The organism is Mesorhizobium sp. M2E.F.Ca.ET.219.01.1.1 (genome assembly GCF_004016445.2).
Lineage (GTDB): Bacteria > Pseudomonadota > Alphaproteobacteria > Rhizobiales > Rhizobiaceae > Mesorhizobium.
Genome location: NZ_SADT02000005.1, coordinates 172710 through 282944, shown reverse-complemented (window position 1 = coordinate 282944; position 110235 = coordinate 172710). Strand labels below are relative to the sequence as shown.

Here is a 110235-nt window from a genome sequence, read left to right as displayed (position 1 = left end):
CTGCTGGTGCGCCGGCTGCTCGACCTGGCGCGCGCTGAGAACCTGGAGCCGAGCGGCGAGAGCACGACGCTCCATGCGGCGCTGGCATCCTTGCCGGTCGACACCAGGCTGGAGACGCGGCTCGAAGCCGGCGGCGATATCAGGCTCGGCATCTCGGCCGAGAATCTCGGCATCGTGCTCGCCAACCTCATCGACAATTCGGCGAGACACGGCGCCCGGCAGGTGGCGATCCATGCCTCGGCCGACGGCGAGCGCGCGTCGATCCAGATAGGCGACGACGGTGCCGGCATCTCGGCCGCCAACCGGGCCAAGATCTTCGAGCCGTTCTTCACCACGCGGCGCGAGACCGGCGGCACCGGCGTGGGGCTCGGCATCGTGCTGGCCCTCCTAAAAGCGCATGATGGCACGATCAGGCTGGTTGACACCGAGCGCGGCACGCGCTTCGAGATCAATCTGCCGGTCGTCTGAGAACCGGGGTGGCTTGCTACGCAATTCCGTACGGAAAACCGCTACACACTTTTCCTGGAATTGCTCTGATCGGAGAAAAAAGTGCGCTACGACATCGTCATCATCGGCGGAGCCATCGTCGGGTCCTCGGTCGCCTATCATTTGCGGGAGGAAGGCTTTACCGGCTCCATCGCCCTGATCGAGCGCGATCCGCAATTCTCCCACGCGGCGACGACCTTGTCCTGCGCCTCGATCCGCCAGCAATTCTCCATCCCTGAAAACATCCGGCTGTCGCAGTTCACGCTGAAACTGTTCCGGCGGCTGAAGGAGACGTTCGGCGCCGACGCCGATATCGGATTCCGCGAAGGCGGCTATCTCATCCTTGCCGGCGAGGCCGGGCTGCCGATCCTCAAGGCCAATCACGAGACGCAGGTCGCCGAGGGCGCCGATATCGCGTTCGAGGATGCCGGGCAGCTGGCGCGCCGCTTCCCGTGGCTGTCGGTCGAAGGCATTTCCGCCGGCGCCTATGGCCGCAGCGGCGAGGGCTGGTTCGACGCGCATGCGCTGTTGACGCTGTTCCGCAAGGCGCTGCGCGACAGGAAGATCGATTTCATCACGGCTTCCGCTACCGGCATCGGGCGCGAGGGCAACCGCGTCACCGCTGTGTCGCTCGACAATGGCGAGACGCTCGAAGCCGGTACCGTCGTCAACGCCGCGGGGCCGAACGCCGGCAGGGTCGCGGCATTCGCCGGGCTCGAGCTGCCGGTCGAGCCGCGCAAGCGCAACGTGTTCGTCTTCGAGGCGCGCGAGAAATATGCAGACATGCCGCTGCTGGTCGATCCGTCGGGCATCTATGTGCGGCCGGAAGGCTCGGTCTATCTCACCGGCGGCGCCGAGCCGGAGGAAGGCGATATCGCGCCCGATCCCAAGGATTTTGAGGTCAACTGGCCGCTGTTCGAAGAGGTGATCTGGCCGGTTCTGGCCACCCGCATCCCGGCTTTCGAGGCGATCAAGCCGACGCGCGCCTGGGTCGGGCACTACGACTACAACACGCTCGACCAGAACGGGGTGATCGGGCCGCATCCGGAGGTCGCAAACTTCCTGTTCGCCAACGGTTTTTCCGGCCATGGCCTGCAGCAGGCGCCGGCGGTCGGCAAGTCGATCGCCGAGCTTGTCGTGCATGGCGGCTACCGGACGATCGACTGCTCGGCGTTCGGCTACGCGCGGGTGGCGGAAGGAAGGGCGTTCCGGGAGCTGAACGTCATTTGACGGACGGCCGCATCGACCGAAAGCGCATTGCCGAGGGCATGGCCCCGTGCCGTGTTGTCGAAGATGCACCACACTTCGGCGGCCGACGCACTGGCTTCGGCAAGCTGCCTGCCGATTTCCAGAAGCTGATCGGCCTCGTAGTCTGAATAATAGATGCGCGGCGCGCCATGGAAACGGAAGTAGGCGAGCTCGCGCCAGCCGCCGGGCATAGCGGCGGCAGGTACGGGAGCGGGGTCGGCCGCAACGCGCCCAACCTGAAAGCGGCTCAGCAAGGCCTCGGCTTCGGGTTCGAACCAGCTGGGGTGACGCGGTTCGCAGACCAGGCGTCGATCGGTCTTCGCACGCAGGGAGGCGAAGAAGTTCTCGGCGGTTTGGGCCTCGAATTGCAGGCTGGGCGGCAGTTGAACCAGGAGCACCGAAAGCTTGGCGCCGAGCCCTTCGATCTGACCTAGAAAAATATCTAGAAGATCATTGCAGCCTTGCAGGCGGCGCTCATGCGTCATGGTTTTGGGAAGTTTTGCGGAAAAGCGAAAATGGCCCGGAACCGAGCCCGCCCAGCGCTCAAAGGTTTCTCCCCGATGCGTTTTATAAAAGGACGAATTGATTTCCACGATCGAAAGCCGCGTGGCGTAGCGTTCAAGCTGCGAGCCGGCGGCAGGGAAAGAAGCTTTATACGCTGCTGGTATGCTCCATCCGGCGGTTCCCACGACACAGCTTCTGTTCTCCATGTCCAAAAATCTGGACAGGTACAATTGCGGGTCAAGAGAGAGCTTCAGCCACTCGGCCGCGCGTCGAGATAGGCTTGCAGCCACCCAAGCACGCGCGCCCAGCCTTCGGCATGTTCGGCCGCGGCGTCCGGGAAGCCGGCGAAACCGCCATGGCAGATGGTCAGCCGTGTGCCGCCGGCGATCGGCTCGAGCAGGTAAGCCACTGTCGTTTCCTTGCGGCCGAGCGCCGGATGGTCCCAGTCGTAGCGCCGTGTCTGCACGATGCGGCGCGGCATCTCGATTTCGAGAAACTCGCCGCTGGCGGGTAGACGTTGACCGTTGGCCGTCTCCACGACGACGCTCCAGCTTCCGCCGACGCGAAGATCGGCGTTCCATCCGATCATACGATAGGTTTCGGGCGAACCCCACCAGCGCTCGACCTCCCGGGTGACCAGTGCGGCGATGACCTCGTCCGGCGCGGCGGGAAGGTCGGCCGAGGCCATCACCGTGTCGGCGTTCGCCATGGCTTGCGGCAAGGACAGTTGCAGCATCGCATGCACCCCCCAGCGAAATTGTCTCGTATCCGGAATGAAGTTCAGCCCTTCGAGGGAGGGCGCTCGAAACCCTTGCCGGTTTCGAGCAGACTCTTGAGGCTCGCCAGCACCAGCGGCCAGCCCTTGGAGACGTTGGGGATCAGTCTGTGCGGGCCGTCGGCCTCGTGCACGACGGCGAGCTTCATCAATTCGCCGTCCGGCTCGATGGTGAAGGTGCAGCGCGTGTAGCCGTCCTCCTTCACCTCGGGCAGCCATTCATTGCGCCATTTGATCACCAGCCGCTTGGGCGGATCGATCTCCAGGATCTCGCCCGAGTCGGCGACGCGCCCGTCGGGGAAGATCAGTTTCCAGCTCGAGCCGACCTTCCAGTCGCTCTCCTGATAGGAGCAGAGGAAGAACTGCCGGTTGAATTCCGGATCGGTCAGCGCCTGCCAGAGCTTTTCAGGCGTGGTGCGGATATAGGTGACATAGACGAAGCTGTTCTCGCTCACGGCTCTTCCCTTTCAAGGCGTTGCTTCAGGTCGCTCAATACGTTGAGCCGATGGCGCTCGAACTTGCCGATCCAGCGCTCGGCGATCTCGTTGATCGGAACGGGGTTGAGGTAGTGCTCCTTCTCGCGGCCGCGGCGCATGGTGGTGACGAGGTTCGCCTCCTCGAGGATCGCCAGGTGCTTGGTCACCGCCTGGCGCGTCATGTCCATGTGCTCGCAGAGCGCGTTGAGCGTCTGCCCGTTCCTTGCGTGGAGGCTGTCCAGCAATTGCCGGCGGGTCGGGTCGGCCAAAGCGCGAAAGACGGCATCCATGCTCATGGCTCTAATATGCAACCATTTGGTTGCATGTCAAGCGGTGAGGCCAAAAAGATCGGATGCCGGGCTGCGCGGACCGGCGCCATCAGCTTGCGGGAGCGTCAACGCTTGCGGGAGAACCAGAAGGCGTCGCTCATGCGTGTCATGCCGATGCGCTCGTAGAAGCCGACGGCGTCCGGCATCGAGATCAGGCTGATGGCGACCGAAGGGCCGAGCTGGCGGCGCGCCTCGTCCATCAGGCCCTTGCCGATGCCGAGCCCTTGCGCCGAAGCGGACACGGCGAGCTTGGAGATATAGCAGACCCAGGAGAAGTCGGTGACGCCGCGCGCGACACCGACAAGCGGCTTGCCCTCTCTGTCGAGACGCGCCGTCAGCACCAAATTGGCGTGGTCGAGCATCGTCTTCAGGCGGGCCTCGTCATCGATCGGGCGCGTTTCGCCGAGGCCGGATTCGACCAGCACGCGGCGGAACTCGGCGACGTCGAGCCTGGGCTCGCTGGCGTAAAGGACTTTGGAAGGATCGGCCATGGCGACAGACTGCACCAGCCGGCCGGGATTTCGAAGCCGCTTTTGAAGTGTCCGATCCGTGCGCAAGCCATGCCCGCCATTGGCCCAAGCGCCGTGCACGAACAGTTGCCTTTCATTTGCTGCCGGCTTTGTGTAAACCGTCCCGCAAAATCCCCGCAAGCCAAGAAAACGGGCAGGTACCCATGGATAAATTCACCAAGCTCACCGGCGTCGCCGCGCCAATGCCGATCGTCAATGTCGACACCGACATGATCATCCCGAAGGATTATCTCAAGACGATCAAGCGCACCGGGCTCGGCACCGGCCTGTTCGCCGAGATGCGCTACAATGAGGACGGTTCGGAGAACCCGGATTTCGTGCTCAACAAGCCGGCCTACCGCAAGGCGCAGATCCTGGTCGCCGGCGACAATTTCGGCTGCGGCTCGAGCCGCGAGCATGCGCCCTGGGCGCTGCTCGATTTCGGCATCCGTTGCGTGATCTCGACCTCTTTCGCCGACATTTTCTACAACAACTGCTTCAAGAACGGCATCCTGCCGATCACGGTCAGCCCGGAAGACCTCGACAAGCTGATGGACGACGCCTCGCGCGGTTCCAACGCGACGCTGTCGATCGATCTCGAGGCCAAGGAAATCCGCGGGCCGGACGGCGGCGTGGTCAAATTCGACCTCGACGACTTCAAGCGCCACTGCCTGCTCAACGGCCTCGACGACATTGGGCTCACCATGGAGAAGGCCGGCGCCATCGCTTCCTTCGAGAAGCGGAACGCCGAGCTGCGCCCCTGGGCCTGACATTCTGAACATAGTGGCCCGGCCGTTCGCGGCCGGGTTCGTGGCGACTGAATGGAGGGACAGTCATGACACGCTCGCTTCTGGCTGCTTCGGCGGCAATCCTTCTCGCCACAATCAGCGTCAATGCGCAGACCACCGCGCCTGCCACGTCCGACCAGCCGGCTGCCGATCAAGGCGCGGCCGACCAGGGCAGTGACCAGGCTGCGTCGGAGGACGACAAGCAGGCGCCGATCCCGTTCGAAGGCGGACAGCTCACCATCACGCAACCGGAGCAGGATGGCGAGAAGGTGCTTGCCTATGACGGCAAGCAGTTGGCCAGCAATTACGACGTCTTCTTCGACAAGATCGTCAAGATCGGCGACGTGAACGTCGCGCTCGTCGATGTCGGCGACGGCGGCAATCAATGCGGCCCGGCCAAGGTCATCGTCTGGAAGAAAGACGGCGAGATTGAGACCACCACGGTCGAGCAGGACGAATGCGGCGCGCCGCCGGCCGCCGTCTCCGACAGCGCCATCTATTTCGTCCCCTATCTTTTGCCAGGCGATACCAAGCCGGCGCTGCAATGGTCGCCCACGGAAGGGCTGACGACCTCGGGCAACCTGACCTACACACCGGAACCCGGAACCGACTGGAAGGATGTCGACCCGTCGAAATACGACAACATCATCGACGCCTTCCACAACGAGGCGGTCTACAAGGCCGGCCAGGCGCTGCTCGGCAACGACATGCCCGACATGGCGACCAGCCTGCTGGTTGGCGGCGGCACCGAAAAGACGGCGTCCGGCGCCTTCTACGCCACCGGCTGCGTGCCGCATGACTGCGGCGGCAATGACGGCTTCATGGCCGTCGACCCGGCCAAGCAGAAAGTCTATTTCGCCCGCCGCGGCGACAATGGCGAGCCGCAGGCCTGGCCGCCGGTGAAGGATTGGCCGGCGGATATCAAGAAGGCCTATGAGGATGCGCAAGGGAACTAGGGATTCGGTTCAGCGCGGCTTCGTCATCCACGGGCGGAGCGACGCGCAGCGGAGCGGAGACCCGAGGATTCATACCGGGACTGTTGCCGTAGAATGCAGCGGAGCAGAATTCTGCACCGTTGGCGGCGCCTTGGCGTAACGGCATGGATTCCAGGGTCTACGCACGTCGCTTCGCTCGTTGCTCCGCCCTGGAATGACGACCGGAGGGAGCCTTCGGCCAATCGCCTAAGTCGCGACTGCCATTCCTGACAATAGTCCGCCCTGGCTTGGCCCACGACCACGCCGCCTTCCCCTGCTAGAGGAGCGCAACCAACGCGAGGCTCCCATGCGCAAGCTCATCTCCACAGGCTCTCCCTTCGAGAAGACCGCCGGCTATTCGCGGGCGGTGGTTCAGGGCGACTGGTGCTTCGTGTCCGGCACGACCGGCTACGACTATGCGACCATGACGATGCCCGACACGGTCGAGGCGCAGACGCGCAATTGCCTCGCCACCATCGCCAAGGCGCTTGCCGATGGCGGCTTCGACATGGCCGATGTGGTGCGTGCGCATTACTATATCACCGACCAGGCCTTGGTTGACGTGGTCTTCCCGATCCTCGGCGAGGCGTTCGGCGACATCCGCCCGGCGGCGACGATGATCGTGTGCCAGCTCAACAAGCCGGAGATGAAGATCGAGATCGAGGTGACGGCGCTGCGGCGCACGGCATAGGAGCTAGCGATGACGGTCCGGCGCATCGTGGCCAACATCGCCACGAAGGATATCGCGGCGGCGAAGCGCTTCTATCAGGACGTGCTCGGCCTCGATATCCTCATGGATCAAGGCTGGATCGCCACCTACGGCTCCGAGGAAAGCATGCAGGTCCAGGTCAGCTTCATGGCGCAAGGCGGGTCGGGCACGCCGGTGCCGGACCTTTCGGTCGAGGTCGACGATGTGGACGCGGCGCTTGCCGGTATGAGGAAGGCCGGCTTCGCCATCGAATACGGTCCGGCCGACGAGCCCTGGGGCGTGCGGCGCTTCTATGTTCGCGATCCATTCGGCAGGCTGGTGAATATTTTGGCGCATCGGTAGCTGGGGTTCCTCGCCCCACGAAGTGGGGAGAGGTGGCTCGGCGAAGCCGAGACGGAGAGGGGAGCGCCCTACGAAGGCCCCCTCTCCGTCCGCTTCGCGGACACCTCTCCCCCGCTTTGCGGGGGCGAGCAAACCAAGCTTCGAGAGCTCCCCTTGCGCCCAGCCCGCTTGGCGTTTAGCAAGGCGCCGGTTCAATTTCTCTCCCGGGACGGTTCTCCATGGCTTCGAAAAATCTCTTCCTGCTCGCCGGCGACGGCATCGGCCCCGAGGCCATGGCCGAGGTGAAGAAGCTGATCAGGGCCATGAACGACAAGCTCGGCGGCGGTTTCGCCACCGACGAGGGCCTGGTCGGCGGCTGCGCTTATGACGCGCATGGCGCGGCGATCTCCGATGCCGACATGGCGAAGGCGATGGCGGCGGATGCCGTGCTGTTCGGCGCCGTCGGCGGGCCGAAATGGGATGCCGTGCCTTACGAGGTGCGTCCCGAGGCCGGCCTGCTGCGCCTGCGCAAGGACATGGAGCTGTTCGCCAATTTGCGTCCGGCGATCTGCTACCCGGCGCTGGCCGCCTCTTCCTCGCTCAAGCAGGATGTGGTCGAGGGCCTCGACATATTGATCGTGCGCGAGCTCACCGGCGGCGTCTATTTCGGCGAGCCGAAGCAGATCATCGATCTCGGCAACGGCCAGAAGCGCGGCATCGACACCCAGGTCTACGACACGTTCGAGATCGAGCGCATCTCGGGCGTCGCCTTCGAGCTGGCGCGGACCCGCAAGAACCACGTCACCTCGATGGAAAAGCGCAACGTCATGAAGTCGGGCGTCCTGTGGAACGAAGTCGTTAGCCAGACGCACAAAGCGCGCTACTCCGACGTCAAGCTCGACCATATGCTGGCCGACGCTGGCGGCATGCAACTGGTGCGCTGGCCGAAACAGTTCGACGTCATCGTCACCGACAACCTGTTCGGCGACATGCTGTCCGACATCGCCGCCATGCTCACCGGCTCGATCGGCATGCTGCCGTCCGCCTCGCTCGGCGCGCCGGATGCCAAGACCAAGAAGCGCAAGGCGCTCTACGAGCCGGTGCACGGCTCGGCGCCCGACATCGCCGGCAAGGGCATCGCCAACCCGATCGCCATGATCGCCTCCTTCGCCATGTGCCTGCGCTATTCCTTCGGCATGGTCGCCGAGGCCGACAAGCTCGAAGCGGCAATCGCCGCCGTGCTCGACGACGGCCTGCGCACGAAAGACATCATGTCGGAAGGCATGACCGAGGTCGGCACGGTCCAGATGGGCGACGCCATCATCGCCAAGTTCCTGGGCTGATAATGCCGGTCGACGTCCGCTGGGCGACGACCGACGATGCTCCGGCGCTCGCCATCCTGCTTTGCGCGATGGCGACGCATTACCGGCAGACGCCGCTCGATCATGGCCGGGCGGCCGCCACGGCGCGGCAATGGCTGAGCGACGAGAGCCCGGCCTATCCGCATTTCGCCTTGGCTTTCCTGGATGGCGAGCCGGCCGGTCTCGCCTCGGTGGCGATCGCCCATCCGGGCATCGATCTCGAAAGGCTGATGTTCCTGAAGGATCTGTTCGTGCGCGACGGCGCCCGCGACAGGGGCGTCGGCCGCGCAATAATCGGCTTCCTCGCCGGTTATTGCGTCGAAAGGGGCATCGGCCGCATCGATCTGACCGCCGAAGACTGGAACGAGGGCGCGCTGCGCTTCTACGACCGGCTCGGCGCCGAGCGCCACGGCCAGAAGATTTTCCTTAGGCTGTCGGGCGACGCGCTGAACAGGGTCGCTAGAACCCGACGCCGGCCGGGCGCCAAAGCCGGGGTGCACCAAGCAAGGCAAGACAGCCGGTCAGCCCGACGTCGCGCGAGCCGACAGCCACCGCGCCTTCGTCATTCTATGGCGAAGTGAGGAGCGAAGCGACGAGCGCAGACCATAGAATCCATTCCGTGACCTATGAGCGTCGCAGCGGTGCAGAAGGCTCTCGTTTTGCACCGCCTTTACCATTCGCGCGAGGTCACGGAATGGATCCTCGGGTCTACGCGTCCGCTTCGCTCCCGCTCCGCCCGTGGATGACGAAGTTCGGACGCTTCGGCCAATCTCGAAAGTTGCGATTTGCCGCCGAAGGAGACGCGGGCGTTCGCCGCAGGTGGCTTCCAACCTGGCGACTCTAAGCCGGCCGCTTCTTCTGCTTCTTGCGATTTGCGGGTCGGTCGGATTTCGGCCTATCGAACTTCGGCTTGTCGAATTTTGCCTTGCCGGGCTTCTTCGCCCAGGGCTTTGAGTCCGGCGCCCCTGGATGCTGACGCTCGCCCGACGCTCGTTTCTCGAATCCGGGTGTGCCCTGATCGAAAGCGCGCTTGCCGCGATGCGGTTTCTTGTCCGGCCTCTGTGGCCGGTAGCCGGCGCGCGACAAATCGGGCGTGCCGTCGATGCGCCTGACCGCGATGCTGCCCTGCAGCTTGCGGTCGGGGCCGATCGCGGCGACGAACCGGTCGGCCCAGTCGGCGGCTATCTGCACGAAGGTCTCTTCGGGCTGCATCTTGATGGCGCCGATCTCGCGCTTGGACATGCCGGCAGTGCGGCACAGCATCGGGATCAGCCAGCGCGGCTCGGCATTCTGGCGGCGGCCGACCGACAGCGAGAACCAGACGCTGTCGCCGAAATCGTCGCGGCGGCCCGATGCTTCTTCCCCGCGACCAAGTGTTTCCTCCCGGCGCGCGAACTTCTCCTTCGACGGCGCGAAGGGGCCGACGTCGATCAGGTCCTCGGGCGCCGAGCGGCTGCCGCGGCACAACCGCACGAAGGCGGCGGCCACCAGCTCGGCGCCATGCCGCTCCAGAAGCGCGGCGGCGAAGTCGCGCTCCTCATCCTTCACCGGCTCGCCAAAGGATGGGTCGGCGAGAATGCGCTCGTCATCGCGCCGCAGCACCTCGTCGGCCGAGGGCGGGCTCGCCCAGGTCGCGGTCAGGCCGGCATTGGCGAGCAGCCGCTCGGTGCGCCGGCGGGCATTGCCCGGCACGATCAGCGCGCTCACCCCCTTGCGGCCGGCGCGTCCGGTGCGGCCGCTGCGGTGCAGCAGCGTCTCCGGATTGCTCGGCAGGTCGGCGTGGATGACCAGCTCGAGGTTGGGCAGGTCGATGCCGCGCGCGGCGACATCCGTGGCTATGCAGACCTTCGCGCGGCCGTCGCGCATCGCCTGCAGCGCGTGGCTGCGCTCGTTCTGGCTGAGCTCGCCGGACAGCGCCACGACGGAGAAATTGCGGTTGTTAAAGCGCGCGGTGAGGTGGTTCACCGCCGCGCGGGTGTTGCAGAACACCATCGCATTGGCCGCCTCGTAATAGCGCAGCACGTTGATGATGGCGTTCTCGCGATCGGCGGGCGCGACGGAAAGCGCCCGGTACTCGATGTCGAGATGCTGCTTTTCCTCGCCGCCGGCCGAGATGCGCACGGCATCGCGCTGGTAGCTCTTCGCCAGTGTGGCGATGGAGCGCGGCACGGTGGCAGAAAACATCAGCGTGCGGCGTCCGGCGGGCGCGGCGTCGAGGATGAATTCGAGGTCCTCGCGAAAGCCGAGATCGAGCATCTCGTCGGCTTCGTCCAGCACAACGGCCTTCAGCCCAGACATGTCGAGCGCGCCGCGCGTGATGTGGTCGCGCAGCCGGCCGGGCGTGCCGACGACGATGTGGGCGCCGCGTTCCAGCGCGCGCCGCTCGGTGCGCATGTCCATGCCGCCGACGCAGGAGGCGATCTGCGCGCCGGTCAGCTCGTAGAGCCATTCCAGCTCGCGCCGCACCTGCAGCGCCAGCTCGCGCGTCGGCGCCACCACCAAGCCCAGCGGTGCGCCGGCGGCGGCGAAACGCTGAGCTTCGCCAAGGAGCGTCGGCGCCACGGCAAGGCCGAAGGCGACGGTCTTGCCAGAACCGGTCTGCGCCGACACCAATGCGTCGGCCTCGCCGAGCTCAGGCTCCAGCACCGCCTTCTGCACCGGCGTCAGCGCTGAATAACCGCGCTTTTCCAGCGCCTCTGCCAGCGCAGGAACGATCATCTCGAAACTGGACATTTTCTTCTTTCGGAATTCGAAGCTTGCTTATCGGGCAGCATGCCGGGCTGACACATGCAGCCAAAGGATATTTGGGCGTTCCTACTTCCTGCGACCCCCATTGTACAGAGTAGTGCGCAGTGCGGCGATTGGCGAAACCGCTGGCGAGAGCGCCCCTCTCCCCGTCACTATACGGGGAGAGGATGCCGGCAGGCAGGTGAGGGGCAGCGCTAACGCTGATGGGTAGCCAAGTGGAGAGGCCATCACTTCCGGACGAGCTAACTGTCGAAGTCAGCGCCGCCCCTCATCCGCCCTTCGGGCACCTTCTCCCCGTATAGAGACGGGGGAGAAGGGAGCCGCGCTGCCAATTGACTCTTTTGCCAAACCGCGTAAAAGCCCGCGTCGAACGGGATCGTTATTCGATGCGTGGCCTTTTGATGGCTCTTCTTGCATTCGACGCACCCAGCCGCGATGCACAACATCGGGCCGGGCGCTTCGGCGCGTCCGTCCGTTCCAGCAAAACTACGGCCAAAAAAACCACCACCAAAACGGTGTGATTCCCTTGGCCTAACCACCCTCTCCCGGGTCCGGCCCGGGGGATGAAACCCGCATGAGGCCGGCGGGTTTTCTCCAACAACCAAGCGGAGAGGGACAGGAGATATCAGATGAGTTTCAAGGTTGCGGTAGTCGGCGCCACGGGCAATGTGGGCCGCGAAATGCTCAACATTCTGGACGAGCGCGGCTTCCCGGTGAGCGAAGTGGTGGCGCTGGCGTCGCGGCGTAGCCAGGGCACCGAAGTGTCCTTCGGCGACCGCACGCTGAAGGTCAAGGCGCTCGACACCTATGATTTTTCCGACACCGACCTCTGCGTCATGTCGGCCGGCGGCAACGTCTCCAAGGAATGGTCGCCCAAGATCGGCAAGCAGGGCTGCGTCGTCATCGATAATTCGTCGGCCTTCCGCTACGACCCGGACGTGCCGCTGATCGTGCCGGAGGTGAACCCGGACGCGGTCTCGCTGTTCTCGCGCAAGAACATCATCGCCAATCCGAACTGCTCGACGGCGCAGCTGGTCGTCGCGCTGAAGCCGCTGCACGACGTCGCCACCATCAAGCGCGTCGTCGTCGCCACCTACCAGTCGGTCTCCGGCGCCGGCAAGGAAGGCATGGACGAGCTGTTCACGCAGACCCGCGCCGTCTTCGTCGCCGACCAGGTCGAGGTCAAGAAGTTCACCAAGCGCATCGCCTTCAACGTCATTCCGCATATCGACGTCTTCCTCGATGACGGCTCCACCAAGGAAGAGTGGAAGATGGTGGCCGAGACCAAGAAGATGCTCGATCCCAAGATCAAGCTGACGGCGACCTGCGTGCGCGTGCCGGTGTTCATCGGCCATTCGGAAGCGGTCAACATCGAGTTCGAGAAGCCAATCACGGCGGACGAGGCGCGCGAGATCCTGCGCGAGGCGCCCGGATGCCAGGTGCTCGATAAGCGCGAGAACGGCGGCTACATCACGCCGCTGGAATCGGCCGGCGAGGACGCCACCTTCATCTCGCGCATCCGCGAGGATTCGACGGTCGACAACGGCCTGTCGATGTGGGTTGTCTCCGACAATCTGCGCAAGGGCGCGGCGCTGAACGCCGTACAGATCGCCGAACTGCTGGTCGAGCGCGGCCTGATCCAGCCGAAGAAGAAGGCGGCCTGACGGAGTTTAGTTCCCGCTCACGGGCCGTATCGCCGCTATCGCGGCTGGCCCTCCGCGGGGGCGCCGGGCGGCCCGCGGTCGCGGGCTCGGCCTTCGGCCGTTTGTTCTCACTCATGGAGGAACGCGGCTGTGCCAAGCTAGCGGAAGCGGATGACTTCGATGAAGGCCTTGCGTCTGACGATGAACTCCCGCAGCAGCGGCAGGAAGAAGGCCTTGCTGAAGCGTCCGATCGGCGGCTCGGGTTCGAGATCGAAGGACTTGCCGACGAGATCGGAGTTGAACTCGTCGAGGATGATCCACAACCGCCGGTCGGCGTCGAGTCCGGCGCGGCGCCTCTCGATGGCGGGGATCTCCACCGCGAACCGAGCTTTCTCCGGCTCCTTGGTGGTGATCGGGAAGAACAGGACAAGATCGCCATCCGCTCGCACAACCCGCACGCCGACGGCGACGGGCCGTTCCTTGCGGCCCTCCGTCTCGCCGGCGCGGGCTTGGCGTGCCCAGAGGTAAGGGTAACGGATGACCGTTGCCGTGCGGATGTCGTCGTAGCTCATGTCCGCCCCGTTTCATCCTCCTGCGCATAGGCTTCAACGGCGCTCTCGAAATCGGCGAAGAGGCTGTCAGACATGGTCTCGATTGTACCGGCAGAGCGGCTATCCGACTGGCGCACCAGCCGCGCGTAATCCTCAATGTTGAGAAGCACGAGACGCGGTTTGTTGCGCTGGGTAATCGTCACCGGACGGCGCAGGGCCTCGGCGATGATGTCGCCGGACTTCCGGGAAAGCTCGCTCGTGGAATAGGAACCCCCTGAGCGGGGCATAGCGATCTCCTACTGTTACTGATTGCTGTTATATACAGCATTGGCAGCATTTGCGCAAAGGCGATGAAAAATGCGCCCACGGCTGGGCTTGAGGATCGCCGTCGAGATGGGCAAGCCAGTCGCCGGCATGAGGCCGTTCCGCACTTCGGCTCCTTTCCCTGCGGAGTGGGAAGGTACCGCCGGCTCTTCGATCTTCTCGTGGCTCAGGCACCGCTCTCCGCCGCCAGCTGCCGTAGTATAGCCATGGCCTCCTCTGCCCGCTCCGCCGGCACGAACAGATGGTCGTGATAGAAGGCCGAGACCGGATTGATGCCCATGCCGGCTGCCGCCAGCCGCGTTGTGATAGCGGCGAGGAAGCCGACGGCTTCGAGCGAAGAATGGATGTCGAGCGTGATCATCCGGCAGAGGAACGTTCCGGCGACACCGGCGGCCTTTGCCTGGCTTTCGGTCAGGATCAGCGTCGTGCCCTCGCGCTCGACGAAGCGCATGACCGGTTCCACGCCTTCCGGCAGGATTGCGTCGGGCGGCAAGGTCGCGAAGACATGGACTTCCGGGTAAAGCCGCGGCGTCATCGATGCCAGCAGCTTTCTCAGGTCCGTCTCGCCGCTCATTTTTCCTTCCCTTCGTCTGGCGCTCCGTGACGTTCTCGACAGTCCCGCTCGAAACGTCAACGGTCCGGCGCCTGAACGACATGGCGATGTCGCTGGCGGCTGAGCTTGGGGTTCGTTATCGCCGTAGAGACATAACGGCTCGCAAAGGTTCCACCCGATGATCGTCCGCCCGCGCCCGACATTGCTGCAGCTGTTCTTCATCATGCGCGGCTCGGTGGTGCCGCGCATCCTGCCGCAGATCTTCGGCTTCGCCATCTATGCGGCGGTTATCCTGGTGCTGGCGCGGCACTTCCAGCTCGATCTCAGCGCCTTCAGCATCGCGCCTTTCGGGCTGGTCGGCGTGACGCTGTCGATCTATCTGTCGTTCCGCAACAACGCCGCCTATGACCGCTGGTGGGAGGCGCGCAAGCTCTGGGGCGCGCTGGTCTTCGAGATCCGCAACCTGGCGCGCGCCACCACCAGCCTGATCGGCGACCGCGCCGAGCAGCGCGCGCTTCTGATGGAGGCGCTGGCCTTCTGCCATCTGCTGCGCGGGCAATTGCGGCGGATCGACAGCATAAAGGACGTGCGCGCCTTCATCGGCGACGAGGTCGACAAGGCGGCCGCCCGCACCAACCCGGCGGACGACATGGTCCGCCGCATGGGCCGGCGCGCCAACGCGCGACGCGAGGCCGGCGCGCTCGATCCGATCGGTTTCCGCATCCTCGATGAAAGGCTGGCCGCGATCGCCGCCATCCAGGCCGGCTGCGAGCGCATCGCCGGCACGCCCCTACCCTTCGCCTATACGCTTCTGCTGCACCGCACGGCCTATGTCGTCTGCCTGCTTCTGCCGTTCGGCCTGGTCTCGACCACGGGCTGGGCGACGCCGCTGTTCACGGCGCTGATCGCCTACACCTTTTTCGGCCTCGACGCGCTGTCGGAAGAGCTCGAGGACCCGTTCGGCATCGAGGCCAACGACCTGGCGCTCGACGGCCTCTGCCGCGTCTGCGAGATTTCCGTGTTCGAGGCGCTGGACGAGACCCCGCCGAAGATGATCGCGGCCGACAAGTTCTATTTTTCATAGGCGCAGGCAACTTCGTCATCCTAGGGCGGAGCAAGGAGCGAAGCGACGCGCGTAGACCCTAGGATCCATGCCGTGACGTGTGTGATAGGCAAAGCGGACCAAAGCTAGGCACCCTTTCACAGCGGGTGGGAACGCTCGTTCTGAGCCGCTGCATTCTTCGGCTTAGGTCACGGCATGGATCCTTGGGTCAAGCCCAAGGATGACGAAAGACAGCTGCGCCCGCGCCGAAAAGAACCTCAGCCGTGTAGGATCGCGGTCCGCTCCTCCGTCCTTGGATCGAACCGGCAAAATGGCCGGCGTTCGTAACCCTTGGAGGGAACATCCATGAGCATTTCCGAAGCCGTGCCCGTCTCGAACAGCGCCTTGTGGACCGGGCGCGCGCTCAGCGCCGTCATCGTCCTGTTCATGATCTTCGACGGCGTCATCAAGCTGCCGCCGTTGGATATCGTCACCCAGACGATGGCGCAGCTCGGCTGGCCGGCCGACGCCAATGTCGCGCGCCTGCTCGGCGTCATCGGGCTGATCTCGACCGCGCTCTATGCCATCCCACGCACCTCGGTGCTCGGCGCGATCCTGCTCACCGCCTATATGGGCGGCGCGATCTCGACCCATGTGCGGATCGGCAACCCTCTGTTCTCGCACACGCTGTTCGGCGTCTATCTCGGCATCATCCTGTGGGGCGGGCTTTATCTGCGCGACGCAAGAGTGCGGGCGCTGATCCCGTTCAGCCGATAAGAGGGTGCTCACCGCCATTCTCATAACCTGATCGGCAAGGACTTCGAGGCCGGGCTCGACAAGCTGAAACGCGCTGTCGAGTGGTGAAAGTCGTGAGATTTCAACAGCTTGGCGCGTAGTTCCGTAGATGCGGCCGGCATGTAGCCGGCCAATCTTCGCCATCGCCGGGATCAATTTAGCTGTTCATGAGTTTAGGCCATGGCGGCGAGGACGGCGCTTGAGAGAGGAACAGCAATGAAGAAAGCAATTACCATTCTGGTGCTGACGATGGCCTTGGGCGCCTGCTCGCAAACGGAAAAGGGCGCGGCGGTCGGCGGCCTGGGCGGCGCGGCGGTCGGCGCGGCCGTTGCGGGTGATCCGGTTCAGGGCGCAGTGGTTGGCGGCGCCGTTGGCGCGGTCGCCGGCGCGTTGATCGGCCATGCCAGCGAAAGCGGCCAGTGCCGTTATCGAGACCGGTACGGTCGCGTCTATGTGGCGGCCTGCCCGTCCGGCTACTGAGGATATCGGACCGGCCAAACAAAAACGGCGGGCACGTGCCCGCCGTTCTCATATGCGAAAAGGACCGCGATTACTCGGCGGTGGCGGCCTCGGCCGGCGCGGCGGTCGCCGCGGCTGCTGCCGCAGCGGCATCTTCCTGCGCCTTTTTCAGCAGCGCGGCTCGTTCCTGCGCCTTCTTGCCGGGCAGCGCCTTGTTCGGATTCGAGCGGGCTTCGCGCTTGGCAAGGCCGGCTTCGTCCAGGAAGCGCAGCACGCGGTCGGTCGGCTGGGCGCCGTGCGACAGCCAATGCTTGACGCGCTCGGCGTCGACCTTGACGCGCTCGCCGTCCTTCGGCAGCAGCGGATTCCACGAGCCCAGCGACTCGATGAAACGGCCGTCGCGCGGCGAACGGGCGTCGGCAACGACGACGTGGTAGTAAGGACGCTTCTTCGAACCCGCACGGGCCAGTCTGATCTTCAGTGCCATTCTTTTCTCCTAAAAGCTCTGATTTCGTTGATGTGGTTGCGGCTGAATTCTCAGCCGGCTTTGGCAGCGCCGTTGTTCGCGGCGATCTGTTCGTGGTGGCGGATGACTTCACGGACGACGAAGTTCAAAAACTTCTCCGCGAAATCGGGATCGAGATTCGCATCCTTCGCCAGCTGGCGAAGGCGGGCGATCTGCTGCTGCTCGCGCGCCGGATCGGCGGGCGGCAGGCCATGCTCGGCCTTCAACACGCCGACCGCCTTGGTGCAGCGGAAGCGTTCGGCCAGCATATGAATGAGGGCGGCGTCGATGTTGTCGATCGAAGCGCGATAGCCAGCCAGGATGACGCGTGCGTCGGCCATGTCTTTCTCCTCGTTCATCGCCCCCTCACTTCTTCTTGCCCAAACCCGGCAGTCCGCCGCCACCCAGGCCGGGAAGCTTCATGCCGCCGGGCAGGCCGGGCAGTCCTCCGCCGCCGGGAAGTCCACCGGGCAAGCCTCCCGGCAGGCCCTTGCCGAGGCCGGCGGCCTGCGCCTGCTTCTGCAAGGCCTCCAACTGCTTCGGGTCCATCTTGGAGAGATCGGGCATGCCGCCGCCCGGCATCATGCCGCCAAGGCCCATCTTCGAGGCAAGGCCGCCCATCATGCCGCGCATGAGGCCACCGCCTTTGCCCTTGCCGCCCATGGCCTTCATCATGTCGGCCATACCGCGATGCATCTTCAAGAGCTTGTTGATCTCGGCCGCGTCGGTGCCGGAGCCGGCGGCGATGCGCTTCTTGCGCGAATGCTTCAGGATGTCGGGGTTGGCGCGCTCGGCCTTGGTCATCGAGGAGATGATGGCGAGCTGGCGGCGGAACATCTTGTCGTCGAAGCCGGCGGCGGCGAGCTGGTCCTTCATCTTGCCCATGCCGGGCATCATGCCCATGATGCCGCCCATGCCGCCCATCTTCGACATCTGCTGAAGCTGCTGGGCGAGGTCGTTCAGGTCGAACTTGCCCGACTGCATCTTCTTGGCCATAGCCGCCGCCTGCTCGGCGTCGATGGTCTCGGCGGCCTTCTCGACGAGCGAAACGATGTCGCCCATGCCGAGGATGCGGTCGGCAATGCGCTTGGGATGGAATTCCTCCAGCCCGTCCATCTTTTCGCCGGTGCCGATGAGCTTGATCGGCTTGCCGGTGACGGCGCGCATCGACAGCGCGGCGCCGCCGCGGCCGTCGCCGTCCATACGGGTGAGCACCAGGCCGGTGATGCCGACGCGCTCGTCGAAGCTTTTCGCCAGGTTGACGGCGTCCTGGCCGGTCAGCGAGTCGGCGACCAGCAGGATCTCGTGCGGGCTCGACACCTTCTTGATGTCGGCCATCTCGACCATCAGCGGCTCGTCAATATGGGTGCGGCCGGCGGTGTCGAGGATGACGACGTCATGGCCGCCGAGCTTCGCTGCCTGCACGGCGCGCTTGGCGATGTCGACAGGGCTCTGGCCGGCGATGATCGGCAGCGTCGCGACCTTGGTCTGCTCGCCGAGCTGGCGCAGCTGCTCCTGCGCGGCGGGCCGCCGCGTGTCGAGCGAGGCCATCAGGACTTTCTTGTTCTGCCGCTCGGTCAAGCGCTTGGCGATCTTGGCCGAGGTCGTCGTCTTACCGGAGCCCTGCAGGCCGACCATCATGACGACGACGGGCGCCGGCGCATTGAGGTCGATGGCGACGCCCTCGGCGCCGAGCATCTCGACCAGCTCGTCATGGACGATCTTGACGACCATCTGTCCGGGCTTGATCGACTTCAGCACCGCGGCGCCGACCGCCTTCTCGCGCACCTTGTCGGTGAAGGAGCGAACCACTTCCAGCGCCACGTCGGCTTCGAGCAGCGCGCGGCGCACCTCGCGCAGGGCCGCCGAGACATCCGCCTCCGACAGCGCGCCGCGGCCGGTCAGGCCGTTCAGGATGGAGCCAAGGCGCTCCTGGAGTGATTCAAACATTCTGCTTCCTTTTCCCTGACACCTGTGGGTGCCCGAGAGGTAGTGCGTTCGCGCCGGGTCGCCAAGCAAAAGCGCAAAGCCAAAAAGCACCCGGGGGCGCATCGCGCTGCCGGGTGTTGGCCTCCAGGATCTCTTTACAGCTCTTGCCTCAAAGAGGCTTCGGCGTCCTGGTCGGCTTTCGCGAAGGATACTCGTCGCTGAAGTTCAGCGGCTCTAGACAGGAAATCGGCCGCGGAGTCAAGGCTAATGCATGTCGCGCAAAAGTGCGCAGCGGTTGTGCGGCAACGACATGCATCAAAAACAACGGCTCAAATCCGGGCCAAATGCCGCGATTTGCGGCGCTTAACGCGAGCTTTGCCCGTTCGTGCCGACCCGCAGCGGCGAGCGCCGATGCAAAAGCAGCAGCATCGTCAAAAGCGTGCTGACGATGCCGATCGCCGCGATCAGCACGGCGTCCCAGTTCGTCCAGCCGGGGCCTTCGAGCGGCTTGGCGTTGAGCAAGGCAAAGCCATTGTAGCCCTCCTGGTGCGAGATCAGCAGGAAGCCGGTCAGGTTGTTGCCGAGATGGGCGCCGAAACCGGCGCCGAGATTGCCGGTGACATAGACAAGCAGCGTGAGCAGCAGGGCAAAGATGCCGATCGAGGCGAAGACGCTGGCATTGATCGCAAGCGTCGAGGCCGTGTTCCAGTGCAGCGAGGTGAACAGCAGGCCAGGCAGCAGCGCCCATATCCACGGGCTCCTGAAGCGATAAGCAAGCCCGCGCAGCAGGTAGCCGCGGAACAGCATTTCTTCCGACGAGGTCTGCAGGAAGGCCAGCAGCACGATCGGGATGAGGAAGAGCAGCCAGGACGAAAAGGCGATCGGTCCGCGCGCGATTTCCGGCTGCATCCAATAGAGCAGCACCTCGGAAAACAGCGAGGTGATCAGGACAGCGATCAGGCCCTTGAGGAAATCGCCGCGGGCGATGCGGCGGCTCGCGCCGAAGAGAGCCGACAGCGGCTCGCCGTGAACGAAGCGCATCGCCACCCACAGGCCGACCCAAATGCCGGCAAAAGAGGTCAGGGCGCTCAGGATTCCAACGGGCGAGGCCAGGAAGTCCTGCATGTACTGCCCGGTCGACGGGCCGGGCAGGCGCCAGACGATGTAGACATAGGTGCCGGCAAACAGCACTAGGGCCGTCGCGGCCATCCAGAAGGCGACGACGATCATCGTTCCGACGAACGGGCGAAGCAGATTGGTCTTGGCGTTCGGCGAGCGGCGATAGCCCTCGAAGGCGGCATTGTCGATCGTCACGCGGCTCCCCTGCCGAAGGCTGTGGGCATGCAATCTAGAAGATCGCCGGTTACCGCGCGATTACTCGGTCAAGGTTCGCGGCTGAAAATTGGACCGCTTCGAGTGCGCAATACGGCGCAGGCGCTACGATTGGAGACTAGCGGAAACCTCCATCGCGTCGTCATCCACGGGCGGAGCAAGGAGCGAAGCGACGCGCGCAGACCCGAGGATCCATGCCGTGACCTCAATCGAAGGTGCACCGGAGCAGAATTCTGCACCGTAAGCGGCGCTCCTAACTAACGGCATGGATCCTAGGGTCTTCGCGACGTCGCTGCGCGACTGCTTCGCCCTAGGATGACGAAGTTCGGAGGGTTCCGCCAATCCCGAACGTACGGTATTGTACAGACGTAAGCGTGAGCCACCACCACGCAAACAAAAACGGCCGCCATCGCTGGCGGCCGCTGTTCTGACAGTGATCAAGCCCCGATCAGCGCATCACATAGACAATGCGCCTCGTGCCCGGATCGACCAGCGCCGGCTGGTTGTTCACATAGACGTAGCGATACCGGTAATCGGGGATTTCGCGCAGCTCGACGGTGTCGGGCAACGTGGCGCCGGTCACCACTTCGCCTTCGAGATAGACTGGATCGACCCGGTGCGTGGTGACATAGGTGCCGACCTCGGCCGGCGGTCTGCCGATGGATTCGATGGCGTCATCGTTGGAGACGATGGTGCCGGTGTAGCTGCCTGTGGTGTAGAGATCATCGGTCGGCGGGGAGACGACGGCGATCTCGGCATTGGCCGGGCGGCGGGTCACGACGACACGGCTGCCGCCGAAATCGCCCGTCACATAGTCGGAATAGACCCAGCCTTTGCCGTCAGCCTCGGCAATCGTGCACCATTTGCTGCCTTGAATACAGCCATTGAGCGTGGTCGACTGGCCGGCGGCGAGTACGCCGATGACCGGATATTGCGGACCGGGGCCAGCGCGGACGTTCAAGTCTGTCACCGCCTTGACGGGGGTATCGGCGAAAGCGACGCCCGAGATCGTGAGCAGCGCACCGGCAAGCGTCGGAAGCAATAGGCGTTTCATGGTTTTCTCTCCGTTTTCAACGCTCCCTGGATCAGGATGAAGTCTCCTTGAAACGTCATCCTGATCCAGCTCCTTTGTTGGAGCATGATCTTTTCCGAAAACCGGTTTCCACTTTTCAGCATCATGCTCTAAGGCTCGGAAACGAAACAAAGGCTTATGCGTTCCGGCTAAAATGCTTTTCGCGTGCTCACGAATTGTTCCAGGCCTTTTTCGGCTGGCCTGTCAAAAGATCGTGCACGAAGGCGAGCTTGCGCGCCGCCACATCGGAAATCACGAAGGGGTAGAGGTCTGGCAGACCCATGCAGCGGTTAATCGAGTTGGACGCCTCCGACAACACCAGCCAGCGGGCCAGGATCTTTTCAAATGGTTCCGGAGCCAGGTCGGGATCGGCGGGCGCCGGCTGCAGGCGGCCGCCGGTGTCGCCGCGGGGTATGGCATCGGCATCCACGGTCTCCAGACGGCCAAGCGGAAAATTCAGGGCGTGAACCATCTCCAGCGTGTCGGTTATGTGGAGATGATGCGCCCAGGTCTCTGCCCAGTCCTCCCAGGGATGGGATGCGGCATAGGCGGAGATGTGGCGCTGCTGCCAATCCGGCGGGGCGCCGTTGGCGTAGTATGCTTTCAGGGCCTGCTCGTAATCGGCCTGCTCGTCGCCGAAGAGGGCGCGGAAGGCTGAAAGGCGAGCGGGGTCGTCGCGGATCAGCCGATCCCAGTAGTAGTGGCCGAGCTCGTGGCGGAAATGGCCAAGCAGGGTGCGATAATTCTCCCCCATCTCGGCGCGCCGCCTTTCGCGCTCGGCGGAATCGGCCTCGGCCACATTGAGCGTTATCAGGCCGTTGTCATGGCCGGTCAGGATGCGCTCGCCACCCGGACCGGCACCGATCGGGTCGGCGAGAAAGTCGAAGGCCAGGCCGGTTTCGTCATTCGCATCCGCCTTGGGCGCGACTGGCAGGCCAAAGGCGAGCAGAGAGTAGACGGCCCGCTTCTTCGCCGCCTCGACCCGTATCCAGCGCCGACGGTTGCCATCGATGGAAAGGTCGGGAATGACCTGGTTGAGGGCACAGGCGCGGCAGAAAGTCCGGTCAGCCTCGGCCCGCCAGTTGCAGGCGCATTCATCGGCATTGCCACATGCAAGGACGCCGCCTTCGCCGCTGAGCACGAACTTCGCCTGCTCTGGGTCGTAGAGCACCAGACTGGAACAGTTCAGACACTGGGCATTCTCGAAATAGAGGCGATGGCCGCAATTGGGACAGTCGAACAGCTTCATGCGTGATCAACCTGCAGGGTCAGAACGTGGAGGTGGACTCGGGCTCTAACGCCGGCAGACATCCGGCGTTCCACCGCTATTTCGCCCGCTCTTTGCTGCGACAAGCTTTCGAACCGGCGCCGATGATCATGACGTGAACCTCTTTCATGAGGCAAGCCCGCCACACCTGACGGCCGATCGCAGCGGATTGCCTTTCTTTCGCCGGTGTCGGGTGCCACGTCCCCGGGGCGGGCGGTGACAACCCGGCGTTTCGCTGGCAAATTCGCAACCGGGACGTGATTCAGGCAACTAGGAGAAGGATATGGCATTTTTTGCCAAGGGAAGGATTTTCGCGGCGGCGGTGGTGACGACGCTGGCGCTGGCGGCGGGCGCTGAAGCGGCTCCGAGCTGTGGCAAGAACGGCGCCGGCTTTGACGCCTGGAAACAGGATTTTGCCGGCGAGGCCAGAGCCGAGGGTGTCGGTCAGAGGGGCCTGTCCGCGCTGGCGGGCGCCACCTACGCCACCAGGACGATCGCCGCCGACCGGGCGATCCACAAGGCATTCAGCGGCTCGGTCGAAAGCTTCATGCAGCGCCGTGGCGCATCGGCGATCATCTCCCGGGGCCGCGCGCTGAAGAAAGCAAACGCGGCTATGTTCGCCAATATCGAGCGCACATATGGCGTGCCGCCGGGCGTGCTGCTCGCCATATGGGGCATGGAAACCGGCTTCGGCGCGTCCATGGGGAACCAGAACACTGTTTCGGCGATCGTGACGTTGGCCTATGACTGCCGCCGCCCGGATTATTTCAGGCCGCATGCCATCGCCGCGCTGAAGCTTGTCGATCGCGGCGCGCTCAGCGCCTCCTCCGTCGGCGCCATGCATGGCGAGATCGGCCACACCCAGTTCCTGCCCGGAAACGTGCTGAAATATGGCGTGGGCAGCGGAAACCTGCGCGACCGCAACACCGCGCTGGCGTCGACCGCCAACTTCCTCAAGGGCCATGGCTGGCAGCCCGGCGCGAGCTACGAGGCCAATATGGGCGCGATCGCCGGCTGGAACTCGGCCAGCGTCTACCAGCAGGCCATCGCCCGCATCGCCGAGGCGATTGACGCCGACTGACGGAATATCTCCATTCCGACGAAAAGCCCGGCCAATGCCGGGCTTTTCGTTCAGCTGGTGTCAAAACAAGATCACCCCCACAGCCAGGTTCCATCTCTCGCCCTCAATAATGCGCGTAGCCGCTCAACGGGCATTTCTGGGAAATGGGAAACTGCCATCAAACCGTTGCAGGGTACGGAAATTGGAGTTCCGCGGCGTTGGAGGAGCAGCCTTTGCCCGGCAGCTTGCGATTAGCCGCCGCCCAAGGGGCATTTCTCGGAAGCGGGAACCTCGAAGGAGCCGCCGTGAAGATTTGAGCACGTGCGGAACTTGGGGTTTCGTGGCGCTGGAGCAGCCACCTTTGACTTACCCTCGATCACTGTCGGAACTCCGGCAGATTGCGAGTAGCTGCCGCCCAAAGGGCATCTCTCGGAAGCGAAAACCTCGAAGGAGCCGCTGAAAACACTTGAGCAGGTACGGAATCTAGGGTTCCGCGGCGGCGGTGTGGCCGCAGCCGCCGCCTTTGACTTGCCCTTGATGACCAACCAGATTTCGGTCGGTTGGTCGAGCTGCAGCCTGTTTATGTCGGAGTAGCTGATCCGCCCGCCGCGTACCCCCTCGGCTATGCGCTGGCAGAACAGGGTCGGCATGCGCTCTTGCGAGACGCCCATGAAAGAGGCGATTTCGTGCTTGAACGTGATGCTCCATAAATGGACAGCGGAGATGCACCCGTCCAAATTAGCCTCAGGCGCCTGCTTCGCGCCTGCTTGCGAGGACCCGCACGTCATCAAGGTCAGTGCCGCCGCAACCAGAAGAGAAATACTATTTTTCACTGTCAAAACTCCCCGCATCCCGCTCTCGAACTTAATTAGAGCGGCGGAAAGGTCAAACGATAATTTCTCTGAAGTGGTCTGGACTCTTCTTATATAGATCTGTGAAATAAAAACCCGGCGTTTCCGCCGGGTCGTTTGATCGCTGCCGTATCGGCGAAATATCAGCCCTTGCGATTCCTTGCCGCCAGCGTCCTAAGCCTCAATCCGTTCAGCCGGATAAAGCCCTCGGCGTCCTTCTGATCATAAGCACCGCGGTCATCTTCGAAGGTGACCAGCGCATCCGAGTAAAGCGTCTTCTTCGACTTGCGGCCGGTGACGATGACATTGCCCTTGTAGAGTTTCAGCCGCACCGTGCCTTCGACGTCTTCCTGGCTCTTGTCGATCATCGCCTGCAGCATGACGCGCTCGGGCGAGAACCAGAAGCCGTTGTAGATGAGCTCGGCATAGCGCGGCATGAACTCGTCCTTGAGGTGCGCGGCGCCCCGGTCGAGCGTGATCGACTCGATCGCCCGGTGGGCGGCGATCAGGATGGTGCCGCCGGGGGTCTCGTAGACGCCGCGCGACTTCATGCCGACGAAACGGTTCTCGACGAGGTCGAGGCGGCCGATGCCGTTGTCGCGGCCGAGGTCGTTGAGCGCCGCCAGCATCGTGGCCGGCGACAGCTTCTTGCCGTTGAGCGCGACCGGATCTCCCTTCAGGAACTCGATCTCGATATCGGTGACGACATCGGGCGCGTCCATCGGCGAGACGGTGCGCTGATGCACGAATTCCGGTGGCTCGCTCCACGGATCCTCCAGCACCTTTCCCTCGGAGGAGGAGTGCAGAAGGTTGGCGTCAACCGAGAAGGGGGCGTCGCCGCGCTTGTCCTTCGGCACCGGGATCTGGTGCTGCTCGGCGAAGTTCAAAAGATCGGTGCGTGACTTGAACGACCAGTCGCGCCACGGCGCGATGACCTTGATATCGGGGTTGAGCGCATAGGCCGAAAGCTCGAAGCGGACCTGGTCGTTGCCCTTGCCGGTGGCGCCATGCGCGATCGCGTCGGCGCCGGTTTCCCTGGCGATCTCGACCAGATGCTTGGAGATCAGCGGCCGGGCGATCGAGGTGCCGAGCAGATAGGTGCCTTCATAGACGGCGTTGGCGCGGAACATCGGGAAGACGAAGTCGGCAACGAACTCCTCGCGCACGTCGACGATGCGGATATCCTTGATGCCCATCATCTCGGCCTTGCGGCGCGCCGGCTCCAGCTCGCCGCCCTGGCCGAGATCGGCCGTGAAGGTGACGACTTCGGCGCCGAGCTCGGTCTGCAGCCATTTCAGGATGATGGAGGTGTCGAGGCCGCCGGAATAGGCGAGTACGACTTTCTTGACGTTCTTGATCTTGGACATTTTGGCGGTTCCGCGGGAAAAAGGTTCGGGGGCGAGTATCACGCCGTTTCCGGGCGGCGCAAGAGACGAAGGTGCGCCTGGCTATGGCACAGGCTGGGCCAGCTGTTTGCCTGGACAGACGCTGGCGCGGCAGAAAGCGCCGCGTTACAGGCTGCGCTACCCCATCCCGAGGCGACCCTCAAGGCGACCCCCAAGGCGACCAATGTCCTTCATCCCTGACACTTCGACGCTCATCCAGTTCGCCATTGCCACAATCATCCTGGCGATCACGCCGGGGCCGGACATGACCCTGTTCGTCTCGCGCACGCTGAGCCAGGGCCGCGCCACCGGCTTCGCTTCCCTGGCGGGCGCGCTCTGCGGCACGCTGATCCACACCACGCTGGTGGTGGTCGGCATCTCGGCGCTGATCGTGGCTTCGCCGATGGCCTTCTTCGTGCTCAAGATTTTCGGCGCCGGCTATCTGGTGTTCCTGGCCTTTCAGACGGTCACGAAGGGGTCGGCGTTCTCGCCGCAGAAGAGCACGGGACCGCAGGTCTCGCTGTTCCGCAGCTGGGCGGCCGGGCTCGGCATCAACCTGCTCAACCCGAAGATCGTTCTGTTCTTCATGACCTTCCTGCCGCAATTCGTCTCCGCGCATGATCCCAACGCGTCGGGAAAACTGTTCTTCCTCGGCGTGATGTTCGTCGTGCTTTCGACCCCGGTGACGGTACCGATGGTGCTGGCGGCGGAGAAGTTCTCGGCGGCGATGAAGGCCAGTCCGCGCATCACGCGCGTCTTCGACTATCTGTTCGGTGGCGTGTTCTCGGCCTTCGCGCTCAAGATTCTGACGGCGCAGGCGAAGTAGCTGTCGCTCAGCGCTTGCGGCAATCGGCAAGGCTTCAGCGATATAACTTCACCGCATGCCGGGCCAGAGCGATCGTCGCCGCGGCGGCGATGAGCGCGCAGACGCCCGGCCATCCCCAATGGCTGTAGATCTTGACGCCGATCCACGAGCCGGCGCTGCCGCCGAGGAAAACGCACGTCATATAGGCCGTGTTGAGCCTGCTGCGGGCGTCGGGACGGATCGCGAAGACGCGCGCCTGGTTGGCGGTTTGACCGCTTTGCACCGCGATATCGAGAAGCAGCATGCCCGCCGTGAGCGCCAGCAGGCCTGTCATTCCTCCAAGCGCACCGCCGAGCAGGACGATCGCCGCCGCGATGCCGGTGAAAAAGGCGAGCGGGCTGACGAAATCGGGACCCTTGCGGTCGATCAGCCGGCCGACGATCGGCGTGCAGAACACGCTGGCCGCGCCGACCAGCGCGATCAGTCCGACCGCCTGGCCGCCAAGGTGGTATAGCGGCCCGCCGAGCAGCAAGGCGAGGCTTGTCCAGGCGGCGGTGAAGCCGCCGAACATGAGCGCCTGGTAGAGGCAGGAGCGGCGCAGCTCCGGCTCGTCGCGGAAGAGAATGAAGGCTGCCGCGACCAGCGAAGGATAGCGCTGCGACGATGTCGGCGCCGTCCTGGGCAGCACCAGACCGAGCAGCACGGCGAAGGCGAACAGCGCCGCCGCGGCGACGAAATAGGGCCCGCGCCAGCCGATATGCTCGCCGAGAAAGCCGCCGAAGGTGCGGGCCAAAAGAATGCCGGCCAGCAGCCCGCTGAGCAGCGTTCCGGTGACCGCGCCGCGCCGCTCCGGCGGCACCAGCCCGGCCGCCATCGGCAGCAGGATCTGCGGCACCACGGTGGTGATGCCCGTCGCCATGCTTGCGACTGCCAGCACCGGCAGCGTCGGCGCCTGGCTGGCGATCAGAAGCGCGGCGGCCGTCAGCGTCAACAAGGTCGCGACGAGCGGACGATGCGGCAGCCGGTCTCCCAGCGGCACCAGCAGCAGAAGGCCAAGGGCATAGCCAAGTTGTGCGGTGGTGATGACCAGGGCCGCCGCGTCGGCGGAAACGCCGAGATCGGACGCAATCAGCAGCGTTATCGCCTGGGGGAAGTAAATGGTAGCAACGCTTACGCCGCAGGCGATGGAGAGGATGAACAGCAGGCCGGCACCGAGGCCGGAAGGATTGCGCTCGGCCGGTTGATCGAGCCGTTCGGCCATGGCGGCGGCCGAGCCGCCATTCATCTCGCCTTCCGCCATGGCCCTGCTCCTGTCGGTATGGTTCTGCCAGAGCAATTCCCGGAAAAATGTGAGCGGTTAAGTTCGGCGCCTTCGCCGTAACCTTCCGTCCGGAATTGCGTAACAACAAAGGGACAGAGCGGTTCGCCGTTTCGATGAAACGGTGAAACGCTCTAGGCGTGGCGGGCTGAAGTCGATACGCGCAGCCCGTTCAACCGGGTGGGTTTTGGCATGATCTGCCGCGGAACGGTCCGCAACTTTTCGTCATCGGTTCAAGATTCCGCGTCGGGCAGCGGCTCGCGGCGCCAGCTTCCGGCCCAGCGGCCGGCGAAGAGCCAGTAGAAGATGCCGCCGACCATGCCGGAGCCGATCAGCGCCAGCCTCACGCTGTTGTCGGTGACGTCGAAGTCGCTATCGCCGATCCTGTGCGCGAAGCCGAGGAAGACGACGGCGACGACCGCGCCGCCCAGCGCGTAAAACAGCCAGTCGCGGCGGCCAAGCACCTCGGCCGCCAGGATCACGACGGCCGCCGGCATGAAGGCGAAATAGGCGACGAACAGCGCCACGAAAGGCACCGAGAAATAGAGCGCCGGCGCAATCGTCGGGTGCCCTGGCTCCAGCGGATAGCCGAAATAGCCGAGGAAAAGCGCGTTGAGGAAAGCACTCGCCGCCAGCGAGCCGACGAGATAGCCGATCAGGATGACCGCGAAGCGGACGAGATAGGCGATGATGCGCCTCACGCCTCGCCATGCCCCGCGATCATCATGGCTTCGAGCGCGAGCCGGTCCACTTTGCGCATGCGCTCGGACTCCGACTTGAGCTGGCCGCAGGCGGCGAGGATGTCGCGGCCGCGCGGCGTGCGGATCGGCGAGGCGTAGCCGGCATTGTTTATGTAGTCGGCAAACTTTTCGATCGTCTCCCAGTCGGAGCACTGGTAGTTGGTACCGGGCCAAGGGTTGAAAGGGATCAAATTGATCTTGGCCGGAATGCCCTTCAAGAGCTTCACCAGCGCCTTGGCGTCATCGAGGGAATCGTTGACGTCCTTCAGCATCACATATTCGAAGGTGATGCGCTTGGCGTTGGAGAGGCCGGGATAGGCCTTGCAGGCGGCGATCAGCTCCTTCAGCGGGAATTTTTTGTTGATCGGCACCAGCAGGTCGCGCAGGTCGTCATTGGTGGCATGCAGCGAGATCGCCAGCATGACGCCGATCTCCTCGCCGGTGCGGGCGATCTCCGGCACGACGCCGGAGGTCGACAGCGTGATGCGTCGCTTCGACAGGGACAGGCCATCGCCGTCGGAAGCGATCAGCAGCGCCTTCTTCACCGCCTCGAAATTGTAGAGCGGCTCGCCCATGCCCATCATGACGATGTTGGACACCTTGCGACCCTCGGCCGGCACGATGGCGCCGTCGGGCGTGTCGCGGTCGGGGAAGTCGCCGAGCCGGTCGCGCGCGGTGAGCAGCTGCGCCAGGATCTCCTCGGTGGTGAGGTTGCGCACCAGCTTCTGCGTGCCGGTGTGGCAGAAGGAGCAGGTCAGCGCGCAGCCGACCTGCGAGGAGATGCAGAGCGTGCCGCGGCCTTCCTCGGGGATGTAGACGGTCTCGATCTCGACCGGGCGGCCGGCGCCGCGCGGCGGAAAGCGGAACAGCCATTTGCGCGTGCCGTCGGAAGAGATCTGCTCCTCGACGATCTCGGGGCGCGCGACGGTGAAGTGCTTGTCGAGCTCGGCGCGCAATTCCTTGGAGATGTTGAACATATGCGCGAAGTCGGAGACGCCGCGCACATACATCCAGTGCCAGAGCTGCTGGGCGCGCATTTTCGCCTGGCGCTCCGGCACGATGCCGGCGCCGACAAGCGCCTCGCCGAGCTCGGCGCGGGTCAGGCCGATCAGCGACGGCTTCTCGGCCGGTGTTGCGCGGCGCAAGGCGTCACGGGCGCCTTCGGCGGTAAGATCAAGCGAAACGGTCATGGTGGCGCCAATATAAGCGATTTGCGGCCGATTTCAGCATCGGCCGGACAGGAAGCGCGGCGCATAGCACAGCTTGGCGGCGGAGTCATGCGGCTGGCCTTCCTCCCCCTTGTGGGGGAAGGTCGCCGCGACGCGGCCGGCTGCCGCCATGAAACCCGATCACATATTCGTGTTGGCGTAACCATTCGCGCTGCGTCGGCGAACCGGAAGGGGGCGACCATGCCCCTCAACAATGGGAGTTGTTCAGATGAACTCGATCAAGTTCGCACTCATTGCCGGCCTCGCCGGTCTTTGCGCCTCGCAGGCCTTCGCCGAAGACACGATGGGCGCCATGACGATGATGAAGGGCGGTCAGGTCACCGCGATCATGCCGGACGGCCACATGGGCACCATGATGCCGGACGCCAAGATGAGCGCCGAAATGATGAAGATGGCCAAACCGATCAAGCATTGCATGATGATGATCACCGACGCCAAGGGCAAGGCCTATATGATCGACACCACGACCAAGAAGGCCCAGACCGAATGTGAAAAAATGGCGATGTGAGGCCAGTTTCCGTCTCACCGGCTCGTCTGGCCGGTGAGACGGCGCCCGGCTTGCCGCTAGGCCGGCCGATCACCTGTCAATCTCAAGGGTATTGATCCCGGTGCTCTGGTCCGTTTCGGGCGGTGGCGGCGCGGCGCCACGGGCCCGATACGAAGGCAAGTCGGGAGCGCCTGTCGGAGCGGGGTTTGCCTCGAGCCGAGCAATCAGGCGCTTCATCTGAGCGATCTCACGAACCTGTGCGTCGATGATGCCGTCAGCCAGCTTGCGAACTTCGGGATTGCGAATGTGGGCTCGTTCGCTGGTCATGATTGCGATCGAGTGATGTGGGATCATCGCCTTCATGTAAGAAACGTCGGTCACGGTTTCCTGGCTCCTGACCAGCCATAACGCGCCGGCAAAAACGGCAATGGCGGCTACGACAATGGCGACGTTTGCTGCGATGTTTTTGTACATCTCCCACATGAAGCCAATCATGATGAGCGCCATCGTGCCGCCCATCAAAATGGCCATCCAGACGCGGGTCTGGCTGAAGAAGACATGATCCAGCGCATATGTGTTCAGATACATGAGCCCATACATGACGATGGTCGATACCACGGTCATTGCGACAAATCGGATGTAGCTCATGCCTCTTCTCCTCGCTAAAGGAGCAGAACTATCGGCGCGAACGTTTGATCCGTCGTCGGCCCAGGGCTTCGTATTCTGCTCTCGACCGACTTCCTGATGCTGATCGCGCAATAGGCGGAGTCCGTTTGAGAGGACAGGTATGGCCGGCATATCCCGAAAGTACCCGATGCTGCGGCGTTCCCACGCCATGTGGGTGTCGCGGCGCGTCTGGCAGCCTCGCCTGGTCTTCTGGGCCGGTGCCATCTCGATCGGCCTGATCAGCGTCCTGTTCGCCCTGCTTGCCGACCGGGCGCAAGCCCTGTTCCATGTCATGACGGGGACCGAGGACGGCTGGCGCTTCTATCTGCCCCTGGTCATGACGCCGCTTGGGTTCGTGCTCTGCGCCTGGCTGGCGCATTCCTTCTTCCCGGGATCGCAAGGCAGCGGCATTCCGCAGGCGATCGCGGCGCGGCATCTGCGCGACGAGGACGACCGCAGCCGCATCCTGTCGCTCAGGCTGGTAGTGGGCAAGATCGCGCTCACCGTCGTCGGCCTCGCCTGCGGCGCCTCGATCGGCCGCGAGGGCCCGACTGTGCAGGTCGGCGCCTCGCTGATGCTGCAGGCGGCGCGCTGGGGCGGCATGGCACAGGCGCGCGGGCTGATCCTGGCCGGCTCCGCCGCCGGCATCGCCGCTGCCTTCAACACGCCGCTCGCCGGCATCGTCTTCGCCATCGAGGAGATGGGCCGCGCCTATGAGGCGCGCACCAATGGGCTGGTGCTGACGGCGGTGATCCTGGCCGGCCTCGCCTCGCTCGGGCTGCTCGGCAACTATACCTATTTCGGCGTCGCCAGGGACACGGTGGCGTTTGCCACGGACTGGCCGCTGGTGCTGGCCTGCGGCATCATCGGCGGCGGTGTCGGCGCGCTGTTCTCGCTCTTGGCGCTGAAGGTCATGCGCCGCATCCGGCGCTGGAACGCGCCGCAGCCGCTGCCGCGCGCGCTGGTCGTGGCGGCCATCTGCGGGCTTGCCGTCGCGGTGATCGGCGTCGCGTCCAGCGGGCTGACCTTCGGCACCGGCTATGCGCAGGCGCGCGGCGCGATCGAAGGCACGCCGCTGCCGGCCTTCTTCTTCGTCGAGAAATTCGCCGCCGGCCTGTTGTCGATGGTGTCGGGCATTCCGGGCGGCCTCTTCGCGCCGTCGCTGGCGGTGGGCGCGGGGCTGGGCAGCACGCTCGGCCTGGTGTTCGGCACCGCCACGGGGACTGCGGCGCTGCTCGGCATGGCCGGCTATTTCGCCGGCGTCGTGCAGGCGCCGATGACGGCCTTTGTCATCATCCTCGAAATGACCGGCAACCACGACAATGTCATCGCGCTGATGTGCGCGGCGATGCTGGGTTACGGCACGGCGCGGCTCATCTCCAACGAACCGCTCTACCATGCGCTGTCACGCGTCTTCATCGCGGAAGCGATCCGGCGGCGCAGGGCGGAAGCCCCTGCACAGGGCTGAGCGCAAACAAAAGGCCGGACTTGATGCCCGGCCCTGTGCTCAAAATCGGATTCCGTTTCGGCTTACTTGCACTTGGCGATGGAAGCCAACGCGGCCGAGATGCCCTTCAGCGAAAAGACGTAGGAGGTGGGGTTGCCGCGGCCTGACTTCGCCTGCACTTTCATGTCGGTGCCGGTCTTCATGGCGGCGATCAGCACCGGTTCTTCAGCGGCGTTCTCGACCCAGGCCGACTTGCCGCGGGTGAACATCGAGAAGGTCTTCTTGTCGATGGTGACGGTGGCCTTCGAGCCTTCCTGGAAATTGTAGCCGGCGATGAACTGCGGCTCGTAGGAGACCTGCTGCCCCGGACGCTGGCTGACGAAGAAGAACATGTCGCCATGGTCGAGCGACGGCGGCTGCTTGTCGGTCGGCACGGTCAGCACATAGCAGACCTTGCCGGCCTGCGACTGATAGCTGTAGGTGCCCCAGGCATTGTGCTGGCCGATCTTGGTCGCCTGCTGCGCCAGCGCCGGGGCAGCGAAAGCGGCCACCAGGACCAGGCTGGAAACTGTAGCAATCAATCCGCGCATCGTTCTTCCCGTATTCCATATGGTGCGGAGGCGGGCCGCTTGGGCGTCCTGCCGTCGCTTCATTTTGATTTAATCAGGGTTACCAAACGGTGAATTGTCCTCGAAGAAAAGGAGCTCACCCCAGGAAACCGCCACTTTCGCGCTGCCGCCTGTGGTTGTCAGCGCGTTGTCCCGGCGCGGAGTTGGATGCCACGAAAACGGCAAGAGTTTGTCTTTTCGCACGCGCTGATTTTCGGTCGGGTCGCGATCAGTTCCGGTCAGCCAGCGCCTCCCTGGCGGCCTGCCTGTGGGCAGGCGTGATATGGGCGCTGACGGCGGTGATCGCGGCGGTGAGCACGGCAAGGTCGTCGGTGAAGCCGAGGCCAACGATGAAGTCGGGGATGAAGTCGACCGGCAGGACGAAATAGCCGAGCGCGGCGATGAGGATGCCCTTGGCGCGCAGCGGCGTGTCTTTGTCCATGGCGCAGTAATAGGCGGCGACCACCTCGTCCATGAACGGGATCTGCCGCGCCGCTTTCTTGGCGGTGCGCCAGAACTTCTCGCGGACCTCGCCTTCGCCGGCAAGCTTGTCGCCGAAGCCGAAGAAATCGAAACCGGAACCTTGCGTCATCCATCGCTCCTTGGCGGCGCGCAACCCATGCGTGCCGATCCGCCGCGAAAGATGTGGGGGAAGCGACATGGCGCTGCAAGAGTTGGCAGGGTTTGGACTCAGAAAATCGGACTCCCGTGAGATCGGTCGTGATCCTTCGCGCCCCCCTCTGGCCTGCCGGCCATCTCCCCCACAAGGGGGGAGATCAGACGTCACGCCGACTTTCGCCAATCGCCATTTCAAGGCATCTCCACCAACGCTACGGAGTCGAGGCGGCCTCCCGACGACCTACCCGAAATACCGGTTCATCCGCTTTGCCAGCTCGATGTCGAGCGCCGTCACGCCGCCGGCGTCATGGGTGTTCAGCGTCACGTCGACAGTCTTGTAGACATTGGACCAATCCGGGTGATGGTCCATCTTTTCGGCCGCCAGCGCCACGCGCGTCATGAAGGCGAAGGCCTCGGAGAAATTCTTGAAGACGAAGCTGCGCTTGATCGAGGCGCCGTCGGCTGCGAGCGACCAGCCGTCGAGCTCGGCCAGAGCGGCGGCGATCGCCTCCTTGCTGAGTTTTTCTCTCGTCATGATGACTTCCCGTGCTATCTCGAATTTGGCCCTCACCATAATGCAAGTCGCCCAAAGCTGCTTTGCGTTTTGGGCTTCCAAATGCACAAACGGCGCATATCGCATGAGCATAAAGCCCATAAATTCGGTTCTGTTCGTCTGCCTCGGCAACATCTGCCGCTCGCCGCTGGCCGAGGGCGTGTTTCGCACCGTCTGGGCCGAGCGCGGCCGGGGCCGCGTTATGCTGCTCGATTCGGCCGGGACCGGTGGCTGGCACGCGGGGCAAGAGCCCGACCGGCGCTCGATCGCGGTGGCCTCGAGGCATGGCGTCGACATTTCAGGGCAGAGGGCGCAAGGTACTGCCGGAGGATTTTTCGCGCTTCGACCTGATCCTCGGCATGGACCGCGCCAATGTGCGCGACCTCAAGACGCTGGCGCCGTCGGCCGCGCGAGACCGGATTCATCTTTATCTGGACTTCGCCACGGGGAAGGCCGCGGACGTGCCGGATCCCTATTATGACGGCGCCGAGGCCTTCGCCTCGGTCTACCGCATGATCCGCGAGGCGTCGGAGGCGCTGGCGAAGCGGCTCGAGGCCAGCGTTTCGCCGACCAGCGGCCAGGCTTCCTCGACGATGTAGGGGCCGCCGCCGACCGAATCGCGCGACGACATCAGGACGAAGCGGCCGACGCGGAAGGGAAGTGCGGCGAAATTGCCGCGCGCCGAAAGATATTGCGCGACATCGAGCGGGCTCGCATTGCGCAGGCGCGCCAGCGTCACATGCGGCGAGAATTTGCGTGGATCCGCCGGCAGGCCGAGCCGCTGGCAGATGCGGTCGATTTCCCCCTGCAGCGCGACAAGGTCCGGCGAGGCGGACACGCCGGCCCACACCGCATGCGGTTTCTTGCCGCCGAAGGCGCCGACGCCGGAGAGCGTCATCTGGAAAGAGGGGCGGTCAACCCTGTCGAGGGCGTTGGCGATCTCGTCGGCGACATGACCTTCGACATCGCCGATGAAGCGCAGCGTCAGATGGTAGTTTTCGACATCGATCCAGCGCGCTCCGGGCAGCCCGCCCCGGAGCAGGGACAAGGAGAGAGCGGCATCACGCGGAATTTCGAGGGCGGTGAAAAGACGTGGCATGTGAAGCCTCCTGTCCTCGAATCGAAACTCTCGGCCCTAGCGAATCATCGATGCAGGCGCGGGGCAAGCGGTTTGTTGTCCACAAAGTTTCCCCAGCGGAAAGCGTGACTTTTCGGTCTCACGACGCACCGCCATTGTCCGCGATGGCCTTCTCGACCACCGGGAGGATGCGGTCGACCATGATGTCGACCCCCTTGGGATTGGGATGCAGGCCGTCCTCCAGCTGCAGGTCGGCGTGGCCGGCGACTCCGTCGAGGAAGAACGGATAGAGCGGAACGCCGTATTTTTCGGCGAGCCGCGGATAGATGGCGTCGAACGTCTTCTGGTAGTCGGCGCCGAGATTGGGCGCGGCACGCATGCCGGCGAGCAGCACCGCGATCTTGCGCTCTCTCAGCTTGCCAAGCATGGCGTCGAGGTTCTTCTCAGCGATGTCGGGTGAAAGGCCACGCAGCATGTCGTTGGCGCCGAGCTCGAGGATAACCAGCCTTGTGCCGTCCGGCACCGACCAGTCGAGCCGCGCCAGCCCGCCGCTCGAGGTGTCGCCCGACACGCCGGCATTGGCCACGGTGACATCAAGGCCCTTCGCCTTCAAGGCTGCCTGCAGCCTGTCGGTGAAACCCTGGCCAGGGCCAAGGCTGTAGCCCGCCATCAGGCTGTCGCCGAAGCCGACGATGGTGAAGGTGGCGGCGCGCGCCGACGAAATGGCGCCGCAAAGGCCAAGGAAAAAGATGAGGGCTGCGAAAACAACGGGGGCTGCGGCAAAACGATGTTTGAATGCCATGCGGCGAGCCCCATATGACCGAAACAACCCAAGGAAGGAGACACGGGCCGTCTCCTTTTTTCACATATAGGGCGCTTTTATTGTGACAGAAGCCGTCATCGCGCTGAGGGACGTATCGCTGACGCTCGGCGAGGGCGCGTCCTCCGTCCATGTGCTGAAGGGCGTGAGCATGGATGTGGCGGCCGGGCAAGCCACAGGCATTGTCGGCCCTTCGGGTTCCGGCAAGTCCACGCTGCTGATGGTTTTGGCCGGCCTGGAGCGGGTCGATTCGGGCACGGTCCGGATCGCCGGCGAGCTGATCAATGGCAAAAGCGAGGACCAGATTGCTTCGTTTCGGGGGCGAAACATCGGCATCGTGTTCCAGTCCTTCCATCTCATCCCCAATATGACGGCGCTGGAGAATGTCGCGGTGCCGCTCGAGCTCGCCGGCCATGCCGATCCGTTCGGCGTCGCCGCGCGCGAGCTCGCGGCGGTCGGCCTGAGCGACCGCGTGACGCATTATCCAGGCGAGCTTTCCGGCGGCGAGCAGCAGCGCGTGGCGATCGCGCGGGCGCTGGCGCCGTCGCCGCGCATCCTCATCGCCGACGAGCCGACCGGCAATCTCGACCAGGCGACGGGCAAGCAGATCGCCGATCTTCTGTTCGCCAAGGCGGCGGAACGCGGCATGACGCTGGTGCTGGTCACGCATGATCCGGCGCTCGCCGCGCGCTGCGCGCGCCAGGTCTCGATGCGCTCCGGGCGGATCGAGGACGCGCCGAAAGCCGTGAAGGTACCCGCCTGATGCGGACATTGAAGCTCGCCATCCGCTTCTCGCTGCGCGAGATGCGCGGCGGCCTGTCCGGCTTCATGATCTTCCTCGCCTGCATCGCGCTCGGCGTCGCGGCGATCGGCGGCGTCAATTCGGTGGCGCAGGCGATCAGCGCCGGCGTCGCCAACCAGGGTCAGACGCTGCTCGGCGGCGATCTGCGCTTCCAGGTCAACCAGCGCAGCGCTTCGGACGCCGAGCTTGGCTTCATCAGGAGCCTCGGCACGGTGTCGCTCAACTCCGGCATGCGCTCGATGGCGCGGCTGGAAGACGGCTCCGACCAGGCGCTGGTCGAAGCCAAGGCGGTCGACGGCGCCTATCCGCTCTACGGCGCGCTGGAAACGGATCCGGCGCTGCCGAGGGAGCAATTGTTCGGGGAGCGGTCAGGCGTGTTCGGCGCCGCCGCGCCAGACCTGTTGTTCGAGCGTCTCAACCTGCACGTCGGTGACAGGCTGAAGCTTGGCAGCGCCGTTTTCGAGCTGCGCGCCAGGCTGGTCAACGAGCCGGACGCGGTGTCGGACGGTTTCGGCTTCGCACCGCGGCTGATGATGTCGCGCGAGGGCCTCGCCGCTTCCGGCCTGGTGCAGCCCGGCAGCCTGGTCGAGAACGCCTATAAGGTGCGGCTGCCCGACGGGACGTCCGAGACGCGGATCAAGGATATCCAGGCTCAAGCCGCGAAGGATTTCCCGCAGGCTGGCTGGTCGATCCGCACGCGCAGCAACGCCGCGCCCGCGCTGTCGGCCAATATCGAGCGTTTCTCGCAATTCCTGACCCTGGTCGGGCTGACGGCGCTGGTGGTCGGCGGCGTCGGCGTGGCAAACGCCGTGCGCGCCTATCTCGACGGCAAGCGCGGCGTCATCGCTACCTTCAAGAGCCTCGGCGCCTCGGGCGGCTTCGTCTTCACCGTCTATCTGGTGCAGATCCTTTTGATCGCGGGTCTCGGCATCGTGCTTGGGCTGATCCTGGGCGCGGCGATGCCGTTCGTGGCGAGCGCGCTCCTGCAGTCCGTCATCCCCGTGCCGGCGCAAGGCGGCTTCTATCCCGGCGCGCTCGCCATGGCGGCGCTGTTCGGCCTGCTGGTGACGCTGGCTTTCGCGCTTCTGCCGCTCGGCCGCGCCCGCGACGTGCCGGCAACCGCGCTGTTCCGCGAGATGGGATTCGAGAGCCGCGGCCTGCCGCGTCTGCCCTATACGGGCGCGGCGCTCACGATCGTCGTTGCGCTGGCGACACTAGCGATCCTTTCGGCCAACGACTATCGCATCGCCTCGATCTTCGTCGGCGCCACCGTCTTTGCCTTCCTGGTGCTACGGCTGGTGGCGGCGCTGGTGCAATGGGCGGCCAGGAAGAGCCCGCGCGTGCGCTCCGTCTCATTGAGGCTGGCGCTCGGCAACATTCATCGGCCCGGCGCGCTGACGCCTTCGGTGGTGCTGTCGCTCGGGCTCGGGCTGACGCTTCTGGTGACGCTGGCGCTGATCGACGGGAATCTCAGGCAGCAGATCTCCGGCAGCCTGCCTGAGCGGGCGCCGAACTTCTTCTTCGTCGACATCCAGAGCAGCGATGTCGACGCCTTCGCCAGCCTTGTCGGCAATGAGTCGCCTCGTGGAACGCTGGTCAAGGTGCCGATGCTGCGCGGCCGCATCATGGCGCTCAACGGCGTCGACGTCGACAAGGTGAAGATCCCGGCCGACGGCGCCTGGGTACTGCGCGGCGACCGCGGCCTGACCTATGACGCCAGGCAGCCGGAAAACGCGACGCTGACCGAAGGCGCGTGGTGGCCGCAGGATTATTCCGGCGAGCCGCTGGTGTCGTTCTCGGCCGAGGAGGGCAAGGCCATCGGGCTGAAGCTCGGCGATACAGTCACCGTCAATGTGCTGGGACGCAACGTCACCGCGAAGATCGCCAATTTCCGTCAGGTTGAGTGGGGGACGATGGGCATCAACTTCGTCATGGTGTTCTCGCCCAACGCCTTTGCCGGGGCGCCGCATGGCTGGCTGGCGACGCTGACCGACAAACAAGCCACCGCGGCCGACGACGCGAGGCTGCTCAACGCTGTCACCCGCGCCTTTCCGGCGGTGACGACGGTGCGCGTCAAGGACGCGCTCGACATCGTCAACCGGCTGGTGGCGCAACTGGGCACGGCGATCCGCACTGCTGCCGGCGTGGCGCTGATCGCCTCGGTGCTGGTGCTCTCAGGCGCCTTGGCCGCCGGCAACCGGGCGCGCATCCATGACGCCGTGGTGCTGAAGACGCTCGGCGCGACAAGGCGGACGCTGATCGCCGCTTTCTCGCTGGAATATGTGCTGATCGGTCTTGCGACGGCGCTGTTCGCGCTGGCCGCCGGCGGCACCGCCGCCTGGTTCGTGGTCGCGCATATCATGACGCTGTCGTCGCATTTCATGCCGGAGGTGGCGGTGGCGACGATCCTGGTTTCGCTGACGGTCACCGTCGGCATCGGCCTTGCCGGCACCTGGCGGGTGCTTGGCCACCAGGCGGCGCCGGTGCTGCGCAATCTCTGACCGAGCGCGGCTCCAAGTCCCTGCTCCGTTAAATCTTTGTAAGAATGGCGTTCGGAAGGCCCAAAAACCGGCCTTTTGCTTTCTCACAAAGCGTTACCGCGCGTTACCGTCTTGTTCTTGACGCCGAGAACGCTCATATTTTGCGCAGGCATGCTGGAGCTCCGCCAGCGGCGCCCGGTCTCAAAAGACCTGTCACCGGACGGGGCAGAAGCAACAGAGGATTTCCAATGGCTGATCCCATTCGCAACTACCAGACGTCCGCCGCCCCCGGCGCGCGCGTCGATATCGATCAGGGCCTGCGCGCCTATATGATCAAAGTCTACAACCTCATGGGGCTTGGCCTGCTCATTACCGGCCTTGCCGCCTGGGGCGCTTTCCATCTCGCCGTCACGGGCGACGGCCAGCTGACCGGTTTCGGCCAGCTCATCTATGCCAGCGCGTTCCGCTGGGTCGTCATCCTGGCGCCGCTCGCCGCGGTGATGTTCCTGTCGTTCCGCATTCAGTCGATGAGCGTGGCGGCGGCGCAGACCACGTTCTGGGTCTATGCCGGCCTTGTCGGCCTGTCGCTGTCGACGATCTTCCTCGTCTACACCGGCACCAGCATCACCCAGACCTTCTTCGCCACGGCCGCAGCCTTCGGCGGTCTGTCGCTCTACGGCTACACGACCAGGCGCGACCTGTCGGCGTTCGGCTCGTTCCTGATCATGGGCGTGATCGGCCTGCTGATCGCGATGCTGATCAACATCTTCCTGCAGTCGTCGGCGCTCGCCTTCGCCATCTCGGCGATCGGCGTGCTGGTCTTCGCCGGTCTTACCGCCTACGACACGCAGAAGATCAAGGAGATGTATTTCGAGGGTGACGTCGCCGACGTCGCCGGCCGCAAGGCGATCATGGGCGCGCTGCGCCTCTATCTCGACTTCATCAACCTGTTCATGTTCCTGCTGCAGTTCATGGGCGACCGCCGCTAAGGGCGGTTCCCCAGTCTCACTGGACCATAGAGTTGCGAAAGGGCGGCCCAACGGCCGCCCTTTCCTTTTGCGCATGCCTCTGCTGTTATCGAGGCAGGAAAATAAACTGCATAGATTATGAGCAATATCGCGATCAGGGCCGCCACCGCGGCTGACCTCGACCGGATCACCGAAATCTATGCCGATGCGGTCGTCCACGGCACGGCGAGCTACGAGCTGGAGCCGCCCAGCCGCGCCGAGATGGGCAATCGATTCGACAATCTGACGGCGGGCGGCTTTCCCTATCTCGTAGCAGAGAAGGACGGCGCCGTGCTCGGCTATGCCTATGCCGGACCGCTCCGGCCGCGCCCCGCCTACAGGTTCGTCATCGAGGATTCGGTCTATGTCGCGCCCGAGGCCAAGGGGCAGGGCGTGGGCTCGCTGCTGATGCTGGCGCTGATCGAAACGGCACGCAAGGCGGGCTTTCGCCAGATCATCGCGGTCATCGGCGACGGCCATGCCGACAGCGCCTCGGTGCGGCTGCACGAAAAACTTGGCTTCCGTCATTCCGGGCGCCTGGAAGGATCCGGCTACAAGCACGGGCGCTGGCTGGACACGGTGTTCATGCAGCTGCCGCTGAATGGCGGCGCGGAATTGCCGCCCGACCCGGATTCGCTGCCGGAGCGGAGATTTCGCGGGGGGCTCACGGGGAACTGAAGAACTGAAGAACTGAAGAACTGAAGAACTGAAGAACTGAAGAACTGAAGAACTGAAGAACTGAAGAACTGAAGAACTGAAGAAGGGGCGCTCAGGGCCCGCTGGAGCCGCGGCTTTTTTCCTCAGTTCTTCAATTCCTCAGTTCCCCAGTTCCCCTTTTCACGCCTCGACCACCCTCAGCTTGGCATCGAACACGCCAAGCACGCGGCCGAGTTCCTGGCCCCGCTTCAGGATGCGGCCGCCCGCCGCGATGACGGCGAATGCGCCTTGCCGACGCGCCAGCTTCGGGTCCTTGACGATCTGGAACAGCGGCACTTCGCTCGCCCGGCGAAAGACGGAAAACACAGCGCGATCAGTAAGATGGTCGATGGCATAGTCGCGCCATTCGTTGGCCGCCACCATGCGTCCGTAAAGCTTCAGGATCTGATCGAGCTCGCGCCGATCGAATCGCACCGGCTGGTCAAGGCGTGCGCTGCGCGCCTCGTGCAACGGGATCAATATTCCGGATGCTTCCCCATCCTCCATCCCGCTGCTGTGATCGGTCATGCCTCGATCCTTCGACTGAATCATGCGCCGGCCAAGGTTCGCGCTTTCAGGATCGAATTGCAAGGGCCAGCCAGGCATGCGCCCGGTCGCGCGGTTTCCCAAACGTCCAGTCACGTTTGCGAAACACATGTTGGAATTGGTGATGCTCCGCCACAATCTCGCCACAAATAATCCGCGCTCATGCCCCAATGTCCGACGAGTTTACCGGCGTTGCCTGAGACGGTTCGGTCCGGCACCGGCTCGTAAACCCCAAGCCCCCCGCCCACGGGTCAGCGTCGGATCGAACCAACCTCGGTTTTTCCTTGGAAAAATCAGGTGCGACGATCCCAAAACCTGAATCACCGGCGTCAGAAGCAAGCTGACGCCGGTTTTTTATTGGGCTGGCGGGGCTTTCCCTTCTCCCACAAGGGGAGAAGGGAAAAAGCTAAAGCCGATCCGGCTTGCGGATGAAGGCGGCGCCGAGGATCGGGCCGGGCATGCCGTCCTTGCCGACCGACTGCAGCAGCACCGCGCAGCCGCCCTTCTTGGCGATCTCGGTCATCGGCAATTCGTAACGCTGGGCCTTGCCGTGCCACATGCCGGCGGTCTGGATGTCGGAAACGGCGTTCCAGTAGGTCAGGCTGCGGCCGCTGTTCTCGCCCTGGCCAATCTTCACCATCTGCGGCGGATCGAAATAGACGATCACCACATGGGCATCCGCCGGGCCGTTGCCGGCATCGCCCGCGTCGATCATGACACGGTCGCTGGTGCGGCTCACCTTGATGGCGACCCGCATGCCTTCGCCGGTCCTGTCCATCCGGGCCAAGGCGCCGTCGACATCCTTGCGGCTGGCACCGTTGACGTGGCTGCGGCCGTTGATGACGGCCTGTGGCGTGTAGACCGAGCGGCTGCCGAAGGCGCGCATATAGTCATATTGCCGCTCGGTGTTCTCCTTGGTGCTCAGCGTGTCCTGCCAGCCGAGATAGTCCCAGTAATTGACGTGGTAGGCGAGCGCGATGATGTTGTCCTTGCCGGCGAGTTCGGCGAAGAGCTCGTCGGCCGGCGGACAGGAACTGCAGCCCTGGCTGGTGAACAATTCGACCACGCCCAAAGGTCTGTCGGTTTGGGGCTTGTCGGTCGCGGCCTTCTCAGGCTCGGCTGCCAGGGCCACGCCGCCCAACGCCGTAAGGGCCAGCGCTGCTGCCGCAAGCCGCAATCGTCCTCGAAATGCCATGACTTTTCCAATTCCCGCCGGTGACGCCGGCTTTGTTCTGATTGCTAAAATATGTGGCAGAAGCGGCGGTCAACGGGAAGTCACGTTGCGGTGAAATTTTTGCTGTTTCAGCCGCAGGTAAGGGCCCAATAGGAGAGCGGTTGCATTTCAAGGCGCGGTTCGATCGGGGAGCAGCATCCGCACCACGTGGCAAACTCTCCTGACCTCCGTCGATCTTTATTGCGAACGGACGGGACCAAGACTTTGGGCGGAGCCGGCTAATGCTTTGACCAACCTGGCTTTCATTGCCGCGGGACTGTCAGGCGTCCGGCAAGTGCGGCGATACAGGACCGGCAGCTTCGCCGAGGTGCTGGCCTGGTGGGTGGTCGCGATCGGCATCGGCTCGACGGGCTGATGCTGGCGGTGCTGCTGGCCGCGACGGCGGGGTTTGGAAAGCAAGGGCAGTAGGGCAGTAGGGCAGTAGGGCAGTAGGGCAGTAGGGCAGTAGGGCAGTAGGGCAGTAGGGCAGTAGGGCAGTAGGGCAGTAGGGCAGTAGGGAGTGTCTTTCCCTACTCCCTTACTGCCCTACTCCCTTATTCCCCTATTAGGCAGCCAAATCCCGCAGCACGTATTGCAAGATGCCGCCGTTCTTGAAGTAGTCGAGCTCATCCAGCGTATCGATGCGGCAGATGATCGGCACGTTCTTCACCGTGCCGTCGCCATAGGTCACCTTGGCCACCATCTTCTGGCGCGGCTTGATCGCGTCCAGGCCGTCGATCTCGACCAGCTCGTCGCCCTTCAGATTGAGCGAGGCCCATGAGGTGCCTTCCTCGAAGACGAAGGGGATGACGCCCATGCCGACCAGGTTGGAACGATGGATGCGCTCGAAGGACTGGGCGATGACCGCGCGGACACCAAGGAGATTCGTTCCCTTGGCCGCCCAGTCGCGCGAGGAGCCGTTGCCGTATTCGACGCCAGCGAAGATCACCAGCGGCACGCCGTCCTTCTTGTACTCCATCGCTGCGTCGTAGATCGACATCTCCTCCTTCGAGGGATAGTGGATCGTGTAGCCGCCCTCGCGGCCGTTCTCGCCAAGCATGTGGTTGCGGATGCGGATGTTGGCGAAGGTGCCGCGCATCATCACCTCATGGTTGCCGCGCCGCGTGCCGTACTGGTTGAAATCGGCGACGCCGACGCCATGCTCGGTGAGATACTTGCCGGCCGGCGAGGCGGCCTTGATCGAACCCGCCGGCGAGATGTGGTCGGTGGTGATCTTGTCGCCGAAGAGGCCGAGCACGCGCGCGCCCTTGATGTCGCCGACCTTGCCGAAGGCGCGGCCCATGCCGGCGAAATAGGGCGGGTTCTGCACATAGGTCGAATGGTCGTCCCAGGCATAGGTCTGGCCTTCCGGCGCCTTGACCTTCTGCCAGTAGGCGTCGCCCTTGAAGACGTCGGCATATTTGCGGGCGAACAACTCGCGCGTGACATTCTTCTCGATGAACTCCTGGATCTCGGCCGAGGTCGGCCAGATGTCCTTGAGATAGACCGGCTTGCCGTCGCTGCCCTCGCCGAGCGGCTCGGTGGTCAGGTCCTTGGTCACCGTGCCGGCCAGCGCATGCGCCACCACCAGCGGCGGCGAGGCGAGATAGTTGGCCTGCACATCCGGCGAGACGCGGCCTTCGAAGTTGCGATTGCCGGACAAGACCGCGGCGGCGATCAGGCCCTTATCGTTGATGGTCTTGGAGATCGGCGCCGGCAGCGGGCCGGAATTGCCGATGCAGGTGGTGCAGCCGAAGCCGACCAGATTGAAGCCGATCTGGTCGAGTTCCTTCTGCAGGCCGGACTTTTCCAGATACTCGGCCACCACCTGGCTGCCAGGGGCGAGCGAGGTTTTCACCCACGGCTTCTGCTTCAGGCCGACGCGGTTGGCATTGCGGGCCAAAAGGCCGGCGCCGATCAGCACGCTCGGGTTGGAGGTGTTGGTGCAGGACGTGATGGCGGCGATGACGACGTCGCCATGGCCAAGATCGTGGCCGGTGCCTTCGACCGCATAGCGCTTCGAGATCTCGGCGGCCTTCTTGTATTCGGTCTCCATCGCCTTGGCGAAGCCGGCCGGAACGTCCTGCAGGGCGACGCGGCCTTCGGGGCGCTTCGGCCCGGCCATCGACGGCACGACGTCGCCGAGATCGAGCTCGAGCAGGTCGGTGAAGACCGGATCGGCCGAGCCGGCGTCACGCCACATGCCTTGCGCCTTGGAATAGGCCTCGACCAGGGCGATGCGGCCTTCCTCGCGGCCGGACATGGTGAGGTAGCGGATAGTTTCCGAGTCGACGGGGAAGAAGCCGCAGGTGGCGCCATATTCCGGCGCCATGTTGCCGATGGTGGCGCGGTCGGCCAGCGTCATGTTGGAGAGGCCGGGGCCGAAGAATTCGACGAACTTGCCGACGACGCCCTTCTTGCGCAGCATCTGGGTGACGGTGAGCACGAGGTCGGTGGCGGTCACGCCTTCCTTGAGCTTGCCGGTGAGGCGGAAGCCGATGACCTCCGGCAGAAGCATGGAGACCGGCTGGCCAAGCATCGCGGCCTCGGCCTCGATGCCGCCGACGCCCCAGCCGAGCACGCCGAGTCCGTTGATCATGGTGGTGTGCGAATCGGTGCCGACGCACGTGTCGGGATAAGCGACCGTCTCGCCGTCTTCCGAATTGGTCCACACCACCTGTCCCAGATATTCTAGATTGACCTGGTGGCAGATGCCGGTGCCGGGCGGCACGACGCGGAAGTTGCGGAAGGCCTGCTGGCCCCATTTCAGGAACTTATAGCGTTCCTCGTTGCGCTCATATTCGAGCTCGACATTGCGGGCGAAGGCCATCGGCGTGCCGAACTCGTCGACAATGACGGAATGGTCGATGACGAGATCGACCGGCACCAGCGGGTTGATCTTTTCAGGATCGCCGCCGAGCGCCTTGATGCCGTCGCGCATGGCCGCGAGGTCCACCACCGCCGGCACGCCGGTGAAGTCCTGCATCAGCACGCGGGCCGGGCGATAGGCGATCTCGACGCCGGCGGTGCCCTTGTCGGCCAGCCAGGCGGCGACCGCCTGGATCGATTCCTTGGTGACCGAGCGGCCATCCTCGTTGCGCAGCAGGTTTTCCAGCAGCACCTTCATCGAATAGGGCAGCCGGGAAATGCCGGTGAGGCCGTTCTTCTCGGCCTCAGCGAGGTCGAAATAAGCGTAGTCCGCGCCACCTGCGGTCAGGGTGCGGCGGCAATTGAAACTGTCGAGGGATTTCGTCACGGCGATCCGTCCTTGTCTGTTCAGCCTGAAAGGGAACGGACGCCGTTGGCATGCAATCACGCGCAAAGGTGCGGGTACGGCCATTTCCGCTGTCCGCTCCCAAGCAACCCGAGCCGTTCAAGGCGGCGCGTGCGCTGGTTCGGCGCTAATCCTGATCCCGCGCCGACCGCTGGCACGGATGATCCGCATATAGAGAATTTCCTGGAATAGTTCTAGACAGTCGAAAGACGAATTTGCGTGAGCCGGAAACGGCTCCGAAACGGTGCTTTCGGGACGGGCAAGAATGCGGCTGATCGCCGAAAATTTAGGCGGCGAGCGCGGCGGCGAGGCGGTTTTCTCCAACATCGGCTTTGCGCTCGACCAGGGCGAGGCGCTCATCGTCACCGGCCCGAACGGCTCGGGCAAATCGACGCTGCTGAGAATTGTCGCCGGTCTGCTGCCGGCAGCCAGGGGCAAGGTGCTGGTCGAAGGCGGCGGCGAGGTTTTCCCGACGGTCGCCTCAGCTTCGCATTATCTCGGTCATCTCAACGCGATGAAGACGGCGCTCAGTGTCGAGGAGAATCTCGGCTTCTGGCGGGCTTTCGAGGGCGAACCGGCGTTGAGCGTCGAAGAGGCGCTGGAGACGGTGGCGCTCGGCGGCCTCGGGCATCTGCCCTTCGGCTATCTGTCGACCGGGCAAAGGCGGCGGGTGTCGATCGCCAAGCTTCTGGTCAGCAGGCGGCCGGTCTGGCTGCTCGACGAGCCGACGGCGGGGCTGGACAAGGCCTCTGAGGAAAGGTTCGCGGGGCTGATGCGGGACCATCTCGAGGATGGAGGGATTGTGGTGGCGGCGACACATTTGCCGCTGGGGTTGGAGGGGGCGCGCGAGCTGCAAATGAGGGTAGCCGGTTGATGTTTGCGCCAAGCCCCCCTCTCTGCCCTGCCGGGCATCTCCCCCTCAAGGGGGGAGATCGGCAGTTCGGGCGCCCCGCCAACCTCTCTACGTTGAAGATTGGCGAAGGCCGCGGTGACATCCATTCTCCCCCCTTGAGGGGGAGATGGCCGGCAGGCCAGAGAGGGGGGCCTGGGCGCAGGCATCTCAAACCATGCTAGCCCTCTTCCTCCGCGACATCCGCCTCTCCATTCGCGCCGGCGGCGGGGCGCTGGTCGGCGTCATCTTCTTCCTCGCCGTCATCGTCACCATCCCGTTCGGCGTCGGACCCGACCTCAGCCTTCTGTCGCGCATCGGCCCGGCGATCCTGTGGATCGCGGCCCTGCTTGCCTGCCTGCTCGGCCTAGACCGGCTGTTCCAGGCCGACCGCGAGGACGGCTCGCTCGACCTCCTGGTGCTCAACGGCGACCGTCACATGCTGGCGCTGACGGTGCTGACGAAATGCCTGGCGCATTGGACGGGCAGCGTGCTGCCGCTGGTGGTCGCGGCGCCTCTGCTCGGCCTGTTCATGAATATGGCGCCGCTGGGGATCGGCGCCACGGCGCTGACGCTCCTTATCGGCACGCCGGCCATCACCTTCATCGGCGCCGCGGGTGCGGCGGTGGCCGTGGCGCTGCCGCGCGGTGGGCTGCTTATCTCGGTGCTGGTGCTGCCGCTCACCATCCCGGTGCTGATCTTCGGCGTTTCGGCAAGCTATGGCGCCGTCGCCGATCCGGCGCCGTTCCTGCAGCCCTTCCTCATTCTTGCCGCGCTGACGCTGTTTCTTGCCGTGGTCGGGCCGCTGGCGGCGGCGCTCGCATTGCGGCATGGGACGGATTAGGGTCTGTTGAGATTCAGGTGAGGCCGGCCTGCAAATGGCGGCTTCCTGCGCTTCCGGTGCTCACGTACCTGAAGTACGCTCCGCTCCGGTTCTCGGAAGCCACCATTTTCGGCTCGGCCTGACCTGAATCTCAACAGACCCGGGGGCGACGAAGACGTTTCCTCACTGCGGCACCGCGGCGAATTGCGGACCGGCTGGTGCGAGGTTATGGAAAGCTATGATCGGAACGGTTGACATGGCCAGGAGCAGGGAGCGGTCGCGGTGAGCGCGCACGCCCTCTTCGTCACCGCCGCCTATGCCATCACGGCGATCGTGCTCGCCGTGCTGATCGGCTGGATCCTACTCGACCAGCGGGCGCGCAAGCGCGAGCTCGCGGCGCTGGAAGCAGCCGGTGTGCGCAGGCGTTCCGACAAATCCGGGGCGGCAAAATCGTGAGTAACGAAACCGAAGCTCCGGCGCCGCGCCGCCGCCTGTTCGTACTTTTGCCGCTTCTGGTATTTTTGGGGCTGGCGGGGTTGTTCCTGTCGCAGCTTCTGTCGGGCCGCGACACTTCCGAAATCCCCTCGGCGCTGATCGGCCTGCCGGCGCCGCAGACCAGCCTGCCGCCGCTGGAAGGGATGAACCTGCCGGGGCTCGAGTCCAAAAGCTTTGCCGGCAGGGTGACGCTGGTCAATGTGTTCGCGTCCTGGTGCGCGCCGTGCCGCGAAGAGCATCCGGTGCTGCTAGGATTGTCGCAGGACAAGCGCTTCACGCTTGCGGCGCTGAATTACAAGGACCAGCCGGAGAATGCCCGCCGCTTCCTCGGCGAACTCGGCAATCCGTACCAGGCGATCGGCGTCGATCCGGCCGGACGCGCGGCGATCGACTGGGGAGTCTATGGCGTGCCGGAAACCTTCGTCGTCGGCAAGGACGGCAAGATCGCCTACAAGCATGTCGGGCCGCTGACGCCCGACTCCGTGAGGGCTTTGCTGTTGCCGCAGATCGAGAAAGCGCTGTCGGCGCCGGGTTGACATGGCGCTGGGCTGAGGCCCTTTAACGTCGTCATTCTAGGGCGAAGCAAGGAGCGAAGCGACGCAGCGCAGACCCTAGAATCCATTCCGTGACGCTGATCGTAGAACACCGCGGTCCAGAATTGGCGCTTGTTGGCGCGTGTGTCTGCACCGCTGCTGCGCTCGCAAGTCACGGCATGGATCCTCGGGTCAAGCCCGAGGATGACGAGGCGTGGCAGCTCAGCCGTAAATCTGCTTGCGGATCTGGTAGAGCATTTCCGACCGGTCGGCGCGCAGATCGGCGAGATCGCGCCCGGACAGGTTCTCGATTTCGGCGACGAGGCGGTTGTACTGGCGGCGCTTGGCGATGCTGGCGCGAGCGCGGGAGACAAGATTGTCGAACATGACAGGGTTCCTTTCATGCCGCACTGGTGCGGCCGGTTGTTCCTCCCTGACGATTGCGAGCATGACATAGGAATGGTGCGTTGCAAAAGAAAGATGTTGCAATGCACCATTGCAACCAGCGCATAGCCGGTTAACCGCGGGCTAACGGGTCCCTGCATCCTGCATGGCGGCCTGTGGCGCGCGCTTCACGCGTTTCTCATCCGTTTTGTCATACAAATTACAGGCCTGCCGTCTTGCCAGAATGGCTGCGGGCTGGCTTGATCCGCCCGTCACCTGATGCCGGGAGGAAACGCATGGCGGCCGCTGACTATTACGAAATTCTCGATCCGCGCTTCGCGCGCCTGTTCAACGGCAGCGCGCAGGTGGAAAAGCTGTTCACCGGATGCCGCTGGGCGGAAGGACCGGCCTGGTTCGCGGCCGGCCGCTATGTCGTCTGGTCCGACATCCCGAACAACCGCATGCTGCGCTATGACGAGACCGACGGCAGCGTCAGCGTGTTCCGGCAGCCGTCCGGCAATTCTAACGGCAACACGGTCGACCGGCAGGGCCGGCTGGTGACCTGCGAGCATTCCGGCCGCCGCGTCAGCCGCACCGAATTCGACGGCTCGGTCACCACCATCGCCGACAAATGGAAAGGCAAGCGGCTGAACTCGCCCAACGACGTGGTGGTGCGTTCCGACGGCTCGATCTGGTTCACCGATCCGAGCTACGGCATCGACACCGACTATGAGGGTGACAAGGCCGAGAGCGAGATCGGCAACTGCAACGTCTATCGCGTCGATCCGGACACGGGCGATATCGAGGCCGTCATCACCGACATGGTGCGGCCGAACGGGCTCGCCTTCTCACTGGACGAAAGCCTGATCTATGTCGCCGACACCGGCCGCACGCATGGCGAGAAGAACCCCGCGCACATACGTGTCTTCAATGTCGGCAAGCACGGCAAGAAGGTTTCCGGCGGCAAGGTGTTCGCCGACTGCACCGCCGGCCTGTTCGACGGGTTCCGGCTCGATGCCGACGGGCGCATCTGGACAAGTGCTGCCGACGGCATCCATTGCTACGACCCGGACGGCACGCTGATCGGCAAGGTCAAGGTGCCGGAGGTGACCGCCAACTGCGTGTTCGGCGGCAACAAGCTCAACTGCCTCTACATCGCCGGCACCACCTCGCTCTATATGGTGCGGCTGATGGTGAACGGGGCCAAGACATATTGAAGCTCTTCAAGGCGCTTCTCTGGCCCTTGCTGGCCTGCGCATCCCCGCAGCGCCGGCTGCGCTGCGGTTCCCGCAACCACCGCCATCCGCTTTGCCGGAGCGAATTGCGAAACCGTCGCCTGACGTCAACCGGCAGAACCCAAGGGGAGGACATCATGCCATTCGTCAACATCCGCATCGTCAAGGAAGTGATCGCCGCCGATCCGGCCGGCAAGAAGGCTGACATCGCCAGGAAGGTGACGTCGGCCATCATGGAGGCCACCGGGCTTAGCAACAACGATGTCTGGGTGGTGTTCGAGGAGGTCAACGCCCGCGACTGGTATGTCGGCAAGACCGATGTCGAGACATTGCGGAAGGGGTAGCCGCCGCCGCACGCCGCAGCCGGAAGTTGCGAGAGGTCGGCGGGACAGCGCCCCCCTCTGTCCTGCCGGACATCTCCCCCACAAGGGGGGAGATCAGATGTCGCCTCGGCTTTCGCCAATCGGCGACGTTGCAGGAAGCGCGCCAGCGCGGAAACTGCCAATCTCCCCCCTTGTGGGGGAGATGCCCGGCAGGGCAGAGGGAGGCGCGAAGGATCGCAAGCGAAGCTGGTTAGCGCTCACTTTGATCGAATGAACCCGGAGAAAGCCTCGATCGCTCCGCGCATCGCCCGCCGGTTCGCACCCTGCGCCAGGATTACCTCCACCTCAGCAGGCTTCTTGCCAAGCAGCGCGATCTCCAGCGCTTCCTCATACAGCGCGAACGACATTGTCCGCATCACCTCGGCGAGCGCCGCGCGCGCATAGAGCGAGCGGGGCGAGGCATGGATTAGCATCGCCGGCTTGCCCACGGCGGCGTCGCGCGACACCAGCCAGTCCAGCGCGTTCTTCATGCCGCCGGGCACGCCATGCGCATATTCCGGGCAGGAGACGATGACGCCGTCGGCGCGGGTGATCATCTCGATCAGGCGCGCCGCTTGCGGCGGCGTGCGCTCGCCCTCGTCGTCGGGATTGAAGATCGGCAGCCGGCCGAGCCCGTCATAGACCTGGACGCGACAGTCGTCGGGGGCATTGGCGGCCAGTGCCGCCAGCAGGGCCGAGTTGGTCGAGGCGGCGCGCAGGCTGCCCGATATGGCGATGATCTCGATCAAGGGGAGGGCCGGACGAAGAGTGAGTCGTCAGGCAAGCCTACCACATGGTCTGGCGGTAATCGTCGTCCAGCTCGCGGTCGATCTCGCCGGCGCTTTCGCTAAGTGCCAGCTGGTCGCGGATGATCTGGCCGAGCGTCGGCAAAGTGGCACGGTCGTACCAGGTCTCCGGCTTCCAGAGGTCGGAACGCATGAAGGCCTTGGCGCAGTGCATGTAGGCGGCCTTGACCGTCACCACGATCACACTCTGCGGTTCCTTGCCGTCGACGGCAAGGCGTTCGCGCAAGGTAGGGTCGACGGTGATGCGGGCATCGCCATTGACGCGCAGCGTCTCGTTCATGCCGGGGATCAGGAAGAGCAGCCCGACCGACGGGTTGCGGATGATGTTTTCCAGCGTGTCCAGCCGGTTGTTGCCGGGGCGGTCGGGGATGGCGATGGTGTTGTTATCGAGGATGGCGGTGAAGCCGGGCTTGTCGCCCTTGGGCGTCACGTCGGCATTGCCGGCGCCGTCGGAGGAGCCGATCAGCACGAAGGGGCTCTTGCCGATGAAGGAGCGGCAATGGCCGTCGAGGGCTTTGAGTTCCTTGCGGATCGGGCCGTCAGTCGGCCGGGGCGTCTTGTAGATCGTCCTCAGCTCGTCACGCGTGGTGAGGAATTCCATGTCGCCCCCCTTCTTATTCTGGCGCAATTCCGGACGGAAAACCGCGTCACACTTTTCCTGGAATTGCTTTAGTTCCCGGCCTTCTCTTCCTTGGGCTTTTCCTCGAGCGAATGACGCATGATCAGCGGCATCTGGCTGAAGGTGAACAGCAAGGTGATCGGGATCGTGCCCCAGAACTTAAAGTAAACCCAAGTCGCCTCGGAGAAGTTACGCCAAACGACCTCGTTGAGCACGGCCAGGAACAGGAAGAACAACCCCCAGCGGAAGCTGAGCTTGCGCCAGCCCTCGGCATCGAGCTGGAAAGCGGTGTCGAAGACATAGCCGAGCAGCGACCGGCCGAAAGCGAGCCCTCCGAGCAGGGCGATGCCGAACAGCGAATTGATGATGGTCGGCTTCATGAAGGCGAAGGTCTTGTCCTGCAGATAGAGCGCCAAGGCGCCGAATCCGAACACGACGACCCCTGAGACCAGCGGCATCAGCGGCAGGCTGCGCATCAGCAGCCAGGAGACGATGAGCGAAATCGCGGTCGCGACCATGAAGAAGGCGGTGGCGATCAGAATCGGATCGCCGAGATGCGTCAGCACCGGGAATTTCTGGGCCAGCCATTCGCCGCGGATGTTGACGAAAAAGAACACCAGGCCTGGCCCCAGTTCGAGCAGGAACTTCAAGCCGGGGTTGATCGGCTTGCGGCGTGGATCGGACGGGTCGCGTTCGATGATGTTCATAAAGGTCCTTCTTGCGCATGATCTGGCCGAAAAGCAGGCGGCCTTCCAAGATCACGCCATTGTTCACGCCACGCCGGCGATCGCCCTGGCGAATTCGCTGGCGGAAAATGGTTCGAGGTCGTCGACCTGCTCGCCGACACCGATGAAATAGACAGGCAGCCGGTGCTTGGCGGCGATCGCCACCAGAATACCGCCGTGCGCCGTGCCGTCCAGCTTGGTCATCACCAGGCCGTTGACGCCGGCGACATTGCGGAAGATCTCGACCTGGTTCAGCGCATTCTGGCCGGTGGTGGCGTCGACTGTCTGCAGCACCGTGTGCGGCGCTTCCGGATCGAGCTTTCCGAGCACGCGCACGATCTTCTCCAGCTCGGCCATCAGCTCGGTCTTGTTCTGCAGCCGGCCGGCGGTGTCGATGATCAAAACGTCGGAGCCGGCCTCCTTCGCCTTCTCGAAGGCGTCATAGGCGAGGCCCGCCGCGTCGGCGCCGAGCTTGGTGGCGATGACGGGCGATTTCGTCCGCTCGCCCCAGATTTTCAGCTGCTCGATCGCGGCGGCGCGGAACGTGTCGCCGGCGGCCAGCATCACCTTCAGGCCGCCATCGGTGAGCTTGGCGGCCAATTTGCCGATGGTGGTGGTCTTGCCGGTGCCATTCACGCCGACGACCAGGATGACATGCGGCTTGTGGCTGAGGTCGAGCTCGAGCGGTTTTGCGACCGGCGTCAGCACCTTCTCCACCTCGGCCGCCATCACGGCGCGAACCTCGGAGTCGGAGACGTCGCGGCCATAGCGGCTGGAAGCGAGCGAATCGGTGACGCGCAGCGCCGTTTCCAGCCCAAGATCGGCGCGGATCAGCACGTCCTCCAGATCCTGCAGCGTGTCGTCGTCTAGCTTGCGCTTGGTGAAGACGCCGGCGATGTTGCCGGTGAGCTCGCGCGAGGAGCGGGCCAGCCCGTCGCGCATGCGCTGGAACCACGAGCGTCGCGGCGCCGGCTCCGGCGCTTTCACCGGCTCGGCCTTCTGCTCGACCTTTTTGGCGACTGTAACCTTGCCGGCGGAGGGCGATGGCGGCGGTGCCCCTACCTCCCCCTCGATGGGGGAGGTCCCGAGCACAGCTCGGGGGTGGGGGTGACTAGCGCCAGCGTCGGCGCTGTCACCCCGCCCCGCCACTTCGTGGCGACCCTCCCCATCAAGGGGAGGGTGGGGCGTTGGCGCGGCTTCGGGCTCAGGCGCGATCTCGGCGTGGATCGGTTGCGGCTCGACGGGCACCGGCTGTCGAATGGGAGGCGCGATTTCCGCGTCGGCCTCGGCGGTTGGCTCGACGGAAGGCGGCGCGGCTGGCGGAACCTCGATGGGCGCCGGCGTTTCAGCCGGAACCTCGCTCGGCGGCGTCGGCACTTCGACCGGCGCCGGCTCGGGCCGCGGTTCCGGACGCGAAGGCTCGATGTCCGGCTGAGCCGGCTCAGGGACGGGCACTTCCTGCGGCGCGGGTTCAGGCGCCGGTGCCGGCGCGGGCAAGGGCTCGGGCTGTGCCGGCGGCACTTCCTCGGGCGACGGCGGCTCGGGCTTCTCGGGCGTCGGTTGCGGCTCTTCCTCTGGCTCAGGCTGCGGCAGCGGTTCCGGCTCGGCGGGGATAATGGGCTCCGGCGCAGGCGGGATGCCCGGCGCAGGCTCGGGCTTTGGCTCTTCAGGGGCAGGCTGAGGCGCGACCTCTACCTCCCCCTCGATGGGGGAGGTCCCGAGCGCAGCTCGGAGGTGGGGGTGACTGGCGCCAGCGTCGGCGCTATCACCCCGCCCCGCCACTTCGTGGCGACCCTCCCCATCGAGGGGAGGGTGGGGCGCAACCTGATCGGCCTCCGGCTTCAGCGCGTCCAGCTGATCCCATTTGATCGGCGGCAGAGGCGCGGTCTCATCGGCACGCTCCTCGACGACCTCTTTCTTGCCGAACGAAAATATCTTCTTGAAAAAACCAGCCATGCGTCTCGCAGTTTCTCAGGCGGCTTGCGCGGTCAGCGGCGCCGCAATCAGTCGGGCGCCGTCATGGCCGGTGATGATGGCTTCGACGATCTCGCCGGGCACGCCGGTGTCGATCGCGGCCAGCGTGAACCCTTCGGTGCGGCCGAGCCCGTCACGCTCGATCAGGATCGACTGCCGCGTGCCGGGGAGCGAGGTCAGATGACGACGATAGGCGGCCTCGCCGGCGGCGCGCAGCCTCGCGGCGCGCGCCTTCACCACCTCGCGGCGGACCTGCGGCATGCGCGCGGCGGGCGTGCCTTCGCGCGGGCTGAACGGAAAGACGTGCAGATGCGTCAGGCCGCATTCCTCGACGATTTTCTCCGAGTTCTCGAACATCGCCTCGGTCTCGGTCGGGAAGCCGGCGATGATGTCGGCGCCGAAGACGATTGCAGGGCGCAGCTTGCGCACGTCCTCGCAGAAGCGGATCGACTGGTCGCGCAGATGGCGCCGCTTCATGCGCTTCAGGATCATGTCGTCGCCCGACTGCAGCGACAGATGCAGATGCGGCATCAGCCTGGATTCGGTGGCGATGGCGTCGAGCAGGTCGTCGTCGGCCTCGATGGAATCGATCGAGGACAGCCTGAGTCGCTTCACATCCGGCACCTGGCGCAGAATGGTCTTCACCAGTTTTCCAAGCTTCGGGCTGCCCGGCAGGTCGGCGCCGAAGCTGGTCATGTCGACGCCGGAGAGCACGATCTCGGCATAGCCGTTGCCGGCAAGGCGTTTCACCTGCTCGACCACGGCGCCCATCGGCACCGAGCGCGAGTTTCCGCGTCCGTAAGGGATGATGCAGAAGGTGCAGCGATGGTCGCAGCCATTCTGAACCTGCACGAAGGCGCGCGCGCGGCCTTCGATGGCGTCGACCATGTGGCCTGCCGTCTCGCGCACCGAGAAAATGTCGTTGACGCGCGCCTTCTCGGTGTCGTTGACGCCGAAATCGGGCAGCGCGCGGTAGGAGTTCGCCTTGAGCTTCTCCTCATTGCCGAGCACGAGGTCGACCTCGTCCATGGCGGCGAAGTTCTGCGGCTCGGTCTGCGCCGCGCAGCCGGTGACGATGATGCGGGCTGAAGGGTTTTCACGCCGCGCCGTGCGGATCGCCTGCTTGGCCTGGCGCACCGCTTCGGCCGTGACCGCACAGGTGTTGAAGATCACGGCGCCGCCCTGGAGTGCGCCGAGGCCGGCGCTCTCCGCCTCGCGGCGCATCACTTCCGATTCATAGGTGTTGAGGCGGCAGCCGAAGGTGACGACGTCGATGCCCTTGCCGGTGGGGGCTTGGGTCACGCCTTTTCCAAAGGCGGACATCAGGCGGCGCTTTCGGTGTCGCGGGCCCAGGCGCCGGTCGAGGGATCGAAGCTGCCGGAAAATTCCCATTCGGCCGCGCCGGTCAGGATGACGTGGTCGTCGTCGCGCCATTCGACATGCAGCTCGCCGCCGCCGGGCGTCATCAGCGTCACACTGCGGCCGGTGCGCTTGGTGCGGGCGGCGGCAACCACGGCGGCGCAGGCTGCCGAGCCACAGGCCTTGGTCAGGCCGGCGCCACGTTCCCAGGTGCGGATGATCATCGTCTCGGGCGACGTGACCTGGGCGAGGGTGATGTTGGCTCGCTCGGGGAAGATCGGGTGGTTTTCGAGCAGCGGGCCGAAGCGGTCGAGCTCGTAGGACCAGACGTCGTTGTCGACCCAGAAGATGGCATGCGGGTTGCCCATCGACACCGCCGAGGGCGAATGCAGCACCGGCGCGTCGATCGGACCGATCTGCAGCTCGATCATGCGGGTGTCGCGGAACTCTTCCGCCAGCGGGATCTCCTGCCAGCCGAAGCGTGGCTTGCCCATGTCGACCGAGATCGAGCCGTCGGCATGCTCCTGCGCATTCAGGATGCCCGCGCGGGTCTCGAAGGTGAAGCTCTTCTGGCCGGTCTCGGCGGCTAGAGCCTGGACGACGCAGCGCGTGCCGTTGCCGCAGGCCTGCGCCCCGGATCCGTCCGAGTTCAGGATGTCGATGTAGTAAGCGGTGCCCGGCGTGCGCGCATCGTGGATCGCCATGATCTGGTCGAACTTGGTCGCCGCGTCGGCGTTCAGCGCGATCGCCGCCGCCGGCGTGACCCTGTCGGCACGGCCGCGCATATCGGCAACGATGATCTCGTTGCCGATGCCGTTCATCTTGGCGAAGGGGGCCGTGCCTGCCATCTAACCGGTCATTCCAATCCGTTTGGCCGCTATATGGCGGAAACGGGCGAGAATTACCAGTGCGACCCGTGTGGCGACAACGAGTAGGTCGCCCCGCGACGACCTGGCGGTCGCGCCTATGTTACCGCAAAGACGCCGAGCACGAGCAGCAGGAAGAGGATCAGCACGATGCCGATCAGCACCCGCGCGCCCATGGCAGCGGCACCGGCCAAGGCCGGCATGCCGAGCAGGCTGGCGGCGGCGGCAATGATGAGAAGAATGATGATCCACCTGATCATGGGAAGCTCCGGCGAAATTGCGTCGTGAAACCCAACGCGTTTCGCCGGTTTGTGTTCCTTGTCAGATGGGCGGTATGTCCCAGACTTCACCAGGACGCATGGCGCGGAAACGCTCCGGCGGCAGGCCGTGCGCCTCGAGCGCCTCGGCCAGCTTCTGCGCCGGCTCCTCGACCGGCTCGTCGGTGAGGTGGAATGTGCCCCAGTGGCAGCCTGCGGCGTGAGCCGCATTGCACAGTTTCATGCCGAGAACGGCCTCCTCCGGATTCTGGTGCTGCGGCGCCATGAACCAGCGCGGCTCACAGGCGCCGATCGGCAGGATAGCGAGGCGAAAGCCACCATGCTTTTTTGCCATCAGCCGGTAGTTGATGCCGTCATGGAAGCCGGTATCGCCGGCGAAATAGATGTTGCCGCCCACCGTTTCGATGACGAAGCCAGCCCAAAGCGCCATGCGGCGGTCGCGCCCGCCGCGCGCCGACCAATGATGCGCCGGCTCGACATGAATGGCGGCCGCCCCGGCGTCGATCCTGTCGCCCCAATCATGCACGCTGAGCCGCATGCCGGGCACGGCGCGGCGGATGATGGCATCGTTGCCGAGCGGCGTGATGACGCGTGCGTCGTGGCTCTCCTTCAGCCGCCTCAGCGTGGCGAGGTCGAGATGGTCGTAGTGGTTGTGGCTGACAAGGACCAGGTCAATCGGCGGCAGGTCGGCAAAAGCGATCCCTGGCGCATTGACCCTTCTGGGGCCGGCGAAGGCGAAGGGTGAGGCGCGCTCCGACCAGACCGGATCGGTCAGGATGTTCAGCCCGGCCGTCTGGATGAGAAGCGAGGCATGGCCGACCATGGTGACCCGAAGCGCGCCACCATCCAGCAGCCCGTCCGGTTTTGCTGGCGGATGGGGGCTCGGAACGGTGGCAGGCCATTTCGCCCGTCCGCCGCTGAATTGCCATCTAAGGAGATCGCTGAAGCGCCCCGGCGGCTTGCCGCCGGGGTTGAAGAACAAGGCGCCGTCGAAATGATCGCTGCGCGGGCCGTTGTAGTAGCGATTGGCGGTTCTTTTTCTCGCGGCCATTCTCACTCCGCCGGCTCGGTCCCCTCCTGAGATAAGGAGACCCCTGCCTGGCGCAAGCATTTTGCTGGCGAATGCCAATCGTCGGAACCCGGTTCATCTAGGATCGGGAGCGAGGGGGCGACCGTCATGGTCATGAAGCGAACCAGGACACCGTGGATGAAGGCCGAGGATTTCGGCCGCTCATTGCCGCTGGGGGTCGGCGTCAACCTGTTGGTCACCGACATGGCGGCGATGGAAGTTTTCTGCCGCGACGTGCTCGGCGCCCGCATCATCTATGCCGACGAGGATTTCGCGGCGATCGAGCTTTTGGGCTCGGTCTTCATGCTGCATGCCGACCATTCCTATCTCGACAATCCGATGACCGGGGTCACTTCGGGCGCCGAGACACGCGGGGCCGGCATAGAGCTGCGCCTTTACGGCGCCGATCCGGATGCGGTCGAGAAAAAGGCGGCGGCGCTCGGCCACATCGTGCTGGCCGGCTCCATCGACAAGCCGCATGGCCTGCGCGAATGCTACATCGTCGGCCCGGACGGCTATGTGTTCGTGCCAAGCGCCCGGATTTAATACCGATATCTCAACGGCTTAGGCGAATTCCCCGGGGCGGCTTTCCCGCGCCGTCCGCTTGCTGCGATAAATTTGCAACATCCGGCTCGAAAACCCTATTTTAACCATATCGGGTTGAAATTCTGCCACCTTCGCCATCTTGGTGGAGCGGAGATTACGCGGATGGCTCCCCCCGGCCGGATCCGACGGAGGTTTTGATGAATTTTTCGATAACCCGCCCCTTTTCGCGGAGCGGCCTCATGGCCATCTCGCTGGCCGCGCTGGTTGCGAGCGGCTGTTCGACCTCGCGCTTCTCGTCGATGGACGACCAGCAGCCGGCGCCGCTGACGCCGGCGCCGTCCGGCACGGTGACGCAGAATCAGCTGCCGCCGCCGGCCGCTCCCGGCACCACCGATCCGTCACAATTCCCGACCGCGCCGAAGAACACCCAGGTCGCTTCGCTGCCGCCGGACGGCACCGCGCCCGCCGGCGCCACCGATCTCACCGCGGCCAGCGTCGCCGGCGTATGGAACGTCAATGTCTCCGGGCAGAGCTGCAAGGTGGCGACGCCGCAGACCAAGTTCGGCGCCGGCTACCGCGCCGGTCCGCTGCACTGTCCGGCGCCGATCGACGGCATCAAGTCGTGGAATGTCGCCGGCAAGCAGCTGACGCTCTACGACGAAAATGGCGGCACGCTGGCCAGGCTCTACTCGTCAGGCGGGGAAAAGTTCGACGGCCAGACTTCCAATGGGCAGCCCATCTCGCTTACAAGGTAGGCTACGCTGATATTCAGGTGATGCCGGCCTGCGAATGGCGGCTTCCTGCGCTTCCGGTGCTCACGTACGAAAAGTACGCTCCGCTCCGGTTCTCGGAACCCACCCTTCTCGGCTTGGCCTGACCTGAATCTCAACATAGCCTGGCGCCTCCCTGGAGCATTTTGCTCAAAGTAAATGATGTGAACCATGCACCTGCGTGACGGCCTCCAGACCCACGCGACCGTCAGGCAGCGCTACGACCATCTCGTCCAGAGCGGCGCTGTCGAGCGCGATCCGGCGCAGGAGCGCATCGTCGCCGCGCTCGATCGGTTGATCGACGAGATTTCGGCCAAAAGACTGGCGCAGAAATCGAGCGCACTGGGCTGGCTGTTCGCGGCCAAGCGGCAGCCGCGCACCCCGGTCAAGGGCCTCTACATCCATGGCAGCGTCGGTCGCGGCAAGACCATGCTGATGGACATGTTCTTCGAGCTCTTGCCGGTTCGCCGCAAGCGGCGAGTGCATTTCAACGATTTCATGGCCGATGTGCAGGACCGGATCCAGAAGCACAGGCAGGCTCGCAAGGAAGGCACGGTCAAGGAAGATGATCCGATCCCGCCGGTCGCCCGGGCGCTCGCCGATGAAGCCTGGGTGCTGTGCTTCGACGAATTCTCGGTCACCGACATCGCCGACGCGATGATCCTGTCGCGGCTGTTCTCGGCGCTGTTTGCCAATGGCGTGGTGCTGGTCGCCACCTCCAATGTCGCGCCGGAGAACCTCTATCGCGACGGGCTGAACCGCCAGCTCTTCCTGCCGTTCATCTCGCTGCTCGAGCGCAATGCCCAAGTGATGACGCTCGATGCCGACAAGGACTACCGGCAGGAAAAGCTCAACCGGCAGCCGGTCTATGTCACGCCGGACGACGCCGCGGCCGAGCGCGCGCTGGACGAGGCCTGGAAGACGATGACGCATGGCCAGCCGACCGGCGAGGTGACGCTGATGCTGAAAGGCCGCCAGCTCGTCGTGCCGCGCGCCGCCGGCGACGCGGCGCGCTTTTCCTTTGCCGACCTCTGCGAGAAGCCGCTCGGCGCGCGCGATTATCTGGCCATCGCCGGCCGCTTCTCGACCGTCTTCATCGACCATGTGCCGGTGCTGGGCGAAGGCAAGCGCAACGAAGCCAAGCGCTTCATCCTTTTGATCGACACGCTCTACGACCATCGCATGCGGCTGGTGATGAGCGCCGCTGCGGCGCCGGAAGGGCTCTACACGGCCAAACGCGGCACGGAAGTGTTCGAATTCGAGCGCACCGCCTCGCGCCTTGTCGAGATGCAGAGCCGCGACTGGCTGGAGGATTGGGCGGGGCGGCGGAAGGATGAGGCACGGCCTGCGGAGGCAAGGTTGGCGCAGGGGTAGCGACAACCGGCCTTCGCATCAAGAACCGCGAGCAGCGATCCTTCGCGCCCCCCTCTGTCCTGCCGGACATCTCCCCCACTTGGGGGGAGATTGGCAGCTTCGGCGCCGCCCTCATTCCTGCAACGTTCGAGATTGGCGAAAGTTTGCGTGACGTCGATCTCCCCCCTTGTGGGGGAGATGGCCGGCAGGCCAGAGGGGGCGCTGTCCCGCCAGCGTTGAACAATGCCGCGCTTAAATCACAAGGGCGTCATCGCCGGGATGAAGCCTTCTGATTTCGACGTTCATTGTGTAAATTCCCCTCAGTCGGCTCGCAAACTTTGACGTTTACGTAATTCCCAAAGCATCTAACCGATTGAAAAGACTGGCTTCAAAATAATCGTTTGAATTTTTCCTTGGCCAGCGCTATTCGATGCGGCCAAATCTCGCGGCTTCCCGCATCCTTTCGGCCTCCCGGCCCCGTCACGACCTCGTCACAGACAAAGGGAAAACATCCTCACATGGCACGCAACAAGATAGCGCTCATCGGCTCGGGCATGATCGGCGGCACGCTCGCCCATATGATCGGCCTCAAGGATCTCGGCGACGTGGTGCTGTTCGATATCGCCGAGGGCATTCCGCAGGGCAAGGGTCTCGACATTGCGCAGTCGTCGCCGGTCGACGGTTTCGACTCCCGGCTCACCGGCGTCAACGACTATGCCGGCGTCGAGGGCGCGGATGTCTGCATCGTGACCGCCGGCGTGCCGCGCAAGCCGGGCATGAGCCGCGATGATCTTCTGGGCATCAACCTCAAGGTGATGGAACAGGTCGGCGCAGGTCTGAAGAAATATGCCCCGAAGGCGTTCGTCATCTGCATCACCAACCCGCTCGACGCGATGGTCTGGGCGCTGCAGAAGTTCTCAGGCCTGCCGACCAGCCATGTCGTCGGCATGGCCGGCGTGCTCGACAGCTCCCGCTTCCGCTATTTCCTGGCCGAGGAGTTCAAGGTCTCGGTCGAGGACGTCACCGCTTTCGTGCTTGGCGGCCATGGCGACTCGATGGTGCCGATGATCCGCTATTCGACGGTTGCCGGCATCCCGCTGCCCGACCTCGTCAAGATGGGCTGGACCTCGAAGGAGAAGCTCGACCAGATCGTGCAGCGCACCCGAGACGGCGGCGCCGAGATCGTCGGCCTGTTGAAGACCGGTTCGGCCTATTACGCGCCGGCGGCCTCGGCGATCGCCATGGCCGAATCCTACCTCAAGGACAAGAAGCGCGTGCTGCCCTGCGCCGCGCACCTCTCGGGACAGTATGGCGTCAAGGGAACCTATGTCGGCGTTCCCGTGGTGATCGGCGCCGGCGGCGTCGAGCGCGTCATCGAGATCGACCTGTCGAAGGCCGAGCAGAAGATGTTCGACAATTCGGTCGCGGCCGTCCAGGGCCTGACCGAGGCCTGCACCAAGATCGCCCCGCATCTCGCCGGCAAATAATCGTACTCCCGGAGATCAAGCGCATGAACATCCATGAGTATCAGGCCAAGGCGCTGCTGAAGACGTTCGGCGCGCCGGTGGCAAGCGGCGTTCCGGTGTTCAAGGCAAGCGAGGCGGAAGCCGCCGCCAAGGCGCTGCCCGGCCCGCTTTATGTCGTGAAAAGCCAGATCCATGCCGGCGGTCGCGGCAAGGGCAAGTTCAAGGAGCTCGGCCCCGACGCCAAGGGCGGCGTGCGGCTGGCGAAGTCGGCGGCCGAAGTGGTCGCCAACACCAACGAGATGCTCGGCCACACGCTGGTCACCAAGCAGACCGGTCCGGCCGGCAAGCAGGTCAACCGCCTTTATATCGAGGACGGCGCCGACATCGAGCGCGAGCTCTATCTTTCGATCCTGGTCGACCGCTCCGTCGGCCGCATCGCCTTCGTCGTCTCGACCGAAGGCGGCATGGACATCGAGACGGTCGCGCATGACACGCCGGAAAAGATCGTCACCGTCGCCATCGATCCGGAAAAGGTCGTCACGGCCGATGACGTGAAGACGCTCAACGCGGCGCTGAAGCTCGACGGCGATGCGGCGAAGGACGGCGCCTCGCTGTTCCCGATCCTCTACAAGGCCTTTGTCGAGAAGGACATGAGCCTGCTCGAGGTCAACCCGCTGATCGTCATGAAGGACGGCCATCTGCGCGTGCTCGACGCGAAAGTGTCGTTCGACAACAACGCATTGTTCCGCCACCCCGACGTGATGGAACTGCGCGACACCACGGAAGAGGACGAGAAGGAGATCGAGGCGTCGAAATACGACCTCGCCTATGTCGCGCTCGACGGCAATATCGGCTGCATGGTCAACGGCGCCGGCCTTGCCATGGCGACGATGGACATCATCAAGCTCTATGGCGCTGAGCCGGCTAACTTCCTCGATGTCGGCGGCGGCGCCTCGAAGGAAAAGGTCACGGCGGCGTTCAAGATCATCACCAAGGATCCGGCGGTCGAGGGCATCCTGATCAACATCTTCGGCGGCATCATGAAATGCGATGTCATCGCCGAGGGGGTGATCGCGGCTGTCAAGGAAGTGGGCCTCAAGGTGCCGCTGGTCGTGCGTCTGGAAGGCACCAATGCCGAGCTCGGCAAGAAGATCATCAACGACAGCGGCTTGAATGTCGTCTCGGCCGATGACTTGGATGATGCGGCCAAGAAGATCGTCAAGGCGGTGAAGGGCTGAGCGGATGCCTCCGCGCAAGATAAACCTGGTCGAGGCGGCGGATCAGAAGATCGCCAAGGTCTTCGATCCGCACATCGCCGGCGACGTCAATGACAGCCAGGCCAAGGTCGCCAAGTTTGGCGAGATCTTCGACTGGCACGCGCATGACAATGAGGACGAAGCCTTCCTCGTGCTGCGCGGCAGGATCGCCATCGATTTCCGCGACGGGCCGGTCGAGCTCGGCGAGGGCGATTTCATCGTCGTGCCGCGCGGCGTCGAGCATCGGCCGCGTTCGCTGACCAAGGAGCCCGTCGTGCTGATGTTCGAGCCGGCGACGACTCTGAACACCGGCAATGCCCGGAGTGACCTCACTGTCACCGACCTGAAGCGGCTCTGAGCCATGAATGCGTTCTCCTCCTTGTCGGATGGTCACCAACGCCTGCAGGCGCTGGTCGGCGCATGGCGCGGCGAGGAAGAGGTCGCGGCGACGCAATGGACCGATGCCGGCACGGCGACTTCGGAAGTTCAGGCCGAGGCTGAGTTCGGCGGCCTGTTCGTGATGCAGCGCTACCGCCAGCGCCGCGACGGCACGGTTTCGTTCGCCTCGCATAATGTGTTCGGCTTCGACCAGCAGAACGGCGTCGTCACCATGCATCAGTTCGACTCGATGGGGTTCGTGCCGGCATCACCCGCCACCGGCCTCTGGAACGGCAGCGAGCTCATGCTCGAACGCTCGTCGCTGCGCGGCGCCGCCCGCGTGACATATGGTTTTGACGGCACCGACGCCTACCGCATGAAACTTGAGTTCAGACCCGCAGGCAGCGATGCCTGGCAAGACATGGTGAGCGGCCTCTACCGGCGCGTCTCGCCTTCCACGATCAACGGTTTTTAGAAAAGGGCCGCCATGTCCATTCTCATCGACAAGAATACCAAGGTGCTGGTGCAGGGTCTGACCGGCAAGACCGGCACGTTCCACACCGAGCAGGCGCTGGCCTATCACGGCACCAAGATGGTGGGCGGCATCCATCCGAAGAAGGGCGGCGAGACCTGGACCGGAGCCAAGGGCGAGAGCCTGCCGATCTTCGCCACCGTCGCCGAAGGCAAGGCCAAGACCGGCGCCAACGCCTCGGTCATCTATGTGCCGCCGGCGGGCGCCGGCGAGGCGATCATCGAGGCGATCGAGGCCGAGATCCCTCTGATCGTCTGTATCACCGAGGGCATCCCGGTGATGGACATGGTCAAGGTCAAGGCGCGGCTCGACCGCTCGACCTCGCGGCTGATCGGCCCGAATTGCCCGGGCGTGCTGACGCCGGACGAGTGCAAGATCGGCATCATGCCCGGCAACATCTTCCGCAAGGGCTCGGTGGGCGTTGTTTCCCGCTCGGGAACACTTACCTATGAGGCAGTCTTCCAGACCACCAATGTCGGGCTCGGCCAGACCACGGCGGTTGGCATCGGCGGCGACCCGGTCAAGGGCACCGAGTTCATCGATGTGCTGGAGATGTTCCTCGCCGACGACGAGACCAAGTCGATCATCATGATCGGCGAGATCGGCGGCTCGGCCGAGGAAGACGCCGCGCAGTTCCTCAAGGACGAAGCCAAGCGCGGCCGCAAGAAACCGATGGCGGGCTTCATCGCCGGGCGCACTGCGCCGGCCGGCCGCACCATGGGCCATGCGGGCGCGGTGATCTCGGGCGGCAAGGGCGGGGCGGAAGACAAGATCGCGGCCATGGAATCGGCCGGCATCAAGGTTTCGCCCTCGCCAGCGCGACTCGGCACGACGCTGGTCGAGGCGATCAAGGGTTAAGTGAGTAGCGAATAGTGAATAGCGAATAGGGAAACAAAGTAACGCAGCGACTGGGTCACCCTACTCGCTGTTCGCTACTCCCTATTCGCTCTGAAAAGGAGACGGAGCCAGGCTCCGCAGACGAAAAATGGCAAGACAAGATCAGGCCAACGACCAATTCTCGCTCACCTCGTTCCTCTATGGCGGCAATGCCGACTATATCGACGCGCTCTACGCGGCTTATGAGGACAATCCGGCTTCGGTCGATCCGGAATGGCGGGATTTCTTCGCCGCGCTGAAGGACGACGCGGGCGATGTGCGCAAGAACGCCAAGGGCGCCTCCTGGGCGAAGCCCTCCTGGCCGATGACGGCCAATGGCGAGCTGGTCTCGGCGCTCGACGGCAATTGGGGCCTGGTCGAAAAGACGATCGAAAAGAAGGTCAAGGAAAAGGCGGTCGTCAACGGCGCCGTGCTTTCCGACGCCGACGTGCACCAGGCGACGCGCGATTCGGTCCGCGCCATCATGATGATCCGCGCCTATCGCATGCGCGGCCATCTGCACGCCAATCTCGATCCGCTCGGCATCGCCAAGCCGCTGGAGGATTATAACGAGCTGTCGCCGGAGAATTACGGCTTCAGCGAGGCCGATTACGACCGGCCGATTTTCCTCGACAATGTGCTGGGCCTGGAATTCGGCACCATCCGGCAGATGCTGGACATCCTGACCCGCACCTATTGCTCGACGCTCGGCGTCGAGTTCATGCACATTTCCGATCCGGAGGAGAAGGCGTGGATCCAGGCGCGCATCGAAGGCGCCGACAAGGAGATCACCTTCACCGCAACCGGCAAGAAGGCGATCCTGTCGAAGCTGGTCGAGGCCGAGGGCTTCGAGCAATATATCGACGTCAAGTACAAGGGCACCAAGCGCTTCGGCCTCGACGGCGGTGAATCGCTGATCCCGGCGCTGGAGCAGATCGTCAAGCGCGGCGGCCAGCTCGGTCTCAAGGAAATCGTGCTCGGCATGGCGCATCGCGGCCGCCTCAACGTGCTTTCCCAGGTGATGGCGAAGCCGCACCGCGCCATCTTCCACGAATTCAAGGGCGGCTCGGCCGCGCCTGACGAAGTCGAAGGTTCGGGCGACGTGAAGTACCATCTCGGCGCCTCGTCGGACCGCGAGTTCGACGGCAACAAGGTGCATCTGTCGCTGACGGCCAACCCCTCGCATCTGGAAATCGTCGATCCGGTGGTGATGGGCAAGGCGCGCGCCAAGCAGGACCAGTTCGCCGGCCGCGAGCGTGGCGAGGTCGTGCCGCTGTCGGAGCGCGCCAAGGTGATGCCGCTGCTTTTGCATGGCGACGCGGCCTTCGCCGGCCAGGGCGTGATCGCCGAAATCCTCGGCCTGTCCGGCCTGCGCGGCCATCGCGTCGCCGGCACGCTGCACGTCATCATCAACAACCAGATCGGCTTCACCACCAATCCGCGCTTCTCACGCTCCTCGCCCTATCCGTCGGATGTGGCCAAGATGATCGAGGCGCCGATCTTCCACGTCAATGGCGACGACCCGGAGGCCGTGGTGCACGCCGCCAAGGTCGCCACCGAGTTCCGCATGAAGTTCCACAAGCCGGTGGTTGTGGACATGTTCTGCTACCGCCGCTTCGGCCACAATGAGGGCGACGAGCCGGCCTTCACCCAGCCGATCATGTACCGCAACATCCGCACCCACAAGACGGTGGTGCAGATCTATGCCGACCGGCTGATCGCGGAAGGCCATGTCACCCAGGCCGAGGTCGACAAGATGCGGGCCGACTGGCGCGCGCATCTGGAAGCCGAATGGGAAGTCGGCCAGAGCTACAAGCCGAACAAGGCCGACTGGCTGGACGGCGCGTGGTCCGGCCTGCGCACCGCCGACAACCAGGATGAACAACGGCGCGGCAAGACAGCTGTGCCGGTGCGCACGCTGAAGGAGATCGGCAAGAAGCTGACCGAGGTGCCGAAGGATTTCGAGGCGCACAAGACGATCCTGCGCTTCCTCGAAAACCGCCGCCAGGCGATCGAGTCCGGCGAGGGCATCGACTGGTCGACGGCGGAGGCGCTGGCCTTCGGCGCGATCCTGCTCGACGGCAACCCGATCCGGCTTTCGGGCCAGGATTCGGAACGCGGCACCTTCTCGCAGCGCCATTCGGTGCTTTACGATCAGCGCGACGAGACCCGCTACATCCCGCTCAACAATCTGTCGGCAGCGCAAGCCGGCTATGAAGTCATCAACTCGATGCTGTCGGAAGAGGCGGTGCTCGGCTTCGAATATGGCTACAGCCTGGCCGAGCCCAAGGCGCTGACGCTCTGGGAAGCGCAGTTCGGCGACTTCGCCAACGGCGCCCAGGTGGTGTTCGACCAGTTCATCTCCAGCGGCGAGCGCAAGTGGTTGCGCATGTCGGGCCTCGTCTGCCTGTTGCCGCACGGCTATGAGGGCCAGGGGCCGGAGCATTCGTCGGCCAGGTTGGAGCGCTTCCTGCAGCTCTGCGCCGAAGACAACATGCAGGTCGCCAACGTCACGACGCCGGCCAACTATTTCCACATCCTGCGCCGGCAGCTGAAGCGCGACTTCCGCAAGCCGCTGATCCTGATGACGCCGAAGTCGCTGCTGCGCCACAAGCGCGCGGTGTCGACGCTGCCGGAAATGTCGGGCGAGAGTTCGTTCCATCGCCTGCTGTGGGATGACGCCCAGCTCCTGGCCGACCAGCCGATCAGGCTGGTCAAGGACTCCAAGATCCGCCGCGTCGTGCTGTGCTCGGGCAAGGTCTATTACGACCTCTACGAGGAGCGCGAGAAGCGCGGCATCAACGACATCTATCTGCTGCGCGTCGAGCAGCTCTATCCGTTCCCGGCCAAGGCGCTGATCACCGAACTGTCGCGCTTCCGCAATGCCGAGATGGTGTGGTGCCAGGAGGAGCCCAAGAACATGGGCGCCTGGTCGTTCATCGACCCCTATCTCGAATGGGTGCTGGCGCATATCGACGCCAAGCATCAGCGGGTGCGCTACACCGGGCGGCCAGCTTCGGCCTCGCCAGCAACCGGCCTGATGTCGAAGCATCTCAGCCAGCTGGCGGCGCTGCTTGACGACGCTCTCGGCGAATAACCTGACGAAACAGACCTCAAGAAGACAAGAGAACGGACAGGCACAATGGCTACCGAAATCCGCGTCCCCACTCTGGGTGAATCCGTCACCGAGGCGACCGTCGGCAAGTGGTTCAAGAAGGTCGGCGACGCGATCGCCGCCGACGAGCCCTTGGTCGAGCTCGAAACCGACAAGGTGACGGTGGAAGTGCCCGCCGCGGGCGCCGGGACGCTCTCCGAGATCACCGTCAAGGAAGGCGAGACGGTCAATGTCGGCGCGCTGCTCGGCTCGATTTCGGCGGGCGGCGCGGCCCCGGCCACCAAGCCGCAGGCGGTGGCGCAGGCCTCCAGCCCGGATGCCGCGTCCACCACCAAGCAGGCCGCCGCCGAGACCGCCAAGGTCGCCGGCGACGCCGGCCCGATCGAGCCGCGCACCATGCCGCCGGCGCCGGCTGCCGCGAAGCTTATCGCGGAGCACAATCTCTCGGTCGACCAGCTCTCCGGTTCCGGCAAGCGCGGCCAGGTGCTGAAGGGCGACGTGCTCGACGCCATCGCCAAGGGCGCGCCCTCGCAGCCCGCCGAGACGCCGAAGGCTGCTCCGGCGCCTGCGCCGGTCGCCGCCCGCGCGCCGTCCACCGCCGAGGATGCGCCGCGCGAGGAGCGCGTGCGCATGACCAAGCTGCGCCAGACCATCGCGCGCCGCTTGAAGGAAGCGCAGTCGACCGCCGCCATGCTCACCACCTTCAACGAGGTGGATATGAGCGCGGTTATGGCGCTCAGGGCCAAATACAAGGACGTGTTCGAGAAGAAGCATGGCGTGAAGCTCGGCTTCATGGGCTTCTTCACCAAGGCGGTGACGCATGCGCTGAAGGAGATCCCGGCGGTCAATGCCGAGATCGACGGGACCGACATCATCTACAAGAACTTCGCCCATGTCGGCGTCGCCGTCGGCACCGACAAGGGCCTGGTGGTGCCGGTGGTGCGCGATGCCGACCAGATGTCCATCGCCGAGATCGAGAAGGAGATCGGTCGCCTCGGCCTCGCCGCGCGCGACGGCAAGCTTTCGGTCGCCGACATGCAGGGCGGCACCTTCACCATCTCCAATGGCGGTGTCTACGGCTCACTGATGTCGACGCCGATCCTCAATGCGCCGCAGTCGGGCATCCTCGGCATGCACAAGATCCAGGACCGGCCGGTGGTGGTCGGCGGCCAGATCGTCATCCGCCCGATGATGTATCTGGCGCTCTCCTACGATCACCGCATCGTCGACGGCAAGGAAGCCGTGACCTTCCTGGTGCGCGTCAAGGAAAGCCTGGAGGATCCCGAGCGGCTGGTGCTCGATCTCTAAAGGTGGCTCATGACGGCTCGCGGCCGGAGCGGCGAATGAAAGCCCGTCTGTTCGGTGCTGCGAGAGCGGTCGCCTTTGCGGTCGGCGGGGCTCTCGTGGCGTCCAGCGCCCAGGCCGCCTGCCCGATCCAGCTTGCCGTCTATGGCGAGGCGCAGAGTGGGGCCGAGATCGATTTCACGCCGGCCGGCACCTCGGCGACGATCACCAACGCCTTCCGCATGACCCTCGACAACAATGTCGTCCTCGACGGCATCGCCATGTGGACGGAGGGATCGGCCGCGCGGCCGCACGGCTCGCTGATGTACAAATGCCCGACCGGCGACGTCACCGGCGAGGAGCTTGCCGCCTGCACGGTCTGGGAAGGCGTCATCTACAGCGCCGACGACAAGGGCGGCGTCGGGCTGTTGCCGGCGGAGGGCGTCGACGCGCCGAAGAGCCTCATCTTTCCCGATCTCGGGCCGTCGCTCGAAATGTCGGCGGCTTACGGTCCCGCCGGCTTCTCCAAAGTGCCGTGGGACATCTTCGTGCTGAAAGGCTGCCAGGAATGAGCGCCGAGAAAAAGACGCTGCTGATCACCGGCGGCAGCCGCGGTATCGGGGCGGCCATCTGCCGGCAGGCCAACCGGGCCGGCTACCGGGTGGCGGTGAATTACGTCTCCAACCAGGCCGCGGCGGATGTGCTGGTCGCCGAGCTCAAGGCCGCGGGTGGAGATGCCTTCGCAGTGAAGGGCGACGTCGGCAACGAAGCCGACGTCATCGCGATGTTCGAAGCCGTGGACCGGGTCTTCGGCCAGCTCGACGCTTTCGTCAACAATGCCGGCATCGTCGACCTCAAGGCGCGTGTCGACGAGATGAGTGCCGAGCGTCTGGAGCGCATGATGCGCATCAATGTCGTCGGCTCGTTCCTGTGCGCCCGCGAGGCGGTGAAGCGCGTGTCGACGCGGCATGGCGGCAAGGGTGGCGCCATCGTCAACATTTCGTCTGCCGCCGCCAGGCTGGGCTCGCCTGGCGAATATGTCGACTACGCCGCCTCCAAGGGCGCGATCGACACGCTGACGATCGGGCTCGCGCGTGAAGTCGCGCTCGAAGGCATTCGCGTCAACGCGGTCAGCCCCGGCATCATCGAGACCGAAATCCATGCCTCTGGCGGGCAGCCGGATCGCGTGACGCGGATGCAGGACATGCTGCCGATGAAACGCGCGGGCACGGCGGACGAAGTCGCGAGCGCGGTTCTCTATCTTCTGTCGGACGCCGCCTCCTATATAACGGGCGCGATCCTGAATGTGAGCGGCGGCCGCTGAGGCCGGGTAAGAAGGATTCTATTATGGCTTATGACGTCGTTATCATCGGATCGGGGCCGGGCGGCTATGTCTGCGCCATCAAGGCGGCGCAGCTCGGGCTGAAGACGGCGGTGGTCGAGAAGAACGCCACCTTCGGCGGCACCTGCCTCAACATCGGCTGCATCCCGTCGAAGGCGCTGCTCTACGCCTCCGAGATGTTCGTCGAGGCCGGCCATGCCTTCGATACGCTGGGCGTCGAGATACCGGCGCCGAAGCTCAATCTGAAGAAGATGATGGCGCATAAGGACACGACGGTCGCTTCCAACGTCAATGGCGTTGCCTTCCTGTTCAAGAAGAACAAGATCGATTCCTTCCGCGGCACCGGCAAGGTGATTTCCGCCAGCAAGGTTTCGGTGACCGGCGAGGACGGCAAGGTCGAGGAGATCGAGACGAAGAACATTGTCATCGCCACCGGCTCGGACGTCGCCGGCATCCCGGCCGTCAAGGTCGATTTCGACGAGAAGGTGATCGTGTCCTCCACCGGCGCGCTGTCGCTGGCCAAGGTGCCGGAGCATCTCGTGGTGGTCGGCGGCGGAGTCATCGGGCTGGAGCTCGGCTCGGTCTGGGCCAGGCTCGGCGCCAAGGTCACGGTCGTCGAGTTCCTCGACACTATCCTTGGCGGCATGGACGGTGAGGTGTCGAAGCAATTCCAGCGGCTGCTCTCCAAACAGGGCTTCGAGTTCAAGCTCGGCGCCAAGGTCACCGGCGTCGCCAAGGCCAAGAAGGGGGCCGCCGTCACCTTCGAGCCGGTCAAGGGCGGTGCCGCTGAGACGATCGAGGCGGATGTGGTGCTAGTCGCCACCGGACGCCGCCCCTATGCCGACAGCCTCGGGCTGAAGGAAGCCGGCGTCGAAGTCGACGAGCGCGGCAGGGTCAAGACCGACGGGCATCTCAGGACCAACGTGCCCGGCATCTATGCCATCGGCGACGTGATCGCCGGGCCGATGCTGGCGCACAAGGCCGAGGACGAAGGCGTCGCGGTGGCAGAGATCATTGCCGGCCAGGCCGGGCACGTGAATTATGACGTCATCCCGAGCGTGGTCTACACCAGCCCGGAGATCGCCTCCGTGGGCAAGACCGAGGAGGAACTGAAGAAGGCCGGCGTCGACTACAAGGTCGGCAAGTTTCCGTTCAGCGCCAATGGCCGCGCGCGCGCCATGCTGCACACCGACGGTTTCGTGAAAATCCTGGCCGACAAGACCAGCGACCGCGTGCTCGGCGTCCACATCGTCGGCTTCGGCGCCGGCGAGATGATCCACGAAGCGGCGGTGCTGATGGAATTCGGCGGCTCATCCGAAGACCTCGCCCGCACCTGCCACGCGCATCCGACGATGTCGGAAGCGGTGAAGGAAGCGGCGCTGGCGACGTTCTTCAAGCCTATTCATATCTAGATCCCGAACCGGAGCCCGATACGCGTGTCAGCGTTCGTCTCGCAGGGTTCGCCTAAAGCGCGTCGCGATCTTTCAGGTTCGCTCCATGCGCTTTAGGTTCTTGGTTCTACGCATGTCTTTATCCCGAAACCGGTTCCCACTTTCGGGAGACATGCTCTAGGAGATACCGCGTGTCCAAAGGCTCCGATCTGCTTGTTGCCGCCCTTGAGAATGAAGGCGTGGACCGTATCTTCGGCATACCGGGCGAGGAGAATCTCGACGTCGTCGAATCCATTCGCAAATCCTCGATCGAGCTGATCCTGACCCGTCATGAGCAAGCGGCGGCGTTCATGGCCGCCACCCACGGCCGGCTCACCGGCAGGCCCGGCGTCTGCATCACCACACTTGGTCCCGGCGCCTTGAACCTGACCACAGGCGCGGCCTACGCGCTGCTCGGGGCCATGCCCATGGTCATGATCACCGGGCAAAAGGGCGTCAGGTCGTCCAGGCAGGCCCGGTTCCAGATCGTCGACGTCGTCGCGGCGATGAAACCCTTGACCAAGCTTTCGCGTCAGGTCGTCTCGTCCAGGATGATCCCAGGCGTGGTGCGCGAGGCTTTCCGCGTGGCCGGCGAGGAGCGTCCGGGACCGGTGCATCTGGAGCTGCCAGAGGACATCGCCGCCGAGGAATGCGACGCGGTGGCGCCGATTCCGCCGCACCCGGTCGAGCTGCCGCTGGCGAGCCCGCTTGCGCTCGACCGCGCCGCGCGGATGATCATCGAGGCTGAGCGGCCGCTGGCGATGATGGGCGCCGCCGCCTCGCGGCCGCGCTCGACCTCGGACCTCGCCCAGTTCGTTCTGCGGACCGGCATTCCCTATTTCACCACCCAGATGGGCAAGGGCACGGTGCCGGGCGGGACCGAGCTCTATATGGGTACGGCCGCCCTGTCAGAGCGCGACTATGTGCATGAGGCGATCGAGCGGGCGGATCTCATCATCACGATCGGCCACGACACGGTCGAGAAGCCACCCTTCATCATGGGCGCCGACGGGCCGAAGGTCATTCATGTCGGCTACCAGCCGGCCACTGTCGAACAGGTCTATTTCCCGCAAACCGAGGTGATTGGCGATATCGGCGCGTCGCTCAGGCTGCTCGCCGACCGCCTGGGGGGCAAAATTCCCAGCGCACAGGCATTGCTGCCGCTGCGCGAGGGGATATTGGGCCGCATCGCGGCACGCGACACCGAGGACCGCTTCACGCCGCAGCGCCTGGTGCACGACGTCCGCGCGGTTATGCCGGCCGATGGCATCCTGGCGCTCGACAACGGCATGTACAAGATCTGGTTCGCGCGCAACTACCGCACGCGCGTCGCCAACACGCTGCTGCTCGACAACGCGCTGGCCACAATGGGCGCCGGCCTGCCGTCGGCGATGATGGCGGCGATGCTTTTTCCGGAACGCCGCGTCATGGCGGTTTGCGGCGATGGCGGCTTCATGATGAACAGCCAGGAGCTGGAAACCGCCGTCAGGCTGAAGCTCAACCTCGTGGTCCTGATCATCGAGGACCGTGCTTTCGGCATGATCCGTTGGAAGCAGGCGGTCGACCACTTTCCCGATTTCGGCATGACTTTCGGGAATCCCGATTTCGTTCGTTATGCCGAAGCCTACGGCGCCAAGGGCACCAGGGTAGGCGCCATCGCCGAGTTGAGACCGGCTCTGGAGCAGGCCTTTGCCGCGGGCGGCGTCCATCTCGTCGTCGTTCCGATCGACTATTCGGAGAATGAGCGGGTCCTGGTCGAAGAGCTGAGCCATCGGCTGCCCTGGCCGGCCAGTCCCATGGCGGATGAATAGAAGCGGCTGAATTCAGGTCGTATCGAGCTGAATTCACCGCTTCACGCTTTTCGGCATCATGCTCCAGAGCAATTCCGGATAGTGCGACGGCGTTTTCCGACGCTGGTGACAGCGCCAAAAAACAAAACGGCCCGCCTTTCGGCGAGCCGTTCGTTTTCAGGCTGCAGTCCGATTACTGAGCCGGAGCCGGCGCCGGAGCTGGCGCAGGGGCCGGCGCAGGTGCAGGTGCAGGAGCCGGGGCTGGCGCCGGAGCGGGCGCGGGTGCCGGCTCTGGAGCCGGAGCAGGCGTTGCAGGCGCGGGTGCCGGCGTGCTGGCCGCCGGCGGTTCAGCCGGAGCCGGCGCATGCTCGCCGCCGCTTCTGCCAAAGACATAATACGCAACAATGGCCAGGATAATGACAACAAGGGCGATCAGCCACCCGCTGCCGCCGCCACCCGATCTGGGAGGCGGGCTCGAAGGGGTGAAGGGGTCGTTAGGGTTCGCCATGAAACGTGTCCTCCTTGGATGAAAGTCATCAAAATAACAGCCATCAACGCGCTGATCCCGCATCGGGTTTCACGCGAACGGACGGAAAGCGCTGAAAAACCGGCGTTTTCAGGTCCGCCAGCCGCCAGACGACTCAGTTGACGGCGGTAACACTATACCCTGCCTTGCGAAAATCCTCGACCAGTCCTTCCGGACCGGGCAGATGCATGGCGCCAACGGCCATGAAGACGTTGCCCTTGGCCAAAATCGGCCCGGCATGCGCCGCCATCACCTTGTTGCGGCTGGTGATCATGGTCTGCTCGAAGGCGGCATAGCCGGCCTGGTCGTCGGCGGTCTCGGGCAGCACTGCCTTGAACAGCGGCCAGAACATGCCGACCTCGCCGCGCTGGTAGAGCACGATCATCGTCTCGTTGACGTCGTTGACCTTGTCGCCGAGCTTCATCGTCTCGACCAGGCTCTTCATGTGGAATTCGATCGGCAGCGAGGCCATGGCGCGCAGCTGATCGACGGCGGTCTCCAGCCCTTCGACGTCTTTGCCCGAGGCCTTGGCCTCCGAAGCGAGCTTGACGTCCAGCACGGGTTCGCCGGCAGACTGGCGCGCCACCTCGCAGGCCGGCAACGCCATCATCGCCGACAGGATCCACGGCTTCATCTTGGCGACCGTCGCCGGCGGGATACCGCGGGCGTCGAGCCCCTTGTTCAGCGCCGCCGCATCGTCCGGCGACAGCAGCGAGGACAAAGTGGTGTTGTCGGTGAACATCATCAGGCCGGGTTCGCTGGCCATCGCCGCCATCATCTTGGCCTTGTCCATCGCATCGGTGGTTTCGATGATGATGGTGCCGGCGCCGTCATAGGCTTTCTGCGCGGCGGCCGGCAGCGTGGTGACGCGCGTATCGGTCATGTGCATGGTGCCGAACAGATAGGACGGTTTTTCGCCCGGCTTCTCCAGCTTCCACAACAGGCCCTTGCCGTTCGGAACGGCCGCCGCTTCGGCCTCGACCTTCTGGAAGGTGGCGGGATCGCTCTTTTCCAGCGCGGTCAACAGATCGGTGCCGGCGCAATTGGGGGCTTCGGCATGCGCCCGGCTGGCGAGCAGCAGAACGACGATAAAGGACAGGAAAAACAGCAGGTTGAGCGCTACAAGCAGCTTCAACGAGACAAGGGCCGCGCGGTCGGCGATGGCGATGACGCGTTTCATGCGAAGCGTCTTAGCGCTGAAAAGCGGCAAAACGGTTAATCGAGAGAATGAAATTGTTTCCGGTGCCGTCAGTCTTAACAACGGCTTGAGTTGTCCGACGAAATGTCCTGATGATTAGCCGATACTCCATCGCATAGTCATCCACGGGCGGAGCAGGGAGCGGAGCGATCGCGCAGACCCGAGGATCCGTTCCGTTACCTGGGCCGAGGAATGCGGCGATGCAGAATTCTGCACCGCTGCGGAGCACCGGGGTCACGGCATGGATACTAGGGTCTCCGCGACGGAGCTTCGCTCCTGCTCCGCCCTAGTATGACGAAGTCAGGGGGTCACGCCCTCGGATGCGCCTTCTCGTAAATATCGAGCAGCCTTGCGGTGTCGACGCCGGTATAGATCTGCGTGGTCGACAGGCTGGCGTGGCCGAGCAGTTCCTGGATGGTGCGCAGGTCGCCGCCGCGGCCGAGCAGGTGGGTGGCGAAGGAATGGCGCAAGGCATGCGGCGTCGCCGTGTCCGGCAGGTTCAGCGCCGAGCGCAGCTTCGCCATCTCGCGTTGGACGATGGCCGGGTTGAGGGGGCCGCTGCGAGCGCCACGGAACAAAAGGCCGTCGGGGCCGATGTGGAAGGGGCAGAGCCGGCGGTATTCGGCGACCGCCTTGCGGGCCACCGGCAGCACCGGCACCAGCCGCATCTTGCCGCCCTTGCCGGTGACGCGCAGCACGGTGTCGGCTTCCGTTGCAAGATCGGCGCCCGTCAGGCGGAGCGCTTCGGAGATGCGCAGGCCGGAGCCGTAGAGCAGCATCAGCACGGCGGCATTGCGCGCCGCGATCCAGGGTTCCTCGGCGAGTTGTCCCTCCATCGCTACGACCTTTCTGGCGTCGCTTGCCGTCAGCGGCTTGGGCAGCGATTTCGGCTGGCGCGGCGCGCGCAGAGCGATGGCACCCGCGGCGTTGACGAGGCCGCGTTTTTCGAGAAAGCGCAGCAGCGAGCGGATGCCGGCAAGGCCGCGCCCCAGCGTGCGTGCGCCTGCGCCGTCATTGCGGCGTTTGGCGAGGAAGCCGCGCAGATCGGCGGGGCGCAGGTCGGCGATGTCGGAAATGCCGGGCGGGCCGCCGCAATGCCCGGTCAGGAAATGCAGGAACTGGCGCGTGTCGCGCTCATAGGCCTCGACCGTCTCCGGCGACAGCCGACGCTCATGCGCCAGTGTCTTCAGCCACGTCTCGCGCGCCGCCTGGAGATCGGGTTTGGCCGGGATGAGGAATTCCTGCATGTCGGCATTGTCAGGTGTCGAGGTTAGGAAGCGGTGAAGAGGGCCGCATTGAAATGATGGCGTCAGAGGGCTAGAGCAAGGCAAAGGAAGTGCCGCCATGTCGAAGCTCGAAAACCCCGTACAGATGGCCGTGATCGGTGCCGCGCATGGCATCAAGGGTGAGCTCAGGGTGAAAACCTTCACCGGCGATCCGCTGGCGCTGGCGGATTACGGCCCGCTCTTTGCCAGGGACGGCCGCGCCTTCCAGATCACCGATATCAGGCCTGCCGGGACCGTGGTGGTGGTGCGTTTCAAGGGCGTCAACGACCGCAATGCCGCCGAGGCCCTGGCCGGCACAGAGCTTTTCGTCGACCGCTCAGTGCTGCCGGATGACGGCGAGGAGGACGAGTTCTATCACGCCGATCTCATCGGGCTCGATGTCAGGGACGATACCGGCGCCATCGGTAAGGTCGTCGCCGTGCATAATTTCGGCGGCGGCGACATCCTCGATGTCACGCTTGCCGGCCGCAAGGGCGTGCTGATCCCGTTCACACAGGCCGCGGTGCCGCATGTCTCGATCGCCGAGGGTTTCGTCCAGGTCGATCCGCTGGCGGCGGGACTGGTCGATGACGAGGAGGACGAAGCGCCGAGCCGTTCCGGCTTCGACCCGAAGGGCAGGCCGCGCGGACCGAAGGATGCCGGGGGCAACCGTTGAGCTTTGTCGCCTCGGTGCTGACGCTCTATCCGGAAATGTTCCCGGGCGCGCTCGGTCTGTCGCTTGCCGGCCGAGCGCTGGAGGCCGGGACATGGTCGCTGGAAGCGATCCAGATCCGCGATTTCTCCACCGACAAGCATCGCACCGTTGACGACACGCCGGCCGGCGGCGGCGCCGGCATGGTGATGCGCGCCGACGTGCTGGCGCGCGCCATCGACCACGCTTCGCCGCCGGGCGATGAGCGTCCAAGGCTGCTGATGAGCCCGCGCGGAAAACCGCTGACCCAGGCCCGCGTGCGGGAGCTCGCCGCCGGGCCGGGCGCGGTCATCCTGTGCGGCCGCTTCGAAGGCGTCGACCAGCGCCTGATCGAGGCGCGCGGGCTCGAGGAAGTCTCGATCGGCGATTTCATTCTGTCGGGCGGCGAGCCGGCGGCGCTTGTGCTGCTCGACGCCGTCGTGCGGCTCCTGCCTGGCGTCATGGGCAATGCGGTGTCGGGCGAGGAAGAAAGTTTCGAGAACGGCCTGCTCGAGCATCCGCACTACACGCGGCCGCAGGAATTCGAGGGCCGGCCGATCCCGGATGTGCTGATTTCGGGCAACCACAAGAAGATTGCCGAATGGCGGCGCGCCGAGGCCGAGAAGCTGACGCGGGAACGGCGGCCGGACTTGCTTGGCGCTACGCCTCAGCCCTTGGTGAAATAGTAGAAAGCCAGAAACAGGCCGACCGCGACGACGAAACCGCGCACGACGGCCTGCGGCACGCGCTTGGCGATCCATACCCCGGCATAGCCGCCGAGCGCCACGCCCGGGATCATGACGATCGCCTGCGGCCAGGCAACGACGCCCCCGGAAACGAACACCAGGATGGCGACAACCGCGATCACGATGGACAGCATGTTCTTCAGCGCGTTGAGCCGGTGGTAGTCGCCGGCCTGCGTCAGGCCGAGGGTGGCGAGCATCATCACGCCCATGCCGGCGCCGAAGAAGCCGCCATAGACCGCGGTCGCGAATTGCGCGATTGAACCGGCGAGCGAGCCGACCGAGGCCTGGTGTTCCGGCCCCGCCGCCGGCTTCAGCCACGGTCCGGCGGCGAACAGGGCGGTCGCGGCGATCAGCAGCCAGGGCACAAGGGCGCGGAACGACGGATTGGAGAGGGCGAGCAGGATGAGCGAGCCGGCCAGCGCGCCGAGCGCCGAGATCAGGCAAAGCAGCAGGGCGCCCCGCCAGAAATGCCGGATATCGGTCCAATAGGCGAGCGTCGAGGTGATGTAGCCCGGCAGCTGCGTCACCGAGGAGGTGGCGTTGGCGACGATCGGCGGCAGCCCGACCAGCGTCATGGCGCCAAAGGTGAGGAAAGTGCCGCCGCCGGCGACCGCATTGGCGGCGCCGGAGACAAAACCCGCGAGAAACAGCAAGGCGGCATCGAAAAGACTCATTTCCCCCGCTTAGAAAGCTTGCGGCGCGCGCGCAACCTGTCACGGCGGCCATGTCATGGGGCCATCAAGCGCAAAAAATATGCCTCGAAGAGGTGACAAAGCGCCGAAATAGCTGTATGTCGCCGCCCGAACCGGAAGAACGATCTTCTGGACCCGTCAACAAATGACGGTGTAGCCGTCCCTGCCCAATGTCCTATCGCGGACAAAGGGCATAGCCGAGCGGTCGTTGGAACTGCAAGGCGAGTTGAGGACGCTCTGACTGTCGGAAGAACAAGAAGTGGATATTTGAGATGGATCTCATCCGTCAGCTCGAGGCCGAACAGGCCGCCAAGATCGAAGCCAAGCGCAAGCTGCCCGAATTCCAGCCGGGCGACACCGTGCGCGTCCAGGTGCGCGTCACCGAAGGTAGCCGCACCCGCGTCCAGGCCTATGAGGGCGTCGTCATCGCCCGCTCCGGCTCCGGCTTCCAGGAGAATTTCACCGTCCGCAAGATTTCCTACGGCGAAGGCGTCGAGCGCGTTTTCCCGGTCTACTCGCCGATGGTCGAGGGCGTCGAGATCGTGCGCCGCGGCAAGGTGCGCCGCGCCAAGCTCTATTACCTGCGTGACCGTCGCGGCAAGTCGGCCCGCATTTCGGAAAACACCGGCGTGCGCGCCCGCAAGCTGAACGACGAAGAGCGTGATGCGCTGAACGCCGAACGCGCCCGCATCGAGGCCGAGAAGGTCGCCGCCGCCCAGGCGCTGGCCGCCGAGACGGCCGCCAAGGAAGCCGCCGAGAAGAAGGCCGCCGCCGAGGCTGCTTCGGCCGAATAAGGCGCTTCAATAGCATTGGTTTGGAAAGGCGGCTTCGGCCGCCTTTTTCGTTTTGGCAATACGTCGCCATTCGAGGGCGGAGCAGGAGCGAAGCTCCGTCGCGAAGACCCTGGAATCCATGCCGTGACCTCGAGCGTAGAGTGCAGCGGAGCAGAATTCCGCATCGCTGCGGCGCGTCGACGTCACGGCATGGATCCTCGGGTCTGCGCGCCGCTGCGCGGCGCTCCGCCCGCGGACGACGAAAACGGGGTTGACATCCAATTATCTTGTACACTAAATAATCGTGTACAAATCAAATGGAGATGAAGATGTCTGCACTCTACACCGCTCAGGCTCACGTCAGCGGCGGCCGCAACGGTCACGGCGAAACCAGCGACGGCCTGCTCAAGGTCGACCTTGCGATGCCGAAGGAGCTCGGCGGCAAGGGCGGCGCCACCAATCCGGAACAGCTTTTCGCGGTCGGCTACGCCGCCTGCTTCGAGAGCGCGGTGCGCTTCGTTGCGCGCCAGCAGAAGCTGCCGCTGCAGGACGCTTCGGTCACGTCCACGGTGAGTCTCCATCCGAACGACCAGGGCGGCTTCAAGCTCGGCGTCGCGCTGGCGGCTGAAATCAAGGGGCTTGATCAGGCAGGTGCCGAGGCGCTTGTATCGGAAGCGCACAAGATCTGCCCCTATTCCAACGCCATCCGGGGCAATATCGATGTGGCGCTGTCCACCACGGCGCTTCCGGCAAAGGCAGCATGACGACTGAAACGGAGATTCGAGCTATGGATGTCCCGGCGGATACCGCCGGGGCAGTTGTGGTACCGCGCCTCGACCAGCAGCTCTGCTTCGCGCTCTATTCGGCGAGCGGGCTGATGACCAAGCTCTACCGGCCGCTGCTTGATCCGCTCGGCCTCACCTATCCGCAATATCTGGCGATGCTGGCGCTGTGGCAGCATTCGCCGAGCACGATCGGCGAGCTCGGCGCGGCACTCGGGCTCGATTCGGCGACGCTGACGCCGCTGATCAAGCGCATGGAAGCGGGCGGCTTCGTGACACGCCGGCGCGACGCCGCCGACGAGCGCCGGGTCCTGGTCGAACCGACTGCCAAGGGCCAGGCGCTGCGGGCGAAGATGAAGGACGTGCAGGATGGGCTGAGCTGCGCCATGCCTTTGGACCGGGCCGAGCTCAAGGCCCTGCACGGAACGCTGACGCGTCTGGTAGCCGGGTTGCGCGAGGCCACGGCCGATCAGGACTGATCCGGCAACGGCCATCCACAAAACCATTTCCGAAGAGCATTGGATTTGCGTATAGCGCGCAACGTCGCAGCAGACCGGCTTGCAAGGCGCTTGCGGCAAGCTCTATCTCTTTGTTTTTACGCAATTCCGGACGGAAAACCGCTTCACACTTTTCCTGGAATTGCTCTAAAGTCGGCGCCGGATTTTCTCAGGCCGCGAAATTGCAGCGGTCGCACCTTCGGAGATTTGTCATGACCAAGTCGAAATTGCTGCTGGCCGCCATGGTGGCCTGCCTTCTCGCGCCTGTCGCCGCGCTCGCCGACAATCTGCCCGACCTCGGCGGCAAGAAGGTCGTGGTGGTGACGGAAAACGCCTATCCGCCGCTGCAGTTCATCGACAAGAAGACCGGCAAGCAGATCGGCTGGGAATATGACGCGATGGACGAGATCGCCAAGCGCCTGAACTTCAAGGTCGAATACCAGAACACCTCCTGGGACGCGATGATCCAGGCGGTTTCCGACAACCAGTACAACATCGGCATGACCGGCATCACCATCAAGGACGACCGCAAGGAGAAGGTCGACTTCTCCGATCCCTATATGCGCTCGGAGCAGTTCATGCTGGTGCGCGGCGACGAAAGCCGCTTCACCGACGCCAAGAGTTTTGGCGCCTTCAAAGATGGGCTGATCGGCGCCCAGCCGGGCACCACGCCCTTCTACACCGCCGTCTATAGCGTGCTCGACGGCAACGAGCAGAACCCGCGCATCAAGCTGTTCGAGACGTTCGGCGCCACCGTGCAGGCGCTCAAAGCGGGCGACGTCGACGTGGTGCTGACCGACGGCACCGCCGGCAAGGGCTATGTCGACGCCTCCGAAGGCAAGCTGAAGCTGATCGGCGGCCCGCTTGGCACCGAGGACTTCGGCTTCATCTTTCCCAAGGGCTCGGACCTGGTGAAGCCGGTCAACGCCGCCATCGCCTCGCTCAAGGCCGACGGCACGTTGGACAAGCTCAACAAGAAGTGGTTCCTCGATTACAAGATGGGGCAGTGAGCGCTGTTGTTGCCAATGATGCGCGACAGCGGGGCTGAGTATCCAAAGGCCTCATTCCTTCACACCCCCCTCTGTCCTGCCGGACATCTCCCCCGCAAGGGGGGAGATCGGATGTCGCGTCGGCTTTCGCCAATCTCCAACGTTGAAGGCAAAGCGGCGGTGAAGCTGCCAATCTCCCCCCTTGCGGGGGAGATGCCCGGCAGGGCAGAGGGGGGTGTGCCGGAACGCGACCTTCGCAATTATCTTGCTGGCACCGCCTGATGCCGACACCCGCTACCACCATCACCAAACCCGAATTCCCGTGGTGGCTTGCCGCCGCGCTCGTCCTCGCATTGGCCGCGGCGCTTGCCATCGCGTCCAGCGATCTCTATGCGCAGGTCTTCGCCACCGTTGCCAAGGGCATCGGCATCACCATCTTCGTCACCGCGGTCGCCTTTGCGCTGGCCTCCGCGCTCGGGCTCGGCATCGCGCTGATGGCGCTGTCGGGATCGCAGTGGCTGCGTCAGATCGCGCGCTTCTATGTCGAGATCATCCGCGGCGTGCCGATCCTGGTGCTGTTGTTCTGGATCGCCTTTGCCGGCGCGCCGGCCCTCGTCGCGGCGTGGAACGCGCTGACCGCGCCGCTGCAGAGCGCCGGGCTGTTGGGCGAACTCCTGGTGCGCGACGTATCGCTTCTGTGGCGCGCCATCATGGCTCTGACCATCGGCTACTCGGCCTTCATCTCGGAGGTGTTCCGCGCCGGCATCCAATCGGTCGAGAAAGGCCAGATCGAAGCCGCCAAGGCGCTCGGGCTCAGCCGGGCGCAGCGTTTTAGACTGATCGTGTTTCCGCAGGCGATCCGCATGATCCTGCCGCCGCTCGGCAACGACTTCGTCGCCATGGTCAAGGATTCTTCTCTGGTCTCGGTGCTCGGCGTCGCCGACATCACCCAGATGGGCAAGGTCTATGCCGCCGGCTCGTTCCGCTTCTTCGAGACCTATTCGATCGTTGCCTATATTTACCTGATCCTGACCGTCGGCCTGTCGCTGGCGCTGCGGGCGCTGGAGCAGCGCCTGCGCCGGCAACACAGGGAATAGCCGGCAGCAAAAGTCCGCGTTACGATCCCTCCGCCCATCAGCGCGGAGGAGACGCCCCATGAATTTCGACAAGGCCAATGCGGCGCTGGATTCCGTCTATTCGGCCGACTCGCCGGAAGGGCTTGCCAAGGCCTATGCCGACTGGGCCGCGACCTATGACAGCGAGACCGCCTCGCTCGGCTACCTTCTGCCGTTCCTGATCACGGCCTGGGTAGCGCGGCATGTGCCGGCCGGCGAAGGTCCGCTGCTCGACGCCGGTTGCGGCACCGGCCTGTCGGGTCCGTCGCTGAAGGCGCTGGGCTATGGCGACATTGCCGGCCTCGACCTTTCCGACGACATGCTGAAGCTCGCCGGCAGCCGCCAGGCCGGTGGCAAGCCGGCCTATAGCGAGCTGAAGCAAGCGATGCTCGGCGGCCCGCTGCCCTGGCCCGACCGGCATTTTCGCGCCTTCTTCTCTACCGGCGTCTTCACCATCGGCCACGCGCCGGCCACCGGCCTGCACGAGCTGGTGCGCATCACGAAGGCCGGCGGTCATGCCATCTTCACCGTGCGCGACCGGGTCTTCGAGAGCGACGGGTTCCAGGCGGTGTTCGATGAGCTCGCGCAGGCGGGAAAATGGCGGCTGGTCGAGCAGAGCCCGTGGTTCCGCTGCTACGCCATCGGCGATCCGGAAGCGCTGGTGAAGACGTTTGTGTTCGAGGTGATGTGAATAGCTGGGCGCCAGTTCCTCGCCCCCGCGAAAGCGGGGGAGAGGTGGCCCGGCGAAGCCGGGACGGAGCGGGGGGCGACCTCCGCGACACCAGAGCCGCTGCAAGACAAGGCACAAGATTGATGGGCTCCAGGCGGTTAAGAGGCTTAAAAACTCCAGGCGCCGCGCTGGCCCCTCTCCGTCCCGGCTTCGCCGGGCCACCTCTCCCCACTTCGTGGGGCGAGGAACCAGATCCCCGCCGCAATTGCCGAAAAGCCAAAACATTGCTATCTACGCCGCCATGGAAAAGCTTTTCAGCGATCCGGCCTATAAGGGTTTCGTGCTGCAGGACAGGAAGCGCCTGCCGTCGCGTTTCTCCGCGCGCGTTTGCGGCGCGCTGACCAGCCGACTTAACTGACCCGACCGATCGCAGTCTTCGCGCCGGATGGCCGGCGTGCTTTTCCCATTCTCATATCGACGGATTTACGCACATGAGCGCACCGCGCACCCTCTACGACAAGATCTTCGACGACCACGTCGTCGACCGCCAGGACGACGGCACCTGCCTGCTCTATATCGACCGCCATCTGGTGCACGAGGTTACCAGCCCGCAGGCCTTCGAAGGCCTGCGCATGTCGAACCGCAAGGTTCGCCATCCGGAAAAGACGCTGGCCGTGGTCGACCACAACGTGTCGACCTCGCCCGAGCGCAAGTTCGGCATCAAGAACGAGGAAAGCCGCATCCAGGTCGAGGCGCTGGCCAGGAACGCCAAGGATTTCGGCATCGAATATTATTCCGAGAACGACATCCGCCAGGGCATCGTCCACATCATCGGGCCCGAGCAGGGCTTCACCCTGCCCGGCATGACCATCGTCTGCGGCGACAGCCATACCTCCACGCACGGCGCCTTCGGCGCGCTCGCGCATGGCATCGGCACGTCTGAGGTCGAGCATGTGCTCGCCACCCAGACGCTGATCCAGCGCAAGGCCAAGAATATGCTCGTGCGCGTCGACGGCCAGTTGCCTGAAGGCGTCACCGCCAAGGACATCATCCTGGCCATCATCGGCGAGATCGGCACGGCCGGCGGCACCGGCTACGTCATCGAATATGCGGGCGAAGCGATCCGCTCGCTGTCGATGGAAGGCCGCATGACGATCTGCAACATGTCGATCGAGGCGGGCGCGCGCGCCGGGCTGATCGCGCCGGACGAGACGACCTTCGCCTATGTCAAGGACAAGCCGCGCGCGCCCAAGGGCGCGGCGTGGGATGCGGCGCTTGCCTACTGGAAGACGCTCAAGTCGGACGAAGGCGCGCATTTCGACAAGGTGATCGTGCTCGACGCAGCGAAGCTGCCGCCGATCGTCTCCTGGGGCTCCTCGCCGGAGGACGTCGTCTCGGTGCAGGGCATCGTGCCGAATCCCGACGACATCACGGACGAGACCAAGCGTTCCTCGAAGCATCGGGCACTGGAATATATGGGCCTGACGCCTGGAACCAAGATCACCGACATCGCGCTCGACCGCGTCTTCATCGGTTCCTGCACCAACGGCCGCATCGAGGACCTGCGCGCCGCCGCCAAGGTGGTCGAGGGCAAGAAGGTCAATCCGCGCGTCAACGCCATGATCGTGCCGGGCTCCGGCCTGGTCAAGGAGCAGGCCGAGGCCGAAGGACTGGACAAGATCTTCGTCGCCGCGGGCTTCGACTGGCGTGAGCCGGGCTGCTCGATGTGCCTGGCCATGAACGACGACCGGCTGAAGCCGCATGAACGCTGCGCCTCGACCTCGAACCGCAACTTCGAGGGTCGCCAGGGCTTCAAGGGTCGCACCCATCTGGTGTCGCCGGCCATGGCCGCGGCCGCCGCGATCGCCGGCCATTTCGTCGACATCCGCGACTGGAAGTAAGCGCCTAGCTTGGAAAGCAGGAAGGGTCGGAATCAGCGCAAGCGCTGGGGATTAGCCGAAGTCTCCCCAACGTCGTCATTCCAGGGCGAAGCAGGAGCGTAAGCTCCGTCGCGGAGACCCTGGAATCCATGCCGTTACCTCGATCGAAGGGTGCAGCGGAGCAGAATTCTGCACTGTTGCAGCGCCTTGAGGTTACGGCATGGATCCTCGGGTCTGCGCCGCGTCGCTTCGCTCCTTGCTTCGCCCGTGGATGACGATTGCGATGGGCGTTCCGGCCAATCGCCAAGGCATGCCAACGCAGCATATCCGACAGGCCGAAATTTCCGTGCCGGGAACTTACCTGCGAACGATCTCGTGAGACTCCTCACGCCGGCCGGGTTCGTCGGCGGCGACGACCAATGCCAGCTGGCGGTCGTCGAAAATCTTGAACCACTCGTCCCATTCGACCAGCTCGTAGCCGCCGGCATTGGGCGGGCGTTCCGGCCGGTCCTCGTCCTCATAGGCCTGCTGGTCAAACACCAGGCGAAGCATGGCCTGCGTGCCAGGCTCCGGCGATACGTCGACAATGGCCGGAAAGCCGGCCCGCGCCGCCGCCCAGGAGCGGATTTCATCGTGATCGGTCAAAGTGATCGTGTCGGCCATCGCAATCGTCTCCTGTCTGGCGTCTCCAGTCTGGCCGGACAACGCCGCTCCGGCAAGCCCGGTTCCGCATGGTTTCGCGACCTATCTGTCGGAGGGCTTAACCGCTTGTTTGGGCTTGCGTCCTAGTATCTCCCCTTGGGTAAGTTGGGGAAAGTCGCAGTCCTTTGGACACCGGTCTGCTCATAGCGCTGCTCAATCCGACGATAGCGCTGGCGCTTGGCGCTGCGTTCCTCGTGCTATGGTGCCATCAGCGCCACCGGCCGTATCTGGCTGTGCTCGGCGCCAGCTACTGCCTGTCGGCGCCGGGGTTCCTGCTGCAATATTTCACGTTGCCGATCGGCATGGCGCTGACCAAGCTCGTTTCCAACATCTGCTTCACGATAGCGGCCTGCTGCCTTTCCAGCGCGCTCATCGCCCGCTACGGACGGCGCGTGCCTTTTGTCGGGATCGGCGTCGTCACCGGCGGCGGGCTCGCCGCCTTCCTGTGGTTCATGTTCGTCCAGCCGGATCTCACCTGGCGCGTGCTTGGGATGAATTTCAGTTTCGGCGCGCTCAGCCTGTTGGTCGCGGCGGAACTCAGAACGGTTCGCAACAACGGCCCGACCGAAAAGATCCTGTTCGCGCTGTCGCTGTTGTCGGGGCTGAACTTCATCGTCCGCACGCTGGTCGTCGTCATCGCGCACGGGCCGTTCCCCAGCTATGACGGTTTCTACGGCTCGTCCTATTGGACGACGGCGCTGCTTTCGCACGCGCTTTTGTCGCTTCTGACCGCGCTTAGCCTGTTCACGGCCGCGGCGCTCGACGTGGTGAGGACATTGAAGGCCGAGACCCACACCGATCCGCTCTCCGGCATCCTCAACCGCCGCGGCTTCGAGGAGCGGGCGATCCAGCTGCTCGATCAGTGCGGCAAGGCCGGCTTTCCCGCCGCCCTGGTGCTGGCCGATCTCGATCACTTCAAGGCGCTGAACGACCGGCACGGGCATGAGGCCGGCGACCGGGTGATCGCTGACTTCGCCGCCAAGCTCAGTTCCGCCACCGGCGCGCGCGGAGCCGCCGGCCGCATCGGCGGCGAGGAGTTCGCCGTGCTTCTGCCGCTCAGCGATCTCGCTGCGGCAAGGCTCTTCGCCGAGGCGATCCGTACCTTCTATTCGGCCGGCGCGATCGACGGCCTGCCGCCCGGCACCAGGGTCACCGCCAGCTTCGGCGTCGCCGCGCGCTCCGGCAGGGAAGGGCTGATGCCGTTGATGCGGCGCGCCGACGAAGCGCTCTACAAGGCCAAAAGGAACGGCCGCGACAGCGTGCGGCTGTCCTATGAGAGGCCGGAAACGACGTTCGTCGCCGAGCGGCTCGCCATCGGGTGAAGCAGGCCACCCGCGCCCGACGTTAACGCGATTTTCGCCCGTCGATGCTTTTCTGCCCGGAACGTCCGACGAAGGAAGACATGGGCAGCGCCGATTTCATACTGATGATCAACATGCTCGTCGCCGCGCTGCTGGCGGCGGCGTTCATGGCGGTTGCCGTCTACGGCACCGGGCGCGTGGCGGCGCGCTGGCTTGCCTTCAGCTACCTGCTCGGCATGGCTTATTTCGCCATCGAATTCAGCATCCCCGCCTTCGCGGACGCCCGGTTGCTGGTCGTTGCCGCCTTTGGCGTGTTCCTCGGCGCGACCATCGCTTTCAATGGCGGGTTGGCCCATAAATACGGCGTGCGGCCGCCATGGGTGCCGATGCTGTGCTTCCTGGTCGTCGCCTCGGCCGCCGTCTATCTGGTGCAGGACCTGCCGCGCCAGTCGCTCACGCGCATGATGGCCTACCAGCTTCCTTATGCCGCCATGCAGTTCGCGGCGCTCGGTATCGTGCTGTCCTCCCGGCAGAGGCTTGCACGGCTGGACCATGTGCTCGCGCTGGTGCTTGGCGCCAGCGCCGTGCAATTCGCCTCCAAGCCATTCATCGCCGGCGCGCTGGGTGGCTGGGGCGCCAATCCGCAGGCCTATGTGCAGACGGCTTACGCGCTGGTGTCGCAATCGCTCGGCACCGTGTTCGGACTGGCGCTGGCGCTGCTTGCCCTGGCCGTCCTGGTGCGTGACGCGCTCATCGAGGCGACCTCGAAATCGGAAACGGATACATTGTCGCGGCTGTTCAACCGCGGCGGTTTCGAGCGCCATGCGGACCTTGCCATGCGGGACGCCGTCCGGCGCGGCGTGCCGGTGGCGCTGGTGATCGCCGATCTGGATTACTTCAAGAGCATCAACGACAGCTATGGCCATGCCTGCGGCGACCGTGTAATCGAGAGCTTCGCGGGCTTCCTGCGCGAGGCCGCCGCCGAGCACCATGTCGCCGGCCGTATCGGCGGCGAGGAATTCGCCATCATCCTGCCGGGCACCAATCTTGCCGCGGCGCGGCTGTTTGCCGAGGGCGCGCGCAGCGCCTTCGGTGCCTTGCCGATCGAGGGATTGCCGGCCGACCATCGCTGCAGCGCGAGTTTCGGCGTGGCGGAGCTGACCGCCGACGAGGGTTTTGCCGATCTTCTGCGGCGCGCCGACGCCGCGCTCTATGAAGCCAAGAATGCCGGCCGCGACTGCGTGCGCGTGTCAGGCGCGCTCAGGCGGCGCCAAACGCCGACGATCTTCAACGGCAAGGGCTGAGATTGGGCATCTCGCCGTCGGAAAGCCCGTACATATAGGAGCGGCCCTTCACCAGTACCGGCGGCTGGTAGCAGCCGGGCGCGCCGGGCTCGTCCGCATCGTCATAGGCGACATCCGGCTGGCCGGCACCGGTAAAGTTCGAGAGCTCCTTGGCATGCCTGCCCTCGCCGACGATGATGCGCTTGTAGCCGGCGGCGCTGTCGATGACGAGATTGCCGAAGGAATCGGCATAGACGCGGTCGTGATGGCGCAAGCCGGCTTCGGCCGGCGCGGCGATCGCCAAGACCAGCCCCGCCACCGCCGCGACGGCAACGCTTGCCCGCACTGAATTCGAACGCATGTCGCTCTCCCTTGATGGCGCGACGGATCGCGCCTGGATTCCGGTTCGAATCGGAAATTAACCCTTTCTTAACCTTTGTTAAGAGGCGGGGGGCTTTCGGCGCCGGTTCTTAAGGAACATGGTTAATTTTCGGGGGCCCGATTCCTGTCCGCCGCAGGGCGGCATGCAGCCGGCTGACTCTGGGTGAACTTGATCTTGATGCGTCGCGTGGCTAGAGCGGTTCGCCGTTTAACGGAAACGACAAACCACTCTATCTCTTTGTTTTGACGCAATTCCGGACGGAAAACCGTTTCACACTTTTCCTGGAATTGCTGTAGCGTGCCGCGCACGAAAGGGCAGCGCATGAGCTTTGGCCACACGGTTCGGGTGTCGATCACCATCCCGCTGCTTCTCGCGGCCGCGGCCTGCGTGCCGCAGGACGGCGCGCCGAAGGCGGCCGCGCCGCCCGCCGCCTCGCCTGCTCCGGCCGCGCAGTCCACCGCACCCGTGGCGCCGGCAGCAGCAACGCCTCCGCTGCCTGCAACCGCCAAGACGCCTGCCACGCCTGCGCCCGCAACCAAGATCGTCACCGACCTTACCGTGCCGCGATCCGGCATCGGCACGGCCACCTACAGATGCGGCAATGGCGGCATGATCACCATCCAGAATCTCGGTTCGTCGCTGCGCGTGGTCCGGCCGGACGGCTCGACCGAGGAGTTTGCCGCCTCGCCGGCCAACCAGAGCAGCCGCTACCAGGAAGCGGCCACGCATGACGCAATCGTGATCGACGGCCGCGAGGCGCTGGTGATGAAGAGGGGGTCCACCCCGCAGACCTGCAGAAGGTAGTGGGTGGCCTGATCTGAATCTCAACCCGCCCGGCGCGCGATCTTACCGCGATGCAGCGAACCTTGCGTCGGCTTCGAAACAGCCGCTAATCGATTGAAGCGCGCGGCCGCCGGTTTGTCAGACTAAATGATGTTTCCAAAACGATTTTCCGGCTTTGACGCGGTGCAAAAAGAGCATTAGAAACCGCCTGTCCGGAGCCATAGAGGAGGGCGGCAAACGCCGCATTTCCCATCCCGGCTTCAAGGATGCCGAACTGGGGGAGCCATGAGCAAATCACCAGCCACCCGCGCAGTTGCCAGACGTGAACGACCGCTCTCGCCGCATCTGACGATCTACCGGCCGCCGATCACGATGACGATGTCGATCATCCATCGCATCACCGGCGGCGCGCTTTATTTCGGTACGCTGCTGGTGGCGGCGTGGCTGATCGCCGCTTCGAGCTCGCAGGCCGCCTTCGACTGGGTCGACTGGGCCTTCGGTTCATGGCTCGGCCGGCTGGTTCTGTTCGGCTACACCTGGGCGCTGATGCACCACATGCTGGGCGGGCTGCGCCACCTCATCTGGGACACCGGCGCGGGGCTCGAAAAACACACCGCCTCGAAGATCGCCTGGGCGACGCTCGCCGGCTCGATCGTGCTGACGCTCCTGATCTGGATCGCCGGCTATGCGGCGCGAGGGGCTTTCTGATGAGCGCGAACAACACCGATATGCGCACGCCGCTCGCCAAGGTGCGCGGCCTGGGCTCGGCCCGCGAGGGCACGCAGCATTTCTGGCGCCAGCGGCTGACGGCGATCGCCAACATCCCGCTGCTCCTGTTCTTCGTCGGCTTCCTGATCGCGGTCAACGGCCACGGCTACATGGAAGTGCGGGCGGCACTCGCCAACCCGTTCGTGGCGCTGGTGCTGGCGCTGGTGCTCATCTCCGGCCTCTATCACATGCGGCTCGGCATGCAGGTCATCATCGAGGACTATGTGCATGGCGAGGGCATGAAGCTGGCGCTGATCGCGCTCAACACCTTCTTCCCAGTCGCAGTCGGCGTCGCTTCGCTGTTTGCCCTGCTCAAACTCGCATTCGGAGGCTGACGTTTTGGCCAACGCAAATACAGCCGGCACGGCTTCAGCCTACACTTTTGTCGATCACAAATTCGATGTGGTGATCGTCGGCGCCGGCGGCGCCGGCCTGCGCGCCACGCTCGGCATGGCCGAGCAGGGACTGCGCACCGCCTGCATCACCAAGGTGTTCCCGACCCGCTCGCACACGGTTGCCGCGCAAGGCGGCATCGCCGCCTCGCTCGCCAATATGGGCCCGGACAACTGGCAGTGGCACCTCTTTGACACCGTCAAGGGCTCGGACTGGCTGGGCGACATCGACGCGCAGGAATATATGGTGCGCGAGGCGCCCGCGGCGGTCTACGAGCTCGAGCATTACGGCGTGCCGTTCTCGCGCACCGAAGAGGGCAAGATCTACCAGCGGCCCTTCGGTGGCATGATGATGAATTTCGGCGAAGGCCCGCCGGTGCAGCGCACCTGCGCGGCCGCCGACCGCACCGGCCATGCCATGCTGCACACGCTCTACGGCCAGTCGCTCAAGAACAACGCGCAGTTCTTCATCGAATATTTCGCGCTCGACCTGATCACGGAGCCGGACGGCACCTGCACCGGCGTGGTGGCCTGGAATCTCGATGACGGCACCATTCACCGCTTCTCGGCCAAGATGGTGGTGCTGGCGACCGGCGGCTATGGCCGCGCCTATTTCTCCGCCACCTCGGCGCATACCTGCACCGGCGACGGCGGCGGCATGGCGGCCAGAGCCGGGCTCGCGCTGCAGGACATGGAGTTCGTGCAGTTCCACCCGACCGGCATCTACGGCGCCGGCTGCCTGATCACCGAAGGCGCGCGCGGCGAGGGCGGCTATCTGGTCAATTCCGAGGGCGAGCGCTTCATGGAGCGCTACGCGCCGTCCGCCAAGGACCTTGCCTCGCGCGACGTGGTCTCGCGCTGCATGACGATGGAGATCCGCGAAGGTCGCGGCGTCGGGCCGAAGAAGGATCACATCTTCCTGCATCTCGACCATCTCGACCCGGCGGTGCTGCATGAGCGGCTGCCCGGCATTTCGGAATCGGCGAAGATCTTTGCCGGCGTCGACCTCACCAAGGAGCCGATCCCGGTGCTGCCGACGGTGCACTACAATATGGGCGGCGTGCCGACCAATTATTGGGGCGAAGTGCTCAACCCGACGGCCGAGAGCCCGGATCGCGTGTTGCCCGGTCTGATGGCGGTGGGCGAGGCCGCGTGCGCGTCCGTGCACGGCGCCAACCGGCTGGGCTCCAATTCGCTGATTGATCTTGTCGTCTTCGGCCGTGCCGCGGCCATCCGCGCGGGCGAGGTGATCGACCGCAGTTCGCCTATCCCTTCGCCCAACGCGGCCTCGGTCGAGAAGATCATGGACCGCTTCGACAGGCTGCGCCACGCCAACGGCTCGACGCCGACGGCGGTGCTGAGGGAGAAGATGCAGCGGGCGATGCAGGAAGACGCCGCTGTGTTCCGCACGCAGGTATCGCTCGACAATGGCTGCAAGCGCATTTCCGAGATCTGGGGCGAGCTCAAGGACATCAAGGTCACCGACCGCTCGATGATCTGGAATTCCGACCTCGTCGAGACGCTGGAGTTGGAAAACCTGATGGCCAACGCCATCACCACGGTCTATGGCGCCGCGGCGCGCAAGGAGAGCCGCGGCGCGCATGCGCGGGAGGATTTCTCGGCCCGCGACGACGCCAACTGGCGCAAGCACACGCTGGCCCATGTCAGCGAGGACGGCAAGGTGACGCTCACCTACCGGCCGGTGCACACCGAGACGCTGCTGGCGGAAAAGGATGGCGGCATCAACCCGGCCAAGATCGCGCCGAAGGCGCGGGTGTATTGACCATGGCGCTCGCGGCCACCGGATATTCCGGCACGCCCCTTCCGGCCAAGCTCGGCCTGAAGGACGGCATGGTCGCCGCCTTCATCGCGCTGCCGCCGGAGCTCGACGATCTGGCTGAAGCCGTGTCCTTCGCCAAGGTCGATCGGCTGCCGAAATGGTCGGCGATCTCGGGCAGCCGCAAATACGACGCCGTGCATGCCTTCGCCCGGCAGCGCGCCGAGATCGAGGATGGCCTTGGCGTCATCGAGACGGCGATCAAGCGCGACGGCATGGTCTGGGTGTCCTGGCCGAAGAAGGCCTCGAAAGTGCCGACCGACGTCACCGAGGACGTGATCCGGTCGGAGGCGCTGAAGCGCGACCTGGTCGACGTCAAGGTCGCCGCCGTCAACGAAATCTGGTCCGGGCTGAAGCTCGTCATCCGAAAGGACCGCAGGTAATGGTCGAACTCACGCTTCCCAAGAATTCCAAGGTCCAGCAGGGCAAGACCTGGCCGAAGCCGGAGGGCGCCACCAATTTGCGCGAATACCGCATCTACCGCTGGTCGCCGGACGATGGCGGAAACCCGCGCATGGACACCTATTTCGTCGACATGGACGATTGCGGCCCAATGGTGCTGGACGCGCTGTTGTGGATCAAGAACAAGATCGATCCGACGCTGACGCTTCGCCGCTCCTGCCGCGAAGGCATCTGCGGCTCCTGCGCCATGAACATCGACGGTTCGAACACGCTTGCCTGCACCAAGGGCGCCGAGGATATTTCGGGCGCGGTCAAGATCTACCCGCTGCCGCATATGCCGGTGATCAAGGACCTGGTGCCCGACCTCACCAATTTCTATGCCCAGCACGCCTCAATCGAGCCGTGGCTGAAGACGGTCTCGCCAGAGCCCGCCAAGGAATGGCTGCAGAGCCATGAGGATCGCGAGAAGCTCGACGGGCTCTACGAATGCATCCTGTGCGCCTGCTGCTCGACCTCCTGCCCGAGCTACTGGTGGAACGGCGATCGCTATCTCGGCCCGGCCACCCTGCTGCAGGCCTATCGCTGGCTGATCGATAGCCGCGACGAGGCGACCGGCGAACGGCTCGACAATCTCGAAGACCCGTTCCGGCTCTATCGCTGCCACACCATCATGAACTGCGCGCAGACCTGCCCGAAGGGCTTGAACCCGGCCAAGGCGATCGCGGAGATCAAGAAGATGATGGTTGAGAGACGGGTTTAGTCGGGCGAATTCGCTCGTGGTGCTTTGAAGGCAGCGATCCTTCGCGCGCCCCTCTGTCCTGCCGGACATCTCCCCCACGGGTGGGGAATTGGCTGCCACCGCGGCTTTCGCCAATCGCTACCGTCGAAGAATAAGCGCTGTTGACGAAGCTGCTGATCTCCCCCCTTGTGGGGGAGATGTCCGGCAGGACAGAGGGGGGCGCTGTCCCGCCAGCGTCAGAAAGGATTGCAGCCAGTGACCGATCTCCCCATCCTCTCCGCCGTCGAGGCGCGCGTGCTGGGCTCGCTGATCGAGAAGAAGGAGCTGACGCCGGACGTCTATCCGCTGACGCTCAACGGCGCGCATCAGGCCGCCAACCAGAAGACAGCGCGCGAGCCTGTCATGGCGCTGGAGCTGACCGAGATCAGGCGAGCGCTGAGCTCGCTCGAGCAGAAGGGGCTGGTGCGCCAGGCCTTCGCTTCGCGGGTCGAGCGCTACGAGCACCTGATGGCGCAGCGCTTTTCGCTGACCACGCCGCAGATCGCGGTGATCGGGCTTTTGCTGCTGCGCGGGGCGCAGACGGCGCATGAATTGCTTGCCCGCTCGGAGCGGATGGCGCGCTTTGCCTCGATCGAGGAACTGCGCGACAATCTCGACCTGATGATCGGCCGCCGGCCGCCGTTGATCCAATTGCTCGAACGGGCGCCGGGCCAGCGCGAGGAGCGCTATGTGCATCTGTTGAGCGGGCCGGCGGAGGCGGTGGCGGTCGCGGCGCCTTGGCAGCCGCCGGCGACAGCTGTGGACGCTGATCTCGAAGCGCGGGTGAGGGCGCTGGAGGAAGAAGTCGCGGCATTGCGGGCGAAGATCGAGGCGCTGGGCGGGTAGCTCGCTGGAAGGGTTGGCGCGAGGCCCCCCTCTCTGTCCTGCCGGACATCTCCCCCTCAAGGGGGGAGATTAGCAGCTTCGCCGCTGGCGCTCAGCTTACGGCGTTGGAGATTGGCGAAACCCGGCGTGACATCTGATCTCCCCCCTTGAGGGGGAGATGCCCGGCAGGGCAGAGAGGGGGGCGAAGGAACGCGATCTTGGCAATTATATCGCCCGATCACCCCAACCTTGCATCCAGCGACACCTTGATCGCACCCAGCGCCTTCGACACCGGGCATTCGGCTTTCGCCTTCTCGGCCAGCTCCTTGAATTTCGCCGCGTCGATGCCCGGCACCTTGCCGACCAGGGTGATGGCGCTGCCGGTTATGCCGGTGCCGGGGACCAGCGTCACCACCGCTTTGGCGTCGAGCTCGGCGGCTGGCGTGCCGTTTTCGGCGAGGAAATGCGAGAGCTGCATGGCGTAGCAACCAGCATGCGCCGCCGCGATCAGCTCCTCCGGATTGGTGCCCGATTTGCCGCTCTCGTCCTCGAAGCGCGCCTTGAACGAATAGGGCGTGCCCTTCAAGGTGCCGCTCTGGGTGTCTAGCGTGCCCTTGCCTTCCTTCAGGTTGCCTTTCCAGACGGCGTTTGCGGTGCGGTCCATGGAGTCCTCCTGGTCTGTCGGGGTAGCGCCGGCGGCTGCCGGCGTTCTCCTGAACTATAGCGCGGCCGCGGCGGAAGACCATCCACGGCATGTTGAGATTCAGGTGAGGCCGGCCTGCAAATGGCGGTCTCCTGCGCTTCCGGTGCTCACGTACTTTAAGTACGCTCCGCTCCGGTTCTCGGAGACCGCCATTTTCGGCTCGGCCTGACCCGAATCTCAACACGCCTTCGCCGCCGACGTTGGTGGGTAGGCCAATTCCCAAAAAATGTCCGCGCAAAATGTCGACTTGCTATCGGCCCGGCCGTCCTGCGGGCGGCCACTCACGGCTGATGGAGATTTGAGATGGACAATCTGTTTTTTGCGATCTGGGGAAAGCCGGAGCGGCGGGCGGAGGAGTTCTGGCTGGATCCACCGGCGCCGGGTTTTGGCCGGCTAGCGGCGGCCATCGCCATTGTCGGCGTCGCGGCATGCCTGCTCGACCACATGGCCACGGCAAGCAAAACTGACACCGCCGCCTTTGCCTCCTATAACGTGGCCACCGAGGAGAGCCTGAGATGAAATATGTCCTGCTGGTCTATGGCGAGGAGAAGGACCTTTATGCGCTTACCCCGGAACGGGCGGCCAGGCTCGACGCCGACTCGCTTGCCTATGACAGGGAACTCGAGCGGCAAGGCAAGCTGGTCATCGCGCAGGCGCTGCAGTCGGTGAAGACGTCGAAATCGCTGAGGCGGCGCAAGGGCAAGGCGCTGGTGACCGACGGGCCATTCGTCGAGACCAAGGAGCAGCTGCTCGGCTTCGTCATGGTCGAGGCGGCCGACCTTGCCGAGGCGCTGAAGATCGCGGAAGGCATCCCGCTGGCCGAGCTCGGCACGGTCGAGGTCAGGGCAATCTACGACATACCGGGATCATAGGCGCCAGGTGGGCGCGGCGTTGCAGCTGTCTCTTGCGGGAAACATGTTCAGGGTTTCTTCACGGACGCAACCGTTGCGTGTTGAAGCAACGCCGCATCTCTCTTATCGTCGCCGCGATTTCGGGGGAATTCGGCATGCCTATTCTTATCGCGATACTTGGCCTGCTTGGGGCGGCCGCGATCTGGTGGTACCGGCTGAAATATATGAGTGACGCCGCGCGTGAAGTCGCCGACGTCGTCGGACGCGTTCAGGGCAACATACGGCGCAAGAAATTGCGCAAGCAGGCCGCGCTCTCGCCGCTGACGGCGATCGACGATCCGGTGGTGGCGGCGGCGACGTTGATCACCGCGATTGTTGCGGAGCAGGGGCCGGTGCTGCCTAAGCGCGAGGCGGTCATCCGGGACGTCATCTCGCAGATCGCGGAAAACCCGAAGAAGACGGACGAGGCGGTGGTCTACGCAAAATGGGCCGCCGCGCAGGTCGACGACACGACGATCGTCATCGACAAGCTGGCGGCCTTCCTGCGTGGCCGCCTCGACCCGCATGAGCGCGACGATCTGCTCAGGATGCTGAACCGTGTCGCGCAAGGCGGCGAGCAGAGCCTGAAGATACCGGACCAGCGGATGCTGAGGTTGCGGCAGAAGCTGGGGTTCGAGGTGAACTAGAATTCAGGTGAGGCCGGCCTGCAAATGCCGGCTCCCTGCGCTTCCGGTGCTCACGTACGAAAAGTAGGCTCCGCTCCGGTTCTCGGGATCCGCCCAGCTTGGTCGCTTCGCGCCCGTCTTCGACTCCGACTCGGCCTGACCTGAATTTCACCGCGCGGCGACGACCGGATCGCCTGCCTTCGTGATGGACCAAAACGCCTCTCGCTTCGTCATTCTATGGCGGAGCAAGGAGCGAAGCGACGCGCGCAGACCATAGAATCCATTCCGTTGCCTATAAGCGTTGCTGCGATGCAGAATTCTGCTCCGCCGGGTCCTACGACAAAGGTAACGGAATGGATCCTCGGGTCTGCGCTCCGCTTCGCGTCGCTCCGCCCGTGGATGACGACGTCGCGGAGGCTGCGGCCGATTGCGCGGGGTTCAGATCGCCTCGCCCTTGAGCAGCCTTGGCGTGTCGCCGGACAGGCCCGAGGCCTGGCGGATGAAGAAATCCTTCAGCCGGGGCATGCGTTCCACGAGACCCAGGCCGAGATCGCGCACGGCGCGCAGCGGGCCGATGTCGTTGGAAAACAGCCGGTTGAGCACGTCGGTGGTGACGCCCATCTGCAGCGTGTCGAAGCGGCGCCACTGCTGGTAGCGCTCGAGCACGTCGATGGCGCCGATGTCCTGGCCGAGACGGTCGGCCTCGACAATGACTTCCGCGAGCGCGGCGACATCCTTGAAGCCGAGATTGAGGCCCTGGCCGGCGATCGGGTGGATGCCGTGGGCCGCGTCGCCGGCGAGCGCGATGCGCGGCGCGACGAAGGCGCGGGCCAGCGTCAGGCCGAGCGGCCAGGCGCGCGGCTTGTCGACGACCCTTATTTCGCCGAGCTTGAGGCCGAAGCGCTGCTCCAGATCATGCTCGAAGACAAACTCGTCGCCCTCGACCAGCGCCTTGGCGTCTTGCGTACGCTCCACCCAGACGATCGACGAACGGTTGGTTCCATCCTTGTCCGGCTTCAGCGGCAGCGTGGCGAAGGGGCCCGCGGGGAGGAAATGTTCTTCGGCGCGGCCGTTGTGCGGGCGCTCATGCGCCACCGTGCAGACGATGCCGGACTGGCCGTATTCCCATTTGACGGTCTTGATGCCGGCCATGTCGCGGAGCCTGGAGTTGACGCCGTCGGCGGCGATCAGCAGCCGCGCCTTCAGCGTCGCGCCGTCGGCCAGGTGCACCGTGATGCCGGCGCCGTTGACGTCGAAGGCGCTGACCGCGATGCCTTCGATGATATCGATGCCGAGCTTTTCGGCGCGGCGGCGCAGCGCGCCGTTCAAGTCGCGGTTGGCGACCATGTGGGCGAAAGGCTCGCCCGGCGCCACCTCGCCGTCGAAGGTCAGGAACACCGGGCGCACCGGGTCGGCGGCGCGCGAGTCGGTGATGATCATTTCGGTGATCGCCTGCGCTTCCGGCGCGATCTCGTCCCAGACGCCGAGCTGCTCCAGCATGCGGCCGGCGGCCGCGGCGATGGCCGAGGCGCGGCCGTCCCGCTGCCAGACGCCCGCAGGCGCGGCGTCGACGACGGCGATGGCGAGGCCCGGCCGCGCCTGCTTCAGCGATACGGCCGCGGTGAGGCCGACATAGGCCGCGCCGGCGATGAGCACGTCGAGCGGAGCTTCGCGGTCAGCATCGGCCTTTGCTCCATCCGGCTTGCGGTCGACCATGGCATCATCCTTTCGCGGCTTCGTCCGGCCGCCGCTTGCGGCCTTGACTGGCCGCACATCCTGTCCGAAACCGGCCATGGCGCATCCTTGAAGGATTTCAGACATGACGGCGGCCATGGACGAGCTTCTGGACATTCTCGACCTCGAGCAGCTCGAACACAATCTGTATCGTGGTCGCAGCCCAAAGGTCGACTGGCAGCGCGTCTTCGGCGGCCAGACCATCGCGCAGGCGCTGGTCGCCGCGCAGCGCACCGTGGAGCCGGAACGCCATGTGCATTCGCTGCACGGCTATTTCATGCGGCCCGGCGACACCAAGCTGCCGATCGTCTACGAGGTCGACCGCATCCGCGACGGCGGCTCCTTCACCACGCGCCGGGTGGTGGCGATCCAGCATGGCCAGGCGATCTTCTCGCTGGAGGCTTCGTTCCAGCAGGACGAGGTCGGGCTGGAGCACCAGATGCCGATGCCGCGCGACGTGCCGGCGCCCGACACGCTGCTCTCCCAGCGCGAGCTGCTCGGCAAATTCGGCGAGGCGGTGCCGGAAGGCATCAGGCGTTACTGGGAGCGCGACCGGCCGATCGAGATGAAGCCGGTGATGCTGAAGCATTATACCAGCCGCGAGAAGCTGGATCCGCAGCAGAACATCTGGATCCGCACCACCGGCCCGGTGCCTGAAAGCCGTGCGATACAGGCGGCCGTGCTCGCCTACCTCTCCGACATGACGCTGCTCGACACCTCGACCTTCGCGCATGGCCGCGCCATCTTCGACCGCGACATCCAGGCGGCCAGCCTCGACCATGCCATGTGGTTCCACCGCAGCCATTCGCTGGACGACTGGATCCTCTACAACCAGGACAGCCCGTCGACGCAAGGGTCGCGCGGCTTCACGCGCGGTTCGCTGTTCGCGCGGGACGGAACGCTCATCGCTTCGGTCGCCCAGGAAGGCCTGATCCGACTCAAGCGCTGAGCCGGCTTCTGGTTGATGCCCGCCAAGTAGGCATTTTCGAAATTTTGCCTATTTTTTAATCGTAACGCCCGATGCGGCCGCGCACAAAAGATGTGCGCGGGCCGCTCTGCCCCTTTGTTTACAACAGGTTAACGCCCTGCTTCGGCAATTGGCACGGAGCTTGAATCCTGTCGGGCACTCTCCGGCTCTCCTCGGGATCGGTGTAGGTGTGCAATCGCGGGGGACCGCAACAGCAAAGGGTGAAACCTTATGAAAATCGTGATGGCAATCATCAAGCCGTTCAAGCTCGACGAGGTGCGCGAAGCGCTCACCGCCGTCGGCATCCAGGGCCTGACCGTCACCGAAGTCAAAGGCTACGGGCGTCAGAAGGGGCACACGGAAATCTATCGCGGCGCGGAGTACGCGGTCAGCTTCCTGCCCAAGATCAAGATCGAGGTCGCGGTCGGCGCCGACTTGGTCGACAAGGCCGTGGAAGCCATCACCTCGGCCGCCAAGACCGGCCAGATCGGCGACGGCAAGATCTTTGTCTTCGGCATCGACCAGGCGGTGCGCATCCGTACCGGCGAAACAGACACCGACGCGCTCTGAGCGGCGACCATCCATTCCAACGGAGAGTTCAATGAATATTCCTTCCACCTTGAAGACGACGGGACGCGCGGCCGCTTCGCTCGCTCTCGTAGCGCTGAGCACCGCCGCCGCCTTCGCGCAGGAGGCTGCTCCGGCGGCGGCGCCTGCGGCACCTGCCGCGCCGACGCCGGTTCTCGACACCGGCAACACCGCCTGGATGCTGACCTCGACGGCGCTGGTGCTGATGATGACCATTCCGGGCCTGGCGCTGTTCTACGGCGGCATGGTGCGCAAGAAGAACGTGCTCGCCACCATCATGCAGAGCTTCGCCATCACCTGTCTGGTGACGGTGCTGTGGTTCATGTTCGGCTATTCGCTCGCTTTCACCACCAATGAATCGGCGTCGATGAATGCCTATATCGGCGGCTTCTCGCGCTTCTTCCACCACGGCATCACCGTCTCGACGCTTTGGCTGCCGGGTGTCTCGAACATTCCTGAATTCGTCTTCTCGATGTTCCAGATGACCTTCGCAATCATCACGCCGGCGCTGATCGCCGGCGCCTTCGCCGAGCGCATGAAATTCTCGGCGCTGCTGCTCTTCATGGGCCTCTGGCTGGTGTTCGTCTACGCGCCGATCGCGCACTGGGTGTGGGGCGGCGGCTTCCTCGGCGCCGCCGGTGTGCTCGACTTCGCCGGCGGCACGGTCGTCCACATCAACGCCGGTGTCGCGGGTCTGGTCTGCGCGCTGGTGCTGGGCAAGCGCGAAGGCTACGGCACCACCAACATGGCGCCGCACAATCTCGTCTATTCGGTGATCGGCGCCTCGCTGCTGTGGGTCGGCTGGTTCGGCTTCAACGCCGGTTCGGAACTGGCGGCCGACGGCCTCGCCGGTGCCGCGATGATGAACACGCAGGTCGCCACCGCCGCGGCAGCGCTGGCCTGGATGTTCGCCGAATGGATCGTCGCCAAGAAGCCTTCGGTGCTCGGCATCATCTCGGGCGCCGTCGCCGGCCTCGTCGCGGTGACGCCGGCTTCCGGCTTCGTTAACCCGACCGGCGCCTTCATCGTCGGCATCGTCGCCGGCGTCATCTGCTACCTCTCGGCGGTCAAGCTCAAGCATGCGCTCGGCTATGACGACTCGCTCGATGCCTTCGGCGTGCATGGTATCGGCGGTATCGTCGGCGCCCTGCTCACCGGCGCGCTCGCCGATCCGGCGATCAACGCACTCGGCAAGGATGCTTCGGTCGGCAAGCAGATCTACGGCATCATCTTCACCATCCTGTGGACGGCGATCGCCACCTTCGTGATCCTCTACATCGTCAAGGCGCTGGTCGGCTTGCGTCCGTCCACCCAGGAAGAGGTCGAAGGTCTCGACGTCACCCAGCACGGCGAAGTGGTGCCGTAAGGCTGCCTTTGCCCTTACCAGGGCGCAATTCCGGAAGGTTTCACACTTTTCCTGGAATTGCCCCGAGGGCCGGCGGATCCTCCTCCCGCCGGCCCGGAATTCCTCCCAAGATCCCGTCGTGACGCTCTCGAAAGGGGCTCACGCCTTGAGGCCCGGAACACCCTTCCGGGCCTCCTTTTTTGTCCAGAGCGTTTCACCGTTTTACGGAAACGGCGATCCGCTCCATCCCTTTGCTTCTTACGCAATTCCGGACGGAAGGCTACGGCGAACGCGCCGAACCTAACCGCTCACATTTTCCTGGAATTGCTGTGGGGCCCATCCAAGCCTTTCGATCGCGTTCACTTGATCGCGCCTGCATGAAACATCGGCCTGCTTACAAGTGATCGCCGACGATCGGGGTCCCGAAAGGACCTGATCGTTTCGCCGTTTACGCAAAGGATGGCGTGCCGCGAGCCCCGCCATCCTCTGTTGCAGATGAGGTTCGGTAAAAGGCCATGGTTAATGCGGCCTTAACCTTCCCCCCGATAGTCTGGCGTTCGAATCTGCCGGGGTGCGCCACGCGCCCGGCCAGGCAACGATCACGGGGAAGAGGCATGCGTTCAGGCGCTTCAGCACCGCTCGCGCTGACCGATACGGGGCACGGCATCCAGGCATTCGCGCGGCGCCAGGTCGGGCGGCTGGTCGGCGCCGGGCTGTTCCTGTTCACCGCCTTCGGCATCGCGGCCTTGGCCACGTGGAACGTTGCCGACCCGAGCTTCTCGCACGCCACCAGCAACGTCGTCACCAACGCCATGGGCTATGCGGGTGCTGTGTTCTCCGACCTTGCCATGCAGTTCTTCGGCCTTGCCGCCGTCGCCGGGCTGGTGCCGGCGGTGATCTGGGGCTTCCTGCTTTTCACCGCGCGCGGCGTCGACAAATTGCCGAAGCGCGGCTTCGCCTGGTTCGGCTTCGCGCTTCTGGCCGCGGCTATCGCCGGCTGCGTGACGCCGCCCAACACCTGGCCGCTGCCGACCGGACTCGGCGGCGTGTTTGGCGATATGGTGCTGAAGATCCCCGGCATCGCGGTCGGCGGTTACCCGAAAGGGCTTTTCGCGACGATCATCGCGGTCGTCCTCGCCGCGCCGATGTTATGGCTGTTTGCCTATGGCTCGGCGCTGATCGCGCGCAAGAACGGCTTCGCCGTCATGGAGCGCAGCGCCGCTCCCGATCCGCGCGAGCAGGACGAGATGCTGTTCGACGAGGATGAGGACGAGGGCGATGAAGGCATCCTGGCGCTCGGCGCCGTCACCCATTGGTGGCTGTCGTTCCGCGCCTTCCTGCACCGCCGCGCCGCGCGCCGCAGGCGGGAGCGCGACGAGTTCGAGCCGCCGATGGAGCCCAAGGCCAGCGCCTGGCGGCGCGCCGCCGAGCGCGTCGAATCGGCCGAATTCGCCGAAAGCCGGGTGAGCCCGGGCGGCCGCGCCCGTGTCGAGCCGGAATTCTTCGCCGCCATGGTCAATGACCGCAGCGTCTCGGTCGATCCGGTGGACCAGGATATTTTCGACGACGAGCAGGACGAGGACGTCGACCTCGACGACTTCGACGACGAGGCGCCTGCCCAGCGGCGCGGCGCGGCGGCCAAGGTGCGGAACTTCCGCTCCGATGCCGCGACCCGCGTCGAGGCGCCGGCGGCGCGGCCGGTGCCGGGCGCCCGTGTCCAGCGCGAGGCGCAGACCTCACTGATCGGCTCCGACACGTTCGAGATGCCGTCGTTGCATTTCCTGTCCGAGCCGAAGAACGTCGCCAAGGATCCAAGCCTGTCGAAGGACGCCCTGGAGCAGAACGCGCGGCTTCTCGAGGGCGTGCTGGAGGATTTCGGCGTCAAGGGCGAGATCATCCATGTCCGCCCCGGTCCGGTCGTGACGCTCTACGAGTTGGAGCCGGCGCCCGGCATCAAGTCCTCGCGCGTCATCGGCCTGTCCGACGACATCGCCCGCTCGATGAGCGCGATCGCCTGCCGTGTCGCCGTCGTGCCCGGCCGCAACGCCATCGGTATCGAGCTGCCCAACGCCAAGCGCGAGACGGTCTATCTCAGAGAGATCATGGCCAGCCGCGATTTCGAGACGACCAAGGCAAAGCTGGCGCTGGCGCTCGGCAAGACGATCAATGGCGAGGCGGTCATCGTCGACATCGCCAAGATGCCGCACGTGCTGGTCGCCGGCACCACCGGCTCCGGCAAGTCGGTCGCCATCAACACGATGATCCTGTCGCTGCTCTACCGGATGACGCCGCAGGAATGCCGGCTGATCATGATCGACCCGAAGATGCTGGAACTTTCCGTCTATGACGGCATCCCGCATCTTTTGACGCCGGTCGTCACCGATCCGAAGAAGGCAGTCGTGGCGCTGAAATGGACCGTGCGCGAGATGGAGGACCGCTACCGCAAGATGTCCAAGGTCGGCGTGCGCAACATCGACGGCTTCAACGCACGCGTTCAGCAAGCGGAGAAAAAGGGCGAGAAGATCTCGCGTACGGTGCAGACCGGCTTCGACCGCCAGACCGGCGAGGCGATCTACGAGACCGAGAACCTCGATCTCGAGCCGATGCCCTATATCGTGGTCATCATCGACGAGATGGCCGACCTGATGATGGTGGCCGGCAAGGATATCGAAGGCGCGGTGCAGCGCCTGGCGCAGATGGCGCGCGCCGCCGGCATCCATGTCATCATGGCGACGCAACGTCCCTCGGTCGACGTCATCACCGGCACCATCAAGGCCAATTTCCCGACCCGCATCTCCTTCCAGGTGACGTCGAAGATCGACAGCCGCACCATCCTCGGCGAGCAGGGCGCCGAGCAGCTGCTCGGCATGGGCGACATGCTCTACATGGCCGGCGGCGGGCGCATCCAGCGCGTCCACGGTCCGTTCGTCTCGGACGACGAGGTCGAGCGGATCGTCGCGCATCTCAAATTGCAGGGCGTGCCGGAATATCTCGACGCCATCACCGAGGACGACGAGGAAGAGGACGAGGACGGTCCGTCCGGCAAGGGTGGTTCCGGCGGCGGTGGGGGCGGCAATTTCGAGGATTCCGACGATCCCTACGACCAGGCGGTGGCGGTGGTGCTGCGCGACGGCAAGGCTTCGACCAGCTACATCCAGCGGCGGCTCGGCATCGGCTACAACCGCGCTGCCTCGATCATCGAGAAGATGGAAAAGGAAGGCATTGTCGGCCCGGCCAACCATGCCGGCAAACGCGAGATTTTGGTGCCGACCGAGGACGACAAGTTCTAAGGTTTGTCGACATTCAGGTGAGGCCGGCCTGACCTGAATATCGGCAAACTCTTGGCCCGGCGACGTGCCAACCGGGTCAGCCGGCAACCGGAAATCGTCTGGCGCGTTTGTGCGAAGTTGTCGCGCACCCGCCAAACTTAGGCCCCAGTGGGAGTCCAGATACTGCCACGACACGAATCACAGGAAGTGACCGGCATGAAGACCCAGACCGAATTCGCCATCACCCGCCGCCAACTCCTCGGCCTCGGCTTGATGCTTGGCGGAGCTGCCGCTTTCAACCTTGTGCCTGGATACCAGCTTGTGGCGGCCGCGCAGGCGGCGGTGCCGCCGGCGGCACAGAAGATCGCCGATCATTTCTCCTCGGTGAAGTCGATGAGCGGCGAGTTCGTCCAGTTCGGTCCTAAAGGCGAGCAGACGGGCGGCAAGTTTTTCCTGGAGCGTCCGGGCAAGATCCGCTTCAACTATGACGGCTCCTCCAACTTCCGCGTCATCTCCGACGGCAAGTCGGTGGTGATTCTGAACAAGAAGCTCAACACATCCGACCTCTACCCGCTGTCGAAGACGCCGCTGAAATTGCTGCTCGACGACCGGATCGACCTCTCCGGCGGGCGCGTCAAGGCCGTCAAGGAAGAGGACGACCTCACCACGATCAAGCTTTCCGACAAGTCGGTGTTCGGCAATGCCATGATCACCATGATGTTCGACCCGAAGACCTACGATCTGCGCCAGTGGACGATCACCGACGCTCAAGGGAAAGACACCACGGTGATGATCTTCAACACCAAGGAAGGCGTCAGCTTCCCGCCCGACACGTTCGCGATCGATTATACGGCGAACCGCGAGCTGAATACGAAGACGCGGTAGATTCAGGTGAGGCCGGCCTGCAAATGGCGGTCTCCTGCGCTTCCGGTGCTCACGTACTTTAAGTACGCTCCGCTCCGGTTCTCGGAGACCACCATTTTCGACTCGGCCTGACCTGAATCGGTGTCGCTGATGGAAGCGAGCGCAGCCGCAAAGGTTGGCTTGTCTTTCAGGCGCGCGGCTGGCACTAGTTCGGCGACTCCTTTCCGGACCCGCCTGAATGCCTTTCACCATCGCCACCTGGAACATCAACTCCGTGCGCCTGCGCATGCCGATCGTCGAGCGGCTGCTGAAGGAGCACGCGCCGGACGTGCTCTGCCTGCAGGAAACCAAGGTGCCGGACGAACTCTTTCCGGAAAAGGCGTTTCGCAAGGCCGGCTACGAGCACATTCTGTTCCACGGCCAGAAGGGCTATCACGGCGTGGCCACCGTGGCGCGCCGGCCGATCGAGCTGGTCGAGAAGCGGCGCTTCTGCGAAATCGACGACAGCCGGCACCTTTCGGTCAGGGTCCAGGCGGGCGGCAAATCGGTGCTGGTGCATAATTTCTATGTGCCGGCCGGCGGCGACGAGCCGGATCCGGAGATCAACCGCAAATTCCGGCACAAGCTCGATTTCGTTTACGAGATGAACTCCGTGCCGGCGAGCGGGGACGAGCTATCCGCGTCGATCCTGGTCGGCGACCTGAACATCGCGCCGCTGGAGCACGACGTCTGGTCGCACAAGCAGTTGCTCAACGTCGTCAGCCATACGCCGGTCGAAACGACAAATTTCGAGGCGATGCGCAAGGCCGGCGGCTGGGTCGACCTGATGCGGCTCAACATGCCCGCCGAGCAGAAACTCTACACCTGGTGGAGCTATCGCGCGAAGGACTGGGAGGCGTCGAACCGAGGCCGCCGCCTCGACCATGTCTGGTCGTCGGCAAATCTGGTGCCGAGCTTCAAAGGCTACGAGATCCTGCAGGCGGCGCGGGGATGGGAAAAGCCGTCGGATCATGTGCCGGTGATCGCGCGGTTCGACCTGGATTAGGGCGGGCCTTTCGTCGCAATGCCAACGGCTGAAATCAGTTACAGGTAGCGATCCTTCGCGCCCTCCTCTGTCCTGCCGGACATCTCCCCCACTTGGGGGGAGATTGGCTGTCATCTCGGCTTTCGACAAATCCAACGTTGATGAGTGGGCGCCGCGGCGAAAGCTGCTGATCTCCCCCCTTGTGGGGGAGATGGCCGGCAGGCCAGAGGGGGGCGCTGTCCCGCCAACGTTCAGAGATTATTCGTCAGGCATTCACCCCGTAAACCTTGGCGCCAGTTCCTCGATGCGGGCGATCATCTGCTGGAATTCCTCCAGGATGCGCTCATGCAACAGGACCGCGATCTCCGGATATTCTTCCAGGATTCGGTGAAACATCTTGCGGCTCAGCCGGATCACTTCCGAATCGACCGCGGCGGAGGCGCTGGTCAGCCGGTTGGTGTCGGCGATCAGCGCCAGTTCGCTCAGCATGGTGCCCGGACCCGCAGTGCCGATCGGGACGCGTTCGCCCCCTAGCTCCCGGTAGAGCGTGATCAAGCCGCTGACCACGATGTAGGCAGAGTCGGCGACGTCGTCCTCGCGGTAGAGCTTGTGGTCGGCCTGCAGCATGGTGGTCTCGGCGCCGAAGGCGAGCAGGCGCAGCTGTTCCTGCGTGAAACCCTGGAAAAGCTTCACACCGGACAGGATGCGGATGTCGTCATCCAGCGCCATCCTAGCTGTGTCCCCGAGCGGTCAGTCCAATCCCTCCTTTGGAGCGGCGCGCCCTCCTGGGCACGCGAAAAACGCTCCACCATGCATCGTGCGATGCTTGCAACGAGCCGATCCATCACCCTCCAGCACCAGGATCGTACCCGAGGCGGTCCCGCCCGACCGCTCTGTCTCTTTTGGCTCAATTCCGGACGGAAGGCTACGGCGAAGCCGCCAAGCTCAACCGTTTCGTAGTTTTCCTGGAATTGCTTAGATCATGAAATGTTTAAGGAACCAGCTTGTAGCCGCCGCTTTCTGTCACAAGAATTTCGGCATTGGAAGGATCGCGCTCGATCTTCTGGCGCAAGCGGTAGACATGGGTCTCCAGCGTGTGCGTGGTGACGCCGGAATTGTAGCCCCAGACCTCTTCCAACAGCACGTCGCGCGTCACCACCTTCTGGTCGGCGCGATAGAGATATTTGATGATCGAAGCTTCCTTCTCGGTCAGCCGCACCTTGGCGCCGCGCGGATCGATCAAGAGCTTCTGGCTGGGCTTGAAGGTGTAGGGTCCGACCGAGAAGGTGGCGTCCTCGCTCTGCTCATGCTGGCGAAGCTGGGCGCGGATGCGCGCCAAAAGCACGGCGAAGCGGAAGGGCTTGGTCACATAATCGTTGGCGCCGGCCTCGAGGCCCAGAATCGTGTCTGAATCGGTGTCGTGGCCGGTCAGCATGATGATCGGCGCCTTGTAGCCGCCCTTGCGCAGGATCTTCACCGCCTCACGGCCATCCATGTCGGGCAGGCCGACATCCATGATGAGCAGGTCGACAACGCCGCTGCGCGCGGCGGCAACGCCTTTTGCGGCGGTCGATTCCTGCTGGACGTCGAATTCCTCGTAGAGCGCCAGCTGCTCGACCAGGGTGGAGCGCAGGTCGTCGTCGTCATCGACGATCAGGATGGTGCGTGATGTCATGGGATATCAATCCGTTGTTTTAAAAAGAATATTCAGTTGACCTCCCCCCATTTATGCGGAAGCTCACCGGCGCAACAGCCGATCACAGTGATTTGTTCCGTGACACGATCATACAAGAAAAAACGCGCGCGCAATGAGGCGGGCGCATTTTTGCCGAAGGGCTTGCGCGTTTTGGTGGTGCGCGCGCGGCCCGGCAACCCCGCACAGGGCTTCCTGCAAGCCGGCAAAACGGTGTTTCCCTGCGCCCTGGGGCGCAGCGGGATCACCGCCAACAAGCATGAAGGGGATGGCGCGACGCCGCTGGCGTCGATGCGCATCCTGTCAGGCTATTTTCG

The 110235-nt window shown here is 64.6% G+C and carries 115 protein-coding genes and 2 pseudogenes (2 of these 117 running past the window's edge); 70 read left to right on the top strand and 47 right to left on the bottom strand.

Going from position 1 to position 110235, the window contains the following annotated elements; translation table 11 throughout:
• Together EN862_RS24385 and EN862_RS24380 are read left to right on the top strand one after the other, a co-directional pair.
• A protein-coding gene (locus EN862_RS24385) for a HAMP domain-containing sensor histidine kinase (protein ID WP_127866084.1) crosses the window boundary here: on the top strand, positions 1-468 show its 3' portion. It extends 1104 nt beyond the left edge of the window; only the last 468 of its 1572 coding nucleotides appear in the window; its start codon lies beyond the left edge, outside the window; its stop codon occupies positions 466-468.
• Positions 469-549: 81 nt separating this feature from the next.
• Complete coding sequence (locus EN862_RS24380; RefSeq protein WP_127866083.1) at positions 550-1716, top strand: FAD-binding oxidoreductase; 1167 nt, start codon at positions 550-552, stop codon at positions 1714-1716.
• On the opposite strand, the gene EN862_RS24375 is transcribed toward EN862_RS24380, so the two are convergent.
• From EN862_RS24375 to EN862_RS24355, 5 genes are all read right to left on the bottom strand, one after another.
• The gene (locus EN862_RS24375) at positions 1665-2444 is read right to left on the bottom strand and encodes a DUF72 domain-containing protein (protein WP_127866082.1); all 780 of its coding nucleotides are present in this window, start codon (positions 2442-2444) and stop codon (positions 1665-1667) included. The two genes, EN862_RS24380 and EN862_RS24375, sit on opposite strands and share 52 nt — an antisense overlap.
• Before the next feature lie 44 nt (positions 2445-2488).
• The gene (locus EN862_RS24370) at positions 2489-2974 is read right to left on the bottom strand and encodes an SRPBCC domain-containing protein (protein WP_127866081.1); all 486 of its coding nucleotides are present in this window, start codon (positions 2972-2974) and stop codon (positions 2489-2491) included.
• A gap of 44 nt (positions 2975-3018) precedes the next feature.
• A complete protein-coding gene (locus tag EN862_RS24365; RefSeq protein ID WP_127866080.1) occupies positions 3019-3468 on the bottom strand; it encodes an SRPBCC family protein in 450 nt (149 codons plus the stop codon).
• Entirely contained in the window at positions 3465-3785 is a 321-nt protein-coding gene (locus EN862_RS24360; protein WP_127866079.1) for a metalloregulator ArsR/SmtB family transcription factor, read from the bottom strand. Before EN862_RS24360 ends, EN862_RS24365 begins: the two co-directional genes overlap by 4 nt.
• 98 nt (positions 3786-3883) lie before the next feature.
• Entirely contained in the window at positions 3884-4309 is a 426-nt protein-coding gene (locus EN862_RS24355; RefSeq protein WP_127866078.1) for a GNAT family N-acetyltransferase, read from the bottom strand.
• 182 nt (positions 4310-4491) lie between these two features.
• Between EN862_RS24355 and leuD the strand changes: the two genes are divergently transcribed.
• From leuD to EN862_RS24325, 6 genes are all read left to right on the top strand, one after another.
• Positions 4492-5097 carry a 3-isopropylmalate dehydratase small subunit gene (leuD, locus tag EN862_RS24350; protein ID WP_041009887.1) on the top strand — a complete coding sequence of 202 codons (606 nt, stop codon included), beginning with the start codon at positions 4492-4494 and terminating at the stop codon, positions 5095-5097.
• Positions 5098-5162: 65 nt separating this feature from the next.
• Positions 5163-6071 (top strand): hypothetical protein, encoded by a 909-nt coding sequence (locus EN862_RS24345; RefSeq protein ID WP_127866077.1) that lies wholly within the window; start codon positions 5163-5165, stop codon positions 6069-6071.
• A gap of 325 nt (positions 6072-6396) precedes the next feature.
• Positions 6397-6780 (top strand): RidA family protein, encoded by a 384-nt coding sequence (locus tag EN862_RS24340; RefSeq protein WP_127866076.1) that lies wholly within the window; start codon positions 6397-6399, stop codon positions 6778-6780.
• A gap of 9 nt (positions 6781-6789) precedes the next feature.
• Entirely contained in the window at positions 6790-7140 is a 351-nt protein-coding gene (locus EN862_RS24335) for a VOC family protein (RefSeq protein ID WP_127866075.1), read from the top strand.
• Between the two features lie 218 nt (positions 7141-7358).
• The gene (gene leuB, locus EN862_RS24330) at positions 7359-8462 is read left to right on the top strand and encodes a 3-isopropylmalate dehydrogenase (RefSeq protein WP_127866074.1); all 1104 of its coding nucleotides are present in this window, start codon (positions 7359-7361) and stop codon (positions 8460-8462) included.
• A 2-nt stretch (positions 8463-8464) separates the two neighbouring features.
• Entirely contained in the window at positions 8465-9061 is a 597-nt protein-coding gene (locus tag EN862_RS24325; RefSeq protein WP_127866073.1) for a GNAT family N-acetyltransferase, read from the top strand.
• Positions 9062-9320: 259 nt separating this feature from the next.
• On the opposite strand, the gene EN862_RS24320 is transcribed toward EN862_RS24325, so the two are convergent.
• Complete coding sequence (locus EN862_RS24320; RefSeq protein ID WP_127866072.1) at positions 9321-11213, bottom strand: DEAD/DEAH box helicase; 1893 nt, start codon at positions 11211-11213, stop codon at positions 9321-9323.
• A 644-nt stretch (positions 11214-11857) separates the two neighbouring features.
• Between EN862_RS24320 and EN862_RS24310 the strand changes: the two genes are divergently transcribed.
• Positions 11858-12892: an aspartate-semialdehyde dehydrogenase gene (locus EN862_RS24310; RefSeq protein WP_112128745.1), complete on the top strand. Its 1035-nt coding sequence runs from the start codon at positions 11858-11860 to the stop codon at positions 12890-12892.
• A 137-nt stretch (positions 12893-13029) separates the two neighbouring features.
• Here the strand turns inward: EN862_RS24310 and EN862_RS24305 are convergent, their stop codons facing one another.
• From EN862_RS24305 to EN862_RS24295, 3 genes are all read right to left on the bottom strand, one after another.
• On the bottom strand, positions 13030-13443 hold the full coding sequence (locus EN862_RS24305) for a hypothetical protein (protein WP_127866070.1): 414 nt from the start codon (positions 13441-13443) through the stop codon (positions 13030-13032).
• Complete coding sequence (locus EN862_RS24300) at positions 13440-13709, bottom strand: type II toxin-antitoxin system prevent-host-death family antitoxin (protein ID WP_112128743.1); 270 nt, start codon at positions 13707-13709, stop codon at positions 13440-13442. Before EN862_RS24300 ends, EN862_RS24305 begins: the two co-directional genes overlap by 4 nt.
• A 203-nt stretch (positions 13710-13912) precedes the next feature.
• A complete protein-coding gene (locus tag EN862_RS24295) occupies positions 13913-14320 on the bottom strand; it encodes an ACT domain-containing protein (RefSeq protein WP_127866069.1) in 408 nt (135 codons plus the stop codon).
• Positions 14321-14477: 157 nt separating this feature from the next.
• On the opposite strand from EN862_RS24295, the gene EN862_RS24290 reads away from it, so the two are divergent.
• The 3 genes from EN862_RS24290 to EN862_RS24280 all read left to right on the top strand — a co-directional run bounded on the left by EN862_RS24290 (position 14478) and on the right by EN862_RS24280 (position 16616).
• Positions 14478-15383: a bestrophin family ion channel gene (locus EN862_RS24290; RefSeq protein ID WP_127866068.1), complete on the top strand. Its 906-nt coding sequence runs from the start codon at positions 14478-14480 to the stop codon at positions 15381-15383.
• A 324-nt stretch (positions 15384-15707) separates the two neighbouring features.
• Entirely contained in the window at positions 15708-16118 is a 411-nt protein-coding gene (locus EN862_RS24285; protein ID WP_127866067.1) for a DoxX family protein, read from the top strand.
• A 234-nt stretch (positions 16119-16352) separates the two neighbouring features.
• On the top strand, positions 16353-16616 hold the full coding sequence (locus EN862_RS24280) for a YMGG-like glycine zipper-containing protein (RefSeq protein ID WP_127866066.1): 264 nt from the start codon (positions 16353-16355) through the stop codon (positions 16614-16616).
• Between the two features lie 70 nt (positions 16617-16686).
• Here EN862_RS24280 and rpsP read toward each other — a convergent pair whose 3' ends face one another.
• The 6 genes from rpsP to EN862_RS24250 form a co-directional block, all read right to left on the bottom strand.
• Positions 16687-17082 carry a 30S ribosomal protein S16 gene (rpsP, locus tag EN862_RS24275; RefSeq protein ID WP_127866065.1) on the bottom strand — a complete coding sequence of 132 codons (396 nt, stop codon included), beginning with the start codon at positions 17080-17082 and terminating at the stop codon, positions 16687-16689.
• A gap of 50 nt (positions 17083-17132) precedes the next feature.
• Positions 17133-17459: a chorismate mutase gene (locus EN862_RS24270; protein ID WP_127866064.1), complete on the bottom strand. Its 327-nt coding sequence runs from the start codon at positions 17457-17459 to the stop codon at positions 17133-17135.
• Positions 17460-17466: 7 nt separating this feature from the next.
• Positions 17467-19050, bottom strand: a complete 1584-nt coding sequence (ffh, locus tag EN862_RS24265) for a signal recognition particle protein (protein WP_127866063.1) — start codon at positions 19048-19050, stop codon at positions 17467-17469.
• 342 nt (positions 19051-19392) lie between these two features.
• Positions 19393-20343: a CPBP family intramembrane glutamic endopeptidase gene (locus tag EN862_RS24260; protein WP_127866062.1), complete on the bottom strand. Its 951-nt coding sequence runs from the start codon at positions 20341-20343 to the stop codon at positions 19393-19395.
• Positions 20344-20809: 466 nt separating this feature from the next.
• A complete protein-coding gene (locus EN862_RS24255; RefSeq protein WP_127866061.1) occupies positions 20810-21415 on the bottom strand; it encodes a DUF1236 domain-containing protein in 606 nt (201 codons plus the stop codon).
• Between the two features lie 187 nt (positions 21416-21602).
• Positions 21603-22682, bottom strand: coding sequence for a putative zinc-binding metallopeptidase (locus EN862_RS24250; RefSeq protein ID WP_127866060.1), 1080 nt, complete (start codon positions 22680-22682; stop codon positions 21603-21605).
• Positions 22683-22983: 301 nt separating this feature from the next.
• On the opposite strand from EN862_RS24250, the gene EN862_RS24245 reads away from it, so the two are divergent.
• The gene (locus EN862_RS24245; RefSeq protein WP_127866059.1) at positions 22984-23781 is read left to right on the top strand and encodes a lytic transglycosylase domain-containing protein; all 798 of its coding nucleotides are present in this window, start codon (positions 22984-22986) and stop codon (positions 23779-23781) included.
• Between the two features lie 230 nt (positions 23782-24011).
• On the opposite strand, the gene EN862_RS24240 is transcribed toward EN862_RS24245, so the two are convergent.
• Both EN862_RS24240 and EN862_RS24235 read right to left on the bottom strand, forming a co-directional pair.
• A complete protein-coding gene (locus EN862_RS24240; protein ID WP_189401476.1) occupies positions 24012-24593 on the bottom strand; it encodes a hypothetical protein in 582 nt (193 codons plus the stop codon).
• Between the two features lie 161 nt (positions 24594-24754).
• Positions 24755-25978 carry an argininosuccinate synthase gene (locus EN862_RS24235; RefSeq protein ID WP_127866058.1) on the bottom strand — a complete coding sequence of 408 codons (1224 nt, stop codon included), beginning with the start codon at positions 25976-25978 and terminating at the stop codon, positions 24755-24757.
• Between the two features lie 202 nt (positions 25979-26180).
• Between EN862_RS24235 and EN862_RS24230 the strand changes: the two genes are divergently transcribed.
• Positions 26181-26822, top strand: coding sequence for a LysE family translocator (locus EN862_RS24230; RefSeq protein ID WP_127866057.1), 642 nt, complete (start codon positions 26181-26183; stop codon positions 26820-26822).
• Between the two features lie 34 nt (positions 26823-26856).
• Here EN862_RS24230 and EN862_RS24225 read toward each other — a convergent pair whose 3' ends face one another.
• The 3 genes from EN862_RS24225 to rlmN form a co-directional block, all read right to left on the bottom strand.
• Positions 26857-28101: an MFS transporter gene (locus EN862_RS24225; protein ID WP_210235679.1), complete on the bottom strand. Its 1245-nt coding sequence runs from the start codon at positions 28099-28101 to the stop codon at positions 26857-26859.
• A 251-nt stretch (positions 28102-28352) separates the two neighbouring features.
• Positions 28353-28820, bottom strand: coding sequence for a hypothetical protein (locus tag EN862_RS24220; protein ID WP_127866056.1), 468 nt, complete (start codon positions 28818-28820; stop codon positions 28353-28355).
• On the bottom strand, positions 28817-30049 hold the full coding sequence (gene rlmN / locus EN862_RS24215) for a 23S rRNA (adenine(2503)-C(2))-methyltransferase RlmN (protein ID WP_127866055.1): 1233 nt from the start codon (positions 30047-30049) through the stop codon (positions 28817-28819). Before rlmN ends, EN862_RS24220 begins: the two co-directional genes overlap by 4 nt.
• 247 nt (positions 30050-30296) lie before the next feature.
• Here rlmN and EN862_RS24210 point away from each other — a divergent pair, with 247 nt between their 5' ends.
• Positions 30297-30596 carry a hypothetical protein gene (locus tag EN862_RS24210; RefSeq protein ID WP_127866054.1) on the top strand — a complete coding sequence of 100 codons (300 nt, stop codon included), beginning with the start codon at positions 30297-30299 and terminating at the stop codon, positions 30594-30596.
• A gap of 69 nt (positions 30597-30665) precedes the next feature.
• On the opposite strand, the gene EN862_RS24205 is transcribed toward EN862_RS24210, so the two are convergent.
• The gene (locus EN862_RS24205; protein WP_127866053.1) at positions 30666-31223 is read right to left on the bottom strand and encodes a DUF305 domain-containing protein; all 558 of its coding nucleotides are present in this window, start codon (positions 31221-31223) and stop codon (positions 30666-30668) included.
• A gap of 139 nt (positions 31224-31362) precedes the next feature.
• On the opposite strand from EN862_RS24205, the gene EN862_RS24200 reads away from it, so the two are divergent.
• Entirely contained in the window at positions 31363-32709 is a 1347-nt protein-coding gene (locus tag EN862_RS24200) for a chloride channel protein (RefSeq protein WP_127866052.1), read from the top strand.
• Between the two features lie 62 nt (positions 32710-32771).
• Here EN862_RS24200 and EN862_RS24195 read toward each other — a convergent pair whose 3' ends face one another.
• The 3 genes from EN862_RS24195 to EN862_RS24185 all read right to left on the bottom strand — a co-directional run bounded on the left by EN862_RS24195 (position 32772) and on the right by EN862_RS24185 (position 34449).
• A complete protein-coding gene (locus tag EN862_RS24195) occupies positions 32772-33278 on the bottom strand; it encodes an invasion associated locus B family protein (RefSeq protein ID WP_127866051.1) in 507 nt (168 codons plus the stop codon).
• A 247-nt stretch (positions 33279-33525) separates the two neighbouring features.
• Positions 33526-33888, bottom strand: a complete 363-nt coding sequence (locus EN862_RS24190) for a YkvA family protein (protein ID WP_127866050.1) — start codon at positions 33886-33888, stop codon at positions 33526-33528.
• Between the two features lie 267 nt (positions 33889-34155).
• A complete protein-coding gene (locus EN862_RS24185; RefSeq protein ID WP_127866049.1) occupies positions 34156-34449 on the bottom strand; it encodes a 4a-hydroxytetrahydrobiopterin dehydratase in 294 nt (97 codons plus the stop codon).
• Between the two features lie 103 nt (positions 34450-34552).
• On the opposite strand from EN862_RS24185, the pseudogene EN862_RS24180 reads away from it, so the two are divergent.
• A pseudogene (locus tag EN862_RS24180) lies at positions 34553-35066 on the top strand (low molecular weight protein-tyrosine-phosphatase).
• Here the strand turns inward: EN862_RS24180 and thpR are convergent.
• Positions 34973-35566, bottom strand: a complete 594-nt coding sequence (thpR, locus tag EN862_RS24175; protein WP_127866048.1) for an RNA 2',3'-cyclic phosphodiesterase — start codon at positions 35564-35566, stop codon at positions 34973-34975. The pseudogene EN862_RS24180 and the gene thpR sit on opposite strands and share 94 nt — an antisense overlap.
• A 118-nt stretch (positions 35567-35684) precedes the next feature.
• The gene (locus EN862_RS24170) at positions 35685-36347 is read right to left on the bottom strand and encodes an arylesterase (protein WP_127866047.1); all 663 of its coding nucleotides are present in this window, start codon (positions 36345-36347) and stop codon (positions 35685-35687) included.
• Between the two features lie 82 nt (positions 36348-36429).
• On the opposite strand from EN862_RS24170, the gene EN862_RS24165 reads away from it, so the two are divergent.
• The 4 genes from EN862_RS24165 (at position 36430) to EN862_RS24150 (ending at position 41332) form a co-directional block, all read left to right on the top strand.
• Complete coding sequence (locus tag EN862_RS24165) at positions 36430-37128, top strand: ABC transporter ATP-binding protein (protein WP_127866046.1); 699 nt, start codon at positions 36430-36432, stop codon at positions 37126-37128.
• Entirely contained in the window at positions 37128-39668 is a 2541-nt protein-coding gene (locus EN862_RS24160) for an ABC transporter permease (protein WP_127866045.1), read from the top strand. Before EN862_RS24165 ends, EN862_RS24160 begins: the two co-directional genes overlap by 1 nt.
• 227 nt (positions 39669-39895) lie before the next feature.
• Positions 39896-40636 (top strand): Bax inhibitor-1/YccA family protein, encoded by a 741-nt coding sequence (locus EN862_RS24155; RefSeq protein ID WP_127866044.1) that lies wholly within the window; start codon positions 39896-39898, stop codon positions 40634-40636.
• A gap of 117 nt (positions 40637-40753) precedes the next feature.
• On the top strand, positions 40754-41332 hold the full coding sequence (locus tag EN862_RS24150; RefSeq protein ID WP_127866043.1) for a GNAT family N-acetyltransferase: 579 nt from the start codon (positions 40754-40756) through the stop codon (positions 41330-41332).
• A 159-nt stretch (positions 41333-41491) separates the two neighbouring features.
• On the opposite strand, the gene EN862_RS24145 is transcribed toward EN862_RS24150, so the two are convergent.
• Both EN862_RS24145 and EN862_RS24140 read right to left on the bottom strand, forming a co-directional pair.
• Positions 41492-41878: a DUF2794 domain-containing protein gene (locus EN862_RS24145; RefSeq protein WP_127866042.1), complete on the bottom strand. Its 387-nt coding sequence runs from the start codon at positions 41876-41878 to the stop codon at positions 41492-41494.
• Between the two features lie 424 nt (positions 41879-42302).
• Positions 42303-43091 (bottom strand): thioredoxin family protein, encoded by a 789-nt coding sequence (locus tag EN862_RS24140; protein ID WP_127866041.1) that lies wholly within the window; start codon positions 43089-43091, stop codon positions 42303-42305.
• Between the two features lie 175 nt (positions 43092-43266).
• On the opposite strand from EN862_RS24140, the pseudogene EN862_RS24135 reads away from it, so the two are divergent.
• Positions 43267-43479: pseudogene (locus tag EN862_RS24135) on the top strand (hypothetical protein); the annotation flags it as partial.
• A gap of 195 nt (positions 43480-43674) precedes the next feature.
• On the opposite strand, the gene acnA reads toward EN862_RS24135, so the two are convergent.
• Positions 43675-46365, bottom strand: a complete 2691-nt coding sequence (gene acnA, locus EN862_RS24130; RefSeq protein WP_127866040.1) for an aconitate hydratase AcnA — start codon at positions 46363-46365, stop codon at positions 43675-43677.
• A 283-nt stretch (positions 46366-46648) separates the two neighbouring features.
• On the opposite strand from acnA, the gene ccmA reads away from it, so the two are divergent.
• The 4 genes from ccmA to EN862_RS24105 all read left to right on the top strand — a co-directional run bounded on the left by ccmA (position 46649) and on the right by EN862_RS24105 (position 49126).
• On the top strand, positions 46649-47257 hold the full coding sequence (ccmA, locus tag EN862_RS24125) for a heme ABC exporter ATP-binding protein CcmA (protein ID WP_127866039.1): 609 nt from the start codon (positions 46649-46651) through the stop codon (positions 47255-47257).
• A gap of 193 nt (positions 47258-47450) precedes the next feature.
• Entirely contained in the window at positions 47451-48116 is a 666-nt protein-coding gene (gene ccmB / locus EN862_RS24115) for a heme exporter protein CcmB (RefSeq protein WP_127866038.1), read from the top strand.
• 261 nt (positions 48117-48377) lie between these two features.
• The gene (ccmD, locus tag EN862_RS24110; RefSeq protein ID WP_127866037.1) at positions 48378-48551 is read left to right on the top strand and encodes a heme exporter protein CcmD; all 174 of its coding nucleotides are present in this window, start codon (positions 48378-48380) and stop codon (positions 48549-48551) included.
• Positions 48548-49126 (top strand): DsbE family thiol:disulfide interchange protein, encoded by a 579-nt coding sequence (locus tag EN862_RS24105; protein WP_127866036.1) that lies wholly within the window; start codon positions 48548-48550, stop codon positions 49124-49126. The genes ccmD and EN862_RS24105 overlap by 4 nt, the downstream gene beginning before the upstream one ends.
• A gap of 219 nt (positions 49127-49345) precedes the next feature.
• Here EN862_RS24105 and EN862_RS24100 read toward each other — a convergent pair whose 3' ends face one another.
• Positions 49346-49510: a hypothetical protein gene (locus EN862_RS24100; protein WP_245431577.1), complete on the bottom strand. Its 165-nt coding sequence runs from the start codon at positions 49508-49510 to the stop codon at positions 49346-49348.
• 293 nt (positions 49511-49803) lie between these two features.
• Here EN862_RS24100 and EN862_RS24095 point away from each other — a divergent pair, with 293 nt between their 5' ends.
• Entirely contained in the window at positions 49804-50724 is a 921-nt protein-coding gene (locus tag EN862_RS24095) for an SMP-30/gluconolactonase/LRE family protein (protein ID WP_127866035.1), read from the top strand.
• 155 nt (positions 50725-50879) lie between these two features.
• Complete coding sequence (locus EN862_RS24090; protein WP_040996336.1) at positions 50880-51086, top strand: 4-oxalocrotonate tautomerase family protein; 207 nt, start codon at positions 50880-50882, stop codon at positions 51084-51086.
• Positions 51087-51322: 236 nt separating this feature from the next.
• Here the strand turns inward: EN862_RS24090 and EN862_RS24080 are convergent, their stop codons facing one another.
• The 8 genes from EN862_RS24080 to EN862_RS24045 all read right to left on the bottom strand — a co-directional run bounded on the left by EN862_RS24080 (position 51323) and on the right by EN862_RS24045 (position 58782).
• The gene (locus EN862_RS24080) at positions 51323-51853 is read right to left on the bottom strand and encodes an NADPH-dependent FMN reductase (RefSeq protein WP_127866034.1); all 531 of its coding nucleotides are present in this window, start codon (positions 51851-51853) and stop codon (positions 51323-51325) included.
• Positions 51854-51890: 37 nt separating this feature from the next.
• Positions 51891-52511, bottom strand: coding sequence for a pyridoxamine 5'-phosphate oxidase family protein (locus EN862_RS24075; protein ID WP_127866033.1), 621 nt, complete (start codon positions 52509-52511; stop codon positions 51891-51893).
• Positions 52512-52579: 68 nt separating this feature from the next.
• Positions 52580-53236, bottom strand: coding sequence for a septation protein A (locus tag EN862_RS24070; RefSeq protein WP_127866032.1), 657 nt, complete (start codon positions 53234-53236; stop codon positions 52580-52582).
• A 63-nt stretch (positions 53237-53299) separates the two neighbouring features.
• Positions 53300-55210 (bottom strand): signal recognition particle-docking protein FtsY, encoded by a 1911-nt coding sequence (gene ftsY / locus EN862_RS24065; RefSeq protein WP_127866031.1) that lies wholly within the window; start codon positions 55208-55210, stop codon positions 53300-53302.
• A 15-nt stretch (positions 55211-55225) separates the two neighbouring features.
• Complete coding sequence (gene mtaB, locus EN862_RS24060; RefSeq protein ID WP_127866030.1) at positions 55226-56551, bottom strand: tRNA (N(6)-L-threonylcarbamoyladenosine(37)-C(2))-methylthiotransferase MtaB; 1326 nt, start codon at positions 56549-56551, stop codon at positions 55226-55228.
• The gene (gene dapF, locus EN862_RS24055) at positions 56551-57435 is read right to left on the bottom strand and encodes a diaminopimelate epimerase (RefSeq protein WP_127866029.1); all 885 of its coding nucleotides are present in this window, start codon (positions 57433-57435) and stop codon (positions 56551-56553) included. The genes mtaB and dapF overlap by 1 nt, the downstream gene beginning before the upstream one ends.
• A 116-nt stretch (positions 57436-57551) precedes the next feature.
• Entirely contained in the window at positions 57552-57713 is a 162-nt protein-coding gene (locus tag EN862_RS24050) for a DUF1328 family protein (RefSeq protein WP_095820293.1), read from the bottom strand.
• Between the two features lie 61 nt (positions 57714-57774).
• Positions 57775-58782, bottom strand: coding sequence for an MBL fold metallo-hydrolase (locus tag EN862_RS24045; RefSeq protein WP_127866028.1), 1008 nt, complete (start codon positions 58780-58782; stop codon positions 57775-57777).
• A gap of 126 nt (positions 58783-58908) precedes the next feature.
• On the opposite strand from EN862_RS24045, the gene EN862_RS24040 reads away from it, so the two are divergent.
• The 14 genes from EN862_RS24040 to EN862_RS23970 all read left to right on the top strand — a co-directional run bounded on the left by EN862_RS24040 (position 58909) and on the right by EN862_RS23970 (position 74959).
• Positions 58909-59346: a VOC family protein gene (locus EN862_RS24040; protein ID WP_127866027.1), complete on the top strand. Its 438-nt coding sequence runs from the start codon at positions 58909-58911 to the stop codon at positions 59344-59346.
• 197 nt (positions 59347-59543) lie between these two features.
• Positions 59544-60101 carry a protease inhibitor Inh/omp19 family protein gene (locus tag EN862_RS24035; protein ID WP_127866026.1) on the top strand — a complete coding sequence of 186 codons (558 nt, stop codon included), beginning with the start codon at positions 59544-59546 and terminating at the stop codon, positions 60099-60101.
• 186 nt (positions 60102-60287) lie between these two features.
• Positions 60288-61490 (top strand): cell division protein ZapE, encoded by a 1203-nt coding sequence (gene zapE, locus EN862_RS24030; RefSeq protein ID WP_127866025.1) that lies wholly within the window; start codon positions 60288-60290, stop codon positions 61488-61490.
• Positions 61491-61987: 497 nt separating this feature from the next.
• Positions 61988-62956, top strand: a complete 969-nt coding sequence (mdh, locus tag EN862_RS24020) for a malate dehydrogenase (protein WP_127866024.1) — start codon at positions 61988-61990, stop codon at positions 62954-62956.
• Between the two features lie 23 nt (positions 62957-62979).
• The gene (gene sucC / locus EN862_RS24015) at positions 62980-64173 is read left to right on the top strand and encodes an ADP-forming succinate--CoA ligase subunit beta (RefSeq protein WP_127866023.1); all 1194 of its coding nucleotides are present in this window, start codon (positions 62980-62982) and stop codon (positions 64171-64173) included.
• A gap of 4 nt (positions 64174-64177) precedes the next feature.
• Complete coding sequence (locus EN862_RS24010) at positions 64178-64549, top strand: cupin domain-containing protein (RefSeq protein ID WP_127866022.1); 372 nt, start codon at positions 64178-64180, stop codon at positions 64547-64549.
• Between the two features lie 3 nt (positions 64550-64552).
• Positions 64553-65044 (top strand): DUF1579 family protein, encoded by a 492-nt coding sequence (locus EN862_RS24005; RefSeq protein WP_127866021.1) that lies wholly within the window; start codon positions 64553-64555, stop codon positions 65042-65044.
• Between the two features lie 12 nt (positions 65045-65056).
• Positions 65057-65959, top strand: coding sequence for a succinate--CoA ligase subunit alpha (gene sucD / locus EN862_RS24000; RefSeq protein WP_127866020.1), 903 nt, complete (start codon positions 65057-65059; stop codon positions 65957-65959).
• Between the two features lie 127 nt (positions 65960-66086).
• The gene (locus EN862_RS23995; RefSeq protein WP_127866019.1) at positions 66087-69074 is read left to right on the top strand and encodes a 2-oxoglutarate dehydrogenase E1 component; all 2988 of its coding nucleotides are present in this window, start codon (positions 66087-66089) and stop codon (positions 69072-69074) included.
• A gap of 45 nt (positions 69075-69119) precedes the next feature.
• Positions 69120-70400 (top strand): 2-oxoglutarate dehydrogenase complex dihydrolipoyllysine-residue succinyltransferase, encoded by a 1281-nt coding sequence (gene odhB, locus EN862_RS23990; RefSeq protein ID WP_127866018.1) that lies wholly within the window; start codon positions 69120-69122, stop codon positions 70398-70400.
• 35 nt (positions 70401-70435) lie between these two features.
• Positions 70436-70948, top strand: coding sequence for a hypothetical protein (locus EN862_RS23985; protein ID WP_127866017.1), 513 nt, complete (start codon positions 70436-70438; stop codon positions 70946-70948).
• Entirely contained in the window at positions 70945-71700 is a 756-nt protein-coding gene (locus EN862_RS23980; RefSeq protein WP_127866016.1) for an SDR family oxidoreductase, read from the top strand. The genes EN862_RS23985 and EN862_RS23980 overlap by 4 nt, the downstream gene beginning before the upstream one ends.
• A 23-nt stretch (positions 71701-71723) precedes the next feature.
• Positions 71724-73130, top strand: coding sequence for a dihydrolipoyl dehydrogenase (gene lpdA, locus EN862_RS23975; protein WP_127866015.1), 1407 nt, complete (start codon positions 71724-71726; stop codon positions 73128-73130).
• A 170-nt stretch (positions 73131-73300) separates the two neighbouring features.
• A complete protein-coding gene (locus EN862_RS23970) occupies positions 73301-74959 on the top strand; it encodes an acetolactate synthase large subunit (RefSeq protein WP_127866014.1) in 1659 nt (552 codons plus the stop codon).
• Between the two features lie 620 nt (positions 74960-75579).
• On the opposite strand, the gene EN862_RS23960 is transcribed toward EN862_RS23970, so the two are convergent.
• Both EN862_RS23960 and EN862_RS23955 read right to left on the bottom strand, forming a co-directional pair.
• Positions 75580-76644, bottom strand: a complete 1065-nt coding sequence (locus EN862_RS23960) for a TraB/GumN family protein (RefSeq protein ID WP_127866012.1) — start codon at positions 76642-76644, stop codon at positions 75580-75582.
• Between the two features lie 326 nt (positions 76645-76970).
• Positions 76971-77909: a tyrosine recombinase XerC gene (locus EN862_RS23955; protein WP_127866011.1), complete on the bottom strand. Its 939-nt coding sequence runs from the start codon at positions 77907-77909 to the stop codon at positions 76971-76973.
• 97 nt (positions 77910-78006) lie between these two features.
• Here EN862_RS23955 and rimM point away from each other — a divergent pair, with 97 nt between their 5' ends.
• Complete coding sequence (gene rimM / locus EN862_RS23950; RefSeq protein ID WP_127866010.1) at positions 78007-78603, top strand: ribosome maturation factor RimM; 597 nt, start codon at positions 78007-78009, stop codon at positions 78601-78603.
• Complete coding sequence (gene trmD, locus EN862_RS23945; protein WP_127866009.1) at positions 78600-79304, top strand: tRNA (guanosine(37)-N1)-methyltransferase TrmD; 705 nt, start codon at positions 78600-78602, stop codon at positions 79302-79304. The genes rimM and trmD overlap by 4 nt, the downstream gene beginning before the upstream one ends.
• On the opposite strand, the gene EN862_RS23940 is transcribed toward trmD, so the two are convergent.
• Positions 79286-80038 (bottom strand): sulfite exporter TauE/SafE family protein, encoded by a 753-nt coding sequence (locus EN862_RS23940; RefSeq protein ID WP_127866008.1) that lies wholly within the window; start codon positions 80036-80038, stop codon positions 79286-79288. The genes trmD and EN862_RS23940 overlap by 19 nt on opposite strands.
• A 290-nt stretch (positions 80039-80328) precedes the next feature.
• Between EN862_RS23940 and rplS the strand changes: the two genes are divergently transcribed.
• The 7 genes from rplS (at position 80329) to leuC (ending at position 86783) form a co-directional block, all read left to right on the top strand.
• The gene (rplS, locus tag EN862_RS23935) at positions 80329-80850 is read left to right on the top strand and encodes a 50S ribosomal protein L19 (RefSeq protein ID WP_042645484.1); all 522 of its coding nucleotides are present in this window, start codon (positions 80329-80331) and stop codon (positions 80848-80850) included.
• Between the two features lie 308 nt (positions 80851-81158).
• The gene (locus tag EN862_RS23930; protein ID WP_127866007.1) at positions 81159-81593 is read left to right on the top strand and encodes an organic hydroperoxide resistance protein; all 435 of its coding nucleotides are present in this window, start codon (positions 81159-81161) and stop codon (positions 81591-81593) included.
• A gap of 23 nt (positions 81594-81616) precedes the next feature.
• Positions 81617-82090: a MarR family winged helix-turn-helix transcriptional regulator gene (locus EN862_RS23925; protein WP_245519681.1), complete on the top strand. Its 474-nt coding sequence runs from the start codon at positions 81617-81619 to the stop codon at positions 82088-82090.
• Between the two features lie 230 nt (positions 82091-82320).
• Positions 82321-83118 (top strand): transporter substrate-binding domain-containing protein, encoded by a 798-nt coding sequence (locus EN862_RS23920; RefSeq protein ID WP_127229062.1) that lies wholly within the window; start codon positions 82321-82323, stop codon positions 83116-83118.
• Positions 83119-83378: 260 nt separating this feature from the next.
• A complete protein-coding gene (locus EN862_RS23910) occupies positions 83379-84194 on the top strand; it encodes an amino acid ABC transporter permease (RefSeq protein ID WP_127866005.1) in 816 nt (271 codons plus the stop codon).
• Between the two features lie 58 nt (positions 84195-84252).
• Positions 84253-84903 (top strand): methyltransferase domain-containing protein, encoded by a 651-nt coding sequence (locus EN862_RS23905; RefSeq protein ID WP_127866004.1) that lies wholly within the window; start codon positions 84253-84255, stop codon positions 84901-84903.
• A 470-nt stretch (positions 84904-85373) separates the two neighbouring features.
• Positions 85374-86783, top strand: coding sequence for a 3-isopropylmalate dehydratase large subunit (leuC, locus tag EN862_RS23895; protein ID WP_127866003.1), 1410 nt, complete (start codon positions 85374-85376; stop codon positions 86781-86783).
• Between the two features lie 336 nt (positions 86784-87119).
• Here leuC and EN862_RS23890 read toward each other — a convergent pair whose 3' ends face one another.
• Positions 87120-87425 carry a hypothetical protein gene (locus tag EN862_RS23890; RefSeq protein WP_127866002.1) on the bottom strand — a complete coding sequence of 102 codons (306 nt, stop codon included), beginning with the start codon at positions 87423-87425 and terminating at the stop codon, positions 87120-87122.
• A 164-nt stretch (positions 87426-87589) separates the two neighbouring features.
• Between EN862_RS23890 and EN862_RS23885 the strand changes: the two genes are divergently transcribed.
• Both EN862_RS23885 and EN862_RS23880 read left to right on the top strand, forming a co-directional pair.
• The gene (locus tag EN862_RS23885; RefSeq protein ID WP_127866001.1) at positions 87590-88786 is read left to right on the top strand and encodes a GGDEF domain-containing protein; all 1197 of its coding nucleotides are present in this window, start codon (positions 87590-87592) and stop codon (positions 88784-88786) included.
• Positions 88787-88866: 80 nt separating this feature from the next.
• Positions 88867-90069 carry a GGDEF domain-containing protein gene (locus tag EN862_RS23880; RefSeq protein WP_127866000.1) on the top strand — a complete coding sequence of 401 codons (1203 nt, stop codon included), beginning with the start codon at positions 88867-88869 and terminating at the stop codon, positions 90067-90069.
• Here the strand turns inward: EN862_RS23880 and EN862_RS23875 are convergent.
• Positions 90053-90409, bottom strand: coding sequence for a hypothetical protein (locus EN862_RS23875; protein ID WP_127865999.1), 357 nt, complete (start codon positions 90407-90409; stop codon positions 90053-90055). The genes EN862_RS23880 and EN862_RS23875 overlap by 17 nt on opposite strands.
• Before the next feature lie 342 nt (positions 90410-90751).
• Between EN862_RS23875 and EN862_RS23870 the strand changes: the two genes are divergently transcribed.
• The 7 genes from EN862_RS23870 to EN862_RS23840 all read left to right on the top strand — a co-directional run bounded on the left by EN862_RS23870 (position 90752) and on the right by EN862_RS23840 (position 96236).
• Complete coding sequence (locus EN862_RS23870; RefSeq protein ID WP_127865998.1) at positions 90752-91234, top strand: hypothetical protein; 483 nt, start codon at positions 90752-90754, stop codon at positions 91232-91234.
• A gap of 264 nt (positions 91235-91498) precedes the next feature.
• A complete protein-coding gene (gene sdhC / locus EN862_RS23865) occupies positions 91499-91921 on the top strand; it encodes a succinate dehydrogenase, cytochrome b556 subunit (protein ID WP_127865997.1) in 423 nt (140 codons plus the stop codon).
• Positions 91921-92316, top strand: coding sequence for a succinate dehydrogenase, hydrophobic membrane anchor protein (gene sdhD / locus EN862_RS23860; RefSeq protein WP_127865996.1), 396 nt, complete (start codon positions 91921-91923; stop codon positions 92314-92316). The genes sdhC and sdhD overlap by 1 nt, the downstream gene beginning before the upstream one ends.
• Before the next feature lie 4 nt (positions 92317-92320).
• Positions 92321-94156, top strand: coding sequence for a succinate dehydrogenase flavoprotein subunit (gene sdhA / locus EN862_RS23855; protein WP_127865995.1), 1836 nt, complete (start codon positions 92321-92323; stop codon positions 94154-94156).
• Between the two features lie 2 nt (positions 94157-94158).
• Positions 94159-94593 (top strand): DUF3052 family protein, encoded by a 435-nt coding sequence (locus tag EN862_RS23850; protein WP_127865994.1) that lies wholly within the window; start codon positions 94159-94161, stop codon positions 94591-94593.
• Entirely contained in the window at positions 94593-95372 is a 780-nt protein-coding gene (locus tag EN862_RS23845) for a succinate dehydrogenase iron-sulfur subunit (protein WP_127865993.1), read from the top strand. The genes EN862_RS23850 and EN862_RS23845 overlap by 1 nt, the downstream gene beginning before the upstream one ends.
• A 225-nt stretch (positions 95373-95597) precedes the next feature.
• Complete coding sequence (locus tag EN862_RS23840; RefSeq protein ID WP_127865992.1) at positions 95598-96236, top strand: DUF480 domain-containing protein; 639 nt, start codon at positions 95598-95600, stop codon at positions 96234-96236.
• Positions 96237-96453: 217 nt separating this feature from the next.
• Here EN862_RS23840 and EN862_RS23830 read toward each other — a convergent pair whose 3' ends face one another.
• A complete protein-coding gene (locus EN862_RS23830; RefSeq protein ID WP_059189445.1) occupies positions 96454-96879 on the bottom strand; it encodes an OsmC family protein in 426 nt (141 codons plus the stop codon).
• A 342-nt stretch (positions 96880-97221) separates the two neighbouring features.
• Here EN862_RS23830 and EN862_RS23825 point away from each other — a divergent pair, with 342 nt between their 5' ends.
• The 3 genes from EN862_RS23825 to EN862_RS23815 all read left to right on the top strand — a co-directional run bounded on the left by EN862_RS23825 (position 97222) and on the right by EN862_RS23815 (position 98455).
• Positions 97222-97437, top strand: coding sequence for a hypothetical protein (locus tag EN862_RS23825; RefSeq protein WP_127865991.1), 216 nt, complete (start codon positions 97222-97224; stop codon positions 97435-97437).
• A complete protein-coding gene (locus tag EN862_RS23820) occupies positions 97434-97790 on the top strand; it encodes a YciI family protein (protein WP_127865990.1) in 357 nt (118 codons plus the stop codon). The genes EN862_RS23825 and EN862_RS23820 overlap by 4 nt, the downstream gene beginning before the upstream one ends.
• A 134-nt stretch (positions 97791-97924) precedes the next feature.
• On the top strand, positions 97925-98455 hold the full coding sequence (locus tag EN862_RS23815; protein ID WP_127865989.1) for a hypothetical protein: 531 nt from the start codon (positions 97925-97927) through the stop codon (positions 98453-98455).
• A gap of 417 nt (positions 98456-98872) precedes the next feature.
• Here EN862_RS23815 and EN862_RS23810 read toward each other — a convergent pair whose 3' ends face one another.
• Positions 98873-100150 carry a ubiquinone biosynthesis hydroxylase gene (locus tag EN862_RS23810; RefSeq protein WP_127866341.1) on the bottom strand — a complete coding sequence of 426 codons (1278 nt, stop codon included), beginning with the start codon at positions 100148-100150 and terminating at the stop codon, positions 98873-98875.
• 103 nt (positions 100151-100253) lie between these two features.
• On the opposite strand from EN862_RS23810, the gene tesB reads away from it, so the two are divergent.
• The 6 genes from tesB to xth all read left to right on the top strand — a co-directional run bounded on the left by tesB (position 100254) and on the right by xth (position 108246).
• Entirely contained in the window at positions 100254-101117 is an 864-nt protein-coding gene (gene tesB, locus EN862_RS23805) for an acyl-CoA thioesterase II (protein ID WP_127865988.1), read from the top strand.
• Positions 101118-101366: 249 nt separating this feature from the next.
• Positions 101367-101705, top strand: a complete 339-nt coding sequence (locus EN862_RS23800; RefSeq protein WP_127865987.1) for a P-II family nitrogen regulator — start codon at positions 101367-101369, stop codon at positions 101703-101705.
• 31 nt (positions 101706-101736) lie between these two features.
• Complete coding sequence (locus EN862_RS23795; RefSeq protein WP_127865986.1) at positions 101737-103089, top strand: ammonium transporter; 1353 nt, start codon at positions 101737-101739, stop codon at positions 103087-103089.
• Between the two features lie 593 nt (positions 103090-103682).
• Positions 103683-106358: a DNA translocase FtsK gene (locus tag EN862_RS23790; RefSeq protein WP_127865985.1), complete on the top strand. Its 2676-nt coding sequence runs from the start codon at positions 103683-103685 to the stop codon at positions 106356-106358.
• Positions 106359-106553: 195 nt separating this feature from the next.
• Complete coding sequence (locus tag EN862_RS23785) at positions 106554-107222, top strand: outer membrane lipoprotein carrier protein LolA (RefSeq protein WP_127865984.1); 669 nt, start codon at positions 106554-106556, stop codon at positions 107220-107222.
• Positions 107223-107439: 217 nt separating this feature from the next.
• Positions 107440-108246 carry an exodeoxyribonuclease III gene (gene xth / locus EN862_RS23780; protein WP_127865983.1) on the top strand — a complete coding sequence of 269 codons (807 nt, stop codon included), beginning with the start codon at positions 107440-107442 and terminating at the stop codon, positions 108244-108246.
• Positions 108247-108498: 252 nt separating this feature from the next.
• Here xth and EN862_RS23770 read toward each other — a convergent pair whose 3' ends face one another.
• Positions 108499-108954 carry a cyclic nucleotide-binding domain-containing protein gene (locus tag EN862_RS23770; protein WP_126080489.1) on the bottom strand — a complete coding sequence of 152 codons (456 nt, stop codon included), beginning with the start codon at positions 108952-108954 and terminating at the stop codon, positions 108499-108501.
• Positions 108955-109216: 262 nt separating this feature from the next.
• The gene (locus tag EN862_RS23765) at positions 109217-109900 is read right to left on the bottom strand and encodes a response regulator transcription factor (RefSeq protein WP_127865982.1); all 684 of its coding nucleotides are present in this window, start codon (positions 109898-109900) and stop codon (positions 109217-109219) included.
• Positions 109901-109987: 87 nt separating this feature from the next.
• Between EN862_RS23765 and EN862_RS23760 the strand changes: the two genes are divergently transcribed.
• A protein-coding gene (locus EN862_RS23760) for a L,D-transpeptidase (protein WP_126083650.1) crosses the window boundary here: on the top strand, positions 109988-110235 show its beginning. The gene runs 349 nt beyond the window's last position; only the first 248 of its 597 coding nucleotides appear in the window; its start codon is at positions 109988-109990; its stop codon lies beyond the right edge, outside the window.

Bases quoted from the DNA above. Each gene is read 5' to 3' on its own strand.
- EN862_RS24375 (WP_127866082.1), bottom strand. From the start codon at position 2,444: ATGGAGAACAGAAGCTGTGTCGTGGGAACCGCCGGATGGAGCATACCA.
- EN862_RS24370 (WP_127866081.1), bottom strand. From the start codon at position 2,974: ATGCTGCAACTGTCCTTGCCGCAAGCCATGGCGAACGCCGACACGGTG.
- EN862_RS24360 (WP_127866079.1), bottom strand. From the start codon at position 3,785: ATGAGCATGGATGCCGTCTTTCGCGCTTTGGCCGACCCGACCCGCCGG.
- EN862_RS24355 (WP_127866078.1), bottom strand. From the start codon at position 4,309: ATGGCCGATCCTTCCAAAGTCCTTTACGCCAGCGAGCCCAGGCTCGAC.
- leuD (WP_041009887.1), top strand. From the start codon at position 4,492: ATGGATAAATTCACCAAGCTCACCGGCGTCGCCGCGCCAATGCCGATC.
- EN862_RS24345 (WP_127866077.1), top strand. From the start codon at position 5,163: ATGACACGCTCGCTTCTGGCTGCTTCGGCGGCAATCCTTCTCGCCACA.
- EN862_RS24340 (WP_127866076.1), top strand. From the start codon at position 6,397: ATGCGCAAGCTCATCTCCACAGGCTCTCCCTTCGAGAAGACCGCCGGC.
- EN862_RS24335 (WP_127866075.1), top strand. From the start codon at position 6,790: ATGACGGTCCGGCGCATCGTGGCCAACATCGCCACGAAGGATATCGCG.
- leuB (WP_127866074.1), top strand. From the start codon at position 7,359: ATGGCTTCGAAAAATCTCTTCCTGCTCGCCGGCGACGGCATCGGCCCC.
- EN862_RS24325 (WP_127866073.1), top strand. From the start codon at position 8,465: ATGCCGGTCGACGTCCGCTGGGCGACGACCGACGATGCTCCGGCGCTC.
- EN862_RS24320 (WP_127866072.1), bottom strand. From the start codon at position 11,213: ATGTCCAGTTTCGAGATGATCGTTCCTGCGCTGGCAGAGGCGCTGGAA.
- EN862_RS24310 (WP_112128745.1), top strand. From the start codon at position 11,858: ATGAGTTTCAAGGTTGCGGTAGTCGGCGCCACGGGCAATGTGGGCCGC.
- EN862_RS24305 (WP_127866070.1), bottom strand. From the start codon at position 13,443: ATGAGCTACGACGACATCCGCACGGCAACGGTCATCCGTTACCCTTAC.
- EN862_RS24300 (WP_112128743.1), bottom strand. From the start codon at position 13,709: ATGCCCCGCTCAGGGGGTTCCTATTCCACGAGCGAGCTTTCCCGGAAG.
- EN862_RS24295 (WP_127866069.1), bottom strand. From the start codon at position 14,320: ATGAGCGGCGAGACGGACCTGAGAAAGCTGCTGGCATCGATGACGCCG.
- EN862_RS24290 (WP_127866068.1), top strand. From the start codon at position 14,478: ATGATCGTCCGCCCGCGCCCGACATTGCTGCAGCTGTTCTTCATCATG.
- EN862_RS24285 (WP_127866067.1), top strand. From the start codon at position 15,708: ATGAGCATTTCCGAAGCCGTGCCCGTCTCGAACAGCGCCTTGTGGACC.
- EN862_RS24280 (WP_127866066.1), top strand. From the start codon at position 16,353: ATGAAGAAAGCAATTACCATTCTGGTGCTGACGATGGCCTTGGGCGCC.
- rpsP (WP_127866065.1), bottom strand. From the start codon at position 17,082: ATGGCACTGAAGATCAGACTGGCCCGTGCGGGTTCGAAGAAGCGTCCT.
- EN862_RS24270 (WP_127866064.1), bottom strand. From the start codon at position 17,459: ATGAACGAGGAGAAAGACATGGCCGACGCACGCGTCATCCTGGCTGGC.
- ffh (WP_127866063.1), bottom strand. From the start codon at position 19,050: ATGTTTGAATCACTCCAGGAGCGCCTTGGCTCCATCCTGAACGGCCTG.
- EN862_RS24255 (WP_127866061.1), bottom strand. From the start codon at position 21,415: ATGAAACGCCTATTGCTTCCGACGCTTGCCGGTGCGCTGCTCACGATC.
- EN862_RS24250 (WP_127866060.1), bottom strand. From the start codon at position 22,682: ATGAAGCTGTTCGACTGTCCCAATTGCGGCCATCGCCTCTATTTCGAG.
- EN862_RS24245 (WP_127866059.1), top strand. From the start codon at position 22,984: ATGGCATTTTTTGCCAAGGGAAGGATTTTCGCGGCGGCGGTGGTGACG.
- EN862_RS24235 (WP_127866058.1), bottom strand. From the start codon at position 25,978: ATGTCCAAGATCAAGAACGTCAAGAAAGTCGTACTCGCCTATTCCGGC.
- EN862_RS24230 (WP_127866057.1), top strand. From the start codon at position 26,181: ATGTCCTTCATCCCTGACACTTCGACGCTCATCCAGTTCGCCATTGCC.
- EN862_RS24225 (WP_210235679.1), bottom strand. From the start codon at position 28,101: ATGGCGGAAGGCGAGATGAATGGCGGCTCGGCCGCCGCCATGGCCGAA.
- rlmN (WP_127866055.1), bottom strand. From the start codon at position 30,049: ATGACCGTTTCGCTTGATCTTACCGCCGAAGGCGCCCGTGACGCCTTG.
- EN862_RS24210 (WP_127866054.1), top strand. From the start codon at position 30,297: ATGAACTCGATCAAGTTCGCACTCATTGCCGGCCTCGCCGGTCTTTGC.
- EN862_RS24205 (WP_127866053.1), bottom strand. From the start codon at position 31,223: ATGAGCTACATCCGATTTGTCGCAATGACCGTGGTATCGACCATCGTC.
- EN862_RS24200 (WP_127866052.1), top strand. From the start codon at position 31,363: ATGGCCGGCATATCCCGAAAGTACCCGATGCTGCGGCGTTCCCACGCC.
- EN862_RS24195 (WP_127866051.1), bottom strand. From the start codon at position 33,278: ATGCGCGGATTGATTGCTACAGTTTCCAGCCTGGTCCTGGTGGCCGCT.
- EN862_RS24190 (WP_127866050.1), bottom strand. From the start codon at position 33,888: ATGACGCAAGGTTCCGGTTTCGATTTCTTCGGCTTCGGCGACAAGCTT.
- EN862_RS24185 (WP_127866049.1), bottom strand. From the start codon at position 34,449: ATGACGAGAGAAAAACTCAGCAAGGAGGCGATCGCCGCCGCTCTGGCC.
- thpR (WP_127866048.1), bottom strand. From the start codon at position 35,566: ATGCCACGTCTTTTCACCGCCCTCGAAATTCCGCGTGATGCCGCTCTC.
- EN862_RS24170 (WP_127866047.1), bottom strand. From the start codon at position 36,347: ATGGCATTCAAACATCGTTTTGCCGCAGCCCCCGTTGTTTTCGCAGCC.
- EN862_RS24160 (WP_127866045.1), top strand. From the start codon at position 37,128: ATGCGGACATTGAAGCTCGCCATCCGCTTCTCGCTGCGCGAGATGCGC.
- EN862_RS24155 (WP_127866044.1), top strand. From the start codon at position 39,896: ATGGCTGATCCCATTCGCAACTACCAGACGTCCGCCGCCCCCGGCGCG.
- EN862_RS24150 (WP_127866043.1), top strand. From the start codon at position 40,754: ATGAGCAATATCGCGATCAGGGCCGCCACCGCGGCTGACCTCGACCGG.
- EN862_RS24145 (WP_127866042.1), bottom strand. From the start codon at position 41,878: ATGACCGATCACAGCAGCGGGATGGAGGATGGGGAAGCATCCGGAATA.
- EN862_RS24140 (WP_127866041.1), bottom strand. From the start codon at position 43,091: ATGGCATTTCGAGGACGATTGCGGCTTGCGGCAGCAGCGCTGGCCCTT.
- ccmA (WP_127866039.1), top strand. From the start codon at position 46,649: ATGCGGCTGATCGCCGAAAATTTAGGCGGCGAGCGCGGCGGCGAGGCG.
- ccmB (WP_127866038.1), top strand. From the start codon at position 47,451: ATGCTAGCCCTCTTCCTCCGCGACATCCGCCTCTCCATTCGCGCCGGC.
- EN862_RS24100 (WP_245431577.1), bottom strand. From the start codon at position 49,510: ATGTTCGACAATCTTGTCTCCCGCGCTCGCGCCAGCATCGCCAAGCGC.
- EN862_RS24095 (WP_127866035.1), top strand. From the start codon at position 49,804: ATGGCGGCCGCTGACTATTACGAAATTCTCGATCCGCGCTTCGCGCGC.
- EN862_RS24090 (WP_040996336.1), top strand. From the start codon at position 50,880: ATGCCATTCGTCAACATCCGCATCGTCAAGGAAGTGATCGCCGCCGAT.
- EN862_RS24075 (WP_127866033.1), bottom strand. From the start codon at position 52,511: ATGGAATTCCTCACCACGCGTGACGAGCTGAGGACGATCTACAAGACG.
- EN862_RS24070 (WP_127866032.1), bottom strand. From the start codon at position 53,236: ATGAACATCATCGAACGCGACCCGTCCGATCCACGCCGCAAGCCGATC.
- ftsY (WP_127866031.1), bottom strand. From the start codon at position 55,210: ATGGCTGGTTTTTTCAAGAAGATATTTTCGTTCGGCAAGAAAGAGGTC.
- mtaB (WP_127866030.1), bottom strand. From the start codon at position 56,551: ATGTCCGCCTTTGGAAAAGGCGTGACCCAAGCCCCCACCGGCAAGGGC.
- dapF (WP_127866029.1), bottom strand. From the start codon at position 57,435: ATGGCAGGCACGGCCCCCTTCGCCAAGATGAACGGCATCGGCAACGAG.
- EN862_RS24050 (WP_095820293.1), bottom strand. From the start codon at position 57,713: ATGATCAGGTGGATCATCATTCTTCTCATCATTGCCGCCGCCGCCAGC.
- EN862_RS24045 (WP_127866028.1), bottom strand. From the start codon at position 58,782: ATGGCCGCGAGAAAAAGAACCGCCAATCGCTACTACAACGGCCCGCGC.
- EN862_RS24040 (WP_127866027.1), top strand. From the start codon at position 58,909: ATGGTCATGAAGCGAACCAGGACACCGTGGATGAAGGCCGAGGATTTC.
- EN862_RS24035 (WP_127866026.1), top strand. From the start codon at position 59,544: ATGAATTTTTCGATAACCCGCCCCTTTTCGCGGAGCGGCCTCATGGCC.
- zapE (WP_127866025.1), top strand. From the start codon at position 60,288: ATGCACCTGCGTGACGGCCTCCAGACCCACGCGACCGTCAGGCAGCGC.
- mdh (WP_127866024.1), top strand. From the start codon at position 61,988: ATGGCACGCAACAAGATAGCGCTCATCGGCTCGGGCATGATCGGCGGC.
- sucC (WP_127866023.1), top strand. From the start codon at position 62,980: ATGAACATCCATGAGTATCAGGCCAAGGCGCTGCTGAAGACGTTCGGC.
- EN862_RS24010 (WP_127866022.1), top strand. From the start codon at position 64,178: ATGCCTCCGCGCAAGATAAACCTGGTCGAGGCGGCGGATCAGAAGATC.
- EN862_RS24005 (WP_127866021.1), top strand. From the start codon at position 64,553: ATGAATGCGTTCTCCTCCTTGTCGGATGGTCACCAACGCCTGCAGGCG.
- sucD (WP_127866020.1), top strand. From the start codon at position 65,057: ATGTCCATTCTCATCGACAAGAATACCAAGGTGCTGGTGCAGGGTCTG.
- EN862_RS23995 (WP_127866019.1), top strand. From the start codon at position 66,087: ATGGCAAGACAAGATCAGGCCAACGACCAATTCTCGCTCACCTCGTTC.
- odhB (WP_127866018.1), top strand. From the start codon at position 69,120: ATGGCTACCGAAATCCGCGTCCCCACTCTGGGTGAATCCGTCACCGAG.
- EN862_RS23985 (WP_127866017.1), top strand. From the start codon at position 70,436: ATGAAAGCCCGTCTGTTCGGTGCTGCGAGAGCGGTCGCCTTTGCGGTC.
- EN862_RS23980 (WP_127866016.1), top strand. From the start codon at position 70,945: ATGAGCGCCGAGAAAAAGACGCTGCTGATCACCGGCGGCAGCCGCGGT.
- lpdA (WP_127866015.1), top strand. From the start codon at position 71,724: ATGGCTTATGACGTCGTTATCATCGGATCGGGGCCGGGCGGCTATGTC.
- EN862_RS23960 (WP_127866012.1), bottom strand. From the start codon at position 76,644: ATGAAACGCGTCATCGCCATCGCCGACCGCGCGGCCCTTGTCTCGTTG.
- EN862_RS23955 (WP_127866011.1), bottom strand. From the start codon at position 77,909: ATGCAGGAATTCCTCATCCCGGCCAAACCCGATCTCCAGGCGGCGCGC.
- rimM (WP_127866010.1), top strand. From the start codon at position 78,007: ATGTCGAAGCTCGAAAACCCCGTACAGATGGCCGTGATCGGTGCCGCG.
- EN862_RS23940 (WP_127866008.1), bottom strand. From the start codon at position 80,038: ATGAGTCTTTTCGATGCCGCCTTGCTGTTTCTCGCGGGTTTTGTCTCC.
- rplS (WP_042645484.1), top strand. From the start codon at position 80,329: ATGGATCTCATCCGTCAGCTCGAGGCCGAACAGGCCGCCAAGATCGAA.
- EN862_RS23930 (WP_127866007.1), top strand. From the start codon at position 81,159: ATGTCTGCACTCTACACCGCTCAGGCTCACGTCAGCGGCGGCCGCAAC.
- EN862_RS23925 (WP_245519681.1), top strand. From the start codon at position 81,617: ATGGATGTCCCGGCGGATACCGCCGGGGCAGTTGTGGTACCGCGCCTC.
- EN862_RS23920 (WP_127229062.1), top strand. From the start codon at position 82,321: ATGACCAAGTCGAAATTGCTGCTGGCCGCCATGGTGGCCTGCCTTCTC.
- EN862_RS23910 (WP_127866005.1), top strand. From the start codon at position 83,379: ATGCCGACACCCGCTACCACCATCACCAAACCCGAATTCCCGTGGTGG.
- EN862_RS23905 (WP_127866004.1), top strand. From the start codon at position 84,253: ATGAATTTCGACAAGGCCAATGCGGCGCTGGATTCCGTCTATTCGGCC.
- leuC (WP_127866003.1), top strand. From the start codon at position 85,374: ATGAGCGCACCGCGCACCCTCTACGACAAGATCTTCGACGACCACGTC.
- EN862_RS23890 (WP_127866002.1), bottom strand. From the start codon at position 87,425: ATGGCCGACACGATCACTTTGACCGATCACGATGAAATCCGCTCCTGG.
- EN862_RS23880 (WP_127866000.1), top strand. From the start codon at position 88,867: ATGGGCAGCGCCGATTTCATACTGATGATCAACATGCTCGTCGCCGCG.
- EN862_RS23875 (WP_127865999.1), bottom strand. From the start codon at position 90,409: ATGCGTTCGAATTCAGTGCGGGCAAGCGTTGCCGTCGCGGCGGTGGCG.
- EN862_RS23870 (WP_127865998.1), top strand. From the start codon at position 90,752: ATGAGCTTTGGCCACACGGTTCGGGTGTCGATCACCATCCCGCTGCTT.
- sdhC (WP_127865997.1), top strand. From the start codon at position 91,499: ATGAGCAAATCACCAGCCACCCGCGCAGTTGCCAGACGTGAACGACCG.
- sdhD (WP_127865996.1), top strand. From the start codon at position 91,921: ATGAGCGCGAACAACACCGATATGCGCACGCCGCTCGCCAAGGTGCGC.
- EN862_RS23850 (WP_127865994.1), top strand. From the start codon at position 94,159: ATGGCGCTCGCGGCCACCGGATATTCCGGCACGCCCCTTCCGGCCAAG.
- EN862_RS23845 (WP_127865993.1), top strand. From the start codon at position 94,593: ATGGTCGAACTCACGCTTCCCAAGAATTCCAAGGTCCAGCAGGGCAAG.
- EN862_RS23830 (WP_059189445.1), bottom strand. From the start codon at position 96,879: ATGGACCGCACCGCAAACGCCGTCTGGAAAGGCAACCTGAAGGAAGGC.
- EN862_RS23825 (WP_127865991.1), top strand. From the start codon at position 97,222: ATGGACAATCTGTTTTTTGCGATCTGGGGAAAGCCGGAGCGGCGGGCG.
- EN862_RS23820 (WP_127865990.1), top strand. From the start codon at position 97,434: ATGAAATATGTCCTGCTGGTCTATGGCGAGGAGAAGGACCTTTATGCG.
- EN862_RS23815 (WP_127865989.1), top strand. From the start codon at position 97,925: ATGCCTATTCTTATCGCGATACTTGGCCTGCTTGGGGCGGCCGCGATC.
- EN862_RS23810 (WP_127866341.1), bottom strand. From the start codon at position 100,150: ATGGTCGACCGCAAGCCGGATGGAGCAAAGGCCGATGCTGACCGCGAA.
- tesB (WP_127865988.1), top strand. From the start codon at position 100,254: ATGACGGCGGCCATGGACGAGCTTCTGGACATTCTCGACCTCGAGCAG.
- EN862_RS23800 (WP_127865987.1), top strand. From the start codon at position 101,367: ATGAAAATCGTGATGGCAATCATCAAGCCGTTCAAGCTCGACGAGGTG.
- EN862_RS23795 (WP_127865986.1), top strand. From the start codon at position 101,737: ATGAATATTCCTTCCACCTTGAAGACGACGGGACGCGCGGCCGCTTCG.
- EN862_RS23790 (WP_127865985.1), top strand. From the start codon at position 103,683: ATGCGTTCAGGCGCTTCAGCACCGCTCGCGCTGACCGATACGGGGCAC.
- EN862_RS23785 (WP_127865984.1), top strand. From the start codon at position 106,554: ATGAAGACCCAGACCGAATTCGCCATCACCCGCCGCCAACTCCTCGGC.
- xth (WP_127865983.1), top strand. From the start codon at position 107,440: ATGCCTTTCACCATCGCCACCTGGAACATCAACTCCGTGCGCCTGCGC.
- EN862_RS23770 (WP_126080489.1), bottom strand. From the start codon at position 108,954: ATGGCGCTGGATGACGACATCCGCATCCTGTCCGGTGTGAAGCTTTTC.
- EN862_RS23765 (WP_127865982.1), bottom strand. From the start codon at position 109,900: ATGACATCACGCACCATCCTGATCGTCGATGACGACGACGACCTGCGC.